The organism is Streptomyces sp. CNZ301 (assembly GCF_004217425.1).
On record NZ_SHLG01000001.1, the window covers coordinates 3,041,525 to 3,156,867 of the forward strand.

Below are 115,343 nucleotides of genomic sequence, written 5' to 3' on the forward strand. Positions count from 1 at the left end.
TGAAGGGCGCGTCGAACGACGGCATCATCACCAGCTCGGTGCTGCCCTCGTCGTCGTCCTCGATCAGCGCCTGGCCGCCGGAGACGACGAAGCACCGCGTCGTCGGGTGGCTCCAGGCGGCCGCCAGCCACGCCTCGTCGATGCGGTGGTGGGCGGCACGGTCGATGCCGCCGGTGGGGGTCAGGGTGATCGGGCGGTCCGTGGCGGTGTCCGTGTCCGTGTGCGTCCCCGAGGCGGTGCCGGCCGGGGCGGCGGTCGCGGTGGTGTCGCGGGTGCCGGCGCCGGAACCCGCGGTCGAGTCGGTTCCAGTGGTCACTTCAGCTTCCCTGCTCCTCTTCATGCTCCTGTGCCCGGCCTTACCGGTCGCCCCGGTCCTCCTGCGGGCGCGACCCGGAGGTGCGCTCCTCGGCGCTCCAGTGCTCGGCGAGATCGCCCCAGAGGTATGCGGCGCTCTCCACGCCCTTCATCAGCAGGTCGAGTTCGACCTTCTCGTCCGGGGAGTGCCAGCCGTCCGACGGCACGGAAATGCCCAGGAAGAGCACCGGAACCCGGAGCACGTCCTGCAGATCGGCCGCCGGCCCCGACCCGCCCACACGCGTGAGGCGGACCCGCTGCCCGAAGGCGCGCTCCATCGACCGTACGACCGACCGGAGTGCCGGGTGCCCCAGCGGCGTCAGGCAGGGGCGGGTCGCTCCCCAGAAGGTGATCTCGTGCCGGATGCCGTCCGGCAGGCTGCGGGCGACCCATTCCCGGACGGACTGCTGGACCTTCTCCGCGTCCTGCCCCTCGACGAGCCGGAAGGACAGCTTCAGCTGCGCCTCGGAGGGGATGACGGTCTTGCTGCCGGGCCCCTGGTACCCACCGGAGATGCCGTTCACCTCGGCCGTGGGACGGGCCCAGATCCGCTCCAGCGTCGAGTGGCCGGCCTCGCCGAGCGTCGCGTGCGAGTGGGCCGTGCGGAGCCAGGTGGCCTCGTCGAAGGGAAGCTCCGCGAACAACTCACGCTCGCGGGGCGTCAGTTCGACGACTCCGTCGTAGAAGCCGGAGAGCGTGACGCGCCGGTCCTCGTCGTGGAGCCCCGCCACCAGCCGCGCGGCCTCCGTGGCCGGGTTGGGGACGGCTCCGCCGAAGGAGCCGGAGTGGATGTCCTGGTCCGGTCCGTACAGGTCGATCTGGCAGTCGGTGAGGCCGCGCATGCCGGTGCACACGGTCGGGGTGTCCGGCGACCACATGCCGGTGTCGGAGACGATCACGGCATCGCATTTCAGCCGCTCGGCCTTCTCCTCCAGCAGCGCCGGGAAGTGCGGTGAGCCGGACTCCTCCTCCCCCTCGACCAGCAGCTTGAGGCTCACGGCCGGCGACGTGCGCCCCGTCGCGGTGAGGTGCGCCCGCACGCCGAGGGTGTGGAAGAAGACCTGGCCCTTGTCGTCGGCGGCGCCGCGCGCGTACAGACGCCCTTCGCGCTGCTCCGGAACGAACGGCTCCGAGTGCCATCCGTCGGAACGGGCCGCGGGCTGGACGTCGTGGTGCCCGTAGACGAGCACCGTCGGTGCGTCCGGATCGTCGGACGGCCACTCCGCGAAGACGGCAGGCGCGCCCGGGGTCTCCCAGACCTCGGCGACGGGAAAGCCCGTGGCGGCCAGCTTCCCGGCCAGCCATTCGGCGCTGCGCCGCACGTCACCGGCGTGCTGCGGGTCGGCGGAGACGGACGGGATGCGCAGCCACTCCACGAGGTCGTCGAGGAAGGCGGCACGCCTGTCTTCGATGCAGGCCCGGACCGCGTCGTCCGGAGCTGCAGGGATGGTGCTCATGCCGGGCAGCCTATCCGGCATCCGGGGGACGGCTCCCATCCGTACCGGCGCCGCGGCCGAGGAGCAGCTCCTCGAGGCCGGTTCGGCCGAGCAGGCCCTCGGGGCGGACGAGTTCGCCGCCCCGTACGTAGAGGAACGCCGCACCGACGGATTCGAGCGGCACGCGCTGCTTCTCGGCCCAGGCGAGACGGTAGACGGACAGCTGGAGGGGGTCGGCGTCGCGCGCGCGGCCCGTCTTCCAGTCGACGATGTCGTACGTCGCCGTGCCGTCGGGGGCGACGTCGCGGTACACGGCGTCGATGCGGCCGCGGACGATCCGGCCCGCCAGTTCGAGCTGGAAGGGCTCCTCGACGCGGTACGGCGTGCGCTGCGCGTACGGCGAGCGCCGGAAGGCCTCCTTCAGGGCTTCCAGGTCGCGCTCGTCGGCGATCCCGTCCGGTTCGTCGCGGCCTTCGCCGGCACCGGACGATCCGACGTCTCCGTCACCGGCGCCGGGAAGCTCGTCCGGACCGAGCATCGGAAGCGGCAATTCCTCGAACCGGGATTCCACCCATGCGTGGAAGCGCGTGCCTCGGCGGGCCGCATCCGGCTGCGGCGGGCGGGGCATCGGCCGGGCCAGTTCACGCGCGAAGCCGTCAGGGTCCGCGGCCATCCTCAGCAACTGCGACGCCGACAGCGAAGCCGGCAGCGGGACGTCCCGCACGGGCAGGCGGGAGCGGCGCAACTCGCCGGTGAGCGCGTCCAGATCACGGTCCCAGGACTCGACGAGCCGTGACTCCTCCGGGCTCAGGGGCGCCGCTGCCCGACCGGGCCCTGCGCCGGCGCCCTGCGGCCCGGCACCGTCGGCGGCGCCGGCCGCGCCGTCAGAGGCACCCGGATCGTCAGAGCCGGCCGTGCGGCCGAAGGCCTCCGAGTCGTCAGAGCCGCCCGCGCCGGCCGCCTCGTCCGCCGCCCGTACCGGCTCAGCCTCCGCGAGGCGTTCCAGCACGGCGTCCGCCGCGGTGCGCCGCCGGGCCAGCGCCGACTCGTCCAGCGGCAGCGGCCAGGCCCGAACCCGAGCGGCAGCGGCCGACAGGGCCGGGTTCTCCTCGCCGTCGGCGGGTGCTTCCGCCCAGTGCTCGACCTCGCCGTGCGCGGGGTCCTCCTCGCAGTGGGACCGCAGCGCTTCGAGGAACACCGAGGGCCCGCGGGGCCTCTTCTGGTGCGGACCCCACCAGTGCCCCGAGCCGAGCAGCAGCGACCGCGGACGGGTGAAAGTGACGTAGCCGAGGCGGAGTTCCTCCACGGCCTGGTGGTCCCGCATCGCGGTCTCGTAGTTCTTCACGCCCTTCGCCGTCCACTCCGCCACGTCGGGGAGCGTCGCGGCGTCGCCGCGCAGCGCGTGCGGCAGGACCTTGGGCCGGCTGAGCCACGACTCACGCGGCTGCTCGCCGGGGAACTGCTTCGACACCAGCCCGGGCACGGCCACGACGTCCCACTCCAGGCCCTTGGCCTTGTGCGCGGTGAGCACCTTCACCGCGTTCTCACCGCCGGGCAGCGAGCTGTCGAGCCCCTTCTCGTACTGCGCCGCCGTACGCAGAAAGCCGAGGAAGGCGAGCAGCGTGGCCTCGCCGTCGACGGCTGCGAACCCGGCGGCGACGTCGAGGAAGCTGCTCAGCGTCTCGCGGCGGCGCGCGGCGAGCGCGTGCGGAGAGGCGGACAGTTCGACTTCCAGGCCGCTCACCGCGAGCACCCTGTGCAGCACGTCCATCAGCGGGTCGGCCAGCGAGCGCCGCAGATCCCGTATCTCGGCGGCGAGCCTGGTGAATCGCACCCGCGCCTCCGCGGAGAACGGCAGCCCGTCCTCGTACGGCCCCCCGGCGTCGAGGAAGGTCTCCAGAGCATCGGCGAGGGAGACGACCTCGGCCGGGTCGACGCCCTCCACGGCCGCGGCCAGGCGCCGGTCCGGGTCGCCGCCGTCGTCCTCCCGGTGTTCGACGAGCAGCCGCGCCCGCCGGCCCAGCAGCGCCAGGTCGCGCGGGCCGATCCGCCAGCGCGGGCCCGTCAGCAGCCGTACGAGGGAGGCGTTCGCGGTCGGGTCGGAGAGGACCTCGCACATGGCGACGAGGTCGGCGATCTCCGGGAGGTGCAGCAGACCCGTCAGACCCACCACTTCGACCGGGAGTTCGCGGGCGACGAGGGCAGCCTGAATCTCAGCGAAGTCGCCCGCGCCGCGGCACAGTACGGCGATCTCGCGGGGGGGTGTGCCCGTACGCACGAGATGGGCGAGGGAGTCGGCGAGCCACTCCAGCTCCTCCTCGTGCGTGGGCAGCAGCGCGCACCGCACCAGGCCGTCGCGCTCCGCGCCGGGCGCCGGGCGCAGTGCCTCGACGCCCTCGTGGCGGCTGCGCAGCGGCGAGGCGAGGGAGTTGGCGAGGGAGAGCAGGCGGCCGCCGCTGCGGCGGTTCTCGCTGAGGGAGTGGCGACGGGCGGGGCTGCCGTCCGCATGGGGGAAGTGCCGCGGAAATTCGTCGAGGTTGGCCACGGAGGCACCGCGCCAGCCGTAGATGGCCTGGCACGGGTCGCCGACGGCGGTGACGGCGTGACCGGCCCCCTCTCCGGGCCGGCCGCCCTCCCCCTGGCCGTCCTGCCCGGGGCCGTCCTGCCCGGGGCCGCTCTGCCCTCCGCCGAACAGCCCTGCGAGCAGGATCCGTTGGGCCACGGAGGTGTCCTGGTACTCGTCGAGGAGGACGGCGGAGTACTGGGCGCGCAGCGCCCTGCCGACCTCCGGGACATCGCGCGCCAGGGTGGCGGCGAGGGCGATCTGGTCGCCGAAGTCCAGCAGGTCCCGCTCCCGCTTCCTCGCCCGGTACTTCTCCACCAGACCGAGGAGTTCGCCGCGGCCGAGAGCGGCCTGCGGCACCTTGCGCAGCGCGGCGTTCCCGAGGGGGACGCCGTCGAGGGCGGCGAGCAACTCCTCGTCGTACGCGCGGAGTCCGCCGGGCGGGACCAGATGTTCGCTGAGCTCGGCGTCGAGGGCCAGCAGATCCTCGACGAGCGCGGCGACCGACTTGGTCAGCGCCGCGAAGGGGCCCGGGTCCGCGCGCAGCACGCTCGCCGCGAGCTGGAAGCGCGTGGCGTCGGCGAGGAGCCGGGAGCCGGGCTCGATGCCGAGGCGCAGCCCGTGCTCGGTCAGCAGCCGCCCCGCGAACGCGTGGTAGGTGGAGATCTGCGGTTCGCCGCGGGCCTGTTCGGGATCGTCGGGGTCCGGGTCGGTGATCCCCGCCTGTACGAGCGCCTTGCGTACCCGCTCGGAGAGTTCACCCGCGGCCTTGTTGGTGAACGTGAGGCCGAGCACCTGCTCCGGCTGCACCTGTCCTGTGCCCACCAGCCACACCACGCGCGCGGCCATGACCGTCGTCTTGCCCGAACCCGCACCCGCGACGATGACTTGGGGAGCGGGCGGGGCGGTGATGCAGGCGAGCTGCTCCGGGGTGAACGGGATACCGAGAAGCTCTGCGAGCTGTGCGGTACTGGTGAGTCGGGCGGGCACGGGAGAGACGCTAACGGTTCCCACCGACAGCCGCCGTCGAGCGGGACCGGCGGGACGGCCGGGGCCCGTGGGCCGCTGCAAGCCCCGGCGCCGTCCCGTGACCCCGTCAACCCGCTCTGCCCGCAGGGCGGTTGGGTCATTCGATGATCTGGCGTCCCTCACTGCGGGCGGAGCAGACGGCGCGGAAGGAGCAGTGCGCGCACTGCGAACCGGGCGAAGGCGTGAAGCGCTCGTCGAGAACGCGCCCGGCCGCCGTCGCCAGCAACTCGCCGATCCACTCGCCCCCTTCGCTCTCGCCGCCGGCGGCGAGACCCTCGTCACCCGGCGGACGGCTCTCGCTCAGCGCCTCCTGACGCTGGACCACCGGCAGCCCGTCGCCGCCGTCCCGTTCGGACGCCCCCAACCGGAGGTGCACCAGCTCGGCGCCGCCGGGTTCCGGGCGCTCTCCCCCGAAGAGGTGGTCGGCCGCGCCCTCTCGGACCGCCAACTGGTAGACGGCGAGCTGCGGATGGCGCGCGACCTCCTTGCCGGTCGGCTTGGTGCGCCCGGTCTTGAAGTCGACCACGTAAGCGCGCCCCTGCCCGTCGCTCTCCACGCGGTCGACGCTGCCGCGGATGCGCACCGCGTACTCTCCCGCCTCCAGCGTGACGTCGAAGCCGAGTTCGCTGCCGGCGACCGCCGACTCCGCACCTGCCGCGTCCCCCTCCGCGCCTGACCGCATCACGTGCCAGCGCAGGAACCTCTCGAGCGCCGCCCGCGCGTTCTGCTTCTCCTGCCGGGACTTCCACGGCGCCTCGAACGCGAGCCCGTCCCACACCGTCTCCAGCCGTTCCATGAGGACGGCGAGGTCGGCGGGTGTCCCGCCGGAGGCGACCTCGTCGGCGAGGACGTGCAGCACGTTGCCGAAGCCCTGCGCGGCGGTGGCGGGGGCGTCCGCCTTCACCTCGCGGGCCAGGAACCACTGCAGCGCACAGGAGTTGGCCAGCTGGTCGAGCGCGCTGCCCGAGAGCGTGACGGGCTGGTTCCGGTCGCGCAGCGGCGTCTCGGAACGCGTCGGCTCGTGCAGCCCCCACCAGCGGTGGGGATGCGCCGCTGGTACGAGCGCGTGGCCCTCCTCGTCGCAGAGTCCGGCCAGCCGGGCGAGCCGTTCGGCGGCTGCCGCGCGCAGCGCGGGAGAGGCCTCCGGGTCGACTGTCGTGGCCCGCAGCTCCGCGACGAGCGCCGGAACCGAAAGGGGGCGCCGCGGACGGGAGTTGACGGCCTTCGGCTCGACGCCGAGTTCGCTCAGGAACCTCGACGGCTGGTCACCGTCGTCCGCCGGAGCACGTACGGCGGTCACGACCAGCCGCTCCTTCGCGCGCGTCGCCGCCACGTAGAACAGCCTGCGCTCCTCCGTCAGCAGCGCACCGGGGGACAGTGGCTCGGCCAGCCCGTCGCGGCCGATGCGGTCGGCCTCCAGCAGCGAACCGCGGCGCCGCAGGTCGGGCCAGAGGCCCTCCTGCACGCCCGCGACGACGACGAGACGCCACTCCAGGCCCTTGGAGCGGTGCGCCGTCATCAGCCGCACCGCATCGGGACGTACGCCCCGGCGGGTGCGCGTGTCGGCGACGATGTCCTGGGCGTCGATCTCCTCGAGAAAGTTCAACGCACCCCGCCCGCCGGTGCGTTCCTCAGCGCGGGACGCCGCGTCGAACAGCGCGCACACGGCATCCAGATCGCGGTCGGCATTGCGCCCGGCCGCTCCGCCGCGGAAGGCGGCACGCTCCAGCCGCTGCGGCCAGGGGGTGCCGTCCCACAGCTGCCACAGTGCCTCCTCCGCGGTGCCGCCGCCCGCCAGCAGCTCCCGCGCCTTGCGCAGCAGCAGACCGAGTCGCTGCGCTCCGCGCGCGTACGCCGGGTCGTGCGCCACCAGGCGCTCCGGCTCGGCGAGTGCTTCGGTGAGCAGCACGTCAGAGGGACGCGGCACGCTCTCGCCCGCCGCACGCTCCTCTTCACGCAGGGCACGGCCGAGCCTGCGCAGGTCGGCGGCGTCCATGCCGCCGAGCGGCGAGCCGAGCAGGGTGAGGGCGGTCGTGGTGTCGAGCCACCCGGCTGCCGGACCTCCGCCGCCACTGCCGCCATGGCTGCGGTCGCCGCGGTTGCCACTGCCGTCGTCGAGTGAGTCGCCACTGACGTCGTCGCCGGGGTCGTCGCTGCCGTCGTCCGGGGAGGCGCCGGCAGTGGCGCCGCCGCCCGGGGCAGGGTCCACGTGGGCGGCCGCATGCGCCACCGACCGCAACGCCGTCAACAGCGGTGCGACGGCGGGTTCATGACGCAGCGGGACGTCGGCCCCGTCCACGTCCAGCGGGACGCCCGCCGACGTCAGCGCACGCCGCGCCGCCGGGATCGTGCGGCCGCCCGCCCGGACCAGTACGGCCATCTCGCCCCAGGGGATGCCCTCTTCGAGGTGCGCACGGCGCAACAGGTCGGCGATGTTGTCGAGTTCGGCTCCGGCCGTCGGGCAGGTGAACGCCTCGACCCGCCCTCCCGGCCGCTGCGCCACGAGGCCGCGGTGCGCCCGTACGGCCTCGGCGGGCAGCCGCGTCAACGGGATGCGACGGGTGATCTCACGCGTGGCCTCCATCAGCCGGCCACCGCTGCGGCGCCCGGCGCGCAGCACGCTGACCGGGGCGGGGGCACCCGAGCGCCGGCGGAAGACCTCGGGGAAGTCGAGGATGCCGTTCACGTCGGCTCCGCGGAAGGTGTAGATCGACTGGTCGGGGTCACCGAAGACGACGAGGGTGCGGCCACCGCCTGCCAGTGCCCGCAGAAGCCTCACCTGGGAAGGGTCGGTGTCCTGGTACTCGTCGACGTAGACGGCGTCATAGCGGTCACGCAGCTCGTCCGCAACGCCGGGGCTCTCTGCCAGCAGCACGGCCCGATGCACCAGTTCCGCGTAGTCGAGCACGCCCTGCGCGTCGAGCACGTCGAGGTACTCGGCGAGGAAGCCCGCCGCCGCCGACCAGTCGGGCCGTCCGGTGCGCCGTGCGAAGTCGCCGAGTTCGCCGGGGCCCAGGCCGAGTTCCCGGCTGCGGGCGAGCACGGCCCGCACCTCGTCGGCGAAGCCGCGCGTCGTCAGGCACGCGCGCAGCTCGTCGGGCCAGGCGATGCGGGCGCGGCCGTCGGCCTCCAGGGCCGGCTGGCCCTCCAGCAGTTCGCGGATGTACAGGTCCTGTTCGGGGCCGGACAGCAGCCGCAGCGGCTCGGAGAAGAGTTCGGCGTCCTGGTGCGCGCGGACCAGCGCGTAGCAGTACGAGTGGAAGGTGGTCGCCTGCGGGGCGGACGTGTGTTCAGGGAGCCCCGTCAGGCGAGCGGCCATCCGGTCGCGCAGCTCCACGGCGGCCTTGCGGCTGAAGGTGAGGACGAGGATGCGGTCGGGATCGCCTCCCGCCCGTACCCTCTGCGCTACGGCTTCGGTGAGCGTGGTGGTCTTCCCCGTGCCGGGTCCCGCCAGCACGAGCAGCGGGCCGCCGGAATGGTCAACCACATCGCGTTGCTGTGCGTCCAAGGCAGGAGGGTCCTCGGGCTCCGGCCTCGTGCGCACCAGCCGGTACGTACCGGCGACCGGACCGTGGCCCGGGGCCGGGCCGTTTCCGGCGCCCGGCCGGTACGCATCGGACGGGATGGAGGAGCTCACGTGGATCGCCTCGGGGAGGGTCTGTGCTGACTGGTGCAGACGCTACGCCAGCGGGCACACGGGCCGCAGCGCGGTACTCGTGTACTCCGTACGGGTGGCCGGATAAGAGCTGGGAGCGAAGATGGCGGAAGGTGGTAGCCGTGAGCAGCCGCAGTATGTGGTCACGTCTCGCCGTTCCACCTTGCCCGCCGCATGTCGATCCGCGGAAGGTGTCCTTCCGCGGTACGGCCCGCCTCTCGCAGCGGCGTGCCCTCCGCCCTGTAGTGCTCCAGCGCACGCAGTTCGTTGCCGGGCAGCAGCGCGCCGTCGGCGCGGACCACGCGCCACCACGGCACGGCACCTCCGTAGAGCGCCATGACCCGGCCCACCTGACGGGGACCGCCCTCTTCGAGCCACTCGGCGATGTCGCCGTACGTCATGACGAGGCCGGACGGGATGTGTTCGGCGACGTCGAGAACCCGTTCCGCGTACTCGGGCAGTTCGGGCGGACCGGGTGGTCCCGGCGGCCCCGGTTCGCTCGCATGCATGCCGGCCATGGTGCCGTACACCACCGACAGCCGCCGCGCCGCGAGGCTCCCCGTGCCTGCCCGGCGACCCTGCCCGGCCGCCGCCCTTCCGGGCCGTGCCACGATCGTGCGGGGCGGTGACGAGTGATACGGGACCAGGACGGAGCGGCAGCCGGGCAGCGGCAAGGTGAGCGACTCGCCGGGGGTGCGGGCGCCACCTCCCCCGGTGCTGCCCACGGCCGGGCGGACGGGATCTCCGGAGGGGCGGGACGGCACGAACCGCACGGTGCCGGGCAGTGGCACGGCCCGAACGGGGCGGGCGAGCCCGAGGGCCGCCCCGGGGACTCGGGAACGCCCGCGGAACCCCGGCAGCCGGAGGAGCCGCCGCAGCCGGAGGAGCCCGGGCGCCCCGAAACCGGCCGTGAGCCCGGCGGGAGAGCGGCGGCGGACGGACAGGCCGACGCCGAGCCGGACTCCCGAGGGGCCGGGGACCACACCCCCGGCGAAGCCGACGCCGCCACCGCGGCCCGCGCCCCTAGTGACCGCGCCGCAGGCGAGGGCCGCACCGCAGCCGGGGACCGCGTGGAAGGCGACGGCGGGGCCGGTTCCGGGGCGTCCCGGCGCGGCGATTCCGGGACGCCCGAGCGGTCCGACGCCCTCGACACCGACGAACCTCTGCTCTCGGCCCGCGTGCACCGCCCCTCCGACCTGCTCCGCCTGGGGCTCGGCCTGCTGGGCATCACGATCGTCCTGATCATCGCCAACTTCGCGCACGGCACCACGGCCGGCCTCGAACAGGACATCGACAAGGGCACGCAGCAGGCACCGCCGCTGCTGATCAGCATCACCGGGCTCGCGTCCAGCATCGCGATCCTGCTCGTCCCCGTGGCGTTCGCCATCGAGCGGCTCATCAAGCGGGACGGGCTGCGCATCGCCGACGGAGTCCTGGCCGCCGTCCTGGCTCACGGCGCCTCGCTGGCCGTGGACCTGTGGGTGGCCCAGGCGGCGCCCGACTCCGTGCGCGACGCCCTCACCAAGCAGATCACCGACACCGATCTCACCACCCCCGTGCACAGCTATCTCGCGCCGGTCATCGCCTACATGACGGCCGTGGGCATGGCGCGCAGACCACGCTGGCGGGTGCTGCTGTGGGCGGTGCTGCTGCTCAACGCGTTCGCCATCCTCTTCCCCGGCTACTCGACGCTGTTCTCGATCCTCGTCACCGTCCTGATCGGCTGGACGGTCGCCTACGGCACCCTGTACGCCGTCGGCACCCCGAACGTGCGTCCGACCGGGCACACCCTGCTCGCCGGGCTGCGGCGCGTCGGCTTCACCCCGGTCAGCGCGAAGCGCGTCGCGGACAGGGAGGGGCTCGACGGCACCGAGCCGGGCGACCACGGCCGCCGGTACCTCGTCACGCTGGAGAACGACCCGCCGATCGACGTGACCGTCGTCGACCGCGAACAGCAGGCGCACGGCTTCTTCTACCGCGTGTGGCGGCGCCTGACGCTGCGGGCCATGATCCACAACCGCAGCCTCCAGTCCCTGCGGCAGGCCCTGGAGCAGGAGGCGCTGCTCGCGTACGCCGCCATCGCCGCCGGAGCCAACGCCCCGCGACTGATCGCCACTTCGGAGCTCGGCCCGGACGCGGTGATGCTCGTCTACGAGCACATCGAGGCCCGCACCCTCGACTCCCTCCAGGACGAGGAGATCACCGACGATTTGATGCGCGCGGCCTGGCGGCAGGTCGAGGCACTTCAGTCGCGGCGCATCACCCACCGGCGGCTTGTCGGCGACGCGCTGCTCGTTGACAGCTCCGGGACGGTCTATCTGACGGACATCCGGAGCGGGGAGATCGCGGCCGGCGACGTGGTGCTGCGCATGGACATCGCCCAGTTGATGACGACCTTCGGACTGCGTGTCGGAGCGGAGCGGGCGGTCGCCGCAGCGGTCGACGTCATGGGACCCGATTCGGTGGCCGACAGCCTGCCCATGCTCCAGCCCATCGCGCTCAGCCGCCGCACCCGCACCACGCTGCGCAGGCTCGCCAAGGAGCGTGCGCAGCGTGAACGCGACGCCGTCATCAATGCCTCACGCGGCGGCAAGGAGGCCAAGGGCCAGGCCGGGGAGAGCACATGGCAGGCCGCCGCACACAAGTCGGACCGCAAGTCGCTGCGCGCGGAGAAGAACGCGGAGAAGCGCGCCATCGACGACGCGCTGGAAGAGGCGCGCGAGGAGGACCTGCTGGCGCAGATCCGCAAGCAGGTGCTGCTCATCAGGCCGCAGGCGCCCATAGAGCCGGCTCGCCTGGAGAGGGTCCGGCCCCGCACCCTGGTCACCTTCATCGCGGGCGCGCTGGCCGCGTACTTCCTGCTCTCGCAGCTCACACAGGTGCAGTTCGGAGAGGTCGTCGGCGAGGCCAACTGGGCCTGGGTCGGCGGCGCCGCGCTCTTCTCCGCGTGCACCTACTTCGCGGCGGCCATGGCGCTGCTGGGCTTCGTGCCGGAGAAGGTGCCCTTCCTGCGTACCGTCGTCGCCCAGGTCGCGGGCTCCTTCGTGAAGCTGGTCGCGCCGGCGGCCGTCGGCGGCGTGGCGCTGAACGCACGCTTCCTGCAGCGGGCCGGGGTACGGCCGGGGCACGCGGTGGCGAGCGTCGGCGCCTCACAGCTCTTCGGACTCGGAAGCCACATCACGCTGCTGCTCTTCTTCGGCTACCTCACCGGCACCGAGCACACGCCGACGCTCTCGCCGTCGAGGACGGTCATCGCGGGACTGCTTGCCGCCGCCGTGCTGGTGCTGATCTTCACGGCGATCCCGGCGCTGCGCCGGTTCGTCTCCACACGGCTGCGTTCGCTCTTCGCGGGTGTCGTGCCGCGGATGCTGGACGTGGTGCAGCGGCCGCGGAAGCTCGTGACGGGCATCGGCGGGATGCTGCTGATGACGCTGCTGTTCGTGATGTGCCTGGACGCCTGCGTACGGGCCTTCGGCCACGACGCGAGCTACGCGAGCATCGCCGTCGTCTTCCTCGCGGGCAACGCGCTGGGCTCAGCAGCCCCGACGCCGGGCGGTCTCGGCGCAGTGGAGGCGGCGCTCATCGCCGGTCTGATCACATTCGGCGTGCCGAAGGAGATCGCGACGCCCGCGGTGCTGCTCTTCCGGCTGCTGACGCTGTGGCTGCCGGTGGGGCCGGGCTGGCTGTCGTTCTCCCACCTCACCCGGAAGGGTGCCATCTGAGCACCTGAACCCGGCCGCTCCGGGACGCGCGCACTGCCGGGGCCCGGACGCACACGCTGCGTCCGGGCCCCGGCAGTGGTTCCGCCGTACCGCGGCGGTGCGTGCGGCGCGACGGGTGCGGTCGGCGCGTCGGGCTCAGTACACCGGCTTGTCCGGCTCGATCTGGTTGACCCAGCCGATGACGCCGCCGCCGACGTGCACGGCGTCCGAGAAGCCGGCGTCCTTCAGTACGGCGAGGACTTCCGCGGACCGGACACCCGTCTTGCAGTGCAGGACGATCTTCTTGTCCTGCGGGAGGTCCTGGAGCGCGCTCCCCATCAGGAAGCCGTCCTTCGGGACGAGCCGCGCGCCGGGAATCGAGACGATCTCGTACTCGTTCGGCTCGCGCACGTCGATGACCTCGATGGACTCGCCGTCGTCCATCCACTCCTTGAGCTGCTTGGGCGTGATCGTCGACCCGGCGGCGGCCTCCTGGGCCTCGTCGGAGACGACGCCGCAGAAGGCCTCGTAGTCGATGAGCTCGGTGACGGTCGCGTTCTCACCGCACACGGCGCAGTCCGGGTCCTTGCGGACCTTGACCTGCCGGTAGCTCATCTCCAGGGCGTCGTAGATCATCAGGCGGCCGACCAGCGGCTCGCCGATGCCTGCGATCACCTTGATCGCCTCGTTCACCTGGATCGATCCGACCGAGGCGCACAGCACGCCCAGCACGCCGCCCTCGGCGCAGCTCGGCACCATGCCGGGCGGCGGGGGCTCCGGGTACAGGCAGCGGTAGCAGGGGCCGTGCTCGCTCCAGAAGACGGACGCCTGACCGTCGAACCGGTAGATGGAACCCCACACGTACGGCTTGCCGAGCAGCACACAGGCGTCGTTGACCAGGTAGCGGGTGGCGAAGTTGTCCGTCCCGTCGATGATCAGGTCGTACGGGGCGAAGATGTCCATCACGTTCGAGGAGTCGAGACGCTCCTGGTGGATCTGGACGGTGGTGTGCGGGTTGATGCCCAGCACCGTGTCCTTGGCGGACTCGGCCTTGGAACGCCCGATGTCCGACTGGCTGTGGATGATCTGGCGCTGCAGGTTCGATTCGTCGACCTCGTCGAACTCCACGATGCCCAGGGTGCCCACGCCCGCGGCGGCCAGGTACATCAGGGCGGGCGACCCGAGGCCGCCCGCACCGACGCAAAGCACCTTGGCGTTCTTCAGCCGCTTCTGCCCGTCCATCCCGACGTCGGGGATGATCAGGTGGCGCGAGTACCTGCGGACCTCGTCAACGGTGAGCTCGGCAGCCGGCTCGACCAGGGGTGGCAGCGACACGGGGACTCCGTTGGTCGGTGGAACGTACGGTTGTTCTCCCGTAACACTGCCACGCACGGTCTCATTCCGAGACACCCGGTCCGAGACGCGAGACGAGCTCGTCCCAGTAGCCGGGCAGGGCCTCCCAGGGGTTCTGGCCCCGCCTGTCCGTCCTGTCGGTGAACCAGACGGTGCCCGCGCCCTGCCAGCGCGCGATGCGCAGAGCCTCCTCGATGTGCATCTGCGGGACGCCGTGCACGAGATGGCAGAAGCGCTCCGGCGGATGGTCCGCCGTCCACTCCGGGGCCTGCGACCACCGGTAGTCGGTCCAGCAGCCCGAGAAGGTCACCAACTGGTCGGCCATGTCCGCGTATCCCGGATGCGGATGGGTGCCGTGCCCGAGGACCAGGGCGGCGCCGGCCCGGGCTTTCGGCGCCCGCACACGCTCGTGCCGGGCTCCCGGCGCCCGCACACGGCCGCTCCCGGCCGTCCCCGCCGCCGCGCGAGGGCCGGGAGCGGGCATGTGCCTGCGCTGGTAGCGGCGCTGCTGTGCGCACAGCGCTCGCAGCGTGGTCACCGTCCGCGCCGTCTCCGCCAGTTGGGCCCGCTCCGCGGGAGCGTCCGCGAGGTAGAAGCCGTCCACCCGGTACCAGTCGAGGAAGCGGTGTGCGTCGGCGACGAGTTCACCGAACGACCGTGTCCCGTCCCGCATGGCGAGATGGCCGAGTACGGTCACGCCGGACTCGCGCAGCCCGGCCGCCGCCGCCAGGCAGTACGGGTCGGGTCTCGCCCCGGGCCCGCCGGCCACGTCGAGCACCGCCCAGTGCAGCGGCAGCCCCGGCCGGGAGAGCGCCGCCCACTCGACGGGCGCGAGCATCGGGTGCGCCCAGCCCGGCACGCCGAAGCCGGTGCGGCCGGTCGGCCCGGCCGGCGCGCGCACGCCTCCGCCGGGAGCCATCAGATGCGGCATGCCGCCTCCATCCAGATGTCGGCCAGCGACTCCTCGAGTCCGATGCGCGGACGCCATCCCAGACGGTCCCGCGCCGTTCGCACATCCGCCTGCTGCCAGCTGCCGCAGCCGTCCGGATAGGGAGCGGCGGACGCCGGCTGCGCGCCCCCGACGGCGGGCTCCAGCTCGTGCAGCGAACCCCCGAAACCGGCCACCCGTGCGAGCAAGCCCGCCGCCTCGCGCAGCCGCACGGCCCTGCCCGTACCGATGTTGATGACGCCCTGCGCCGCCGAGAGCGACGCGGCGTGCACCGCTCGCGCGACGTCACGCACGTCGACGAAGTCCCGCTGCACGCTCAGCCCGCCGAGCTTCAGCTCGCTGTCGCCCTGCTGCATCGTCCGCCGCATGCCTTCCGCCAGCCGGCCCAGAGGGGAACCGGCCGGAGTGCTGGGCCCCGCGGGCGAGAAGACACGCAGCACCACGGCGTCCAGGCCGGATGCGAGCACGAGCTCCGTCGCCGCCAGCTTGCTCACCCCGTACGGTCCGCCGGGGCGCGGCACGGCCGACTCGCCGATGGACGAACCCGAGGTGGACGGCCCGTACTCGGCGGCGCAGCCGATGTGCACCAGGCGCGCGCTGCAACTGCTGCGCCGCAGCGACTCGCAGACGGTGGCGGTGGAGACGGTGTTGTGCCGGGTCAGCTCCCGCGCACCGCCGCGGGTCGCCCCCGCGCAGTTGATGACGACGCCCGGGTGCACCGCGTCCAGGAAGCGGGTCAGCGCGCCGGGGCTTCCCGTGGACAGGTCGAAGCGGACGTCCGCGTCGTCATTGCGTCCGAGGGCCGTCAGCTGTACGGCGGGGTCCGCCAGCAGCCGGTCGGCGACGAAGCGGCCGAGGTAGCCGCCGGCGCCCAGCAGCAGCACTCTCATCGCGTGTCCCCCTGTTCGGACATGCGGTACGGCGGCCGTGCAGTGTTCATCCGGTGTTGCTCCTTGTCGTTCTCCGGGTCGCGTACGGAACCCTCGGCGGGCGTCGTACGCAGGGGTGTGCGGGGACAGCGGCGGCGGTCAGATCTCCGCGCCGCCGGGGCTCTCGCAGTGGTCGCGTTCGCATTCGCAGCGCTCGCGGAGCCCTCGGGTTCCGGCCGCGCCGGGCGGCCCGGCCTTCGCGGGGACGTCCTGCGGACGGTGCGCGGAGGCCCGGCCGAGCAGGCGGTACGCGCAGGCCAGCAGGAACAGCGCGGCACATCCGCCGGCGACCGCGGCGGACGGACCGGTGCCGCCCGCCGGCGGCGGTGCGGCTGCCGCCACGGAGGCGGCGGCCGCCTGAAGCGCACAGGCGGCGACGAGCCCCGCGGCGGCGGTTCCGCGGAATCCGTGCACCGTGAGCAGCAGCGCCGCGAAGAGCAGGACTCCGAGCGCGGTGGCCACCGGAACCAGCTCGGCGGGCGGCGGGGCCGCGTTCCCACCGGGGCCGCCGAACCGTGCACCGGCGACCGCCACGATCTCGTGCGTGGCGAACTGAAGAACGGTCAGCGCGACTGCGAAGAGCGCCACGGCCCCCGTCAGCAGGGGCCGCACCCCGGCCGCGAACTCCTCCAGGCTGCGGCTGCGTTCGAGTCCGCGCCGCGCCCGCACGGCGAACCAGCGGGCGCACCAGGCGGCGGGCCCCAGTGCGCATGCGAGCCCGAGGGCGGCCACGAGACCGGCGCGGGCCACTCCGGGCCCCTCCCCCGATCCCGTACCCGCGGACGCCACGACGGCGACGGCCGCGGCGGCGAGCACGCCCGGAAGGACCACCAGCAGCGGAACCAGCACACGCGGCACGGCGGGCGCCGGCATGGCGGGCACCGGCACGCCGCCCCCGCCCGCTCCGCCCGCGGCGGCCGGGGCCGTCACCTCGCGGCGCCGGTCCTCGGCCCGTGGTACCCGTGCGAACAGTTCCTCGGCGAGGGAGAAGACATCCCGGTGCCGGAAGCGCGCGGCCACGCGGTCGGTGACGCCGTGCGCCTCCAGCACGGCGGCGATCTCAAGTGGGTCCACGGCCTGTTCGCACAGTGCCCGGTGCCGGTGCATCAACTCCCGTACCGGGTCGGCGGGACGGACGAGGGCCGGCACGCTCCTCTGCCCGGGAACCGCGGGGGCTGGCCCTGCACCGGCGCCCCCCTTCGCCTTCTGCACGCTCGCGTCGGCCAGGGCCGCCCTGGAGCGGGTGTCCCACGCGTCGGCGGCCTCCGGGGTGCGGGGCTCGTACGGGCGGTTGGCGGGGCCGGAAGGCGCAGCGGTACCGGCCCCCGCGTCGGCCGCCGTGCCGGACGCGTGTCCGTGGACGCTCATCCGCCCTCACCCTCCCCGCCGTCAGCTCCCGCATGTGCCACGGAGAGAAGCGCCGGCCGGCCCGATGCCGCGGAGAGCATGAGCGGTACGAAGGCTGCCCGTGCCCGCCCGCCCGGCAGGGCATGTCCCGTACTCCTGCCGCCGGCTCCGGCCGTACCCGCGGCCCAGCGGCCCGGCACGTGTGACTCGGGCGGCCGCGCGAAGGGCAGCGGCTCGTCGCAGTCGCCGCCGGAGGACACCCCAGCGGGACTCCCGCCGACGGGCCAACGGGACATCAGCTCCAGGTAGATGGCCCGGAACGCCGCGACGTTCTGCTCGACGGTGAAGAGTTCGAGCGCACGCGCACGCGCTGCGGCGCCCAGCCGCTCCCGGCGCTCCGGATCGCGCAGCAGCGCGACGCAACTGTCCGCCAGCGCACGCGGGTTGCGCGACGGTACGACGAGACCGGTGCCGCCGATCACCTCGCAGACCGCCCCCACGTCCGTCGAGACCGTGGCACGTCCGCTGAACATGGCCTCGACCAACGTGACGGGGAAGCCTTCGGCCGAGCTGGAGAGCACCACCACGCAGCCCGCGCCGTAGGCGTCGGCCGGGGCCGGCACGGCGGGAGAGCCCAACTCCTCGAAGGAGACGGGGTTTTGACCGACGGCCACGGAGTCGGGTGCCTCGTCCGGGAAGAGCTGCGCGGCCAGAGTCCGGCACCTCGACTCGTACTCGCGCGCCTCGGAGCCGCGCGCCGGCGCGGTGGTGACGATGCGAAGCCGTGCTCCGGGGACGGCCTGCCGTACCTCGTCGAACGCGTGGAGCAGGCCGATCAGGTCCTTGGAGGGCTCGATGCGACCGGCCCACACGAGCGTGGCGTCTTCCGCGGCCCGCCCGGCGGCTCCGGCTCCGGATCCGGCTCCGGCTCCGGATCCGGCTGCGGCTGCGGCTGCGGCTGCGGCTCCGGCTCCGGCTCCGGCTCCGGCTGCGGCTCCGGCTCCCGATACGGCCCGGGCGGCCCGGGCGTTTGCCCTCCGGAACGGGACCGGCCCGGTGCGCTGTCTGCCCGCCTCTTCGCCCAGCTCGGCGAAGGGCTCGGCATCCATGCCCGGGTAGACGGTGCGCAGCTTCCCGCGCGGCGCGCCGCAGCGCTCCTGCCAGCGGCGCGCATGGATGTTCCCCGGCGTGATCAGCTGGGCCTGCGTGTAGGCCTCGTGCGCCAACTGCCGCTGGAACGAGCCGAGAAGCGCCCGTACGGCCGCTCCGGCTGCGGCAGGGGAGACCGCATCGGCGGCGCTGGCGAGATAGTGCTCCCGAATCCGGACGCCGTACTCGGTGACCAGCAGAGGCGTGCCGAAGAATCGCTTCGCCACGAGGCCCGCGAGCGCCGCGGGACCGCCCCCGACCACGTGGCAGACGTCGGCGCCCGCCAGGCCTTCGGCGTCTTCGTCCGCCGGCCCTCCCTCTCCGTCTCCGTACCAGTCGAGGGAGAGCGGACGCAGCGCGCGCTCCAGCCTCTCCGAGACCGCCAGCAGGTCACCGACCCGCGCCGACTGCACGGCACGGAGCGTTCCCGGTGCGCGGCACGCGGACTGCAGGATGCGTACGGCCGGTTCGGAACGGAGCGCGGCGCGGAGACCGCCGCCGCACTCGCGGGCCAACTCGGCGAGGCCGTAGAGGCCGGCGGCGAAACGGTCCGCCGGGAGACCGTCCGCGGAGTCCTCGCCCGCGGGCGCGTCGGAGCCCGCTCCCCCGCCCCGGTGTCCGCCTCCGCACACGGCCGCGGCCAGGTCGCTGAAGCACTCCTCGAAGCGCCGCCTCTCCCTCCGCCCGTACGAGCCGGACGAGCCCGCCCGCGCCTCGGCGGACCCTCTGCCCGCGGCGGCCCCCCACAGCGCCGCCGTGTACAACCGGGTTACGTTGCCGGGCAGTTCGCACCGGCGCCCGTTCTCCTGCCGGGCGCTGCGGCTGAGCGCGTACACCTCGAACTCGTGCCCGCCGAGACCTCGCAGCAGCCGGTCGCACCAGACGACCGCCTCACCACGCGCGTAGGGATAACCACCCTCCGTAAGCAATGCGATGCGCATGGACGCACCACCCCCGACCGGTTCTCCGAGTGGACCACCGCCCTCTGTGGGCCGATGGCGTGACGCGGATGACGCTATGCGCGCCTATCGCACACGGTGGACGGTTGTCCGTCGCGCCACCAAAAGGGGTGAATGACGGTGACTTACCGTCCAGTCGGACGTTCCGGTGCGCTACGTGTCCAATGCGGACTCATGGCACGGCACACACTGCACGTCCCGTACCCGCACCCCGAAAGCAGGCAGGAATACGGCAGGACCTCACGTGCGCGGCACGGCACTGGTCGGCGCGGGAGAACACAAGAGAGCACGGGCCGTGGGCAGGAAGGCGGAATGACGAGAAGGCGCTATCCGCGCGGGTACGGCCAGGGGTTGGGGCGGCACTTCGCCCCGGCCGTGGCGAGCGACTTGGTCTGCTGCATCATGACCGGCGCGAGCGCGCCGTCCTTGGGACAGCCGACGTGGTCCCGGCCCAGACGGTGCCCGACCTCGTGGTTGATGAGCATCTGCCGGTAGGCGAGCATCCGGTCGTCCCCGAAGGTCTTCGAACCGCGCGCCCACCTGTAGGCGTTGATCATGACCCGGTCCGTGGAGGCCGAGTCGCAGGAGACCTTGTCCACGCTGGTGTCCAGTCCGGACTTCGCACACCACTCGTCCGTGGTCGGCGAACTCGCCAGCGTGATGACGAAGTCGGCGTCTCCCTTCGAGACCCGCTCGAAGCTGCGCTCCCCGCCGTGCGCCCAGCTGCGCTTGTCGTTGAGCGTCTTGTGCACGGCCTCCGCGAAGAGGCCGTCATCCAGCGGGAGGCCCTTCTCGACGTCAACGCGGTAACGCACCGCCTCGCCGCCGCCGACGCCCCCGGCCTTGCCCGGGACCGCGCCGAACTCGCCCTTGCCCTTGAACTCCGAGTCCAGGTCGAAGGTCTTGGCGAGTTTCTCCGTGTACGTCGGCGCCGCGCCCTGGGCGTCGTCCTGGGTGTCCCTGCCCTTGTCCGAGCGGGACGCCGGGCCGTCCGCCGACTGACCGCGTTCGGGACCGGCGCCGTTTTCCGCCACGTTGTCGGACGGACTGCTACCGGCGATCTGCCCCGCGACGGCGACCGCGAGCACACCCGCGACGGCGAGGGTGATCAGGCCTGTGAACACGCGGCCCGTCCTGCTGCCGCCCTTCCCCGTGCGCTCGGCCTGCACCGGCACGAAGGGGGCGGCCCGCGGAAGGCCGCCGGCGGGCGTCTCGTCCCGGTCGTGCTCCGGCTCCGCCCCGGGCCGTCCGCCCTGCGGGAAGACCGGCGGGCCCTCGTAGCCGTTCCACGGCCCCGGAGTTCCGGGCCTGCGGCCTCCGATGCTCCGCACCGGGCCCGTGGCGGGCCTGTCGCCGGGCCGCCGGTTGCCCGGACGGCGCGGCGCGGGAGTCCGTACCGTGCTCGCCGCACCGGTGGCGCCCCTGCCGAAGGCGTCGTCGTCGAAGGCGTCGACGTATTCCTGCCGGGGGCCGGACGGGCGTCCCAGGCCGGCCGACGAACCGGGCATGCCCTGGAGCACCCGGCCGACCGCGTCGCCCCCTTCCGAACCCCGGCCCGTGCCGTCGGCGCCCCAGCCGCCCCCTCGCTCGCGGTGCTGGGGATGACCGCCGCGCACGTCCCGCCCGGCCGAATCGTCCGAGGAACCGGCGCGCGGCTCGGGCGGCCCGCAGGAGGCCCGGAGGCCGGAGGCCCCGGCCGGTGACTCCGCGGTGCCGTACGCAGGCGGGGCTTCGCCGCGCGGCCCCGCCTGCTCGGATGGTGGACCGGCCTTTGCGCGCCCCTTGCGGCTATGGCGTCCCACTAGTCACCTTTCGGGGGTACGGGCCTCGGCGGCGAAGGGTCGCCCACCTCGGTACGAGCCGTCAACCGTGCTGTATCGACGAGCAGTTCACGAATGGCGCACGCGACGACCCCGGGGTACTCCATCATCGCCACGTGACCGGCGTCGGGCAGAGCCAGCATCCTGCTGTCGCGGAACGCCGCAGCGGCGCGTCGCGCCATCCGGAAGCTCACGAGCTGGTCCCGCCCGCCGTACACCAGCAGCGTCGGTGCGAGCACGCGCTCCACCTGCCGCCACAACGAATGCTGACCGCCCAGAGTGTAGGCGTCGACGAGCCCACGCGCGGAACGCGCGAGGGAATCCCAGAAGTACGGCAGGCGCAGCCTCCGTTCGAACTCGGCGACCGCCGCCCTGAATCCCACCGGCGAGACCCGCCCCGGGTCGCCGTAGCACAGCCCCAGCACTCCCCTGGTCCGCTGCTCCGCCGACCAGTCCTTCGTGAGCCTCGCGAACAGGCCGGCGACGCCCGGCACCGCCAGGAGGGCCGTGGGCAGAGCGGTCCGCTGGGGCGGCACCTCCGGCAGCGCCGGTGAGATCAGCGTCAGGGTGCGCACGAGGTCGGGGCGCAGCGCCGCCGCGCGCGTGGCGACAGCGCCGCCGAGCGAGTTCCCCACGAGATGTACGGGAGCGCGCCCGCACGCGTCGAGGTAGCGGATCAGCGCACGCGCGTGCGCGGAGAGCGAGTAGTTGCCGTCGTCGGGCGGAGGGGAGAGGCCGAAGCCCGGCAGGTCGACGGCCTCGCTGTCCAGATCGCCGGCGAGTTCCAGCATCAGCGCGGACCAGTTGAGCGAGGACCCGCCGAGCCCGTGCACGTACACGGCGGGCGGCAGACCCGCGCGCTCCGGGGGGCGCGAGCGGATGTTCAGAGTCAGGCCGGTGAGGGACACGGACCGTACGGCCTCACCGTCATGGACTGGTGGATCACCGGCCGGCGGCACCGTCTGCGCCGGCTCGGATGCTCCCCGAACACCGGGCTGCTCGGTCGATGACATGACGCAATATTACGAGACGATCACAGGGGTTCACCGGTGTTCGTCGTCACAGGAGCACCGCGGCCACGACGTAGCCTCGAATAAGAGGCGTCCTTCTGGAAAGGGGAGCGAGCATGTCTGTTGACCCGACCGACCCGGACAACTTCGAGGACACCTACGAGGAGGAACCGGATCTGGCAGCAACCGGTATCGAAGCTCCCCCGGAGGACGCCGCCGAACAGCACGCCGATCTGCTCCGTCAGCGGGACGAGCCCATCACCGGCCGCGAGGACATCGAGGTCGACCCCGCCGACGCCGCCGAGCAGGCCCGCGTGGTCGAACTGAACGAGGATGAATACCGATGACGCGCCCGCTGTCAGTGCCGGAATGAAATTTTCGGCCCGCGGCAGTCACAGTCCGGTTACCGAAAAGTACGATGGCAGGCGCAGCGCAAACCGCGCACAGAGATCGATCAGGGAGGCGGCGTGACAGCCATCGAGCAGACAGAGGCGCGCCCACGTGGCACGCGCCTGCCGCGCCGGGCCCGACGCAACCAACTCCTGGGAGCGGCGCAGGAAGTCTTCGTCGCGCAGGGTTACCACGCGGCGGCCATGGACGACATCGCCGACCGGGCGGGCGTCAGCAAGCCGGTGCTCTACCAGCACTTTCCGGGCAAACTCGACCTCTACCTTGCGCTGCTGGACCAGCACTGCGAGTCGCTTCTGGAGGCGGTACGGGCCGCCCTGGCCTCCACGACGGACAACAAGCAGCGCGTCGCGGCGACGATGGACGCCTACTTCGCGTACGTCGAGGACGAAGGGGGCGCGTTCCGGCTCGTCTTCGAGTCCGACCTCACCAACGAGCCCGCCGTTCGCGACCGCGTCGACAGGGTGAGCCTGGATTGCGCGGAAGCCGTCAGCGACGTCATCGCCGAGGACACCAAACTCTCGCGCGACCAGTCGATGCTGCTCGCCGTGGGGCTGTGCGGTATGGCGCAGATCACCGCTCGGTACTGGCTCGGCTCGGGACGTCCCATCCCCCGGGACGCCGCCGCGAAGCTGATCTCGTCCCTGTCGTGGAGGGGCATCGCCGGATTCCCCATGCAGTGAACCGTGGGTCCCGGCGGGACCTCACACGCGCGTGCAAAGGAGCCCCCGCGAAACCGGCGGGGGCTCCCGCTTGTTCGCTGCGGGCGTGCGGAGCCGGACCCCGGCACGGGCCGCCGTCGGGCTAATGTTGGCCCGTACAGCGCGGCTGACCGCGTATTCAACTGCCCGTTCGGAGGGACATAGCCGTGGAGGTCAAGATCGGCGTGCAGCACGCGCCCCGCGAGATCGTCTTCGAGAGCAAGCAGTCTCCCGAAGAAGTCGAGAGCGCGGTGTCGGCCGCACTGGCCGGCAGCGGCTCGAACATGCTCAACCTGGCGGACGAGCACGGTCGCAGGATCCTGGTTCCGGCGGACCGCGTCGCCTACGTCGAGATCGGCGAACACAGCGGCCGCAAGGTGGGGTTCGGCACGATCTGAGTGCCCGGGCACTCATTCGTCGGGCATGACGGCGGCTTCCCGAATCTTTCGGGGAGCCGCCGTTTCGCGTGCCCGCCACAAGGGGAGTACGGGAGCGACTCGCACTGCACGGCGGCCGGACCGGCCGCCGTCCACCCCGAGGAGGTCCCCATGATCTGGGAGGCACTCGGCGCCATGGCCGTGGGACTCGCCATCGCCTACGCCGCCACCCGGCAGCTGCCCGAGCGACTCCCCGACCGTTCACTCGTGCTCGCGACGGGCCCGGCGGCCGCGCTTCTCGGCGGGCTCATCTGTCACATCGTCCTCGGCGGCGGGCACCCGCTGGTGACGTTGACGGTCGCGGCGCTCGTGAGTGTGGCGATCCTCTCACTGCTTCTCGGCGAGAGCGCCCGCCCGGCACAGCGGCTGGGTCGCGAAGTCCCGAGCGCGCCGCACGTGTAGAAGCGCGGCGCGCGCAACCGGCCCGGGGGTTGCCCGGAGGCCGGCCGTGCCCGGTCAAGCGCCGCCCGCCCGTCCCCGTCGCTCGTTCGGGCGTCGGGAGCCGGTCACCGGATGCCGCTGTACCGGCGGCGGCCTCAACCGGCGGTTCCCGTACGGTCCTTGGTCAGGCCGCGAGCCCAAGTGCCGCCATGCGCTTCGTGTGCGCCTCGGTGATACGGGAGAACATCCGGCCTACCTCGGCCAGGTCGAACCCGTCCGCGAGGCCGCCCACCAGCATCGTCGAGAGCGCGTCGCGGTCGGCGACCACGCGCTGCGCCTGCGAGAGGGCCTCCCCCATCAGCCGCCGCGCCCACAGCGCCAGTCGTCCGCCGACCCGCGGATCCTCCTCGATGGCGCCGCGCACCTTCTCCACGGCGAAGCTCGAATGCCCGCTGTCGTCGAGGACGCCCAGCACCAGTGCACGGGTGTCGGAGTCCAGGCGCGTGGCGACCTCTCGGTAGAAGTCCGCGGCGATCGAGTCGCCGACGTACGCCTTGATCAGGCCCTCGAGCCAGTCGGAGGGGGCGGTCTGCCGGTGGAACTCGTCCAGCGCGGCGGCGAAGGGCTCCATGGCCTCGGTCGGCTCCGTGTCGATCACGGACAGCCGGTCGCGCAGCTGCACGAAGTGCTGGAACTCGGCGGCCGCCATGGACGCCAGCTGGGCCTTGTCGGCGAGAGTGGGCGCGAGCTTCGCGTCCTCCGCGAGCCGCTCGAAGGCGGAAAGCTCCCCGTAGGCGAGCGCGCCCAGCAGATCCACCACTGCCGCCCGGTACGTGGGATCGGCGGACGCCTCGGTCCAGTCCTGGGTGGCGATCCCTGTGTGCACCGGCTCGGGGCTCTTCCCATTGGTCTCCATGACGAGCACGATAGCCCGCGTCACCTGGCCTGGAAGCCCCTGGTTCCGGGCTCGGAGACCACAGTGGACTCGTACACAACAATCGCCCCGGTACACATGCGCGGATCCGGGGTACAGTGATATTGGATCCCGCCGGACGGCGGACTCCTGTACGCAAATGCGGATGCCCGGTCGGAGGCCCGATCGGCTCCGACCCCGACAGCCCTCCGCGTGGCGCGGTGATCCCCACCGTCCCGTGACCATGAGGGACCGCTCGCGTGAAGAGCGCTTGAGCGAGAGCCAGTGGTCCCGCACAGACCGGCGGGCCGGCAAGGCGCCGCCCCGGTTGATGCGGTACGACCCTCCTCGCCGCCTCCTCGCGCGTCACACAGAAGAGGCCAGCATCCTGTCCACCACGACTTTCCGCGAACTCGGAATCCTTTCCGAGACGGCCGAGGCCCTCGAAGCCGTCGGCATCAGCACTCCCTTCCCCATCCAGCAGATGACTCTCCCCGTCGCCCTCGCCGGCGGCGATGTGATCGGCCAGGCGAAGACCGGCACCGGCAAGACGCTGGGCTTCGGCCTTCCGCTGCTCGAAGCCGTCACCGTGCCCGCCGACGTCGAGGCGGGCCGGGCCGCACCGGAGCTGCTCACCGACTCTCCCCAGGCGCTCGTCGTCGTACCGACGCGTGAGCTGTGCCAGCAGGTCACGAACGACCTGCAGACCGCGGGCAAGGTCCGCAACGTCCGCGTGCTGTCGATCTACGGCGGTCGCGCGTACGAGCCGCAGGTCGAGGCCCTGAGGAAGGGCGTCGACGTCGTCGTCGGAACGCCCGGGCGGCTGCTCGACCTCGCCGGCCAGAAGAAGCTGCGGCTCTCCGACGTACGCACCCTCGTGCTCGACGAGGCCGACGAGATGCTCGACCTGGGATTCCTCCCGGACGTCGAGAAGATCATCCAGATGCTGCCGGCGAAGCGGCAGACCATGCTCTTCTCCGCGACGATGCCGGGGCAGGTCATCTCCCTGGCCCGCCGGTACATGAACCGCCCCACGCACATCCGTGCGTCCGAGCCGGACGACGTCGGCCAGACTGTGGCCAACACCACACAGCACGCCTTCCGCGCCCACTCCATGGACAAGCAGGAGATGGTGGCCCGCATCCTGCAGGCCGAGGGCTGCGAGCTCGCGATGATCTTCTGCCGTACGAAGCGGACGGCGGCCGACGTCGCCGACCAGCTCGCCCGGCGCGGCTTCGCCGCGGGCGCCGTCCACGGCGATCTGGGCCAGGGCGCTCGCGAGCAGGCGCTGCGCGCGTTCCGCAACGGCAAGGTCAACGTCCTGGTCTGCACGGACGTGGCGGCACGGGGCATCGACGTCGACAACGTGACGCACGTCATCAACTACCAGACTCCCGAGGACGAGAAGACGTATCTGCACCGGATCGGGCGCACCGGCCGGGCCGGCGCCTCCGGTACGGCCGTGACCCTCGTCGACTGGGACGACATCCCGCGCTGGCAGCTGATCAACAAGGCGCTGGAGCTCGGCCTGGCCGACCCGGAGGAGACCTACTCCACCTCCCCGCACCTCTACGGGGCACTCGGCATCCCCGAGGGCACCAAGGGTGTTCTGCCGCGCGGCGAGCGCACCCGCGCGGGCCTGTCGGCGGAGGAGGTCGAGGACCTGGGCGAGACGGGGCGCGGCCCGGCGCGCGGCCGTGGCGGCCGTGGCCAGAGCGCCGAGGCCGGCGAGGGTCCGAAGCACACACGCCCGCCGCGCCAGCGGCGCCGCACGCGCAACGGCAGGCCCGTCGGTGACGACGTCGCCGGGACGAAGGCCGGTGCGGCCGACGGCGCACCGCTCACGCCGGCGGGCGGACCGGACGAGGACGGCACGGCCGCACACAAGCCGCGCCGCAGGCGCCGCACCCGTGGCGGTGCCGCGAACGCAGCCGCCGGGGCCTCCGCCGCCGACGGGTCCACGGCTGCCACAGCGACCGCCACGGCGAGTCACCAGCAGGACGCCTCCCCCGAGGAGGGCGCCAAGCCGCGCCGCAGGCGCCGCACACGCGGTGGCGGCAACGGCGGCACCAAGGCGGCTCAGCAGGCGAATGGGGGCCCGGAGAGCTGATCCGCCGGCAACCACATCGCGCCGAGGCCCGGCAGCCCCGATGAGGGGCGCGCCGGGCCTCGGGTGTGCGGGGACACCCGCCCGCGCCGCCGGCCGGGGAGCGGTGCGCGGCGGTGACCCGCGGCGGCGGCAGCGGTAGCGTCGTCGCATGAGCAAGCCGCCGTCCCTCGGGCTGCCGCCCACGGTCCGCGCGTACCGACTGCCCACGGTGCGCGGCGAGTTCGCTGTACACGACGCGGGCGAGCCGCGTCTCGGTACGGCGTTGCTGATCCCTGGCTTCACCGGCAGCAAGGAGGACTTCCTCGCCCTGCTCGACCCGCTCGCCGGCATGGGCTACCGGGTCGTGGCGGTCGACGGGCGCGGCCAGTACGAGACGGGCGGCCCGCGCGAGGAGTCCGTGTATGCGCAACCGGAGCTCGCGCGGGACGTGCTCGCCCTGACCGCGGCGCTCCGTGAGGACGGCGCCTCCGGCATTCACCTGCTGGGGCACTCGCTGGGCGGTCTCGTCGCACGGGCCGCCGTGCTCCGGGACGACTCGCCCTTCACGTCCCTCACCCTCATGAGCAGCGGCCCCGCTGCCGTCTCCGCCTCCCAGCAGCACCGTCTGAAGATGCTGCTCGGAGCGCTCGGGGTGATGGAGATGGAGGAGATCTGGCTCGCGATGTCCGAGCTGGACCCCGTCGAGGCGGCCGACGAGGCGACGCCGCCCGAAGTGACCCGCTTCCTCCACCGCCGCTGGATGGCGAACGTGCCGGAACAACTCTCCGCCACAGCACAGCAGTTGCTCGACGAGCCGGACAGGACCGACGAACTCGCCGCGGCCCTCTCCCGCCGCGCGGAGCCCCTCCCCGTCCACGTGCTGTCCGGCTCGGAGGACTACGCCTGGCCGATTCCGCTGCTGGACGAGACCGCGAGACGGCTCGGTGCCGTCCGCACGGTCGTGGCGGGGGCGGGCCACTCACCGAACGCCGAGCGCCCGGCGGAGACGGCCCGCGCGCTCGCGTCGTTCTGGGACGACGGCGGCGTCAGCCGGTGACGGGCCCGGCCGTCCGGGCGGCGCCGGCGCCCTCACCGGGGCCCGTGACGGGCGAGGCGCCGGAGGCGCGGGAGACGATCGCTTCGTAGACCTCCGGGTCGGTGGTGTGTTCGCCCAGCAGGCAGCTCTTGCGGCTCCCGTGGTAGTCGCTGGAGCCGGTGGCGAGCAGCCCGAGGTCGCCGGCGAGAGCGTGCAGGCGGGCGCGGGTCGCCGGTTCGTGGTCCATGTGGTCGGCTTCGACACCGTCGAGGCCGGCGGCTGCCAGGTCCGCGACGGCGTGCTCCGGCACGCACTGGCCGCGCTTGGCGGCGAACGGGTGCGCGAGGACGGCGACGCCGCCCGCCCCCTTGATCAGGCGCAGCGCGTCGAACGGATCGAGCTCGTGCTTCTCGGCGTAGGCGCGGCCGTCGTTCGCGATCCACTCCTCGGTGAAGGCGTCCGAGACGCTCTCGACGACGCCGGCCTCGACCATGGCCGTGGCGATGTGCGGGCGTCCCACCGCGCCGTCGCCCGCGATCTCCTGCACCCGCTCCCATGTCACGTCGACGCCGAGCTCCCGCAGCTTGGCGACCATGCTGCGGGCACGCGGGACGCGGTCGTCGCGTACGAGTTCGCGCTCCCGGGCGAACTCCGGCTCGGCCGGATCGAAGAGGTACGCCAGCATGTGCAGGCTGACGCCGTCGAGGCGGCAGGAGAGCTCGGCGCCCGGAACCAGTGTGAGTCCGCTCGGCAGTGCACGCACAGCGGCATCGTGCCCGGAGACGGTGTCGTGGTCCGTCAGCGCGACGACGTCGAGTCCTGCGGCCGCCGCACCCCGGACCAGTTCCTCGGGGGTGTCCGTGCCGTCCGAGGCGGTGGAGTGGGTGTGCAGATCGATGCGCACGAGGCGGGCTCCAACTGCGGACGAGGCGTACGGCGGCGATGTCCAGGATAGCCACGCGCGACTGCCGCCACCCCGGGGCGGGGCCCGGGTCAGGAAGGACCGGCGGGGAGAGCACCGTCAGGAGAGGGCCGGGAACAGGCTCAGGAGATGAGGCGCGGCGAGAGCGTGCCGCACGGCAGCAGGTCGACCTCCGCACCGGCGTCGCGCAGGTCGGTGAGGACGAGTTCGTCGTACATCAGCAGCCCCGACTGCTCCGGCCACACGATCGCCCACAGCCACAGCCCGAGTGCCTCGCCGGCGAAGACGGCCCGGTCACTGGCCGAGCCCGTCACATGCCACAGCGGTGCGGGCCGTCCGGCGGCGAGCACCTTCACGGGCGGCGGCTGGTCGACGCACATGCCGGGGCCGGGGTCGGGACCGTCGACGCCGGCGTAGCGCGCACCGAGGCCGACGCCCAACTCCTCCGCCACCAGGATCAGTTCTCCCGGGCCGCCAAGCGGCCCCGGACCGGAACAGGCCACCGCAGTCGCGCGCCCGCCGCTGCGGTCGTCGCCCGCGCAGGCGACACCGGAGAAGAGCCAGCCCACGGGCAGCGGCCACGGCATCCAGACGGGCACCCTCGTACGGCCCACGGCCACGGCGAGAGCTTCGACGCTGGGGGGAACCACGGGCTGCAACGGATGCACCGTGCCGTGCAGATCGCACTGCCAGGTGTCGGCGAAGAGTCCGGGCGCCCGTACCCGGCCACCGCACTTCGGGCAACTGGGTTCGCCCCTCATGGTGAACAACGGTGCTCCCCGGTGGCCGCCGCGTCAAGGACGATCACCTCGCCGGGAGGACGGCGGGAGCGTGGACACCGGCCCGTACGCCCGGTTTCCGGGCACGGAGGACCGCAGGCCGGACGCTCAGCCCGCCAGCGGAACGGCTTCGCGCAGCGGATCACGCAGATCGGTGCCGTGCCGCAGCCAGCGCTCCTGAAGCGCCTCCGCTCCCCGCGCCCGCTTCCACGCCGCCTCGTTGGGCGTCATCGGCAGCAGCGGCAGGAAACGCACCGGCTCCAGAGGCGGCTCGAGCTCCAAGTCTTCGACGAGACCGCCCGGTTCGGCCACCAGGACGGAGGTGAACGAGGCCCCGGGCCACAGCGGTTCGCCGATGTCCAGTGAGGCGCCCGGCGCAACGACGACACCCTCGACCTGCGGTGAGGCCGCGAGTACGGCCAACGGCCGCAGCACCTTGTCGGTCTCCGCGACTCCGGCCCGTACGGACAGCAGGAGTTCGGCACGCGGGCCCCGGTCCGGGTCGGCGAGCGCCGCGGCGGGATCGGTCATCGGGGCGGCCGACATCCCGAGCGTGGCGTAGCGCACGACGCCGTCGTCCTGAAATCGCAGGACCTCGATGCGTTCGGTGCCGAGGAAAGTCACCGACGCCCGCGCGTCCGGCTCACCCAGCGCCGAACGCAGCCGTGCCTCCACCAGTTCCGCTACGACTGCCATGACGCGAGCATAATCGCGTAAGGACGAGGCAAAGAGATGCGCCCGGCGGCTCGGACGGACACGGCAGCGCCTGACCGGTGTTACCGTTGGCTGCTGGTCAGGCATGCGAATCGTCCCCCGACGGGGACCGGCCGGAGGAGGTGGGACTGACATGGATCCGAGTCGACCGTGCAGTACCAACTGCTCTTCCGTCGCGAACCCGCGCCCCCACTCCTGAGCGCCCTACTCCCCGGCCACTTCGGCGGTGAAACCTCACGGGGAAGCTTTTCTCCCGGGGCAGTTCTCCACGGGTTCCGCAAGATGCGCGGGACGGAAGAGCGCAGAGCTTCGCTCCACACCGTCCGACAGCGAACCACCGAACGCCGTCGCGACCGGCACCGAGCGGTACCCGCTTTGCAGACCTCCGGCCGTCGGCGAAACACCGTGACGAATCCGTAGGTCCACATTCCGGGCAGCGCTGGGCCGGGCCGCCGTACGGCACCGACAAGGAGCCCAGCATGTCGATGATCCGAGACCTGCGCGCCGCCGTCCGCCCGTCCCTGCGCAAGGGACCCCGCTCGGCCCACCCCTACGAGAACACCCGCACGGACGCCGCCGGCACGGCCGTCGTCGACTGCGCGGTCTACCGCGACGGAAGGCGCGTCGACGAGCGGCTGAGCCCCGACGAGGCGCTGCGCCGGGTGCGCGCCAGCGGGGGCCGCGAGTTCGTGTGGATCGGTCTGCACGAGCCGACGGAGCGGGAGTTCTCCGGCATCGCGACGGAGTACGGGCTGCACCCGCTGGCCGTCGAGGACGCGGTGCACGCACACCAGCGCCCGAAGCTGGAGCGCTACGACGACAGCGTGTTCACCGTATTCAAGACGATCCACTACGTGGAGCACGCCGAACTCACCTCCACCAGCGAGGTGGTGGAGACCGGCGAGGTGATGTGCTTCACCGGCGGGGACTACATCATCACGGTGCGCCATGGCGGTCAGGGCTCGCTGCGGGCGCTGCGGCACCGCATGGAGGACGACGCCGAACTCCTCGCCAAGGGCCCGTCGGTGGTGCTGCACGCCATCGCGGACCAGACGGTGGACGGATATCTCGCGGTGGCCGACGCGGTCCAGGACGACATCGACGAGGTGGAGATCGAGGTCTTCTCGAACACCACGGGCACCGGGCGGCGCGGCGGGGACGCCGGGCGGATCTACCAGCTCAAGCGCGAGGTCCTGGAGTTCAAGCGGGCCGTCTCCCCGCTGCTGCGGCCGATGCAGCAGGTGAGCGAGCGCCCGATGCACGTCATCGACCCGGAGATCCAGAAGTACTTCCGCGACGTGGCCGACCACCTGACGAGGGTCAACGAACAGGTGCTGGCCTTCGACGACCTCCTCAACTCGATCCTGCAGGCCAACCTCGCGCAGGCGACCGTCGCGCAGAACGAGGACATGCGCAAGATCACTTCATGGGCGGCGATCTTCGCTGTGCCGACCATGATCGCCGGAATCTACGGGATGAACTTCAAGTACATGCCTGAACTGGGCTGGAAATACGGCTATCCCACAGTGATGGCCGTCACGGTGACCATCTGCGTCGCCATCTACCGCGGCTTCAAGCGCAACGGGTGGCTCTGACGAGGGGCCTCGTCGCACGGAGTTGACGCCGCACGTTGACGGTCGGTGACGACAGGCGGCCACGCGGCCACCGGTCCCGCCGCCCCCGCCCGGTAGCCTGCGCACATGACGCTGCTCGATCAGGCCCTTATCGAGGAAGCCAGCAAGAAGTCCGGCCTCATCTGGGTGCGCGGCCCGGAGGGCCCTTCGCGCGCCCTGTGGCACGTGTGGCACGACGGTGCCGTCTGCATCGTCGGCGGCGGACCGCTCGAACAGCCCCTCGACGGCCTCGGGTTGAGTGACGGCGGCACGGCGACGGTCAGCGTGCGCAGCAAGGACAAGGGCGGCCGGCTGGTCGTCTGGCCCGCGCGCGTGGTCGAGTTGGCGCCCGGCGGCGAGCAGTGGGAGACGGTCGTCGGCGAGCTGAGGAGCAAGCGGCTCAACGCGCCGGACTTCGCCACCCTCGCCGAACGCTGGGCCCGTGAGTGCCGGGTGCTGAGGCTGGAGCCCGCGGGCGCCCCGGCGGAGAAGCCCGGCGCCATGCCGGACGGCTCACAGGCGGCGGTGCCCCTGCCGACGCGCGCGACGACCCGCCGCCGCATTCCCGTGGGCCTGCCCAGGCTGCTCTTCCGCAGGCGCCGTCAGCACGGCACGTGACGCGAGCGGGCGGCCGTGCCCGGGCGTCCGGGCACGCGGACTCGTCCCCCGACCGGGCTCAGCCCTTGTTCGCCACGATCTCCTTGCCGTAGTCCACGACTTGCTGCTTCGCGGGGGCCTCCAGCTCGAACTCCTTGTTCCAGTCGTCGAGTCGGAGCGTGCCGGCGCCGCCCGCGCGCTCGATGCGCAGCGGATACGGAGTTCCGGCCAGCGAGACGTCGACGATGCCGCCGCTTCCGCCGCCCCCCTGGACGCGGACGGTGCTGACGCCGCCCACCTCGCCGCGCTCGCCGCTCTCCCGCTTGCCGTTCATCACCAGCAGCCCGTCCAGCAGCACCTGCATGTCGGCGAAACCGCTGAGCTGCCTGTAGGCAGGATCGCCCGACGGCACCTTCACGTACTTGTCGTCGAGCTTGCTCGCAGCCTGCACATCGGACTTGGACGGCTGCTTGCCGCCCTTCTCCTGCCGCGCCCAGAACCGGGCGTCCGCCTTGAGGTACAGCTCCTTGCCGATTCGCAGCAGCCAGAAGGTGGAACCGCCGTTGACGGAGACCTTGCCCATGGCTCCGTCGCGCTTGAGCCGCACGTTCAGACGGTAGGTCTGGCCCTTGCTGACGACGTTCCCGGACAGCTTGACCGAGTTGGCCTTCTCGGCCGCTGCCCGTGCCTTCTTCTCGATCTTGGACGCGGAGAGCTTGCCGACCCCGTTGGTGCCGGCGTCGGGATCGCTGTTCCCGCACGCGGCCAGCACCACTGTGAGTGCCACGCAGACGGCGCCCCTGAGGATCATGCGTCCTCGTGCGTCCCCTGCCTTCGGCGGGGAGACCCCATGTGCCTTCGGCGGGGAGGCCGCCCCATATGCCTTCGGCGGGGAGGCCCCATAAGCGCTTCCAACCACGTCGGCAACCTCCTGGAGATCGAGCCGGGAGACGCACCTTACCGGTGCCCGCACCCGGGGGCGGACGGCAGCCGTCCGGACCATCGCGCAAGGTCCCGCAAGGCCGCGCCAGGCTAGGCTGAAGACGGCAAAGGGTGTGTATGCACCGGAGTGCGGACGGACGAGGAGGGCCCGACCGATGGCCGCAGGCGCCTCCCGGGTCTTCGTGTCGCACCTGTCCGGAGTCGCCGTCTTCGACCCCAACGGCGACCAGGTGGGACGGGTGCGCGACGTCGTCGTGATGCTGCGCGGCCAGCCCGCGGCCGACGCCGGCGGCCCGCAGCACGAACGGCCGCCGAGCGTCCTCGGGCTCGTGGTCGAAGTGGTCAGCAGGCGGCGGGTCTTCCTGCCGATGACGCGGGTCACCGGTGTGGAGTCCGGCCAGGTCATCACCACCGGGGTGGTGAACATGCGCCGCTTCGAACAGCGTCCCGCCGAGACGCTCATCCTGGGGGAGCTGCTGGACCGTCAGGTGACCATGGTGGAGACCGGCGAGCAGGTCACCGTCCTCGACGTCGGGCTCCAGCAGCTCCCGGCACGCCGCGACTGGCAGATCGACAAGGTGTTCGTGCGGCGCGGGCGTCGCGGCAAGGGCGGCGCACTGCGGCGGCGCGGCGAGACGCTGACCGTCGAGTGGTCGGCCGTCACCGGCTTCTCCCTCGACGAGCAGGAGCAGGGCGCCGCCACGCTGCTCGCCACCTTCGAAAGGATGCGGCCCGCGGACATCGCCAACACCGTCCACCACCTCTCGGCGAAGCGCCGGGTGGAGGTCGCGGCCGCCCTCGACGACGACCGGCTCGCCGACGTACTGGAGGAGCTGCCCACCGACGACCAGGTCGAACTCCTCGACGAGCTGCCCGACGAGCGGGCCGCGGACGTGCTGGAGGCCATGGACCCGGACGACGCCGCCGACCTGCTCTCCGAACTCGCCGAACAGGACAAGGAGCGGCTGCTCCAGCTGATGCGGCCTCAGGACGCGGCTCCCGTACGGCGGCTGCTGTCCTACGAGGAGGGCACCGCCGGCAACATGATGACGACGGAGCCCATCGTGCTCCAGCCCGACGACACCGTTGCGCTGGCCCTCGCGCGGGTGCGCAACGCCGACCTGTCGGCTCCGCTGGCCGCGCAGGTCTTCGTCTGCCGTCCGCCCGACGAGACCCCCACGGGGAAGTACCTGGGGCTCGTCCACTTCCAGCGGCTGCTGCGGGATCCGCCGTTCACCCTCGTCGGCTCGATCGTCGACACCGATCTGCGTCCGCTGCCGCCGGAGACCACGCTTCCGGCGGTGAGCAGCTACCTCGCGACGTACAACATCGTGGCGGCGCCGGTCGTCGACGAGGGCGGTCATCTCCTGGGCGCCGTCACGGTCGACGACGTCCTGGACCACCTCCTGCCCCCCGACTGGCGTGAGGAGGCCGCAGAGCGGCTACCCGACGCGGGTGGACCGCGAGCGGAGGGGATCGCACGGCATGGCGGCTGAACGGGACAGGGAACGGATCCGCGACCGCGAGAGGGGTCGCGTCCGCGACCGTGAGAGGAACCGGGGACGCGAAGGGGCCCGCGAGCGCGAGCGGGACCGGGAACGCGAAGAGGCACGCGAGCGCGAGAAGGACCGGGAGCGCAGCTCGCGCGGCCGCCTGGACGTGCCGCGGGCCCGGCGGCGCAGACTGCTGCCGGAGTACGACCCCGACGCCTTCGGACGCCTGTCGGAGGAGATCGCCCGCTTCCTGGGCACGGGCCGGTTCATCGTCTGGATGACGTTCGTCGTCACCCTGTGGATCGCGTGGAACGTGCTGCTGCCGGCGCCGCTGCGCTTCGACGAGTACCCGTTCATCTTTCTGACCCTCGCCCTGTCGCTTCAGGCGTCGTACGCGGCGCCGCTGATCCTGCTCGCGCAGAACCGGCAGGACGACCGGGACCGGGTCAATCTCGAGCAGGACCGTAAACAGAACGAGCGCAGCATCGCCGACACCGAGTTCCTCACCCGTGAGATCGCGTCGCTCCGCATGGGGCTCGGGGAGGTGGCCACCCGCGACTGGATCCGCTCCGAACTCCAGGAACTGGTCAGGGAGCTGGAACGGACGGGAAACCTGGAGCGCCCCGTCGAGACCGCCGGGGCCCGTGCCGGGGAGCCGCCGGACGGAGGGTGATCCGCATCACCGGCGCTCCGAGTCGCCGCGCGCACCCGCGGCTTCGGGTGCCACGCCGGGCGGCCGTACCATTTCCGCATGGCTACCGACACTCCCCCAGAGTCCGTGCGGGAGGGGGATCCCTCTGCGACCCCTCCCACCGAGGACGCAGTACGGGCCGCGCTCGCGACCGTCGACGACCCGGAGATCCACCGGCCGATCACCGACCTCGGCATGGTGAAGTCCATCGCCATCGGGCCCGACGGCGCCGTCGACGTCGGAATCTATCTGACGGTTTCCGGCTGCCCGCTGCGCGAGACGATCACCGCGAACGTGACCGAGGCGGTCCAGGGTGTGGAGGGGGTCACACGTGTCTCCGTCGAACTCGACGTGATGAGCGACGAGCAGCGGCGGGAGCTCGCCTCGTCCCTGCGGGGCGGCAAGGCCGAGCGGGAAGTCCCCTTCGCCCAGCCCGGTTCGCTGACCCGCGTCTACTGCGTGGCCTCCGGCAAGGGCGGAGTCGGCAAGTCCTCGGTGACCGTCAACCTGGCCGCGGCGCTCGCTGCCGAGGGCCAGAAGGTGGGCGTGGTCGACGCCGACATCTACGGCCACTCCGTGCCGCGGATGCTCGGCACCGACGACCGGCCGACGCAGGTCGAGGACATGATCATGCCGCCGTCCGCACACGGCGTGAAGGTCATCTCGATCGGCATGTTCACGCCCGGCAACGCACCCGTGGTGTGGCGCGGCCCGATGCTCCACCGTGCGCTCCAGCAGTTCCTCGCCGACGTCTACTGGGGCGACCTCGACGTGCTGCTGCTCGACCTGCCGCCCGGCACCGGCGACATCGCGATCTCGGTCGCCCAGCTCGTGCCGAACGCCGAGATCCTGGTCGTGACCACTCCGCAGCAGGCCGCCGCGGAGGTCGCGGAGCGCGCCGGTTCCATCGCGGTGCAGACACACCAGAAGATCGTCGGCGTCATCGAGAACATGTCGGGCATGCCCTGCCCGCACTGCGACGAGATGGTCGACGTCTTCGGCACGGGCGGCGGGCAGCGCGTCGCCGAGGGGCTCACCAAGACCACCGGCACCGAAGTGCCGGTTCTGGGCGCCGTTCCCATCGACCTGAGGCTGCGTGAGGGTGGCGACGAGGGCAAGCCGGTCGTGCTCAGCGACCCCGACTCGCCCGCCGGTTCCGCACTGCGGGGCGTGGCCTCGAAGATCGGTGCACGTCAGCGCGGGCTCTCAGGCATGTCGCTGGGTCTGACGCCGAGCAACAAGTTCTGACGAAGCGGGGCGGATGCGGCCACGCACGGCCCCGCCCGATCCCGCGGCACACAGACGCGTGAGGGGCGCCCCGGCCTGGGGCGCCCCTCACGCGTCGTCCGTGCCGCGTACCGCGGTCACTGCTGATAGCTGGTGATGTCCTTCACGACGGCGAAGCCCAGCCCGTACGCGCTCATTCCCCGCCCGTACGCGCCGATGTGCACACCTTCCTGAGCCGCACCGGCGAGCACCCAGCCGTACTCCGACTCGCGGTAGTGGAAGTCCGTCGGGACGCCGTCCACCGGCAGTGTCAGCGTGGACCATCCCGCACCGCCGAGATCGTCGGCCAGCTCCCACGCCACCACCGTCTGCTGGTCGAGCCAGTCCTGACGCAGGCCGCGCTCCATCTCCTGCGGCCACGTGCACGACAACAGCCCCGAGCCCGCGAGCCAGGCGGCCGTGGACACGGATGTCGCTTCGAGCACCCCGGTGCCGTCGGCGCTGCGCCGCACAGGGCGGCTCGCGACGGTGACCGTGACCGCGAAGCGCTGATTGTCAGGATTCGCCTCGACCTTGAGTGAGGGCACCTCCCCGTGCCCCGTCGAACCGTGCTCGACGGTGCCGTCCGCCGTCGTGCCGACCTGCATCAGCCAGCGGGGCCCGGTGAACGCCTCGTCGAGGCCGTACCACGGGAAGGAAGCCGTCAGAAACCCGTCGACAGCCCGCTCGGCACCGGTCTCGTCCGGTGCGGCGGGCCCGGGTTCACCGGCCACCGTACTCGTCGTCTCCATCTTCGCGACGCCTCCTCAATGCCCTGTGCCACGGGCAGCCTGCCCCCCTCGGACGGCGAACCCCGGACACAGGGAGGATAGCCACCCGGGTCCGCCGTTTCGGGCATGACCAATCATCGGCCCTTCATCAGGGACGTGAGATGCGCCTCTCAGGTGACCCGCGTGAGGCAGATGATGCGGACGATGCGCGAACTGCCCCGGTATGTGACCCGAAAGATTCAGGTCGCGTCGGCGTCGAACGGCGGCGGCTCGTCCTTCGGGCGCTCGCGCCGGCTCTCCTTGCTGAGCGGATCGGAGGCGTCCAGATCCGTGGCCGTACCGCCCTTGCTCAGACTCGTACGGCCTCCGCCGGAGCCGCTCTTGCCGCGCGCACCGACGCTCTCGGTGCCGTTCACCGCGTCGGTGACGTCCGCCATGTCGTCGCGGAAGTCGAAACTGCTGCGGATCTCCTTGAGGCCCAGGTCGTCACCGTCGAGCAGGTGCTTGCGGGCGAAGGTCTTCGGATTCAGGTCCTCGAAGTCGAAGTCCTTGAACTCGGGGCCCAGCTCGGAGCGGATGTCCTCCCTGGCGTTGTCGGAGAACTGGCGCACCTTCCGGATGAAAGCGGACACGTCCTGGATCACCTTGGGCAGTTTCTCCGGCCCGAAGACGAGGATCGCGAGGACGACGAGCGCGACCAGCTCTAGGGGTCCTATGTCGAAGAACACCTTGCAGCTCCCTCATCCTCATGCGTTCGCGGGCGGTGGTGCGGCCCGGTCTCACGGTACCCGCAGTGCGGTCCACGGTGGGAGCCCGCCTCGGCATCCGCACGAACGGAGCCGATGGTGCGGCCGGCCCCCGGCGGCCGCAATTCGCCCTTGCACGGCGGGACTTCGGCCACCGCGGCCGCTTCGACCGGACGCGGTGGGACCCGTACAGGGGCCGTACGCTCAGCGCTGCGGGGCCGCCGTGGTGACCGGCGGGGCGCCGCCCTCACGGCCCTTGCGGATCGCGCCGCCCGGGAAGGTGTCCGCGGGAAGCCCGGCATACGCCTCGGCGCCGTACTCGTACGAGCCCAGGGCCGCCGAGGCCCGAGCGGGCCACATCGTCCCTGCGGAGAAGAAAGCCTCCCGCAGCAACGGAACGGGAGCGGCTTCGACGCGCTCACCCTCCGCCGGCGGTGCCGTCGGCGCCGCCCAGGGAGCACCACGCTGGAAACCGGTGCCGCGGCCCGCCTTCAGAGCGGCACCACTGCTGTCACCGGACGTCGCGGTCGCGCTCAGCACCGTGCCGCTCACAGCGCTGTGCGCCGCGCCCGCGTCCCGGCGACGGCGATCGCTGCTGCCGCTGGAGGAGGTCGTACGGACGGAGCTGGCGGCAGTGGTGCCGCTGTCGCCCTTGGCGACGGAGGGACCGCCGCCGGTGCTGCCGCCACCCACGCCGCCCGCCAGGGCGAGCGCCGCCAGCGAGACCGCTCCGGCTGCCGCGAAGGCGAAGCGGCGGCCTCGTGCGGAGAGCCGCTCCAGCTCGTGTATCCGGAAGCCGCGGCTCGGCGAGAGTGCGCTGCCGCCGCGCCCGCCGCGAAGCTGCTCGAAGGCCCAGACGGAGCCGCCGGACTCGGCGCGCACCGTCTGCGCCGCCGTACCGGAGATGCCCCCGAGGGGTTTGCCGCCGCCGAGGGTCTTGCCGCCGCCGAGGCCGCCGGAGCCCGACGGCATTCCGTCGTACGGGCCGTCGCCGGGACCGCAGGCGGGGAGGCCCTGGAGGCGCGCCAGCAGACCGTCCGAAGGAGGCGGGGGCGCGGTGTCCGCGAAGACGTTCTTCACCCGGCGCTGCGCGTCGGCCTCCGCCTTGCAGCCACCGCAGGTCGCCAGGTGCGCCAGCACGCGTTCACGCGCGTCATGTCCCAGCTCGCCGTCGATCAACGCCGCGAGGCGGTCACCGAGATGCTGTTCGGCCGGAGTGAGCTCTCTCTCCGGCTGCGGGGCTCTGCCGCCCAGACCTGTGCCACTCACGCGGCACCTACCTCCCCACTCCCTACGGCGGGAGCGGCCGCACTCAGGGAACGCTGCTGCTCCGCGCGTGCCTCGGGCGAACGGTGCTGCAGAGCCTTGCGCAGCTGCGAGCGCCCACGGTGGATGCGGCTGCGCACGGTGCCCAGCTTCACGCCGAGCGTGGCAGCGATCTCCTCGTACGAAAGTCCCTCGATGTCGCAGAGCACCACGGCGGCACGGAACTCCGGCGCGAGGGTGTCCAGAGCCTGCTGGACGTCCGCGTCGAAGTGGGTGTCGTTGAAGTGCTGCTGCGGCGTGGGCTCACGGCTGGGTAGGCGCTCGGCGGCGTCGTCGGCGAGCGCGTCGAAGCGGATGCGCTGCTTGCGGCGCACCGTGTCGAGAAAGAGGTTCGTGGTGATGCGGTGCAGCCAGCCCTCGAACGTGCCGGGCGTGTACGTCGACAGGGAGCGGAAGACGCGGACGAAGACCTCCTGCGTGAGATCTTCGGCGTCGTGCTGGTTGCCGGTGAGGCGGTAGGCCAGGCGGTAGACCCGCGCGCCGTGCGTGCTGACGATCTCCTCCCAGGAAGGAGGGGTCCACGCCTGGCTCTCCGCATCGGTGTCGAACGTCGCCGTCGTCGCGGATTCGGCGGGGCGGACCTGGTCAGCGGTGTCTGTCACGGATTTCGGCTCGTCCGCCGACCTGCGAAAACGCCGGAGCATTCCACGGTCCCGGACAGCAGCCGCACCTCCCCTGTCGGCTCTGGTGGTGTCCAGTGGAACACCAACCATAACGACCTCGCCCGTTAGCTCCGGATAAGCACTTTTGACCGGCTCACCGTTCCGCCGCTGCTTCTGCTTCAAAGCCGTCGACCGCAATTCCACAGCACCCCCTGCACCTTCCACCTCATTTCAACGCTCGGTCCCATCCGCGGGTTCCCGGGGCAACGGATACAGTCACCGTTGCGTGGAGGACGGGGACAGGAGAGGGCCATTACCGGCAACCGGCAGTCGAGCTGGGCGTTCGCCGATGCCTACGGCGCCGAGCTCGTCGACGACGCCGAGAACGCGGCGCTGCGCTGGGCCCGTGAGCGGGCTCAGCAGGCAGGCGTGCGCGCGGTGTCCCCCGCCACCGGTGCCACGCTGCGACTGCTGGCTGCGACGGCCGGTGCCAAGGCCGTCGCCGAGATCGGCACCGGCACCGGCGTCTCCGGCATCCACCTCATGGCCGGGATGCGTTCCGACGGCGTCCTGACGACGGTGGACACCGACCCGGAACAGCAACAGTTCGCGCGGCAGGCCTTCCGGGCCGCCGGGTTCGCGGGGAACCGCGCGCGGTTCATCCCGGGTTCGGCGCTCGACGTGCTGCCGCGCCTGGCCGACCGCGGCTACGACCTGGTCTTCTGCGACGGGGACCGGTCCGAGTGCCTGGAGTACTTCGCCGAGGCACTGCGTCTGCTGCGGCCCGGCGGCCTCGTCTGCTTCGAGGGCGTCTTCGCCAACGGCCGCACGGTCGACTCCAGCGCGCAGCCCGCCGAAGTGCGCAAGCTGCGCGAACTGCTGGGCGCCGTACGGGAGAGCGACGAGCTCGTGCCGTCGTTGCTGCCGGTGGGCGACGGACTGCTCTGCGCGGTCAAGCGCGAGAGGTGACCGGAGCGCGAGGTGACCGGAACGCGAGAGGTCGAGCGCAGGCGCGCCCTGCACGGCCGGGCGACCCGGTGCGGCTCCCGCGCACGTCCCCGTGCCGCCCGGCCGTCGAACCGGTGCACCGCGGATGAACACATCTGCCCCGGAGCACGATGCGTGCTCCGGGGCAGTGGAAACCCACTGATGGCTTGCTCGGTCCGCACGTGCGGCCCCCGAGGCCGGGCGTCAGCCGCAGACTTTCTTGAGCTCCTCACCGAGCGCAGTCGCCTCGTCCGGGGTCAGCTCGACGACGAGTCGCCCACCGCCTTCGAGCGGAACGCGCATGACGATGCCCCGCCCCTCCTTGGTCACCTCGAGCGGGCCGTCACCCGTCCGCGGCTTCATGGCCGCCATGCTCGTTCCCCTTCCTGAAACCAGCTGATGCAGCCGACAACGCGCGTGTCACCGGCATCGAACACATTGCTTCGAAACCATTATCCCGCATGGCAGGACCCGATGACCAACAAGAGGTCGCACTACTTGTGACTCGCTCTCACCCAAAACCACTCATTCCGTCGACGAACCTGCGATACTGACCCGCTTCACTGCGCCGGAGCCCCGTCGAGGGGCGGCCCGGCGCCCGTGCGGGAACACCGGGGACGCCCTGTCGGCGCCCGATGATCTGAGCCATGCTTGCCCTCATGTCGGACACCGTGCTCTATGACGTGACCGAGGGTCTCGCGACGGTCACCCTCAACCGCCCTGATGCGATGAACGCGCTCAACAACGAGCTCAAGTCGGCGCTGCGCGACACCCTCCGCGAGGCAGCCGAGGACGAGGCCGTGAGGGCGGTGCTGCTGACCGGCAACGGACGCGCCTTCTGCGTGGGACAGGATCTGAAGGAACACATCGGCGCCCTGCAGGACGGCGGGGGCAACGCCCTCAGCACGGTCGAGGATCACTACAACCCCATCACCCTGGCCCTCGCGGGCATGCCGAAGCCGGTCGTGGCCGCGGTCAACGGCGTCGCCGCCGGTGCGGGCGCCGGGTTCGCCTTCGCCGCCGACTACCGTGTGCTCGCCGAGTCCGCCGCCTTCAACACCTCCTTCGCGGGGATCGCCCTGACCGCGGACTCGGGGATCTCCTGGACGCTGCCCCGCCTCGTCGGCCCCGGCCGGGCCGCCGACCTGCTGCTCTTCCCGCGGAGCGTGCGCTCCGGCGAGGCGCTCGAAATGGGGCTGGCCCACCGGGTCGTCCCGGACGGCGAACTCGCGGATCAGGCCGGGACGGTTGCACGTGAGCTGGCGCAGGGGCCGACCCGCGCGTACGCGGCGATCAAGGAATCGCTCGCGTACGGCTCCGGGCACTCGCTGGCCGAGACGCTGGAGAAGGAGGCCGAACTGCAGGTGCGCGCCGGGGCCACGAAGGACCACCAGGCAGCGGTCGAGGCGTTCGTCAAGAAGGAGAAGCCGCGCTTCACGGGACAGTGAGGCGCCGGAACGGGCGGCTGCCGGTCAGCCGCCGCCGGCGTCCATCTCGTCCCGCGCCCAGCAGTCGGCCAGGTGATCGTTGACCAGGCCGCACGCCTGCATCAGCGCGTACGCCGTCGTGGGGCCGACGAAGCGGAAGCCGCGCTTCTTCAGGTCCTTCGCGAGTGCCGTCGACTCGGCCGTGACGGCGGGAATCCCGGCGTGCGTACGGGGCGCGGGGCGCCCCTCCCGGTCGGGGGCGAACGACCAGATCAGCGAGTCCAGTTCGCCCTCGCCGAGGGAGACCGCCACCTGCGCGTTGGCGACGGCCGCCCGGATCTTCGCGCGGTTTCGGATGATGCCGGGATCGCCGAGCAGCCGCTCCTCGTCCTCCGGCGTGAAGGCCGCCACCTTCTCGATGCGGAAGCCCGCGAAGGCGGCGCGGAATCCCTCGCGGCGGCGGAGGATCGTCAGCCAGGACAGGCCGGACTGGAACGCCTCGAGACACAGCCGTTCGAAGAGGGCGTCGTCACCGTGGACGGGGCGGCCCCACTCGGTGTCGTGGTACGCGACGTAGTCGTCGGCGGACAGGCCCCACGGACAGCGCAGCAGCCCGTCGGGGCCCGGCTGCGCACCTCCCTCAGCGGCCATCGGGCCACTCCTGCGCACCCTGCCTGAGCGCCCCCGCACCATAGGCGCCGAACCCGCCGCCGGGACCGCCGCCCATGGCGTCCGGCCCGGGGCCTCCGCCCGGGTCGCCGCGCCCCATGGCCGCCGCCTGGGCGCCCGCCAGCGCCGACTCGAGCTCCGCGATGCGGGCGTCGCGCTCGGCGAGCTCGGCGCCGAGCCTGTCCAGCACGTCGTCGACCTGCTGCATCCGGTATCCCCTGGCCGTGACCGGGAGCCGCAGCCCGTCCACGTCGACCCGGGTGACGGGACGGCCCTCCGGCAGCGGCTCGTCGAGCTGGTCGGGCGGGGCGTCCCTCAGGCCGCCGAGGGCGACGTCGCCCCGCTCGTCCGCGGAGCTGCCCACCACGGCGAGCGTGACCGCGGCGACGACCACGGCCAGCGAGATCAGCAGAAACCAGAACACGGCCAACTCCCCGAGGAATTCTCGCGAGAGGGCCCTCTCGCGAACGTCCGGATGACTACGGCTTCCTATGCTCCCCGATCGTGCCACGCCCCACTGACACAACCGACAGGTCCGGAAGCGGAGCGCCCACCACCGCCCGTTAAGGTCGCCTCCGGGGGGAAAGGGCACATGCCTCCCCTCAGCGCTGAGCGAGAGGACGGCGATGCTGCGCCTGGGGACACGTGAGTTCGGTCCGCACGAGATGGTGGTCATGGCCATCGTGAACCGGACACCGGACTCCTTCTACGACCGTGGCGCCACCTTCCGCGACGAGCCCGCCCTGGAGCGGGTCGACCGCGCGGTGGCCGAGGGCGCGGCCGTCATCGACATCGGCGGTGTCAAGGCCGGGCCCGGCGAGGAGGTGACGGCCGAGGAGGAGGTGCGGCGCACGGCGGGCTTCGTCGCAGAGGTCCGCCGCCGCCATCCCGGCATCGTCATCAGCGTCGACACTTGGCGCCACGAGGTCGGCGAGGCCGTGTGCGAAGCCGGTGCGGATCTGCTCAACGACGCGTGGGGCGGCGTCGATCCGGCTCTGGCCGAGGTCGCTGCCCGGCACGGCGCCGGGCTGGTGTGCACGCACGCGGGAGGCGCCGAGCCGCGCACGCGGCCGCACCGGGTCAGCTACGACGGGGAGGGCGGTGTGATGGCGGACATCCTGCGCGTGACGCTGGGCCTGGCAGAGCGCGCCGTCGCTCTGGGGGTGCCCCGGGACTCCGTCCTCATCGACCCGGGGCACGACTTCGGCAAGTCAACGCGGCATTCGCTCGAAGCCACCCGCGAGCTGAAGGAGATGACGCGCAGCGGCTGGCCGGTGCTGGTGTCGCTGTCCAACAAGGACTTCGTCGGGGAGACGCTGGACGTGCCGCTTCAGGAACGGCTGACCGGGACGCTCGCCACCACCGCGGTCTCGGCATGGCTGGGCGCGCGCGTCTTCCGCGTCCACGAAGTCGCGGAGACGAGGCAGGTGCTGGAGATGGTCGCGTCGATCGCGGGGCACCGGCCGCCCGCCGTGGCGCGGCGGGGGCTCGCCTGAGCGGAGCCGGCGCCTCGGGCCCGCGGGGGTCCGCGTGCCTGCCGCCACCCTCAGCCGGCCTCCTTCGTGACGACCGCGACCGCCTCGTCGATGTCGTCCGTGACGTGGAAGAGCTCGACGTCGCGCGCGGACGCCTTGCCCTCCGCGACGACCGACCCGTGCAGCCAGTCCACGAGGCCCTGCCAGTACCCGCTGCCGAAGAGGACGATGGGGAAGCGTGTGACCTTCCTGGTCTGTACGAGGGTCATCGCCTCGAACAGCTCGTCCATCGTTCCGAGTCCGCCGGGCAGCACGACGAAGCCCTGCGCGTACTTCACGAACATCGTCTTGCGCACGAAGAAGTAGCGGAAGTTCACACCGATGTCGACGTAGGGGTTGAGGCCCTGCTCGAAAGGCAGCTCGATGCCGAGCCCGACCGAGGTCCCGCCCGCCTCCAGCGCTCCCTTGTTGGCCGCCTCCATCGCCCCCGGGCCGCCTCCGGTGATCACTCCGAAGCCGGCCTCGGTCAGCGCGGCCCCGATCCGCACGGCCGCCTCGTACTCCGGCGAGTCGACCGGCGTACGGGCGGAGCCGAAGACGCTGATGGCGGGCCCGAGTTCCGCGAGGGCACCGAAGCCCTCCACGAACTCCGACTGGATGCGCATGACCCGCCATGGGTCCTGGTGCACCCAGTCGGAAGGTCCGGTGGTGTCCAGCAGCCGCTGGTCCGTCGTCTCCGCCTGCATCTGCTTGCGGCGGCGCACCACCGGACCGAGACGCTGCTCGCGCGGCTTCCGTGCTCGGTCCCGCTCCGTGCTGGCCATCCCGGCGCTCCCTCCGACTGCGATCGTTCTGGTTCAGCGTACGCACGGGGAGCCCCTGCCGGTGTGACGGACAGCGGCACTCCGCCGGGCGGCGACCCGGCGGGAAGGTGTACGCCGGGTTCAGGCCGTCAGCCAGGTACGGAGGCGTTCCTCGCAGTGGAGGATCTTCGACGTCTCCACCCGCTCGTCGCGCTTGTGCGCCAGGTTCGGGTCGCCGGGTCCGTAGTTCACGGCCGGGACGCCGAGCGCGCTGAAGCGGGAGACGTCCGTCCATCCGTACTTGGGCTGCGGCTCTCCTCCGACGGCGTCCGTGAACGCCTTCGCCGCGGGATGGGAGAGGCCGGGCAGGGCGCCGCCCGAGCTGTCGTCCACGGTCAGCTCCCACTCGCCGCACCCGGAGAACACCTCGCGCACGTGGGCGAGGGCCTGCTCCTCGTCGATGTCGGGGGCGTAGCGGTAGTTGACGGTGACGGTGCAGGCGTCGGGGATGACGTTCCCCGCCACGCCCCCCTCGACCCGCACGGCGTTGAGCCCCTCCCGGTACTCCAGACCGTCGATCACCTTCCGGCGCGGCTCGTACGAGGCGAGCCGGGACAGGATGGGAGCCGCGGCATGGATGGCGTTCTCGCCCATCCAGCCGCGTGCGGAATGGGCACGCACTCCGCTGGTGCGCAGCAGGACGCGCAGCGTTCCCTGGCAGCCTCCCTCGACCTGGCCGCTGGAGGGCTCCAGCAGTACGGCGAAGTCACCGGCCAGCCAGTCGGGACGGGCTTCGGCGACGTGACCGAGACCGTTGAGGTGGGCGGCGACCTCCTCGTTGTCGTAGAAGACGAAGGTGAGGTCGCGGTTGGGCTCCGGGACGGTCGCGGCGATGCGCAGCTGCACGGCCACGCCGGCCTTCATGTCGCTCGTCCCGCAGCCCCACAGCACGCCCGAGTCGTCGAGGCGGGACGGCACGTTGCCGGCGATGGGCACCGTGTCGATGTGCCCGGCGAGGATGACGCGTTCGTCGCGTCCGAGCCGGGTGCGGGCGAGCACGTTGTTGCCGTACCGGTCGACGGTCAGATGGGGCAAGGCCCGCAGGGCGGTCTCGACGGCGTCGGCGAGCGCCCGTTCTTCTCCGCTCTCCGAGGGGAAGTCCACCAGCTGAGCGGTCAGCCGGGCGGCGTCCTGGTTCAGGTCGAGTCCGTTGTGCGGCATGAAAACAGCCTACGGGCGGCGGGACTTGGCAGAGCGGCTACCTTAATGCCCGTGTCCCCCTCGGAATCCTCACCTCACAAGTCCCGCGCCAGGGGCCTTCGTACAGCGGCGGCATCCATGGTTCTGCTGGTCATCGCCGGTTACGTGGCGACGCAGTACGTCACCAGCAGCACGGGGCCGGCGCGGTGCCTCGTCAGAACAGCCGGCGAGAAGCCGGAGGACTACGAGATCAAACCCGAGCAGGCCGCCAACGCGGCGACGATCACAGCGGTGGCCTCTCAGCGCGGTCTTCCGGAGCGTGCCGTCACGATAGCCCTGGCCACGGCCATGCAGGAGTCCTCGCTGCGCAACATCGAGCACGGTGACCGTGATTCGCTGGGCCTGTTCCAGCAGCGTCCGTCGCAAGGGTGGGGCACCGAGCGGCAGATCCAGGACCCTGTGTACGCCTCGGGGAAGTTCTACGACCACCTTGTGGAGATTCCCGGCTACTCGCGGCTGCCGCTGACCGTGGCAGCGCAGCGGGTGCAGCGCAGCGGCTACCCGCAGGCATACGCGAAGCACGAGACGCACGCGTCGCTGCTGACCGCCGCGCTGACGGGCCGCCGCGCCGCCGCGTTCAACTGCACCACCGGGCCGGCCGGCGGCGACGGCAAGGCCGGCAGCGCGACCCGGCTACGGGCACGCCTCGTGCGGGAGTTCGGCACGGGAGTGCTGCCCGGGCAGAAGCCGGACGCACCGGCACCGCCCACCGGGAACGCGGCCGTGGGCGAGGAGCCCCGTTCGGGCGCGGACCGGCGGGAGACGCACGAGGACGTCCTCGCGGCGGGTGGCGGGCCCCTCGGGCACCGGGCGGCGGACGAGGACCCGTCGAAGGTGAACATTCCTGTCCGTCCCGGCCGGCGCGGTTGGGAGCTGGCGCACTGGGCCGTGGCGAACGCCTCGGATCTGCGCATCGAGGAGATCACCTACCGCAACCGCGTCTGGAGCGCCTCCAGTTCGGAGGAGGGCTGGCGCCCGCGGGAGGACCCGGGCAGCGGGACGAGCGGTGCACGCACCGTCAGCGTGCGGCTCGCGACGGGCAACTAGCGCCGTCGGCAGGCTGTTTGTCCGCACTCGGAACGGCAGCCGCCGGCCCCGTTCGCCTTCGGTTCTCCGGTCGACGCGACACGCGTTCCGGCAAACGCGGCGCGCTCATCACCTTCGGGGGATTTCCGTACTGCGAAGTGGACGCCGCGCGTTCGGGGACGCCCATGACTCATTGCCGCAACACCCGTGCCACAGACGGGGTTTGGTGGTCCCGCAGCCGAGGTGACCAGGCGCGGAAGGCCTGTTCGGCACAGCCGATCATGTGACGCATTGCCAATCCTTTACCCCGGCGGCCCGCAACTTTCCGGCTCCTCGAGGCGATAGGCACAGCGCCCGACCCGGCGATTGCCCGGCCGGGTTGCATCACGTTTTCCGTAGCAGTAGATCTCTCCGTCAAAGGAGCAACATGTCCCTCCCTCTCACGCGCCGGATCGCCAAGACCGTGCTGCTGACGGCCGCGGGCGCCGCCTCTGTCGTTGGCACGGCCGGTGCTGCGAGTGCCGTTGAACTGCCGACGACGACCGATGTGGGCGGGCTGAGCCACCCGGACAACGCCATCGGCAGCGCCGCGCAGGGCGCCAAGACGCTCAACCCCATGAGCCACCGCCCGGTCGACGCCGCCTCCGGCGCCGCCGCCTCCGGCGTCAAGGCCGCCAGCAGCGACGCCGACCAGGTCGCGCCGAAGACCAGGAAGTTCGCCGGCAACACCGCCGACGGTGCCACCGATGGTGCCGCCGAAGGTCTGCAGCAGCAGGCTCCGAAGACCCAGCAGCTGCCGGCCAAGCCCGCGCAGGGGCAGCCCGCCGCCCAGCGGCCGGCCGCGAACGCGGCTCAGCCTCAGAGCACCCTCGACCGGGCTGTTCCAGCCAAGGGCCTGCTGGGGAGCCAGAAGGTGCTGCCGAACGGTCTGGGAACCGCCTCGATCGCCGGCCTCTGACACCGGCGCGCAGGCGCACACACGTGGGGAAGGGCCGCGGAGAATTCTCTCCGCGGCCCTTCCCCACGTCGTTCGGAACGGAGCGGTTGCCGGCGTTGAGCGGAAGGTCCCGCGTCGGCGGAACGGCCCGGCCCGCTCTGCTCCCACCGGCCGCAGTCCCCCGGAGCCCTGGGGCCCATGCGGCTCTCCAGCCGCGGGATCGCGCGGCCCTCCGGTCAGCTCTCCAGCCGTCGCACCGCAGCCGAGACACGCTCGTCCGTCGCCGTGAGGGCGACACGCACGAACCGGTCGCCCGCGGTGCCGTAGAAGTCCCCCGGGGCGACGAGCACTCCGAGCTTGGACAGGTCGCCGACGGTGTCCCAGCACGGCTCGTCCCGCGTCGCCCAGAGGTAGAGGGACGCCTCGCTGTGCTCGATGCGGAAGCCGCGCCCCTCGAGCGCCGTGCGCAGGGCCGCCCGGCGGGCCGCGTAACGCTCCCGCTGAAGCGCCACATGCGCGTCGTCGCCGAGGGCGGCGACCGTCGCGGCCTGCACGGGAGCGGGCACCATCATCCCGCCGTGCTTGCGGATGTGCAGCAACTCCCTCAGCACCGCAGGGTCACCGGCCACGAAGGCAGCGCGGTAGCCGGCGAGGTTGGAGCGCTTGGAGAGCGAATGGACGGCGACGACGCCCTCGTACGAGTCGCCGCAGACCTCCGGGTGCAGCACCGAGACCGGATCGGTCTCCCAGCCGAGTTCCAGATAGCACTCGTCGCTGACGAGCAGCACACCGTGCTCACGTGCCCACGCGACGGTGCGCGTCAGCTGATGCGCGTCCAGAACCCGGCCCGTCGGGTTGGAGGGCGAGTTCAGCCACAGCAGGCGCAGACCGTCCGGGTCCAGATCCGTCGGGTCGTCGTAGACGACGGGTTCGGCGCGGGCCAGGCGCGCCCCCACCTCGTATGTCGGGTAGGCGAGCCGCGGGTACGCCACACGGTCGCCGGCACCGAGACCGAGCTGGGTGGGCAGCCACGCGACGAGCTCCTTGGAGCCGACGACCGGCAGCACGTTCCGGTGCGTCAACCCCGAAGCTCCCAGGCGGCGTTCGCACCAGCCCGTGATGGCGTCCCGCAGTGCGGCGGTGCCCCACACGGTGGGGTAGCCGGGGCTGTCGGCGGCGTCGGTCAGTGCCCGCCGGACCACCTCGGGGACGGGGTCCACGGGAGTGCCCACGGACAGGTCGACGATGCCGCCGTCATGCGCCGCCGCGGCGGCCTTGTAGGGCTCCAGCTTGTCCCAGGGGAATTCGGGGAGCCGTGCGGAGACGGAGGCAGCGGAGGGACCGGCGGAACCCGTCGGGCCTGTGGAACCTGCGGGACCTGTGGATGAGGCCACGGGGATGACTCGCTTTCTGCTGTGAAACACGTGGTCCCGCACGCCCGCCGGAGGGACCGGCGCGCTGTGCGGGACCACGGACCGCGGAAGGGGGACGGCCCGGACCGCGGTGTCACTCGTCGTGGCTCTGCGGGGGCAGCGCGGCGATGACGGGGTGGTCCCGCTCGATCAGACCGAGCTTGCTCGCTCCGCCGGGCGAGCCGAGTTCGTCGAAGAACTCCACGTTCGCCTTGTAGTAGTCCTTCCACTCCTCGGGAGTGTCGTCCTCGTAGAAGATCGCCTCGACCGGGCAGACCGGTTCGCAGGCACCGCAGTCGACGCATTCGTCCGGGTGGATGTACAAGGACCGCTGGCCCTCGTAGATGCAGTCGACGGGGCACTCCTCGATGCAGGCCTTGTCCTTAAGGTCGACACAAGGCTCCGCGATGACGTAGGTCACGCTGTCGTTCCTCCTCAATAGGGCCGGCGGACCGGTGTCGGTGTCCGCCGCTGGGCGCGCGGGAGCGCGGCGTCGTCGATGCCCGTCCTAGTATCTCCGTTCCCGGTACCGAGACGAACAGGAGGGGCGGGTAGAGAAGTGGAATTCACCACGGGCGGACGACTCGAGGTCCGAATCACCATGTCTGACGTGGGGAAACGCGTATCCGTCCGGTCCTTGACCGGTTCTGGAGGACGGCACGCCACCTTCACCGACACGGTCGGCGTTCTCACATCCTGGAACGACGGTGTGCTCCACATCACCCGCCGCGGCGGACAGAGCGTGCCCATCGACGAATCGGCGCTGGTCGCCGGGAAGGTCGTCCCCGGCGCCCCGGCCCGGCGGCGCGGCATCCCCGCCGCGGGCGTACGTGAACTCGTCGAGGTGGCGGCGCGGGGATGGCCCGCCGTCGAGACCGAGCAGCTGGGCCACTGGACCCTCAGGGCGAGCGCGGAGGAGGCGCCGCCCGCCGGAGGTGCGCGCGGCCTCCGCCGCGAGGGCTTCACCGCGCGGGCCAACTCCGTACTGCCGCTGGGTGATCCCGGCATGCCTCTCGCCGGAGCGCTGACCCATGCGCGCCGCTGGTACGAGGAGCGCGGGCTGGTGCCCCGCGTGCAGGTCACGACGGGCGGCGAGCGCACGGACGAACTGCTCGCCGCGGAACTGGAGGAGCGCGGCTGGACGGGAGAGCGGCACGCGCTGCTCAGGGTGGCCGCGCTGGCGCCGCTTGCCGACCGCGAGCCGGACGTCCGCGTGCGGCTCACCCGCGCTCCCGGGGCGCACTGGTTCTCGCTCTACCGCCGGGCCGGCGAAATGCCGCGCGCCGCAACGAAAGTGCTGACGGGCGGCCCGTCCGTCTGGTTCGCGACGGTGCACGGCGACGCCGGCGCCCCGGGCACGGGAGGGGACGCTGACGGGGGTACGGCCGGGGACGCGGCAGCGATCGGGCGGTGCGTCGTCGACGGACGGTGGGCGGGCTTCGCCGGAATAGAGGTGGCTCCGGAACGCCGCCGGGAGGGGCTGGCCACCGCGGTGATGGCCGAGTTGGCGCGGGCTGCCCTCGCCGAGGGTGCCTCCGCCGCGTACCTCCAGGTGGAACGCGACAACGAGGCGGCGCGGGCGCTGTACGACGGAATGGGCTTCGCCGACCACCACGCATACCACTACCGCCGCGCTCCGGAGGACTGATCCGCGTTGACCGGCGAGGAGACAGGTGAAGACCGCGGTCCGGGCCCTGAAGGGGGCGACGGCGGCGGTGCGGGCGACGACGGCGGCAACCGCGACAGGTTCGCCGAGGCGGCACGCGACGAGCGCCCCGATCTGGCGCTGATGTGCCTGCTGCTCGGCGTCGAGGCCGCCAGGGCGAAGACCGTGACGCACCGGGCGAAGGACGAGCGCGCTCGGCGGCGCCGGGACGAACGCGACGAGCACGGAACCGGCCACCGGGACTACCACAAGGGCCCGGAGAAGGACCAGGCCAAGGACGGGGACGGGAACGAGGGCAAGGCCCAGGAGGACAAGGACCGAGGCGCGGGCGCAGCACCGCACAGCCACGGGCACGGGCACGGGCACGGGGACGAGCGGTCGCTCCTCGAAGCGGAGATCGAACTCGACCGCCTCGCCGGGCTGTTGCCGTACTCTCCCTCGCGCACACCCGAGGAGTGGGCGCGCGCGCTCGGCCGGCTGCTGGGGTCGGAGCACGGATTCCACGGCACCCCGCAGGACTACCGGCGGCTGGAGTCGTCCCTGCTCCAGTCCGTGCTGCGGCGGCGCCGGGGGCTCCCGATCCTGCTGTCGGTCGTCTGGATCGAGGTGGCGCGGCGGGCCGGCGCTCCGGTGTACGGGGTGGGCCTGCCGGGCCACTTCGTGATCGGTTTCGGTGATCCGGCCGGGGAGCACGTCCTCGCCGACCCCTACAACGGCGGCCGTCTGCTCTCGTCCGGCGATCTGGAGCTGCTGGCGGCGGGTGCGACGGGTGTGCGCAGACCGCTCTCAGCGTCCTCGCTCCACCCGGCGGGGCCGGTGGAGATCGTGCTGCGCATCCTGAACAACATCCGAGCCTGGGCCGCCACACGTCCCGAACAGTCGGGCGTGCAGCTGCTGGCGCTCGACCTGTCCCTGCTCCTGCCCCACCGTCCGGCGCGACTGCGGTACGAGAGGGCACGGCTGCTCGTGGAGCGCGGCGAATTCCTCGACGGTGCGGCGGCGCTGGAGGAGTACGCGTCAACCATCGAGGCGATGGAGCCGTCCGAGGCGGAGTCGGTGCGCAGCGCGGCCCGGGTCGCCAGGGCGCGGCTCAACTGAGGGGCCGAGCGGACGAGTTGTGTCCGGGGGCGGCCGCTCCTGGGGTGAGGCACCGCATGCCTCCGGGCGGTCACGGGCGGCCCTTGCCGCGGAGGCCCTTGCCGCGGGCGGGGCGCCGGTTTCGCGGCACGACACCCCCGTCCTCTCACTGCGGGTTCAGCGGGATCTCCCGTACGCGCTTGGCGGGGCTGGTCTCCTTGAGCGCGAGACGCAGGGCACCGGCGACGTCCTGCGGCGTGACCGGCGTCTTGCTGCCGTCGCCACGGGTGATCTCCACACCGGCGAATGTCGTGCCGTACAGCTCCTTGAGGACGGGCAGGTCGTAGGTGTCCACCAGGGTGCCGTTGACCGGCTTCATGGACAGGAACTTCGGCAGCGACTTCTCCGGGCTGAACTGGATCGACGCATTGCCCGCCTTGATCGTCACAAGTCCGGACATCGCAGGTTTGCCGAACTCCCTGATCGCCCTGGCGATTTCCTTCTTGCCGACCTGCGGCTGCTGCCGCGACACGGGCAGCTGGACCGGTCCGTTGTTCCCGGTGGCGGCGCGCGTGCGGTACGCCTCCTCCAGCTTCTTGCCGGCCTCCCCGGCGTCGATTCCCTTGTGCGGCTTGCCCGGTACGGCGACGGCCTTGCCCTTGATGAACTTGACCATCCCGTCCTTGGGAGCGCCGCCGACGCCGGTCTGCTTGGAGATCTGCGAGATGGCCGACGCCATCTTCTCCTGGTCGATCTTCAGCGCGGGCTCCGCGTTCCGCTCGACGCCGAAGAGCGAGCCGATGACGGAGACCGGGTTGTAGTCCCGTCCGGCGGCACTGCGCACCGTCGCCTCGGTGTCCAGCGTCATGCCCGCGACGCTCGGCTTGAGCTTGGCCTTCTGGCCCTCGGCGACGACGGTGAACGCCTGGGTCGTGCGGTCGCCGAAGGCGGCGTCCAGCTTGTTCACGGCTTCGTGCCTGCTCATGCCGCCGATCTCGACGCCGAGCACCGTGGTGCCGTTGGGCACGTCCGCGTGGTCGAAGAGCAGGCCGGCTCCGTAAGCGACGCCGACGACCCCGAGGAGACCCGCCCCGGCGAGCATCAGCTTCGAACGGCCGCCGGAGGAGACGTCGTCGCCGCCGTCCCTGGAACCGGCACGCTGGAACGGGGACCCGGAGGTGCCGCCGCCGTCCTCGTCGGCCAGGCGCGGAGCCCGGCTCATCAGGGTTTCGCCGACGATGCGGTCCTTGCCGGACTCCGCCTCCGCGACGGCGCCGTCACGGGCGCCGCGCGCCCCGTAGGCGGGCAGGCCGTCGCTGCCTCCCGGTTCGCGCGAGAGCATCTCCTCGCCGATACCACCGGGGGCGAACGGCGCGCGGCCGGTGCCCAGTCCGAGGGTCGAACTCGCGGGGGACTCGGGCGGCTCGTCGCCCGGGCCGGGCCGCGGCGGCAGCAGCATGTCGCCGCTGACGGGGCCGGTCGTCGGCCCGTCCTGGCCGGCTCCGGGATCGTCCGCGGCGGGAGTGCCCGCGGGCGGGGTGTCCGTGCGGGGCGCGGAGTAGGAGCCGGTCTCGTACGGGTCGGTCGACCGGTACAACTCCCCCACGCCGTACGGATTCTTGACGCCGTACGGGTCCTGGCTGCCGTAAGGGGACTCCCCTGCGCCCGGTGTCGTCCCGGGACTCGCGGGACCGGCCGGCCCGGCGGCCGCGCCGGGAACGGCGGAACCGGTTCCGGAGCCCGAACCCCCGGACGGGGGCTTGGTCTTGCGCGGCGCGAACCAGTCGCTGGTCTCCGGCTTGGCACCGCCCGAGGCGTCCTCCGGCGGCCGTGAAGGGCCGGGCGACGCGAGGCCCGGAGCAGCGCCGGGCACCGCTCCCGGGACGCCGTCGCCGGGAGCCCGCAGGGGGTGCGCACCGTCGGCGGGTGAGGGGCCGTTCCGTTCGGCGCCGCTCGCCGTACCGTCCGCGCCGGCGTTGCCGCCGGACTCGCCCTCGTTGACCGGCTTCCGCATCACGACGGGCGGAATCGGCCGCGAGCCGGGGATGTTGATCCGGATGCGGGTCGTCAGCGTCGTCTCGGTCTTGCGGTCTTCGGGCTTCCGCTGCGCGTCCGAGGCCGACGACTCCTCCGAGCCGGCGGACTCCCCGGCGGCGCCAGGGCCGTACGGCTCGGTGCCTGGCGGGTACGACGCTCCGCCGCGGCCCTGCGGCCCGGAGGACGAACGGTCAGTTTCACGACTCAAGGCAGGTACTCCCGGTTGGGTTCACCGCCCATCATGCTTGTCCCAGGACGGTTCGCCGGCGCGCACCAGCTTACTTGGGGACGCCGCCGCGGGACCCTCGCCCTCACAATCCCCTGGACAGCGGCCCCATCAGCGGTACTTGCCCCCTGGCACTGGCGGTGCCGGCAGCGCGATGGTGGCACACATCACAGCGGCGAGCACCCCGCCCAGTAGAAAGACATATGAACCAATGCCCGCCCCGAAAGCGAAGTCGCCCTCCGGCCGCGGTGCGGTCAGCAGGAAGACGGTGACCACCCAGCCCGCCCCGGGCGCAGCGGCCCCCACCCGGGTACGGCACAACTTGGCGCCGCCCCAGAAGAGTCCGACGGCGCCGGCCAGGGCGAGGACCAGACCGGCCGGGAACCAGGCACTCTGCACCAGGGCGCCGGCGGCGGCCGTGAGCACTCCGAGCGCGAGCAGCACCAGGTAGACGCCCATGCGTGCCGTACGGGAGGCGGGAACCGGTTCGGGCCACGGGAGTTGCGCCCGACCGGCGCCGGTGCCTGGGCCAGTGCTTGAGCCGGTGCCTGGGCCGGACGGCTGCCGCCCCTGCCCGTGTTCTTCCTCGCCACGCTCGCCGCTCATGCGCCCGCTCCCGCGAACAAGTCCTGTGTGATACCGCCGGAACGCTCTCCCGACGCGTGGGCCAGACGGTAGTACTCGGTGCTCAGCAACGGCTGGCCCAGGCCGTTGCTGAGCGCGAAGGTGTCGCCGGCCACCGTGATCTGGGTCGCGTGCGCACGCATGGCTGCCGCCTTCGCCTCGGCGTGGGCCCGTCCGTCCACCACCGCGTCGACGGACTTCTCGTCCTCCACGATCCCCGGCACGTCCTCCGGTTCCGCCACCGCGGAGTACGGGAGCGGCGAAGCCGCCCTCAGCCGTGCGAAGCCCTCCTCGACGACCCCGCGGGGCACGCAGTTCCAGTAGACACGCCCCACTCGGTGGGGCTCGCCGGCACCGGGCGCGAAGTCCCGGTCCGGGGCCAGTTCGGCGGCGCGCATCGCGACGCGGTGCGCCTGGATGTGGTCGGGGTGGCCGTAGCCGCCGTCCGGGTCGTACGTGACCATCACCTGCGGACGCACCTCGCGGATGACGCGCACCAGATGGAGCGCCGCCTCGTCGAGGGGGGCCTGCCAGAAGCAGTCCGGGCGCAGGTTCGTGGCGAGGCCCATCATGCCGGAGTCGCGGTAGCGGCCCGGACCGCCCAGGAAGCGGTGGTCGGTGACGCCCAATTCCCTCATGGCCCGGGCGAGTTCGTGCATGCGGTGGCGCCCCAGCGGGGTGATCTCCCCCGCTGGCGCCGCGGGCTCGGGCGCGGGCTCACCCGGCTTCGGCTGCTGCGGAGCGAGGTGCGCCAGCTCGGCAGGGATGACTTCGCCCTCCTCGCCCAGGGTGCAGGTCACCAGCGTGACGTGGACGCCCTCGGCGGCGTACTTGGCCATGCTGGCGCCGTTGTTGATCGACTCGTCGTCCGGGTGCGCGTGCACCAGCAGCAGACGCCGGTCAGGGGCTGCGCTCATGCCCCTGACCCTACGGCTCCCCTCGGGCGGCTCAGAACTTGATGTCCCCGAGCATGCCCGCCACGTTCGTCGTCAGCTCGTTGATCGTCGGAGCGATCGACGAGCCGGCCAGGTAGAAGCCCAACAGCACGCAGACGACGGCGTGCCCGGCTTTCAGGCCGGCCTTCTTGACGAGCAGAAGGACGATGATCAAGAGCAGCACGACCGCCGAAATCGAGAGTGCCACGGCGGTTCACCTCCAAGTACGCGCGGTCGGGCGACGGATCCGGACAGCATGAGCCCATGACACGGGCGGGACACCGGCGTCATACCCGGCTCCCGTCTCGCGCAATGGATCATAACTATCCGTCAGATGGCACGGGCCGGGTGCACAGGTGCAGACGAGGGGCGCATATTCGATTCCGGCCACCGTGGCCCGCGCCCGCCAGGCTCTACGCTCTGCCGCATGGCCACTACTTTCCCCCGTCAGTACGCACGCACCCAGCGCTTCACCCTGGGCGCCCCGCGCGCTTTCACCGTCGCACCCGATGGCTCGCGCGTCGTCTTCCTCCGCTCCCGGGAGGGAACTGACCGGGCCAATCTCCTATGGGTGCGCGAGCAGCCCGGCCCACGGGAGTACGTCGCCGCCGACCCGGCGAGCCTGCTCGGGGGCGCGGCCGAGGAGCTCTCCGCGGAGGAGCGGGCCCGCCGGGAACGCAGCCGCGAGGGTTCTGCCGGAATCGTCGGATATGCCACTGACATGGCAGTCGAATGCGCCTCTTTCGCGCTCTCGGGGCACCTGTTCGTGGCAGATCTCCGGGCGGGAGAGTGCCGGCAGCTGGACACACCTGAGCCCGTCGTCGACCCGCGCCCCTCCCCCGACGGCACCCGCGTCGCCTACGTATCCGGCGGTGCCCTGCGCATCGTCCGCACCGACGGCACCGGCGACACCGTGCTGGCCGCCCCGGAGAACGACCGGATCACCTACGGTCTGGCCGAATTCGTCGCAGCCGAGGAGATGGACCGCAGCCGGGGCTTCTGGTGGTCTCCGGACGGAACCCACCTGCTCGTCGCGCGCGCCGACGACTCCCCCGTGCAGCGGTGGTGGATCGCCGACCCGGCGCACCCGGAACGGAGGCCGTCCGAGGTGCCCTATCCGGCCGCGGGCACGGCGAACGCAGACGTCACGCTGCACCTGGTGAGCGCGGATGGCGCCGAGGTCCGTGACGTCGAGTGGGACCGCGCGCGCTTCCCGTACCTCGCCCGCGTCCACTGGTCGCCGGGAGGGCCGCCGCTGCTGCTCGTCCAGTCCCGCGACCAGTGCACTCAGCTGTACCTCGGCGTCGACACCGCGACCGGTGCCACCCGCACGCTGCACTCGGAGCAGGACCCGGACTGGCTGGAGCTGTTCCCGGGCGTGCCCGCCTGGACACCGGACGGACGGCTCGTGCGCATCGACGACGAGTCGGGGGCACGTGTGCTGACGGTGGGCGAAAGCGCCTTCACCGACGCCTCGTTGCACGTCCGGGCGGTGCTCGACGTGGGCGCGGACGGGGTGCTCTTCTCCGCCTCGGCGGGCGGCGCGGCCACCGGGGACGCGGCCGAAGCGGTCGGCGACATCGGTGTCCACTTCGCACGGTTCGCCGACGACGGCTCGTGCGGCGGCATCGCGCGCCTGACGGACCCCGGCGACGGCGCCACAGCCGACGGCCCCGGCGGCGGAGCGGGCAGCGGCTCCGGCGGCCGGCCGCCCCACGTGGCCTCCGCCGTGCGGGGCGGGGACACCGTCGTCCTCTCCACCGCCTCGCTCTCGCGCCCAGGTTCGCGGGTCGCCGTCCTGCGCATGGACGGCAACGCCGGCATGGGCGCCGGTGACGGCGGAGACGCCGGTGAGACAGGTGAGGCCGGGGCCTTCACGCTCACGCCCGTGGACGTCGTTCCGTCACAGGCTCAACAGCCCCTGCTCACCGCGGCGCCGCGGCTGCTGCGCGCCGGCCAGCGGCGGATCCCCGCGGGGCTCGTCCTGCCGACGGGACACCGGGACGGCGACGGCCCGCTGCCCGTCCTCATGGACCCCTACGGCGGGCCGCACGGCCAGCGCGTGGTCGCGGCCCACAACGCGTGGCTCACCTCGCAGTGGTTCGCCGACCAGGGCTTCGCGGTGGTCGTGGCCGACGGCAGGGGCACGCCGGGGCAGTCGCCGGCGTGGGAGAAGGCCGTCTCGCGGGACATCGCCGACGTCACGCTCGACGACCAGATCGAGGCGCTGCGGTCGCTCGCGGCGGACCATCCGCTGGACCTGACGCGCGTCGGCATCCGCGGCTGGTCGTACGGGGGTTACCTGGCCGCGCTCGCCGTGCTGCGCCGTCCCGACGTCTTCCACGCGGCGGTCGCGGGCGCCCCCGTCACCGACTGGCGGCTGTACGACACGCACTACACCGAGCGCTACTGCGGCATGCCGGACGAGGACGCGGAGGTGTACGCGCGTACCTCCGTGATCACCGACGAGGGCCTCTCCGGCGCTGCCGAGCAGCACCGTCCTCTCATGCTGATCCACGGCCTGGCGGACGACAACGTGGCCGCCGCGCACACGCTGCGGCTCTCCTCTGCGCTCCTGGCCGAGGGCCGCCCGCACGAGATGCTGCCGCTGTCGGGCGTCACGCACATGACGCCGCAGGAACAGATCGCGGAGAACCTGCTGCTGCTCCAAGTGGCCTTCCTCAAGCGCACGCTGGGCATGGAGTAGCGGTACGGACACGGGAACGGGCACCGGCGCAAGCAACGGGGCGCCGCCGCGGACTGGCCGCGGCGGCGCCCCGTGAGGCTGGGACGAGCGGCCGGTGAGGGCGACGAGAATCGTCCCCGGCCGGTTTCCCGTGTGCGTGCGTCAGGACTCCGTGGCAGGACTCGGCGGCAGGACTCCTTCGCAGGGCCCCGTGGCAGGGCCCCGTGGCAGGGCCCCGTGGCAGGACTCCGCTCAGGACTCCATCGCCTTGAGGGCCGCGTCCAGGACGACGTCCTCCTCGCGACCCGTCGTGGAGCCCTCCTCCGGGAAGTGGCACGCCGTCAGGTGTCCCGCGGTGTTGCCGGTGATCTGGACGAGCGGCGGCTCCTCCGTGGCGCACTTGTCCTGCGCCTTCCAGCAGCGCGTGCGGAAGCGGCAGCCCGAGGGCGGATTGATGGGAGAGGGCACGTCTCCCGCGAGACGGATGCGCTCGCGCTGCTCCTCCTCGCTGTCCTCCAGCTTCGCCTCCGGCACGGCCGAGAGCAGGGCGTGCGTGTACGGGTGGCGCGGGCGCGTGTAGATGGACTCGCGGTCGCCGACCTCGACGATCTTCCCCAGGTACATCACCGCGAGACGCTGCGAGAAGTGCCGCACGATCGCCAGGTCGTGAGCGATGAAGACGAAGGCGATGCCCATGTCGCGCTGCACCTGCTGAAGCAGGTTCACGACCTGTGCCTGGATGGACACATCCAGAGCGGAGACCGGCTCGTCCGCCACGATCAGCTTCGGCTCCAGGGCGAGCGCGCGTGCGACGCCGATGCGCTGGCGCTGTCCGCCGGAGAACTCGTGGGGGAAGCGGTTGTAGTGCTCCGGGTTGAGACCGACGGTCTCCAGCATCTCCCGGATGCGCTTCTCGCGGCCGCCGGGCGGGTTGATCCCGTTGACCTCCATCGGGTTGCCGATGATGGAACCGACCGTCTGCCGCGGGTTCAGCGACGAATACGGGTCCTGGAAGATCATCTGGATCTCGGAGCGCACGGGCGCGAGTTCCCTGCGGCCGGCGTGCGAGATGTCCTGGCCGCGGTAGCTGATCTTGCCGCGCGTGGGCTCCAGCAGCCGCGTGAGCAGCCGTCCGGTGGTGGACTTGCCGCAGCCGGACTCGCCGACGAGGCCGAAGCTCTCGCCGGGCATCACGCTCAGGTCGACGCCGTCGACGGCCTGGACCGCGCCCACCTGCCGCTTGAAGGGGAAGCCGCCCATGATGGGGAAGTGCTTGGTCAGGCCCTCGACCTTCATCAGGGGCTCGCCCGAAGGCGGGTTGTCGTCCTGCGGCTTGGTCAGGGTGAGTTCTTCGCTCATTGCTGTGATTCTCCCTAGCCCAGCCGGGGTTTGATCTGCTCGATGAAGAAGGTCTTCTTCTGCTCGGCCGTCAGATGGCAGGCGGCGCCGCGTCCTTCCGGCAGCACGGGCCTGTCGGCGGAGCAGGACTTGCCGCCGGCCACCTCGTCCACGTAGTTGCACCGCGGGTGGAACGGGCAGCCCGGCGGCGGCGCGAGCAGGCTGGGCGGTGTGCCCTTGATCGGGACGAGTTCTTCGTTGACGTCGCCGGAGAGGCGCGGCATGGAGCTCAACAGGCCCCAGGTGTAGGGGTGCCGGGGCGAGCGCAGCACTTCCTCGACGCTTCCGCGTTCCACCGCACGCCCGCCGTACATCACGAGGATGTCGTCGGCGACGTTGGCGATCACACCCAGGTCGTGGGTGATGAAGATGATCGCCGAGCCGAACTCCTGCTGGAGGTCCTTGAGGAGGTCCAGGATCTGCGCCTGCACGGTCACGTCGAGGGCCGTCGTCGGCTCGTCGGCGATGAGCAGGTCCGGGTTGCACACGAGAGCCATGGCGATCATCGCGCGCTGCCGCATGCCGCCGCTGAACTGGTGCGGGTAGTCGTTGACGCGCAGCTTCGCGTTGGGGATGCCGACCTTGTCCAGCATCTCGACGGCACGCAGGTGCGCCTCACGCTTGGAGACGCCCATGTGCTTGCGGTAGGGCTCGGCGATCTGACGGCCCACCGTGTAGTACGGCGAGAGCGCCGTCAGCGGGTCCTGGAAGATCATCGCCATCTTGTTGCCGCGCAGCGACTCCAGCGTCTTCTCCCGCGCGCTGGTCAACTCCTGGCCGTCCAGCACGATTTCGCCGGAGACGTCGGTCTTCTTCGGGTTGTGCAGCCCGAGGATGGACAGGTTCGTCACGGACTTGCCGGAGCCGGACTCGCCGACGATGCCGAGCGTGCGGCCGCGCTCCAGGTCGAATGAGAGACCGTCGACGGCCTTGACGGTGCCGCCTTCGGTGTCGAAGTGCACATACAGGTCACGTACGGAGAGGAAGGCGCCGGACGCTCCCGCATCGCGCGGGGCCGGGACGTCCGCTTCCTTGGTCAGGGTGCTCACAGCGGTACTCCTAGGCCAGCCGCACGCGCGGGTCGATGAATGCGTATGCGGCGTCCACGATGACGTTGAAGAGGATGATGAACGTCGCCGAGAAGAGCATGACGCCCATCACCATGGGCAGGTCGGTCTTCTCGACGGATTCCACGGCCAGCTTCCCGAGGCCGGGGAGCGAGAACGTCCACTCCGTGATCATCGCGCCGCCGAGCAGCGAACCGAGGTCCACGCCGAAGATCGTCACGATCGGGATGAGCGAGCCCCGCCAGGCGTAGCGGAAGAAGACGAACTTCCCCGACATGCCCTTGGCCCTCGCCGTTCGGACGTGGTCCTCCCCGAGCTGCTCGATCATCGAGGAGCGCGACAGACGTGTGTAGTTCGCCGTGAAGATGATCTGGATCACCATCCACGGGATGAGCAGCCCCATGAACCAGCCCGCGGGGTCCTCCGTCAGCGGCACGTACGAAGGCTGGTCCAGCAGCCCCAGGTTGAAGACCAGGAGCGCCATCACGAGCGGGCCGACGAAGTAGATCTGCAGGGAGCTGAGCACGAGAGAGCCGGTGCTGAAGACCTTGTCCGCAAGGGTTCCGCGCTTCCAGGCGGCGATCATGCCGGCACCGAGGCCGATGGTCAGGAAGACGACCGCACCTCCGACCGTCAGCGAGACGGTGGTCGGGAAGCGGTCGAGGATGGTGTTCCAGACCGGCTCCGAGTCGGCGAACGAGTAGCCGAAGCACGGTGCGGGGCACGCGCCTTGGGCGAACGTGCGGCCCGCGAAGATACCGACCATGAAGTGCCAGTACTGCATCGGGATGGGCTCGTCGATGCCCATTTGCTTGCGGATGATTTCCAGCGCGTCCGGCGTGCAGTTCTTGCCGCAGGCCAGCATCGCCGGATCTCGCGGTACGGCGTAGAAGAGGAAGAAGGTGACCGCGCTGATGATCAGCAGGATCACCATCGCGCCGAGGAACCGGCGGACGAGGAAACGAAGCATGACGGAACGCAGCTCTCGTGGGCAGCGGATTCAGTGGTGGGGGAACGGCCCGCGGCACCCGCCCCCTCCTGAGGGGGGACCCCCTGAGGGGTCCCCCCTCGCTGCTCCTCCCGGCGAAGCCAGGAGGAGCAGCGAGGGGGGGCGCCACGGCCGGCGCGAGCAACCGCGCCGTGTGCGCTGTTACTTCTTGATGTACAGCTGAGTCGGGTCGATGCCGCTGATGACGTCGTTGATCACGGCGCCGCCGACCTTGGATCCGTACAGCTGGATCTGCTTGTAGTACATCAGCGGGACGTCGGGCAGGTCCTCCTTGAGGATCTTGTCCGCGAGCTTGCCCCACTCCTCGGCCGCCTTGTCGGCGTCCTTGATCTTGGAGATGCGGTCCATCTCCTTGTTCATCTCAGGGTTGTCGTAGTGCGAGTAGTTCGCGGCACCGTCCTGCACCTGCCGGCCGTCCAGCGTCGGCGGAATCACGGTGGAAGCACTCGGCCAGTCCGCACCCCAGGAGGAGTGGTACATGTCGTACTTGTTCTTGATCTTGCCGATCTGGTCGTAGTACGTGTCCGTGACGATGTCCTTGAGCTGGACGTCGAACCCGGCCTTCGTCAGGTTGTCCTTGGCCGCGATCGAGAAGTCGGACCATTCGGGCGAGTTCTGGTAGGCGAAGGTGAGCTTCATGCCGGTCTTGCCGGACTCCTTGAGAAGCGCCTTGGCCTTCTTCACATCACCCTGCGGGTTCTTGACCTTGCCGTACGGGTCGGACTCGGTGTGACCCGCGACCGTCGGGCTCAGGTAGTTGCCCGCCAGCTCACCGCCGCCGGAACCACCGAAGGCCTGCATCAGCGACTGCGCCGGCAGCGCGTGGGCGATCGCCTCGCGGACCTTCTTGTCCTTCAGCCGGTCCATGTTGAGGGAGATCTTGCCGACGTAGGGCTGGTAACCCGCCAGGGAGCGCTTCTTGACCTTCGTGTCGGAGCGCACCGACTGCATGCTGGAGGCGTCGACCTGGTTGGAGTAGCTGACCGCGGTCTTGTTCTCCGCGCTGTCGGAGATCAGACGCTTGGTCGATGCCTCGTAGGAGACGCCGAACTGGATGTTGTGCGAGTCCGGGTAGGCGTGACGCACGGAGTCGGTCGCCGGGTCCCACTCGTCGTTGCGCACGAGCTTCATGCTCTTGCCCGACTTGAAGGACTCGATCTTGTACGGACCCGAAGCCACCGGCTTCTTGTCGTACTTCTCCTTCGTGTCGCCCTTCTTCTGGACCGCCGCGTATCCGGCCATGCCCAGCGCGTAGGGCAGGTCGGGCTGCGGGTCCTTGAAGTGGAAGACGATGGTCTTCTTGTCCGGCGTCTCAAGGGTCTTGTCCGGCAGGTGGTCGCCCTTGTACGGACCGTCGGGCAGCAGCTTGCGGTAGTCGGTGCCGCTCTTTCCGGCCAGCCACTGCTGGATGAAGACCGGACCCTCGGAGATGAACGGCGCGAACTGCCGCTCGAAGGTGTGGCGGATGTCGTCCGACGTGATCGGGGAGCCGTCCTCCCACTTCACGCCGTCCTTGAGCGTGTACTTCCAGGTCCTCTGGTCCTTCGAGGGCTGGCCGCTGTCCGTCGCGAGGTCGCCGACGACCGTGTACTTGCCGGCGTTGTCGCGCTTGTAGGTCGTCAGCCGCCGGTGGATGAGGGTGGACATGGCACCCTCGTCGCTCACGTACATCTGAGCGGGGTCCAGGTGGGCGAAGCTGTCGCGCTGGTAGACCTTCAGGACGCCACCCTTCTCGGCGCCCTTGATCGGCTCGGCGGGGCCCTTGGAGGCCGCGGCGTCACCGAATTCGTATTTGACCTGCTGCTTGGCGGCGTCGTCCTTGCTCACGCCGTCGCCGGCATCGCCGCCGCCGCCGCTGCTGCATCCGGTGAGGATGAGAGCGCCCGCTGCGAGCCCCACGACGGAGACGCGCGCCGTACGCATCCTGAATCTGCTCATGGTGGTGGTAGCACCTGCCTGTCGGTTGTTAGTTGCTGCCTGACTTATACGGTGCTGGGGTGGCAGCGCCCCCCCGATGCTCGGTCTTCAACGTCCCGATTTCGGGTCGAAGGCGTCCCTGACCGAGTCCCCGAGCAGGTTGAACGCAACGATGAAGATCACCATCGCGACGCCGGGGAAGATCATGTAGGTGATGTCGCTCTGGTAGACCTCGGCTCCGGTGGCGAACATCCGGCCCCAGTCGGGTGTGGAGGCGGGCATTCCCACGCCGAGGAAGGAGAGCCCCGCGACAGCGGTCACGAAGTTGGGAAGCATGTAGGTCGACTGCACCAGGATGGGCGTGACCACGTTCGGGAGCAGCTCCTTGCGGATGATCCGCCAGGGCGGCGTACCGGCGACCTTGGCGGCCTCGACGAACTCCCGCTCGCGCAGAGTCAGCACCTGACCGCGCAGGAGCCGCGCCAGCGTCATCCAGCCGAGCAGCCACATCACGAAGATCAGCACGCTGGCGCGGAGCCACGTGGGCATCTCGTCCTGGGGGTCGACCATCAGGGCCCCGACCACGGGGACGAAGGCCACGAAGAAGAGCTGGTTCGGGAAGGACATCATCAGGTCGGTGAGGCGGCCGAGGAAGTAGTCCGTCTTGCCGCCCAGGTAACCGCCCGCGACGCCGATCACGATCGCGAGCCCCACCGAGAGGAGCGTGATGACGACGGCCAGCGAGAGGGAGGTGCGCATCCCGTACACGAGCTGAGTGAGGACGTCGCGGCCGAGTCCCGGTTCGAGACCGAACCAGAACTCGCTGTCGATCCCGCCGTTGGGCTTGATCGGGTAGGCGTTGTCGTTCAGCAGGTCCTGGCGGATCTGGCCGTAGCGGGTCCAGGGGTCCTTGCCGTACAGCCAGGAGATCACGGGCGCCAGCGCCGCGATCGAGAACATGGTGAGTACCACGAAGGCCGATATGACGCCCGTACGGTCGCGCTTGAAGCGCATCCACATGAGCTGACCTGGAGAGCGGCCCACGAGCTGGTCTTTCGCGGCCTGTTGGCCGCCGGCCGGCTCGAGGGTCAGGCCGATGCCGTCGGGGTCTGGGGTATCTGCCCCGGCGATCGCGGCCTGGGATGGACTTGTCATCGTGTCTGCGCCCCCGCGCTCGTCAATCTATGCGGATAGATCCATGCGTTGGCACAGCGGCTGTCCGTGCCATGGGTTGAGGGAACTTTGCAAGTCAATAACTGCCCAGTCAAGGGGTACCGGCTCCAGCATGTGGACCCTCGGCGCATCTTGAGCGAAGGTTTTGCAGATTGAGGTCAGAGCGTGCTTGACGCGGTTCGAAGCTAATAGACATATAGGGATATTGGGTCCTGAAACGCGTTAACGCGTCCGCAACTCAGTCGACGCGGTTCCGATATACGAACCCGCAACCCTGAACTTCGTACGGCCTGTGCGGGTGCCGTAACGCCGGGCCGGGGCGGGGCCATGTCGCCCCGGCCCGGCCGCCGTCAGCCGTCCCGGGGCGCCGCAGTAGGCTTGCCCGACGCCCTGACGCCGAACGGACCGAACCGCGCGGCACTCGGGCAGCCGCACCGCGGGGGGCCGTACATGAGCCAGGACAGGACATTGATACCCGGCGCACGCCGGGCCGGCGTCGCCCTGCTGGCCGCGCTGGCGGCACTCGATCTCGCCTGGATCGTGCGCGACTTCGGACAGGCGGCCGACGTCACCGACGCATGGTGGATGTGGTCCGGCCTGATCTTCCGCGCGCAGGACGGGATATGGGCGACCTCGTTCGTGGAGCCGACGCTGCTCGTCCTCTGCACGGTCTGCGCCGTGACCGCCGCCGTCTCCTCGGCCGCCTCCGGCATCCTCGCCTCGGCCGGGGCGGTGACGATCCTGCTGCGCGTCCCCACCCTGTGGAATCTGAACGCCAGTTGGGTGCAGGGCGGAGTCTCCGACGGGCTGCGCATCAAGGTCCTCGTCAGCGTGATCACGATGCTCGTGGCCGGCGCCGCGCTGATCGTCCTCGCGGTCGCGGGCCGCCGCCCCGTGCGGACCGGCTCCGGCGGCACCCGCAGCGCGCGCGACGAACCCCCCGCACGCCCCACGCCCGCCGGAGGCGTGGCCGCGGGCCTGCTGCTGGCCGCGGTGGCAGCCGTGCTGGTGTCCTGGGAGATCCACGCGGCCGGCGAGCAGGGCTGGGAGCTGTACTCCCGCCACTTCACCGGCGACAGATCGCTGGCCACCCTCCTCGCCGTACCGGAGAGCTGGTACGGCTGCACCCTCGCGCTGGTCACCCTGTGCGGCTCGTTCGCGGCGCTCGCCCGCTCCCCGTACTCGCGGCCCCTGGGGATGACGATGAGCGGACCGCTGCTGGGGCTCGCCCTCTTCCGCCTCTCCTTCGCGGCCAAGGCAGGGCTCCTGACCGGCTTCGGCGAGCTCACCACACGCGACCAACTGTGGCTCGCCACGGCCGTGTTCGAGATCCTCGCCGCCCTCGGGACACTGCTGGCCCTCGCCGCCCGCGACGGGGCCTCCGACGGCCCCGCAGCTCAGTCGGGCACGACCCGGGCCTTCTCCTCCGCGTAGTGGCACGCCGAGGGGTGGAGCGCGAGCCCCTCCAGCGGGCGCCCGGGCCCCTCGGGGACGCTCAGCGGCGGCTCCTGCCGTGCGCACCTCTCGTCCGCCTTCCGGCAACGCGTCCGGAAGCGGCAGCCGGACGGCGGGTCCGCGGGCGAGGGCACGTCCCCGTCCAGCACGATGCGCGCCCGCCTCTCCTCCGCGTCCGGGTCCGGTACGGGAACGGCCGACAGCAGCGCCTGCGTGTACGGGTGGGTGGGGTGCTCGTAGATCTCGCTCTCGGTACCGGTCTCGACGAGCTTGCCCAGGTACATCACGCCGACGCGGTCGGAGATGTGCCGTACGACGGACAGGTCGTGGGCGATGAAGATGTAGGAGAGGTCGAACTCGTCCTGCAGCCGCTCCATCAGATTGATCACCTGTGCCTGCACGGAGACGTCGAGCGCTGAGACCGGCTCGTCCGCGACGATGATCTCCGGCCGCAGGGCGAGGCCCCGCGCGATGCCGATGCGCTGCCGCTGGCCCCCGCTGAACTGGTGCGGGTAGCGGTTGACGTACTCGGGGTTGAGCCCGACGACGTCGAGCAGCTCCCGCACCCTGCGCCACCGGTCGCCCCTGGGCGCCACCTCGGGGTGGATGTCGAAGGGCTCGCCCACGATGTCCCCGACGGTCATGCGGGGGTTCAGCGACGTGTAGGGGTCCTGGAAGACCATCTGGATGTTGCGGCGCAGCGCCTTCAGCGCCCTGCCGCTCAGCCGGGTCACGTCCTCGCCCTTGAAGCGGACGCTTCCCGAGGTGGGCGCCTCCAGGTTCGTCACGAGCTTCGCCAGCGTCGACTTACCGCAGCCGGACTCCCCGACGATGCCCAGGGTCTCGCCGCGCCTGAGCTCGAAGGAGACACCGTCGACCGCCTTGACCGCACCCACCTGACGCTTGATCACGATGCCCTGTGTGAGCGGGTAGTGCTTGACCAGGTCCCGTACCTCCAGGATCGCCTCACGGGGCCCCCGCTCCTCCCGCGGAGCGAGAGCCGAGGGCGCGGTCCCGGCCGCCGGCCCCACCGCGGGCCCCGCCGCACCGTCACTCGGCGCACTCGTCATCGAGCAGCTCCTTCCAGAAGTGGCAGGCGCTGGCCCTGCCCGGCCCGGCGTCGCAGAGCGGGGGCTCGTCGGCGTGGCAGACGGGTCGCGCCACGGGACAGCGCGGGTGGAAGCTGCACCCCTGCGGCACGGCCATCAGGCTCGGGGGCAGCCCCTTGACGGCGTCGAGCTGCTGCCCCTTCTGGTCCAGCCGCGGAATGGAGTCGAGCAGGCCCCTGGTGTACGGGTGTGCGGGTGCCCGGTACAACTCGCGTACGGGAGCGGTCTCGACGATCCGGCCCGCGTACATGACGGCGATCCTGTCGGCGGCGTCCGCAACCACTCCCAGGTCGTGGGTGATCAGGATCAGGCCCATCCGGAACTCGCGCTGCAGGTCCGCGAGCAGATCCATCACCTGGGCCTGGACGGTGACGTCGAGGGCCGTGGTCGGCTCGTCCGCGATGATCAGCTCCGGTTCCAGGGCCAGCGCCATGGCGATCATGATGCGCTGGCGCATGCCACCGCTGAACTGGTGCGGGTAGTCACCGGCGCGCGCCCGCGCGGCGGGAATCCGTACGCGCTCCATGAGCTCCACCGCCCGCTCCCGCGCCTCCTTGCGGGAAGCGCCGCGGTGGACCTGGAACATCTCGCCGAGCTGATGCCCGACGCTGAGCACGGGGTTCAGCGCCGACAGCGCGTCCTGGAAGATCATCGCCATGCGCGCTCCGCGTACCCCGCGCCGCTCCTCCGCCGACATCTTCAGCAGGTCACGGCCGCCGAAGAGGATCTCGCCGCGAGTGACTCGTCCCGGCGGGCTGTCGAGGATGCCCATCACGGCCTGAGCGGTCACGGACTTGCCCGAACCGGACTCCCCCAGCACCGCCAGCGTCTCCCCGGCGTCCACGCCGAAGCTGACGCCGTCGACGGCGTTGGCGACGCCCTCGCGCGTGCGGAACTCCACGTGCAGATCGCGTACTTGGAGCAGCTGCGCGGGGCCGGAGGCTGAGGGGGTGCCGGGCCCCGGCTGTGTCTGTGTCACGTACGCCTCCCTCAGCGCAGCTTGGGATCGAGGGCGTCGCGAACCGCGTCGCCGAGCATGATGAACGCCAGTACGGTCAGGCTCAGCGCGGCCGCGGGGTAGAGCAGGATGTGCGGCGCGTTGCGGAACTGCATCCCCTGCGAGGCGTCGGAGATGTCGGCCCCCCAGGAGACCGTGGGCGGCTGGAGCCCGACGCCGAGATAGCTGAGGGTCGCCTCCAGCGCGATGTACGTGCCGAGTGCGATGGTCGCCGTCACGATGACCGGTGCGACCGCGTTCGGGAGGATGTGCCGGCACAGCATCCTGGCGTTGCCGGCTCCCAGGGCCCGCGCCGCCAGCACGTAGTCGTTCTGCTTGGCCGAGATGACGGACCCGCGGGCGATACGGGCGATCTGCGGCCAGCCCAGCAGCACGATGAAGGCGACCACCGTCCACACGGAGCGGCTGCCCGTCATCGAGAGGAAGACCAGGCCCCCGAGCATGATCGGGATGCCGAAGAAGACGTCGGTGAGCCGGGAGATCAGGGCGTCCCACCAGCCGCCGAAGAATCCCGCGAGCCCCCCGAGGACGCTGCCGACGGCGGCGACGCCAAGGGTGGCGCAGACGCCGACGGTCACCGACGTACGGGCCCCGTGGACGACCCGCGTGTAGACGTCGCACCCCTGGGTGTCGAAGCCGAACCAGTGGCCCGGCGATGCGGGGTCGAGGGACCTGTCCAGGCGGCAGGAGAGGGGGTTTCGGGTGGCGATGAGGCCGGGCCACACCGAGATCACGACCAGGAAGAGGATCAGCAGCGCCGACACCACGAAGACGGGGTTGCGCCGCAGGTCGTGCCACGCGTCCGACCAGAGGCTGCGGGCCCGCCCCCCGGGCCCCGGCTCCTGCGGGGCGGACGGCGGTGCGCCGGGGTCGGCGCCGGGACCGGGTGCGACGCCGGGCGCGGCTCCCGCCGTCCCGGCGGCAGCTCCGGCCGCCGTCCCCGGGGCGGCTCCCGCGGCAGCTCCGGCCGCGGCGGAGGGCTCGTCGGAGGCCCACGGGCTCTCAGGTGCACGCTCAACCATGCGCCACCTCCCGCCCGTCGGCCGTTCCGGCTGCGGTGCCGTCGATTTCACGCATAGCGGATCCTCGGGTCGAGCACGGCGTAGAGGAGGTCGACGATCAGGTTCGCGAGCAGGAACACGATCACGAGGACCGTCACGAAGCCGACGACTGTCGGCGAGTTCTGCCGGACGATGCCCTGCCAGAGCTGGAAGCCGACTCCCTGGATGTTGAAGATCCGCTCGGTGACGAGGGCGCCCGCCATGAGGTTCCCGACGTCCGTGCCGAGGAAGGTCACGACGGGGATCAGAGAGTTGCGCAGCAGGTGACGCACGTTCACGCGGGCCCGCGGCAGGCCCTTGGCGAGGGCGGTGCGTACGTAGTCGGCCCGGGCGTTATCGCTGATGGAGGCGCGGGTGAGCCGGGTGACATACGCGAGCGACAGCAGCGCCAGCACGACTCCCGGCAGCAGGAGCTGCCCGAGCGGCGCCTCGGGCGAGACCGCCGGGGCGATCCACCCCCACTTCACGCCCAGCACGTACTGCGCGAGCGTGCCGGTGACGAACGTCGGAACCGAGATCACGACCAGCGTGAGCATCAGTACCGAACTGTCGAGGGGCCGGCCGCGCCGCAGGCCGGTGATCACGCCGAGGGCGATCCCGATGATGATCTCGATGACGACCGCGATCAGCGCGAGCCGGAGAGTCACGGGAAAGGCCCTGCCCATCAGCTCGGTGACGGGCTGTCCGTTGAAGGCGTTGCCGAACTCACCGGTGAAGATGTCGCCCATGTAGAGCAGGTACTGGAGCCACAGCGGCTTGTCGAGATGGAACTGGGCGCGCAGCTGCGCGGCCGTGGCGGGGTCGGGGGCCCGGTCCCCGAACATCGCGTTGACCGGGTCGCCGACCGCGTACACCATCACGAAGATGAGGAAAGTCGTCCCGATGAACACCGGGACCATCTGGAGCAGTCGTCTGATGACGTAGCGCCCCACGGTATTTCACTCTCTCACTTGACTCTGATGTCGGTGAAGACCGGAACGGAGAAGGGGTTGAGGCGCACGTCGCTCACCCTGTCCGAATATCCCGCGTTGCCGTCCTGGTACCAGAGAGGAATCGCGGGCAGGTCCTTCAGGACAAGCTCCTCGGCCTTCTGGAACTTGCTCACGGCCGCCTCCTCACCGGCGGCGTTCGCCTCGTCGATGAGTTTGTCGACGCGCTTGTCGGAGTATCCGGCGTCGTTCGACGAGGCGCCGGTGTAGTACAGCGGCTGAATGAAGTTCTGGATCAGCGGATAGTCCATCTGCCAGCCGGTGCGGAACATGCTCTTCAGCTTCTTTCCGGCGATGTCCTTGCGGAATTCGCTGAAGGTCGGGACGGGGTTGACGCTGCACGCGCCGTTCTTGTCGAGGGCGTTGTTGATGCTGTTGCACACGGCGTCCATCCACTGCCGGTGCGAGCCCGTGTCGACGTTCGAGGTGAGCGTGACCTTGCCGCCCGGCAGTCCGCCCGCGTCCTCGATCAGCTTCTTCGCCTCTTTCGGGTCGTACTTGCAGACCTCTCCGCACATCCCGGGCTCGAATCCGCCCGGCTTCGTCAGCACCGGGGAGGTCAGGTCGCCGGCCGGCCTTCGAGTGCCGTGGTAGATCTTCTGCGTCACTTCCTCGCGGTTGATCGCCATCGACAGCCCGACGCGGATCTGCTTGGCCTTCTCCGTCTGCCATTCCTTCCGGTAGAGAGGGAAGGAGAGCGTCTGGAGAATTCCCGCGGGCTGGTTGATGTAGCGGCCGTCGAGGTCCCGCTTGGCGTTCTTGAGCTGCCCCGCGGGCAACTCGTCGAATACGTCGAGGTTCCCGGCCTGAAGGTCGGTGTAGCCGGTGTTCTGGTCCGTGTAGACCTTCAGCTCGACGCCCTTATTCTTCGGCTTGTCCGGTCCCGCGTACTCCTTGTTGACCGACAGCCTCATGGACTGGCCCTTGGTGTAGGAGTCGATCTGGTACGGGCCGTTCCCGATCGGCTTCTTCAGCCAGGCGGCGCGGTCCTTGAAGAACTTCTCCGGGAGCGGCGAGAAGGCCGCGTAACCGAGGGTGTCGGGCCACTGGGAGAACTTCTGGTTGAGCTTCACCGTGAAGCTGTCCTTGCCGGTCACCTTCAGCCCGGACATCTTCTTCGCCTTGGGCTTGGCGCTCTCGTTCTCCGGGTGCACGTCGTCGTAGCCGTCGATGTACTCGAAGAAGTAGGAGCTGACCTGCTTGTTGGTGACGAGCGCGCCGTAATTCCACGCGTCGACGAAGGACTTCGCGGTGACGGGAGTGCCGTCGGAGAACTTCCAGCCCTTCTTCAGGGTGATGTCGAAGTTCTGCTGGTCGTCGGTCCTGATGGATTTCGCGACGGCGTTCTCCGCCTTGCCGGTGCGCGCGTTGTAGCGCTTGAGCCCCCGGAACGTCATCTCCAGGACCTTGCCGCCCTGCACCTCGTTGGTGTTGGCGGGTTCGAGCGGATTCTGGGGGTCGGTCCAGAAGGCGCGTACGATGCCGGCGTCCGAGCCGGCCGCGGCGCTGCCGCCGGCTCCCCCGCCGCACCCCGCAGCCGCCAGGGTGACGACCGTCGCACAGCCGAATGCCCACGTGACACGCGTGGCTCCACGCATGGGGTGCCTCCTCGGTACCGCCGACGTCATGCCTTGCGGACCAGATAACACCCTTCACGCATCTTCATCTCGCTGCCCCGGCGGCGCCGGGTCCCCCTGCGCGCACAAACCCCCCGGCTGCCGCAGCCCTTCCCCGGGCTCCGCAAGGGAATTGAGCCGAGAGAAATCGGCGGCCCCTCGCGCGTCCGGCCGGGTGACCGGATTCCGAGGGACCGCCCTTCAGCAATTCCGGACGGGCGGGGCGGCCCGCCCGTCCGTCGCGCCGCTGCCGGTACGCGGCGTCGGCGCTCAGCGCTTGGCTCGGGCCGCCGCCCGGCCGCGAGCCTTCTGGTCGAGCTCCACCTTGCGGATGCGAACCGTTTCCGGGGTGACCTCGATGCACTCGTCCTCGCGGCAGAACTCCAGCGCCTGCTCCAGGGAGAGCTTCCTCGGCGGCACCAGGTTCTCCGTGGTGTCGGCGGACGCCGCTCGCATGTTTGTGAGCTTCTTCTCCTTGGTGATGTTCACGTCCATGTCGTCGGCACGGGAGTTCTCGCCGACGATCATGCCCTCGTACACCTCGGTACCGGGCTCGATGAAGATCGTCCCGCGCTCCTGGAGATTCATCATCGCAAACGGCGTCGCCGACCCGGCCCTGTCCGCGACGAGGGAACCGCTGCGCCTCGTGCGCAGGTCTCCGAACCACTGCTCGTGCCCCTCGAAGAGGCTGTGCGCGATGCCCGTGCCCCTGGTCTCGGTCAGGAACTCCGTGCGGAACCCGATAAGGCCGCGCGCCGGGACGATCCACTCCATGCGGACCCAGCCGGACCCGTGGTTGGTCATCGTCTCCATGCGCCCCTTGCGCGACGCCATCAGCTGCGTGATGGCGCCCATGAACTCCTCGGGTGCGTCGATCGTCATGCGCTCCACGGGCTCGTACAGCTTGCCGTCGATCTGCCGGGTGACGACCTCGGGCTTGCCGACCGTCAGCTCGAAGCCCTCGCGACGCATGGTCTCGACGAGGATGGCCAGGGCGAGTTCACCGCGGCCCTGCACCTCCCAGGCGTCCGGCCGCTCCGTGGGCAGGACGCGCAGCGAGACGTTGCCGACGAGTTCGCGGTCGAGCCGGTCCTTCACCAGCCGCGCCGTCACCTTGTGCTTCTTGCCGCCCTTGCCGACCAGCGGGGACGTGTTCGTGCCGATGGTCATCGAGATCGCCGGCTCGTCGACGGTGATGAGCGGCAGGGCGACCGGGTTCTCCGGGTCGGCGAGCGTCTCGCCGATCATGATGTCGGGGATACCGGCGACAGCGCAGATGTCACCGGGCCCGGCGGCCTCCGCGGGCTTGCGGGTCAGCGCGTCCGTCATCAGCAGCTCGGTGATGCGTACGCTCTGCTCCGAGCCGTCGCGCTTGAGCCAGGCGACCGTCTGACCCTTCTTCAGGGTGCCGTTCTTCACGCGCAGCAGCGCGATACGGCCGAGGAAGTTGTCCGCGTCGAGGTTGGTGACGTGGGCCTGGAGGGGCGCGTCGTCCTCGTACGTCGGCGCGGGGACCGTCTCCAGCAGGGTGGTGAAGAACGGTTCGAGGCTGTCGCTGTCCGCGGGGACGGTGCCGTCCTCGGGCTGCGTCAGGGAGGCGACACCGTCACGCGCGCACGCGTAGACGATGGGGAACTCGATCTGCTCCTCGTCGGCGTCCAGGTCGAGGAAGAGGTCGTAGGTGTCGTCGACGACGGCGGAGATGCGGGCGTCGGACCTGTCGGTCTTGTTGATGCACAGGATGACCGGGAGACGCGCTTCCAGCGCCTTGCGCAGCACGAAGCGGGTCTGCGGCAGCGGCCCCTCGGAGGCGTCCACGAGCAGCACCACGGCGTCCACCATGGACAGGCCGCGCTCGACCTCACCGCCGAAGTCGGCGTGCCCCGGGGTGTCGATGATGTTGATGACGACGGAGTCGCCGCCCTTGGGGTGGTACTTCACTGCGGTGTTCTTCGCGAGAATGGTGATGCCCTTCTCGCGCTCCAGGTCGCTGGAGTCCATCACACGGTCGTCGACCGACTCCAGCTGGTGCGCTGCGAACGCCCCTGCCTGCTTGAGCATGGCGTCGACGAGGGTGGTCTTCCCGTGGTCGACGTGGGCGACGATGGCGACGTTGCGGATGTCGTGACGCGTGGGCATGGCTGACTGACGCTTCTCCCGGATCGTGGGTGGGGCGCGGTGCGTAGCTGCTCCTCACGCGCGCTGCCGGGCTGGGTCTCGCCGCGGCTCCGCCAACCATGGTAAGGCCCGGCCACCCGGCGGACGCCTTCCGCCCTGTGAGGGGCCGGGCCCGGAGCGGGTGGCCGGGATACGCGAGCCGCTTGTTACCGCTCGAAGCCGATGTCCTGGTAGCGCGGCGTCTGGAAGCCGAAGGCACCGGCGTTTGCGACCTTGTCACCCGCGGCCACGAGCTGCGGCCGCTGGTAGAGCGGCACCGAGGCCGCCGCCGCCCAGATCCGGGCGTCGGCCCGTTTGATGAGGTCGTTGCGGGCGCCGTCGTCGAGCTCTCTCGACGCCTGCTCGAAGAGCTGGTCGATCTGGTTGGTGCCGACTCGGGTGTAGTTCTGCTCGACGAGCAGCGAACCGTCCGCGGCGGCGGCCGGTTTGGCGAAGATCGGACGGGCGTCCGTCGCCGGGTAGGCGGTGCCGGGCCAGGAGTAGATGGCCAGGTCGTAGTCGCCCGACGCGATGTGCTTCGCGAAGTAGTCCTCGGCGGGGACGTGCTTCATCTGCGTACGGACACCGATCCGGGTCAGCTCCCTGGCGATCCGGGCCCCGGTGTCCCTGATCGACTCCGAGCCCGGCCCCGAGGGGAGCACGAAGCGCAGCGTCAACGGCTTGCCCGACTTCATCCGCTGCACCTTCGCTCCGCCGTCGGAGAGCAGCCGCAGTTCGTCCGCGTGGGCGCGTGCGCGGGCGGCCTCCTTCTCGGCGGCGCGGGCCTGGCGGACCTTGCTCTCGGAGCCGCTCTCCTCCGCCGTGCCGAGGCGTGCGTGGGCCGCCTGCATCATGAGCGAGGCGCGCTGTCCGGTGGTGGCGGGAGAGAGCACGAGCGGCTGCCCCGCCAGGCGGGCGGCCTCCTGTGCGCTCACCGGGGCCACCGCGGGGGCCGCGGCCGGTGCTGCGGCCCCGGCACGCTCGTGGGCGCTGCTCTGCTGGGCGTTCTTGCCGCTGTCGTTCCCGTCGTCCTCGCCGTCCTTGTCCTGCTTGCCGTCCTGCTTGCGGTCCTGCTTGCGGTCCTCGTTCCCGCCCTTGTCCTGCTTGCCGTCCTGCTCGCCGTCCTTCTTTCCGTGCTCGCCCTTCTTCGCGTCCGCGTCGGGAGTGGACGCCGAGCCCGCGCCCCCGTCCTTCCAGCCGGCCTCGGCCAGCAGGGACTGCGCCGCCTCCACGTCCTGCTTCCCGAGAGCGTCGCTGTTGTCCGCGTATCCGTCCTGGTCGATCATCCGCAGGTGGCTGCCGAGCGCCTTGACGGGCAGTCCCGTGCCGCGCAGGGCGTGCTTGGCGATCCTCTCGCGGTCGATGGCGCGCGCGACGGCCCTCCGTACTCGCTCGTCCGCGAGCGGGCCCGAGGCGCCGTTGAGCGCGAGCTGGGTGTACGCGGGTTCGAAGGCGTGGCGCAGAGCGACATGGCGCAGGTTCCCGTCCCGCTCGGCCTGCTTGCGCAGCTCCTCCGTGGACTTGCGCGAGTGCTCCTCGCGCTTCCTGCTCTTGGCGTCCTCCTCCCCTCCCTTGTGCGCGCGGATGATGCTGCGCATGGTCGCCACGTCCACCTCGGCGAGGTCGAGCTGTCCTCGCCGCAGTGCCTCCTTGCGCTCCTTGCGGGGGACGACCCTCAGCGTGATGCGCTTGAGCTTCGCCTCGTCGCCCCACCACTTCCCGTTCCGCACGAGCGTGATCGAGGTGTCGCCCCGGTGGAACTTCTCGACGCGGAAGGGGCCCGCGGAGACGGGGAGCGAGGCGCGCGCGGCGTGGTTGAAGTCCTCGGCGCGGCCCATCACGGTCTTCGGGTAGAGGGGGGCGAACAGCGACTTCCAGTCGGCGTACGGCTTGCGGAAGACGACCTTCACCTCGTGTGCGTTCTTGCCCCTGGTCACCTTGGCGATCCGGTCGTAGCCGGCGTTCCGGGCGGCGCGGAACGATCCGTTCTTGCCGCTGAGCGCCTTCCACTGGGCCTTGAAGTCGGCCGCGCCGAGCGCACGCCCGCTGCTCCAGCGCGCCTTCGGGTTGAGCTTGTAGACGACCGTCTGACGCGGCTCGCTTTCGGTGATGTCGGCGGACTCGAGGTAGTCCTGGTTGAGCTGCGGCCGGGCCGCGGAGTCGAGCGTGAAGAGGGAGGGCAGCGTGGCGCCGGTGATGCGCTCGGTCGTCGCGTCCGCCGTGGGCTGGAAGGCGTTGAGCGTGCGCGGCAGCGAATCGATGGCCCAGCGCAGCGAGCCGCCCGATGCGATCTGTTCACGGTCGAGGTGCGGAACGTCTCGTGCGGCGCCGCTGCCGCCTCCTGCGGAGCTGGGACCACCGTCACCGGAGGTGCATCCGGCGAGAGGGATCAGCGCGCCGGCCAGGAGGAGTGCGAGTGAACGCCGGGTGGCTGCGTCGAGAGCTTGCGCGGCTGGCATGTCTGAACCTCCGGGGCTCGGGGTCCTGCGGGGCGTACACGCGGCTCGGTGCCTGCGTGGACCACGTTCGGCGGCATAGGCGTTTCATCACATCTATCGCCCACTGAAGGGGAGGCCGTGTGGCGTGGCCCGGAGGCTCGGCCGCGTCGCACGGCACGCCACCCGTGCGGAGCACAGGCCTTCCTACGCCCCGGGAACGCCCGGGAGTTGATCCCGAACCGGGAGCCCGGGAGCGAGCAGCCCACAAGGGAGAGACAGGTGACCCGCGGAGGTATATCTTTGACTCAGTCAAAGATATGAGGTGAGCGATGGCCACCGGCACCGCGCAGGAGATGCGTGCGTTCAACCGCTTCTACACGAACCTCATCGGCGCCCTCGACTACAGCCGCCACCTGCACACCCCGTACACGCTCACCGAGGCCCGCGTGCTCTACGAGCTGGTCAACGCACCGCGCACGGACGCCGCAGACCTGCGGTCCGCGATCTCCGTGGACGCCGGCCAGCTGAGCCGCATGCTCGCGCGGTTCGAGGAGCGGGGCCTGGTCAGCCGCGGGCCCTCGGAGCGGGACGCCCGGCGGGTGAACGTCGTGCTGACCGACGAGGGAAGGGAGGCGGCACGGCAGCTGGAGGAGCGTTCACAGACCGCTGTCGAGTCGCTGCTGGACGGGATGACGGAAGCGGAGCGGGAGCTGCTGGCCCAGAGCCTGCGCACGGCCCGCGGAATCCTGGAGCGCGGCACCGCACGGAGCGGTGCCGCGGCCCGGATACGGCTGCGCGCTCCCCGCCCGGGAGACATGGGCTGGATCATCGAACGCAACGCGTCCGTCTACGCCGCGGAGTTCGGCTGGGACGGGACGTACGAGGCTCTCGTCGCGCGCATCGTCGCGGAGTTCGCCGCGGGGCACGACACCGGGCGCGAGGCGGCTTGGATCGCCGAGCTCGACGGACGGCGGGCGGGCTGCGTGATGTGCGTGTCGGACAGCTCCGAGGACACGGCCCGGCTGCGACTGCTGCTCGTGGACCCGGCGGCGCGGGGCCACGGGCTCGGGGACCGGCTCGTCGGCGAGTGTGTCGGCTTCGCGCGCGCCGCCGGATACCGGGAGGTCGTGCTGTGGACCAACGACGTGCTGGCGGCGGCTCGGCGCATCTATGAGCGTGCCGGTTTCGAGCTGGTCGCCGAGTCGCGGCACCACAGCTTCGGCCACGACCTAAACGGCCAGGACTGGCGCCTTCGCCTGTGACGCCGAGCGGCGCCGAGCGGCGCGACGGCAGCGCCGCACGGCGGTCCGTGCTCCGCCGAAAATTCGTCGACACGGCCGGGAGGCTTCGTCAGGCTCCTGTCATGACACCCGAGTGCTGGCCCGTTTACGGGCTGAGGATCACCACCCCCCGGCTGGAACTGTGCCTCCCGGATCTCGGCGTCCTGGAGAAGCTGGCGGCCGTGGCAGCGGCGGGTGTGCACGGGCCGGACGAGATGCCCTTCAGCTTCCCCTGGACCGACGGCACCCCGGAACGGCGGGCCCGCACCACCTTCCAGCACGTTCTGGGCACCGTCGCCGAATGGCAGCCGGAGAAGTGGACGCTGAGCCTCGCCGTGCTGCACGAGGGCGAGGTGGTGGGCCGCCAGGACATCACCGCCCGCGACTTCGCCGTCACGAAGGAGGCCCAGACCGGCTCCTGGCTGGGCCTCGCCCACCAGAACAAGGGGTTCGGCACGGAGATGCGGGCGGCCGTCACGCACCTGGCCTTCGAAGGGCTCCGGGCCCGCACCCTCACGTCTGGCGCCATGACGGACAACCCGCGCTCCCTTGCCGTCTCACGGAAGCTCGGTTACGAGGCGGACGGCGTCGAGGTGGTCTCCGTGCGGGGAGAGTCGCGGACGGTCCGGCGGCTGCGGCTGGACCGGGCGTCGTGGGAACGGCACCGCTCGCTCCCCGTCGGTCTGCACGGCCTGGAACCCTGTCTGGAGCTCTTCGGCGCCGAGCGCGGCTGATCAAGGTGACGGTCCGGCCGGACGGACTTTTTGTGCACCGGCCGGAACCGCTGTTACCCGTCCGGGTCAAGAGACTTGGCGATCATGCCCCGCACGGGGTAAACCCGTGCAGCGCCCTTCACAAGGGGGAGTGTGAGGAGCGACACTCGCCATCTCACCTGGCACGCAAGCTGCTCACGCATGCAAGCCAGCCGCCACGACCAGCGGAGGTAGGCACGTCATGTCTCCTCACACGTCACTGCACGACGACCTGACGGCGGCCCAGCGCTGCCTCGAGGAACTCACACGGACCGTCGACCGACTGGAAAGCACCCTCGGCAGCGGCCTGGAAGTCAGGCGCGTACGCAGCGACACAGCGCACCTTCGGGAGTCCCTGGCACTGCTGCGTGCCGCTTCACCGGCCGCGGGGGCACCCGGCGCGGCGCACCCGGAGATGGTCACGATCCCCGACAAGCCCTACGACCACGTCCTGTGGTCGGACGTCGACGACGAGGGGGTGGGCGCCAAGGACCGGCACGCGCCGTGAGCGCCGCCCCGGGCTGAGTCGAGCCGGCGGCCGCGGCAGCGGCCGGCAGTCGGCGGCAGCTCACGAGGCACCCCAACTGACAAGTCGCCCCTACCGGAGAAACCGTTGGCCACTGGCACCCGACCCCAACCGAACACGAGCAGCACGGGAAACAAGATTCCTCCGTCGGCCACCGGCGGCGTGCGTACTGGTACGCGCGCCGCCATTCCAGAGAGGCATCTGCGCACCGACCGCTGGTGGCTCGCGCCGGCGTCGACGGCGTTCGGCCTGTTCGTGTTCGTCGTCTACTCGACGTGGCGGGCCTTCGCGGACGCCGACTACTACCACGCGCCGTACGTCTCGCCCTTCTACTCCCCGTGTCTCGCCGAGAGCTGCGAGAAGATGCAGGGCGGCCCCAACTGGGCGCTGTTCGGGGACTGGTGGCCGCTCTCACCCGCGCTGATCATCCTGATCTTCCCGCTGGGCTTCCGCCTCACCTGCTACTACTACCGCAAGGCCTACTACCGGGGCTTCTGGGCCTCTCCCCCGGCCTGCGCAGTCGCCGAGCCGCACAAGCGCTACACCGGCGAGACCCGCTTCCCCCTCATCCTGCAGAACCTGCACAGGTACTTCTTCTACGCGGCGGTCGGCGTCGCCGTCATCCTCACCTGGGACACGCTCCTCGGCTTCCGCAACGCCGACTACGAGTGGGGCCACATGGGCCTGGGCACCGTGGTCTTCCTCATCAACATCGTGCTGATCTGGGCGTACACCATCTCGTGCCACTCCTGCCGGCACATCGTCGGCGGGCGGCTCAAGCACTTCTCGAAGCATCCGGTGCGGTACCGCATGTGGGGCCTGGTCGGAAAGCTCAACAGCCGTCACATGGAGTTGGCCTGGGCTTCGCTGCTCAGCGTTGGCCTGGCCGATCTCTACGTGTACCTGCTGGCGACCGGTGCGTTCACCGATCCGCAGTTCTTCTGATTCACGCTTCTTCGAGAGGGATGCACGACAAATGACGCAAGTCGAACGCCAGCAGTGGGATGTCGTCATCGTGGGCGCGGGCGGTGCGGGTCTGCGGGCAGCGATCGAGGCACGCGAACAGGGACTGCGCACGGCGGTGATCTGCAAGTCCCTGTTCGGCAAGGCGCACACGGTGATGGCAGAGGGCGGCATCGCCGCCAGCATGGGCAACGCCAACCCCGGCGACAACTGGGAGGTGCACTTCCGCGACACGATGCGCGGAGGCAAGTTCCTCAACAACTGGCGGATGGCCGAGCTGCACGCGAAGGAAGCCCCCGACAGGGTCTGGGAGCTGGAGACGTGGGGGGCGCTCTTCGACCGCACGGCCGACGGCCGCATCTCCCAGCGCAACTTCGGCGGCCACGAGTATCCGCGCCTCGCGCACGTCGGCGACCGTACGGGCCTGGAGCTGATCCGCACGCTGCAGCAGAAGACCGTCGCGCTGCAGCAGGAGGACTTCAAGGAGAGCGGTGACTACGAGTCCCGGCTGAAGGTCTTCCAGGAGTGCACCGTCACCCGGATCCTCAAGTCCCCGGCCGCGGACGGCTCGGGGGAGAAGGTTTCCGGCGTCTTCTGCTACGAGCGGGAGTCGGGCCGCTTCTTCGTCATCGAGGCTCCTGCCGTGGTCCTGGCCACCGGCGGCATCGGCAAGTCCTTCAAAGTGACGTCGAACTCGTGGGAGTACACGGGCGACGGGCACGCGCTGGCGCTGCTGGCGGGCGCCTCACTGATCAACATGGAGTTCGTCCAGTTCCACCCGACAGGGATGGTCTGGCCGCCGTCGGTGAAGGGCATCCTCGTCACCGAATCGGTGCGCGGTGACGGCGGCGTCCTGCGCAACTCCGAGGGCAGACGGTTCATGTTCGACTACGTGCCCGACGTCTTCAAGGAGAAGTACGCCGAGTCCGAGCAAGAGGCCGACGGCTGGTACGACGACCCGGAGAAGCACCGGCGGCCGCCGGAGCTGCTTCCGCGCGACGAGGTCGCCCGCGCGATCAACTCCGAGGTCAAGGCGGGCCGCGGCTCACCGCACGGCGGCGTCTTCCTCGACGTCTCGACCCGCATGCCCGCCGACGTGATCCGCCGCAGGCTGCCGTCCATGCACCACCAGTTCAAGGAGCTGGCGGACGTGGACATCACCGCCGAACCCATGGAGGTCGGCCCGACCTGCCACTACGTGATGGGCGGCGTCGACGTCGACCCGGACACGGCCGCAGCCGTCGGCGTCACGGGCCTGTACGCGGCGGGCGAGGTCGCCGGAGGGATGCACGGCTCGAACCGGCTCGGCGGCAACTCCCTCTCCGACCTGCTCGTCTTCGGCCGCCGTGCCGGTCTGCACGCCGCGCAGTACGCGGCGTCGCTCAAGGACGACGGACGTCCCGACGTCAGCGACGAGCAGATCGAACACGCCTCCGCCGAGGCACTGCGCCCCTTCAGCGCGGCCGAGGTTCCGGAGGGTGAGCCCGCCGAGAACCCGTACACGCTGCACCAGCACCTCCAGCAGTCCATGAACGACCTCGTCGGCATCATCCGCCGCGACGAGGAGATGACGCAGGCACTGGAGCGGCTGGCGGAGCTGCGGGTGCGGGCGACGTACGCGGGTGTCGAGGGCCACAGGCAGTTCAACCCGGGCTGGCACCTGGCCATCGACCTGCGCAACATGCTGCTGGTCAGCGAGTGCGTGGCGCGGGCCGCGCTGACCCGCACCGAGTCGCGTGGCGGCCACACCCGCGACGACTTTCCGGAGATGGACCGCCAGTGGCGGCGTTCGAACCTCGTCTGCACTCTCGCCGACGAGCCGGTCTCGGTCGACGCCTCGACCCAGCCGGGCGAGGCCGCCGAGCGCGCCGAGAGCGGCCGCATCGATCTGCGCCGCCGCGACATGCCGGCGATCCGCCCGGATCTGCTGGGGCTCTTCGAGAAGGAGGAGCTGGTCAAGTACCTGACGGACGAGGAGCTGACAGCCGAATGAGCGCCGAGACGCACGCGGGCGAGGGCGCGGGTACACACACCCGTCCCCGCGCGCACGACGCAGAGGGCACCGCGGAGGGCACCGGTACGCCCGGGGCCGTCAGCGGCGGCGCCCCGGACGCGACCGGGACGAGCTACATCGCGAACTTCCGGGTCTGGCGCGGCGACATCGAGGGCGGCGGCCTGGAGGACTTCAAGGTCGAGGTCTTCGAGGGCGAGGTGGTCCTCGACATCGTCCACAGGCTCCAGGCCACGCAGGCTCCGGATCTGGCGGTCCGCTGGAACTGCAAGGCGGGCAAGTGCGGCTCGTGCAGCGCCGAGATCAACGGTCGGCCGCGGCTGCTGTGCATGACGCGGATGTCCGTCTTCGAGCGGTCGGAGACCATCACGATCACGCCGCTGCGGGCCTTCCCCGTCGTACGGGATCTGGTCACGGACGTGTCGTTCAACTACACCAAGGCACGCGAGATCCCCTCGTTCGTGCCGCCTGCCGGTCTGGGCCCGGGCGAGTACCGGATGCAGCAGGAGGATGTGGGCCGCTCGCAGGAGTTCCGCAAGTGCATCGAGTGCTTCCTGTGCCAGGACGTGTGCCATGTGGTGCGCGACCACGAGGAGAACAAGGAGGCCTTCGCCGGCCCCCGCTTCCTGATGCGGATGGCGGAGCTGGACATGCATCCGCTGGACGCTGCCGAGGAGTCCGGGCTGGACCGCAAGTCCACCGCCCAGGAGGACCACGGGCTGGGCTACTGCAACATCACCAAGTGCTGCACGGACGTCTGCCCCGAGGGCATCAAGATCACCGACAATGCGCTGATCCCGCTCAAGGAGCGTGCCGCCGACCGCAAGTACGACCCGATCGTCTGGCTCGGCAACAAGATCCGCCGCCGGAACGGGGCCTGAACCGGCCGGAGCGGCGTCACGGCAGGTGAGGTGTGTCACGGGGGCGTGCTACCGCGCGCCCCCGTTGCGCCCCCTGCCTCCGTCCCGCCGTTTCCCGGCTCTCCGGGGCTCCCGCGGGCTCCGCGGGCCGCGCCGTGCGCCTGGCGGCCGCCAGTGGTCGCACCAACGGCATACGCGTACGAGCGCGCCCGGAAGCCGCGAGCTGGATACGCTTCTGGGATACGGGCGAACGTACCGTGACCACCCTCGCCGGTGGCAGGCCCGGACATGCCAGCTCCCACCACGTCCGCACCAGCGCAGAGGATTCACGATGAGACGCCGGCAGTTCCTCGGCACCGTTGGCGGTGCCGCGCTCGCGACCGGAGTGGGCCCGGGCTCCGTCCCCGCCTTCGCCTCGGCGCCGAACGGTTCGGACGTCGGCGGACCACCCACGGTGACGCCGGACGATCTTCGCTTCCGCCCGCGCATGCTGCGCCGCGGCAGCCCGCATCGCGCGGGCCTGCTGCGCGCCGAGGTCGAGCGGCTCGTGCCCACGGCCGAGGAGTACATGCGCCCCGGGCCGGGCCGCCCTCATCCCTCGCATCCCGGCTTCGTCCTGCTGGCCGCCAGGAACGGTGTGGTGGTCGAGCACGCGGCGCGCGGCCACGCACTGCGCTACGCGGCGTGGGACGCGGCTGCCGGGAAGGCCGTGGAGCTGCCGCGTGACCAGTGGGTCGACATGCGGACGGACACGATCTTCGACATGGCGTCGGTCTCGAAGCTGTTCACGTCGGTCGTGCTGGTCGCCCAGGCCGAGCGGGGCAAGCTCGGCCTCGACGACCGCGTCGCGCGCCATCTGCCGGACTTCGACAAGGCCGATCCCGCCAAGTCCCCCATTGTCGTACGGCAGCTGGTGAACCACACCTCGGGCATGAAGGCCGACATGGACCTGAAGCCCTACCCGGACAACGAGGCCCGCATCGCCGCCGTCTACGCGGAGCCGCTCAAGAGCCCGCCGGGCGAGCAGTACACCTACTCGGACCTCAACCTCATCACCGCGGGACGCCTCCTGGAGGAGGTCACCGGCAAGGGGCTCGACGAACTCGTCGCCGAGTTGATCACCGAGCCGCTCGGCATGCGGGACACGGGCTACAACCCCCCGGAGTCGAAGCTGGAGAGGGTCGCCGCCACCGAGTACATGCCGTGGACGGGCCGCGGCATCGTGCGTGGCTCGGTGCACGACGAGAAGGCGTACTACCTGGGCGGCGTCGCGGGTCACGCGGGCGTCTTCTCGACGGCCGCCGACATGGCCGTCTTCGGGCAGATGGTGCTGAACGGCGGCACCTACGGCGGGCACCGCGTGCTCGGCGAGGACTGGGTCCGCTCCATGATCACCAACGAGAACCCGGACATGGGGCCCGAGGCGGCACGCGGTCTGGGCTGGCAGCTCGACCAGCGCTTCTACATGGACGCCCTCACCTCGCCCGTGACGACGGGCCACACCGGTTACACCGGGCCCTGCCTGGTGGCCGACCCGATCGACGGCACGCTCTTCGTCCTGATGGCCAACCGCGTGCACCCCACCCGCGACTGGGGCACGGTCAGCGACTACCGCCGCGCCCCCGCACGGCACTTGGCGCGCGCTGTGCCGGTGCGTCCCGCCGTCGCGTCCGCCGCCTGGTACTCGGGGCAGCGCGACGCCGACACCGCGACTCTGCGCGTTCCGCTGAAGAAGGCCGTGAACGACAAGGCCTCGCTGCGCTTCCGGCTCTGGTACGACACCCAGTCCACCGACGTCTGCACGGTGGAGGCCACCACGGCGAAGCCTGGCGAGGACGCCTCCTGGCAGCCCGTCCCCCTGAAGCTGCGTGCGGGGCGCCGGAGTTGGGAGAGCAAGGGCGACTTCTCCGGCTTCTCCGCGCGCCGCTGGCTGCACGCCGCGGGTGAACTGCCCGACGGGGTGACCGCGGTGCGCTGGCGCTACGTCACGGACGAGGAACAGCAGGGCAGGGGCGTCTACTTGGACGACATCCGGGTGCTCGGCGGTGCGCGGCCCGTCTTCATGAGCGTGCGTCCGCGCGACAACGCACGTGTACAGGCGGACGGTTGGGAGCTCTCCGGCAACTGAAGGAACGCGGGCGCGAGTCCGGGCTGCGCCGGCCAGAGGCCCCGGCGCTCCGGGGCCGGGGCGGCCGTTGTTCCGGGAGCGGGACGCCCCGCGTCAGAAGAGGCTGAGCAGCGCTTCCGTCGGGTCGGCGGGCTTGGAGTCCTCGCCGGGGCGTGCCAGCTCGAACCAGACGGTCTTGCCGCGGTGCGTACGCCTGCTGCCCCACCCGGTGCTGAGCAGGCCGACCAGTTGAAGGCCCCTACCGCCCTCGTCCGTCACATGGGCGCGGCGCCGGCGGGGCTGCACCAGGCCCGAGTCCCACACTTCGCACACGAGGGTGCGGTCCAGCAGCAGCCGCAGGCGTATCTCGCCCTCGCCGTGCCGCAGCGCGTTCGTCACCAGCTCGCTCACCAGCAGTTCGGCGGTGTCCGCGAGCCCGCCCAGCTCCCATTCGGACAGCTGCTCGCGCGTCAGCTCGCGGGCACGGGCGACGGAACGCGGCTCGGCGGAGAGCGTCCAGTCGCCGACGGCGCCCGCGGGAAGGCCCTGGAACCGTGCGACGAGGAGCGCGATGTCGTCCTCGCCGTGGTGCACGTTGAGGGTCGTCAGCACCTGGTCGGCGACGTTCTCGAGGGAGGCGGTGGCGTCCGTGAGAGCGGCACGCAGCGCGCCCAGGCCCTCGTCGATGGGGTGCTCGCGCGACTCGACGAGGCCGTCGGTGTAGAGCGCGATCATGGCACCGTCGGGCAGCGCCATCTCGATCTCTTCGAACGGCTCCCCGCCCACGCCCAGCGGTACCCCCTTGGGGACCTCCAGCATGAGGGCCGGTTCGTCCGGTTCGACCAGGACGGGCGGCAGATGGCCGGCGTTGGCGATGGTGCAGCGGCGGGAGACGGGGTCGTAGACGGCGAAGATGCAGGTGGCGAGGTAGACCTCCGCCAGGTCACCGCTGCCGTTGCGCTGCGAGCCCGGGGTGTCGCCGAGCCCGCGGGCGATCTCGTCCAGCGCGCCCAGCACCTCGGCGGGCTCCATGTCCGTGGTGAGCGCCAACGTCCGTACGGCGGTGCGCAGTTCGCCCATGGCTACGGCGGCGCGGAGGCCCCGGCCCATCACGTCGCCGACGACGACGGCGGTGCGGTGCCCGGGCAGTTCGATGACGTCGAACCAGTCGCCGCCGACCTCGGTCGCCGGGTTGCCGGGCAGATAGCGGCAGGCGATGTCGAGGCCGGCGGCTTCGGGGTCACCGGGCGGCAGCAGGCTGCGCTGGAGTATCAGCGCCCGCTCGTGCTCCCTGCGGTACAGGCGCGCGTTGTCTATGCACACGGCGGCGCGGGAGGCCAGCTCGGCGGCGAGCGCCGCGTCCCGCTCCCCGAACGGCTCGCTGCCCTTGACGCGGGAGAACTGCACCAGGCCCAGCACCCTGTCGCGGGCGACCATGGGCACTGCGAGCGTCGACTGCACGACGGCGCCGAACTGGACCGGCACGGTGCCGTCCTGCCCCGGGATGTGCTGCACGCGTCCGCTGCGAAGTGCCTGCGCGCAGGGGGTGTTGAAGGGGTAGCAGTGCGTCGCCCCGACGGTCACCGGGCTCGCACCGGTCGTTCCCACCTGGCCTTCGCGGGTGAGCGACGGCGGCGCCTCCGAGACGGAACTCGCGAACCCGACGCGGCGCAGCTCCCCGCTGCCGTCGCCGGGGCCGACGGGGCGCGGCTCGTCGCCGGCGAGAACATCCATGTACAGGTCGACGGAGGCGAGATCGCAGAACTGCGGGACACCGACGTCCAGCAGCTCGCGGGCTGTCGTCTCCAGGTCGAGCGAGTTGCCGATACGGGCGCCCGCCGCGTTGAGAAGAGCGAGAGCGCGGCGGACGTCGTCCGGCTTGCCTGCCGCCTCCACAGGGATATCGCTCAACGCCGCCCCTTCCCGTGACCAGTGTGGCACCGGCTCCGAGCAGTGTGGCAGGCGCAAGGCACCCGGAACACGCTCTTCCCGATCGCCGCACGAAATTCGTAATTCCCGTCCCTGTTCACAACTGACGTGCGGCCTCACACCTCCGTGCGCTCCCCTGACCTCCTCCGGCAGGGACAACTGTCTCCTAACCAGGCTGCGCCGGTTCGAACCATCTTCAACGAGGGCGCATCGCGGGTGCAGGGGTGCGGGCGGTTCCGCTCGGTTTGCCGAGGTGGGCGGCGCACCCGCCGCGGGGTCCGTAAACCTGCCTCACCAGAGGGGGAGTTCGAACCAGACGGTCTTGCCCATCGGCCCGTGCCGCGTGCCCCAACGGCGCGCCTCCCTGGCCACGAGACGGATGCCGCGCCCGCCTTCGTCGTCGGGCAGGGCGCTGCGTTCGCGGGGCGGGTCCGGCAGCGGGTCGCGCACCTCGACCAGCAGCGAGCTGCCGCGCACCATGCGGACGCCGATGGGCCCGTGCGCGTATCGCAGGGAGTTGGTGACCAGCTCGCTCACCAGCAGCACGGTGGTGTCCTCCAGGGCGTCGAGCCCCCACTCGTGGAGGGTCCTCCGCACCACGTCACGTGCCCTGCGCACCGCGTAGCTCTCGGCGGGAAAGGTCCACGACGCGGCGCTGCCCTGCGGGAGCCCGCCGAACTTCGCCATCAGCAGGGCGACGTCGTCGGAGGGCTGTGACGCCGTTCTGCTGTCCAGGTCCTCGATGACGCTGTCGCAGGCCTCCTCGATGGTGGCGGGTGTGCCCGGGTCCCGGTGGACGGGGCCGCCGGAGAGCATCTCGCAGAGCCGCCCGATGCCCTGGGTGATGTCCTCGCCACGCGATTCGATGAGGCCGTCGGTGTAGAGGATCAGCACGGAGCCCTCGGCGATCTCCAGCTCCAAGGACTCGAAGGCCACGCCGCCGACGCCCAGCGGGGCGCCCGGGGGCAGTTCGACAGGCCGGGCCTCCCAGCTGCCGTCGGGAGTCTCGGTGAGCAGCAGCGGCGGCGGGTGGCCGGCCTTCGCGACGGTGCACCGGCGCGTGGACGGGTCGTAGACGGCGTAGACACAAGTGGCGATGAGGGGATCGTCCGAACTCTGGACGAAGTCGTCCGCCAAATCGTTGACGCGCCGGAGCAGTTCGTCGGGTGACAGGTCGAGCCCGGCGAGTGTGCGCACGGCCGTGCGCAACCGTCCCATCGTCACGGCCGCGTGCAGTCCGTGACCCGTCACGTCGCCCACGACGAACGCGACCCGGCCGCCTGCGAGCGGGATCACGTCGAACCAGTCGCCGCCGACCTCCGTTCCGCTGCTGCCGGGCACATAGCGGTAGGCCACCCTCACCCCGGGCGGCTCCGGGACCTTCTGGGGCAGCAGGCTCCGCTGGAGCATCAGCGCACCGGCACGTTCACGTGCGTACAGGCGGGCGTTGTCCAGTGAGACTCCGGCGCGGTCGGCCAGTTCCATCGCCAGCGCCATGTCGTCCCTGCCGAACGGTTCGCGGCCGCCCGCGCGGCTGACGACGAGCAGGCCGAGCACCACGCCTCGCGCGCGAAGAGGCACGGCCATCAGCGAATGGACGTCCAGGTCGAGCGCGGCCTGCAACTTCGGGTCACCGGGATAGGTGGCGGCGAGCAGTTCGCCCGGTGAGGACGCGACGTGGGGCACGCCGCTGGCGAGCGTCCGGCCGAAGAGGGAGTCGGCGAGGAAGGGGACGTCCTGGCCGACGCGGAGCATCCGGTGCACCGTCGGCCCCTCGTCGCGTGCCGCGACGCCGAGCTGGAACAGCGGCTTCCCGGTGAGCAGTTCGATGCGGGGAAGGTCGCCGCTGTGCGCCGCCGCGCTGGTGAGCATCACGCCGGCGTAGTCGGCCAGGCGCGGTACGAGGCTGGAGGCGAGGGCCTGGGAGATGGCGGCCACGTCGAACCGGTCGACGAGTCCCACGCCGACGTCGTCGAGCAGCGACAGCCGCTCACGCGCCGCCTCGATCTTCTCCAGCGCCTCGTGCCTCTCGGCGACGTCCATGAACACGCCGCTCACGCCGAGTACTTCGCCCTTGCCGGTGGTGAGCCTGCTGGACGAGACGGACAGAGCGCCGGGGCCCTCCGGGTCCCGCAGCACGAAGTCGACGACGGGCTCCCCCGTCTCCAGCACGCTCGACTGCACGGCGGCGACCTCGGCGGCCATCCAGGACGGAAGGATCTCGTGGACGGTCCTTCCGATGTGCTCCTCGGCGCTGACCTGATTGAGCCTGGCGAGCGCCTCGTTGACCCGCACGTACCGCCTGTCGGTGTCGAACAGGGCGATGCCGAGCGGTGAGGAGGCGAAGAGCGCGTCCAGTGCGGCCAGGTCGTGCTCGACGGCGCGGATTCTGCTGGTCTCCACGATGTTGGCGAGGACGACCGGACGGTTCTGCCTGTCCTGGAGGAGTGTGACGCGGCCCTCGACCGTGACGCGGTGGCCGGCGCTGTGCAGGACACGCAGGATGCCGCGCCAGCGGCCCACGTCCCGCAGGGCCTGGTCGCGCCGGCGCTCGCCCTCGTCGTACCCGTCCTCGAGGAAGTCCTGGATGCGTCTGCCCACGACCTGCTCGGCCCGCCAGCCGAGGATCTCCTCGGTGATCGGGTTCCAGAGGAGGATCTTTCCGTTCGCGTCGAGCACGACGATTCCGACCCGGAGGGTGTCGAGGATCGAGGCAGCTCCCTCGGAGGGTCCTGTGCTCACACCGCCCACGTCCCTGATCCGGTAGCAGCCGGCCCGGCCCGTCCGGGCAGGCGGGAACGAGGTGTCCCTGCTTCCGATTCTGGGACGAGTCAGGCGTACTCGCCGCTCGCGCACTCCACAGGCTCGACCAGATAGCTGGCGTCTCCCCCGCAGCCGCCCTTTGCGCGGCCCCCGCTCCGGTCGAGCCGGTCGGCCACCTGCTGTGCTTCCGTACGGGTGGCGTAGCTGCCCACGCGATAGCGGTTGCCGTGGCCGTCCTCCCTTATGACGTGCCAGGGCAGCACAGTTTCACCGTCACCGCTTACGCTTCGCATATGCCGGAGCCTACGCCCGGCCTTCACTCAGCGCATTCGAGTTGGCACAACGAGGAATCGATTTCGGCCACACGTTCGCACACGAGGCCGCAGGTCACCTGACGGGCATGTGGTACGAGACGCGGAAACGATCGGCCGGGACGACCACGTCCGCTGTCTCCACGGGGCGCCCGCCGGCGAAGAACGTACGCGTCACGACCAGCACCGAATGCCCCGGAACGCCTCCCAGTTCGAGCATCTCCTCGGCCAGGCCCGGCCGGGCGCCGACCTCCTCCGCGACGTTGTCCACCACGACGTCGATGGCGGCCATCCGCTCCACGACGCCCTTGCCGCCCAGCGGCCCGTCCTCGGGCAGCACCACGGGCGTGCGGCCCGTCAGGGACAGGGGCTCCCACGAAGTGGAGAGCATCACGGTCTCGCCGTCCACACGGAAGAGGTACGTGGTCCGCATCACGCGCTCGCCGGGCTCGATGCGCAGGCGCTCGGCCGTGAGCGGGCTCGCGTCCTCCTGCTCGCTGCGCGACTCCCAGGTGCCCTTCACGTCCTCGTCCGCCTGCTCCTGCCGGAACGGCGAGGATTCCCCGAGGGCGCGGAAGCCGCTGCGGGCGAGGCGGCGCGGCACGGGGTGTTCCCGGACGTACGTGCCCGAGCCGGAACGGCCCTCGACCAGACCCTCGGCCATCAGCACCTTGCGGGCCTCCAGGGCGACGGTGTCCGAGACGCCGTACTCCGCGCGGATACGCGCCTGCGAGGGCAGCCGGGTGTGCGGAGGAAGATCACCGCCGACGATCTTCTGCCGGAGATCACCGGCGACGCGGAGGTAGGCGGGCTGTTCACCGAATGGCACGAGTGCCCTCCCCGTTCTCGAAGGCCAGGCCTGCGAAGGTCGCGACAGATGGTTAAGTTGACAATGGGCAACAGCTTGGCAACTCGCCGTCGCGGCTCGCAACCGACGACCAAGGTTTCACCCGATGTGATGAGCAGCTGCTCAGAGCCTCCACACGCGGGCTGAATCGTTCACATTCCGGGACCCCGCGGCGCCGCCGGACCCCGGCCGAGTACGCGCCGCGAACGGCCGGCCCCCGAGAGCGCCGAGCGGGGTGGGGCTGTGCGACCGCCGTGTGCGGCGAATCGGGCATGGGGATAGCCGGGATCCCGTACTACTGGTGCGTCGAAGACGAGGACGGCGCTCCTGTCAGGCACGTCCGGCCGCTCAGCTCGCCGGTCCGTCCGCCCTGGGGCGCCAGGGGGCGTGACCCAACACGGATCACTCCAGGACTGCGAGGTGGTCGGCGGCGCCGCCTCGCCACTCCACCAGCAACAGAGTCGCGTCGTCGCTGGTCCGCCAGCCCCGCTTCTCCCTCAGCATGTGAGAAAGCGTGCGCACGGCTTCTCGCACGCCTTCCTCCGCTTGCTCGATGCGGTTGATCGCGCGGATGAGCGCCCGCTCACCGAACTGCTCCTCGCCGGCTTCGTGTTCCTCGATCAGGCCGTCGGTGAAGCACAGAACCCTGTCGCCTTGCTGGAGTGAGTGCTCGCTGATCTGGGGATCTTGACCCCCGAGACCAACCGGCAGCGTAGTGGGGGACTCCAGTCGCCCCACGACCTCACGATTGCGAATCAACAGCGGCGCGGGATGGCCTGCGTTCACCCACGCCAGCTTTCCGGTTGAGATGTTCAGACGCATCATCTGCGCCGTGACGAAGCCCTCGGGCCCGAATTGGTCGGCGATCGCATCGTCCATGCACGAGTAGACGGAGGACAGGTCGACGTAGGCACGTCTGGCGTACCGGTACGCACCGACGGCGATGGACGCCATATTGGCGGCGTCCAGTCCGTGTCCCATCGCATCGACGAGGCCCACGTGCAGGATGTCGTCGTTGAGGGCGTAGTCGAAGCTGTCGCCGGCGACGTGATAGGTGGGCTCCAGGATTCCCGCCAGCTCGGCCTGCGGGACGGACATCGCCAGCGGCGGCAGCAGCGACCATTGAATCTCCGCCGCCAAGGTCATCGGTTGACGGCGCCGGGCCTGAAAGAACTGGTCGGTGTACTCACTCTTGATGACCAGTAGGTGGGCCACCAGGCCGGCGAGCCTGTGCAGCAGCCGCCGGTCGTGGTCATCGACGGTGTCCAAGGTGACGATCATGACCCCGATCTGCCCGCCGCCGTCCAGCAGCGGCAGGTACATCCGTACTCCGTCCGTCTGCGGTACTTCTACAGCGGTCGCGCGCAGGAAAGCGGCCCCTGCAGGCGAGTGCGAGATCGGCTCGGGCTCACCGTCGGCCAGCCCTCGACCGGGCAGCGGCACGAGCATGAACTGTGCATAGTCCTGGAGGAGGACCGAGACATCGCGGCCGCCGACTCTGGCCATCTCTTCAGCGATCAATGGAGCGATCAGCTGCGGCGGCATCTCGTGCGCCCGGTCCAGCAGCAAACCCAGCAGCCGCTCACCGAACCCTTCCGACCGATCCACCGTGCCCCGTTCGGGAGGTGAATCCCCTTGAGCCATAGCCGCGCCCTTTCACTCCATACCTCCAAGCTTGCATCGGTTGGCAGCGGAATGCTGGCCGGCGGGTTGCCCGACTACGACGCCACAGGCTCACCGACCGGGTCGGACGCCACCGGCGGAACGGTACGCACAACTTCGATGCAACTCGCAACGATCTGCGCACGCCAGAGAGGCATCCGATGCGCCCGGACAGGCCCTGGGCCGAACGGGTGCCGGTTCCTGCCTGTCCTGGGGGCGAGTGGCCGGTGTCGATCCGGTCCTCGGAGTCGGGGATGGTGCTGACGATGCCGCGTCGGTGCAGGTGGCTGCCGGTGGCGTGGGAGCCGGCCCTGTCGGCGCGTACGCGCCGCCGGGCGGGTGCGGGAAAGGTCACCGCCGGGCCGGCCGATGCGGGGACCGGCCGTCACCGCCTCGAACGTGGAGCATCGTCAAGGCGGCCAGGAGGTGTGCCCGGGTCCCGTTGCGTTGCCGCGGCGGTAACAGGACATAGGCCGCCTGCCAGGATCTGCAGCACGCGAGGACGTCCCGTAAGGGTGCCCCGACCCGCACCCCCACCGGATACCGTCGATGAGCCGCCGCTTGGCCCATAGCAGGGTCGGCCCGGTTGCCTGGGAGCGTCCGGCACCGCTCAGAGCGAGCGAGCTGGCTCCCGCTGATCACGGCCGACAGGCGAGAGAGCCTTGCGGAACCTACGTGGACCGCTGAGCCGCCCTCCGTGCCGTCGCAGGTCGGGCGGCAGTTCCGGAGACCGTCTAGATGTATTGACCTGATGCGTTGTTCACACGGCTGATCGGTGGCTTGCCTTCGAGTGCGGTGTGGCAGCGATGGTGGTTGTAGCTGTGGAGGAAGTCTGTCAGCGCTGTGGCGCGTTGGTCGTTGGTGGCGTAGGGCCGCAGGTAGGCCCATTCATCGAGCAAGGTGCGGTTGAAGCGCTCCACTTTCCCGTTGGTCTGCGGCCGGTAGATGCGGGTGCGCTTGCCGACCGCGCCGAGATCGGTCAGGGCTTGCTTCCACAGGTCGCTCTTGCGGTAGGACCAGGCGTTGTCGGTCAGCACCCGTTCGATGCGGTCGATGCCCAGCGTGGCGAAGTGGGCTGCCGCCCTGCGCAGGAAGGCAGCGCACGTGGTGGCCTTCTCATCGGGATGGATCTCGCTGTAGGCGAGGCGGGTGTGGTCATCGACGGCGGAGTGAATGTAGTCGTAGCCGGTGCGGCGACGGCTTTGCGGCCGGGCCGCCCGGGCCGCCTCCCGGCCGTGGATGCGCCAGCCACCGCCGTCGGGGATGCGCCCGAGCTTCTTCACATCGACGTGGACAAGTTCGCCGGGCCGGCTGCGTTCGTAGCGGCGGATGAGCCGGCCGGTGGGCCGGTCCAGCCAGGACAGACGGTGCAGGCCATGGCGGGTCAGGACCCGGTGGACGGTGGAGGGCGGCATACCCAGGATCGGGCCGATGCGAGCAGGCCCGAGTTTGCGCTCGGCCCGCAAGGCGCAGATGCGGGCCTCAACGCCCGGCGGTGTGCGGTTCGGCAGGTGGTGCGGGCGGCTGGAGCGGTCGGCCAGGCCGGTATCGCCCTCTGCAGCGAACCGGCGTATCCACTTGTGCGCGGTGGTGCGCGAGACGCCCATCTGGGCAGCCACATGCGCTACCGGAAACCCCGAGCGGACACGTTCGACCAGCAACCGCCTGCCGTGCACGGTCAGCCGGGCATTACGGTGGGACACGAAGACCTCCGTTGTGCGGTGAAGCCTAGACACCTCCACCACACCGGAGGTCTTCGCCATGATCAAGACCTGCGGGCGTCAACAACGCTCATGATCAATACATCTAGACGTTGAAGCGGAACTCCACCACGTCTCCGTCGCGCATCACGTAGTCCTTGCCCTCCATGCGGGCCTTGCCCTTCGAGCGGGCCTCGGCGACGGAGCCCGCCGCGACCAGCTCGTCGAAGGAGATGACCTCCGCCTTGATGAAGCCGCGCTGGAAGTCCGTGTGGATGACGCCGGCGGCTTCGGGAGCCGTGGCCCCCTTCTTGATCGTCCAGGCGCGGGACTCCTTCGGGCCCGCCGTGAGATAGGTCTGCAGGCCGAGCGTGCGGAATCCGACGTGGGCGAGCGTCGCCAGGCCGGGCTCCTCCTGCCCGACCGTCTGGAGAAGCTCGAGGGCCTCGTCCTCGTCGAGCTCCGCCAGGTCCGCCTCCAGCTTGGCGTTGAGGAAGACCGCCTCGGCGGGCGCGACGAGCGCGCGCTGGCTCTCCTTGAACTCCTCGTCGGTGAGCTCGTCCTCGTCGACGTTGAAGACGTAGATGAAGGGCTTCGTCGTCAGCAGGTGCAGGTCGTGCAGCGGTGCCGCCGCCTCACTGCCCTGCGCGAGGCCGGCGGAGAACAGAGTCCGGCCCTGTTCGAGGATGTCCTTGGCCTCCTGCACGGCCTTGACCTCGGCCTGCTTGTCCTTCTTGACCCGGGCTTCCTTCTCCAGCCTCGGCAGCACCTTCTCGATGGTCTGCAGGTCGGCGAGGATCAGCTCGGTGTTGATCGTCTCGATGTCGTCCTTCGGCGAGATCTTGCCGTCGACGTGGACGACGTTCTCGTCGTGGAAGGCGCGGATGACCTGGCAGATGGCGTCGGACTCACGGATGTTGGCCAGGAACTTGTTGCCCAGGCCCTCGCCCTCGCTCGCCCCTCGCACGATGCCCGCGATGTCGACGAAGTCCACCGTGGCGGGCAGGACCTTCTCCGACGAGAACAGCTCGGCCAGAGTGCCCAGCCGCGGATCCGGCACGCCGACCACGCCGACGTTCGGCTCGATCGTGGCGAACGGGTAGTTGGCCGCCAGCACCTCGTTCTTGGTCAGGGCGTTGAACAAGGTCGACTTGCCGACGTTGGGCAGGCCGACGATTCCGATCGTGAGCGACACGTGGCGACTTCCCGTAGCGAGATCTGAGGTGTGCAGAGGACGTGGGACGCGCGGAGCGAGTCCGGCCGGTCAACCAGTCTACGGGCTCGAACTGACGGCCAACGCGTGTCCGTCCCCGGTGAACAGCGGTGACGCGGCCTACGTTGGTGCAGTGGAACAGCAGCACAGCGCTCACACGGGTGGGAAAGACCCCGGTCAGGGGCAGGCGCAGGGGCAGGAACGGGAGCAGCCGGAGATCCGGGGAAACAGGCAGCGCCGCCCACGCAGCGGGAAACCGAGAGCCGCCGCGGCGGCCGCGGCACAGGCGGCCGGGTCCGCGGAGCCGCCCGCCGCCGGCGCGCGCACACCGGGAGCGGTCCCGGACCCCGCCTCCGGGGCGCCGCGACGGCGGACCGGTCCGGGCGCCGTACGTGAGGAGGCCGCGGCGCTCTACCAGGCACAGCTGCGCTTCCCGCTCATCCCCGCACCGCTGACCGACGCGCTCTCCTGGCTGCCGCGCGCCCGTCTCACCGCGCTCGGGGACGGTCTCCTCGCCGTGCTGCTGATGCTGCTGACCGGAGCCGCCGACAGGTGGCTGCTGGGCAGCTCGCCCGCCGTGTACGGGGGTGCGTTCCTCGTCGTCTGCGTCGTCTGCGCGGCATGGGTGCGTCCCACGGACCTCGTCACCGCCCCCGTCGCCGTGCCGCTCGCCTTCACCGCCGGCCTCTTCTTCATCAGCGGCGGAACGGGAAGCCAGTCCCTGACGGAGCGTCTGACGAACCTCTTCCCGGTACTGGCCGTCAACGCCCTCTGGCTCTACTCCGGCACGCTGCTCGCGGTGCTCGTCGTCACGGTGCGGAAGATCGCGCTCATGATCCAGCAGTCGCGCGTGCGTGCGCTGAGGGAGGCCGAGGACGCCGAGGACGAGGCAGCGGCGGAGGCCGGCGGCTACTGACGCCGTCCGGCCCGGTCGCCGCCGGGCGGGCTTTCCTTCCGGCGCCGCCCGGCGCGCGCTCGCGGACTCCGGTTGGGTCAGCCGGTCTTGCGGGCCGCTTCGGCACGCAAGTCGCGCCGCAGCTCCTTCGGCAGGGAGAACTGCATGCGCTCCTCGACGGGCTGGACGATCTCCACGTCCTCCCAGCCCCTCTCCGCGAGCCACTCCAGCACGCCTTCGACCAGCACGTCCGGCACGGAGGCACCCGAGGAGAGGCCGATGGTCGTCACGCCCTCCAGCCATGCCTCGTCGATCTCCTCCGCGCCGTCGACGAGGCGGCCGTCGCGGGCGCCGTGCGCGACGGCGGTCTCCACCAGGCGCACGGAGTTGGAGGAGTTCTTCGAGCCGACGACGAGGACGAGGTCGGAGTCCTTGGCGACCTGCTTGATGGCGGTCTGACGGTTCTGCGTCGCGTAGCAGATGTCGTCGCTGGGCGGGGAGAGCAGGTTCGGGTAGCGGCCCTTCAGGGCGTCGACCGTCTCCATCGTCTCGTCGACGGAGAGGGTGGTCTGCGAGAGCCACACGACCTTCTCCGGGTCGCGCACCTCGACGTTCTCCACGTCCTCCGGGCCGTCGACCAGCGTCACGTGGTCGGGTGCCTCGCCGCTGGTGCCGATGACCTCCTCGTGGCCCTCGTGCCCGATGAGGAGGATGTCGTAGTCCTCCTTGGCGTAGCGCACGGCCTCCTTGTGCACCTTCGTCACGAGCGGGCAGGTGGCGTCGATCGTCGCCAGCTTGCCGCGCTCCGCCTCCTCGTGGACCACGGGGGCCACGCCGTGCGCGGAGAAGATGACGATCTCGCCCTCGGGCACCTCGGAGGTCTCCTCGACGAAGATCGCGCCCTTCTTCTCCAGCGTTTTCACCACGTACTTGTTGTGCACGATCTCGTGGCGTACGTAGACGGGGGCGCCGTACTGCTCCAGAGCCTGCTCGACCGCGATCACCGCGCGGTCCACGCCGGCGCAGTAGCCGCGGGGGGCGGCGAGCAGCACGCGGCGGCGGCCGCCGGGGCCGGCGTCGGAGGTCTGGGGGGCGTCGGCGGCGGACCTTGGGGTCTCCCCAGGGCGGAGCCCGAGGGGACGGGAGGGCGTTGCAGACATGCGTCCATCGTAAGGGCGTTGCGGGCGGGCGCCGAGTGAAGGGCATGTCCGCACCGGGCGGCGGTGTCGGTGGCGGCCGTTAGGGTCCTCCCATGGCTCTCATCACCTCCCCCGAGGCTCCGGTGCCGGTCGGTGAGATCTCCCGGCTGATCGGCGGCTGGATCGACCGCCTCGGCGCGGTGTGGGTCGAGGGGCAGATCATCCAGCTCTCGCCGAGGCCGGGGGCCGGGGTGGCCTTCCTCACCCTGCGGGACCCTTCGCGCGACGTGTCCATCAGCGTCACCTGTTTCCGCGACGTCTTCGACCGGGTGAAGGATGTCGTCTCCGAGGGCGCGCGGGTCGTCGTGCACGCCAAGCCGGTCTGGTACGGGCGGGCGGGCACGCTGTCGCTGAGAGCGTCCGAGATCCGCCCGGTGGGGATCGGGGAGCTGCTGGCTCGCCTGGAGCAGCTCAAGAAGTCCCTTGCCGCGGAAGGGCTGTTCGCGGCCGAGCGCAAGAAGCCGCTCCCGTTCCTGCCGCGGCGGGTGGGCCTCGTCACCGGCCGCGCCTCGGACGCCGAACGGGACGTGCTGCACACGGCGCGGGAGCGGTGGCCGGCCGTCCGGTTCGAGGTGCGGCACACCGCGGTCCAGGGGGTGAGGGCCGTTCCGCAGCTGATCGAGGCCGTGCGGGAGCTCGACGCGCTCCCCGGCGTCGACGTGATCATCGTGACGCGCGGCGGCGGCAGCATGGAGGACCTGCTGCCCTTCTCCGACGAGCAGCTCGTGCGCACGGTCGCCGGCTGCGGCACGCCCGTGGTCTCGGCCATCGGGCACGAGGCGGATGCCCCGCTGCTCGACCTCGTGGCCGATCTGCGCTCCCGCACGCCGACGCATGCGGCGAAGGACGTCGTCCCCGACGTGGGCGAGGAGCACGAGCGCGTACGGGAGTTGAGGGCGCGTGCCTACCGGGTGATCAACGCCTTTCTGGACCGGGAGGGCAGGGGGCTCTCCGACGTCATGAGCCGCCCCGCGATGGCGGACCCGTACTCGATGGTCGAGGAGCGCGCCGAGGAGGTCGGCTTCCTGCTGGCCCGCGCCCGGCGCACGCTGGGGCACCGCCTGGAGCGGGCGGAGGACGAGCTCGCGCACACGCGCGCCCGTGTCGTCGCGCTCTCGCCGGCGGCGACGCTGCAGCGGGGGTACGCGGTGCTTCAGCGCGAGGACGGCAGCGTGGTCAGGAGCCCCGAGCAGACCTCGGAAGGGGAGAAGCTGCGCGCCCGGGTCGCGGAAGGGGAGTTCGGCGTCACTGTCGGACCGGACGCTTAGGGTTGCCGTATGACCTCGGACACTGGGACGGAATCGGGCGTGGAGACGGACAGGGAGCAGGTGCGTTCCGCGCTCAGCTATGAGCAGGCCCGGGGCGAACTGGTGCGTGTCGTCCAGCAGTTGGAGGCCGGCGGCGCGACGCTCGAGGAGTCGCTGGCGCTGTGGGAGCGCGGCGAGGAACTGGCCCGCGTCTGCCGCGAATGGCTGGAGGGTGCCCGGGCCCGGCTGGACGAGGTGCTCGAGGCGGAAGCCGAAGCGGGCGAGGACGCGGATCCGGATGCCGCGGCGGACGCGGAGTCCGGCCCGCTCGGCGCGGACGGGGCCGAGGGAGCGGACGGGGCCGAAGACGGCCGCTGAGCAGGGCGGGGAATCCGGGGCGACGAAGCGGAAGATTGCGTGCCGCCAGGTTGTTCGGTGAGGGAAGCGAGAGGTCCGCCCACGGCGGGCCCTTCGTCCTGAGTCCCCTTGTTCCGATTCCTTCGAGTCCCCTCTCGAACAACAGCAAGCAAAGGCAAGGCATCCCCACATGACTCTCGCCCTCGACCAGAACGCCCAGGATCTGCTCTTCCGCGACGCTCACACCGCGCACACCTTCTCCGACGAGCCGGTCAGCGAGGAGCAGATCAAAGCGGTGTACGAGCTGGTGAAGTACGCGCCCACGGCGTTCAACCAGTGCCCGCTGAGGATCACCCTGGTCCGCTCCCCCGAAGCCCGCAGCCGCCTGGTGAAGCACATGGCGGAGGGAAACCGGCCCAAGACGTCCACGGCTCCGCTCACCGCCGTGCTCTCCGTCGACCTCGAGTTCCATGAGCGGCTGCCCGAACTCCTCCCGCACGCCCCGACGTTGAAGGACACCTTCTTCGCCGAGGCCGAGAAGCGCGAGGCCGCGGGCACCTTCAACGCCACGCTCCAGGCCGGCTACTTCATCCTCGGAGTGCGTGCCGCGGGGTTGGCCGCGGGCCCGATGAGCGGCTTCGACCGGCACGGGGTCGACAAGGAGTTCTTCGGCGACGGCAAGCAGAAGTCGCTGCTCGTGATCAACATCGGCAGGCCAGGCCAGGACGCGTACAAGCCGCGCCTGCCGCGTCTCGCCTACGACGACGCGGTGACGACGGTCTGAGGGACCTGGCTCCGGGGGAAGGCACTGTTCCGCCGGGGCGGCCCGCCGGGCGGCGCGGCGTTTGGCTCGGCGGTCGGCGCGGCGGGGGCCGTCAGCCCTCGCCCGCGCCGCCGCCAGGGCTGAGCGCCGCAGCCATCTTCTGGAGCTGCGCGAAGGAGGCGGTTCCGGTGACGACGGTGGTGTACGGGCGGTCCTTGCCCTTGTCCTGGGTTTTCTCCTGGCCCTCGCCCCGGCCCTTGCCCTCGCCCGCCGTGGCGTCGCCGGCGGAGGGGCCGGAGCCGCCCGGGGAGACCCGCACGAGCGCGTCGTACTTCTCGCCCTCGTACCGCGTCCACTCCTCGCCCCGCACACGCACCGTCTTCGCCGTCTTCCGTGCGCCGTGCGTGACGTCCTCGATGTACTTCACGGGACGCTTCTCGTCGCTCTGCTCGACAGCCGCGTACTGGGTGTCGGGCGTGATGAAGCCCAGATGCCAGGCCCGGCCGTCGGGGCTGTCCGCCTCGTACCGCACCGAGGTGGCACGCCATTTCTCCGGGAGCCCCTCGGGCGCCAGCACGGGGTAGGGCGCGGCCCGGCGGGCGGAATCCAGTTCGACCTTGTAGTCGACGGGCTTGACCGGGTCCTGGCTCTCGTCGTGCGGGACGAAGAGGTAGATGAAGAACGCGGCGAGCAGGACCACGGCCAGCGAGGGCACCATGCCCCGCACCGTCCGGCTGCCCTGCCTGCGCTCCGCCTGCTCTGCTTGTGCTGCCACGCCCCCATCGTCGCCCATGCCGGAAACCGCCCGGCCCGCGGGTCCCGGCCCGGGCCCGGTGCCCGGCGGCCCCCGGCCCCGCCTGCTCATCCGTGGGGCCCCCTGCTCACTCTGGCGGTTGCTGGGTACCCTCGAAGGACCCTCAGCAGCCCGGCCGAGTCGTCACAGCCGTGCAGAAAGGTGTGCCCCGATGACCGATCATCAGCACCTCCCCGCCCCGCTCGACGTCAGCCCCGAGGCTCCGGACCGCAACCTGGCGCTCGAACTCGTACGGGTCACCGAGGCCGGTGCCATGGCCAGCGGACGCTGGGTGGGCCGCGGCGACAAGAACGGCGCGGACGGCGCGGCCGTGAAGGCGATGCGGCACCTCGTCTCGACGGTCTCGATGAACGGGGTCGTCGTCATCGGCGAGGGCGAGAAGGACGAGGCGCCGATGCTCTACAACGGGGAGCGGGTCGGTGACGGCACGGGCCCGGAGTGCGACGTCGCCGTGGACCCGGTCGACGGCACCACCCTCACCGCCAAGGGCATGTCCAATGCGGTGTCCGTACTGGCGGTGGCGGAACGCGGCTCGATGTTCGACCCGAGCGCCGTCTTCTACATGGACAAGCTGGTGACCGGCCCGGAAGCTGCGGAGTTCGTCGACATCACGGCCCCGCCCGCGGTCAACGTCCGCCGCATCGCCAAGGCCAAGGGCTGCACTCCGGACGACGTGACGGTCGTCGTCCTCGACCGCCCCCGGCACGACGGCCTGGTCAAGGAGCTGCGGGAGGCCGGCGCCCGCATCAGGTTCATCTCGGACGGCGACGTCGCCGGCGCGATCATGGCCGTGCGGGAGGGCACGGGCGTCGACCTGCTGCTGGGCGTCGGCGGCACACCGGAGGGCATCATCGCGGCCTGCGCGATCAAGTGCCTGGGCGGCACGATCCAGGGCATGCTGTGGCCCAAGGACGAGGAGGAGAAGCAGCGGGCGCTCGACGCGGGACACGACCTCGACCGCGTGCTGCACACCGAGGACCTCGTCAGCGGGGAGAACGTCTTCTTCGTCGCCACCGGCATCACCGACGGCGAACTGCTGCGCGGCGTGCACTACCGGGGCGAGCGGGCCTTCACCGAGTCGCTGGTGATGCGCTCGAAGTCCGGCACGATCCGGATGATCGACTCGACGCACAAGCTCTCCAAGCTGCGGGCGTACAGCGCCGTCGACTTCGACCGCGCACGCTAGGCCCGTCCGGCCTGTCCGGGGCAGGCCGGGGCAGGGAAGGCTGACCGGTTCGCGGCGGGGGCCGTCACAGCTTCCGTTCGAAGCAGCGGGACGCCTCGACCCCGGCGTAAGCGCCGAAGTTGGGGATCCGCACATAGCCGGCGCGCATGTAGAAGCGCACGGCTTCCGGCTGGCGGTCCCCGGTCTCCAGCCGGAGGCTCCGCCAGCCTCGGGCACGCGCCCGGTCCTCCAGCGCGCGCAGGATCCGTGCCGCGAACCCGGACCCGCGCCAGGGCGGGGTCACATACATCCGCTTGATCTCGCCGGTGCCGTCTTCGAGGTCCCGGAGCCCGCCGCAGCCCACCGCGGTGCCCCCGTGCTCGTACGCCACGACGAACACCACGACGTCCGCTTCCGAGGGAGGCACACCGGGCTCGCTGTCCGGGGTGCCGTATCTCTCGGCGATCTCGACCCGCTGCCTGGCCCGCAGGGCCACGGCGTCCGCGTCCGTCCACGCGACCTGCTCGATCCTCATGCGCGCGATTGTGGCGAGACACTGTTCCGGCCGCGTAAAGCCCGGCGTCCCCCGCCGCGCGCCCGGGCTCGCGCCGGGGACGCCGGGCTTTACGCGGGACAGGGCACGCTCCCTGCCCCGCGGCCGGTCGCGGCCACGGGGCGCTGCGGAATCCCGGGTTCGACACGGGCCGGCACGGGCCGGCACGGACGGCAAGGCCGGACGCGGATCGGCGCGGCAGTGCACGGCACGGCGCGCCGTGCGCCCGGTGCACCGGCTCGTGCGGCGCGAAGCGGCCCGGTCAGGCGATGCGGGAGACCTGCCCCGCTTCGGCGGCGGCAGCGGCCTCACGCCTGCGGCGCCTGGCCAGAACAACCCTTCGCTCGGCGGCGGTCAGTCCGCCCCACACGCCGTACGGCTCGGGCAGCACCAGCGCGTGCTCACGGCATTCGATCAGCACGGGACAGCGGGCGCAGACCCGCTTCGCGGCCTGCTCGCGCGAGAGCCTCGCCGCTGTGGGCTCCTTCGAGGGAGCAAAGAAGAGTCCCGCCTCGTCCCGGCGGCAGACCGCCTCCGAGTGCCAGGGGCCCTCCTCGTCCTCGCGCGCGGACGGTCGCTGCGCGGGAACCGAGGCGGCTGCCTGAAGGGACTGATGCGGCGGTTGCAGCACGGTGAACTCCTGAAGGGGACGACGGGGGGCACCTTCACCCGACTTGCTGCGCACGGCAGTTCGCGCTGCCGCCGTACGTGAAACGATGCCGGAGCTCTACCCGCTGTGTGCACCGGTATGCATACCGTAGGAATGCGGCGCATTCTCTGTGCCCGATCTCCACCCCGTCTCCCACCGAGGCGCTTTCCACGCCTCGGCTCCAGCGCGCGCCCGGGTGCTCAGAGCTCCTTGCGCATCCGGTCACGCAGATCCCGGATCCGCTTGCCCCGCTTCGGTTTCGCCTCGACGCCGCCGAAGACCGCGGCCCCTTCGACCAGCACGACGGGGGCGTCCGGATCGCCGGACTCCGCTGTGTGGATGTCGAAGCCACCGAAGATCCCGGCGCCCTTCTGCCGGAGCGTGACGTTCTCGGGGACGCGGATGTCGATACCGCCGAAGATCGCCGTCGCGTTGATCTGGAGATGCTGCTGCTCGAAGACCGCCTCGCTCAGGTCGATGTCGATACCGCCGAAGCAGGCGAACGCGTTGATCTTCGCGGGGACCCGGAAGCGGCCCTTCCTCGTGGCCCCGCTGAAGATGGCGACCAAGTTGTCCTTGGTACCGGTTCCGTGCGCGGGCGCCTGCGTCCGGTACTCCGCGGACGCGGGGGCGGGCGCCTCGTGAGTGCCGCCGGCGGGCAGATCCCGTACGAGGGGCTCGAGTTCGCCGAGCGTCTTGGCCTTGTAGACGGCGTCGACGCGTTCCGAGTGCTCCTCCGCGTCGAGCCTGCCCTCCGCCATCGCCTCGCGGAGGATGTCGGCGACGCGGTCGCGGTCGGCGTCCGAGGCGCGCACGGAACCACCGCCGGCCTCGGCCTCCTTGACCGCTGGCCTGGTCTCCGGGTGCTTCTTTTCAAGCGGCGAATCAGTCACATGAGCAGCCTACCCAAACGCGATAGATCGCGACTAGGGTCTGTCGTTCGGATCTGCGTGGATCAGCCCGCGGCCTCAGATGCGGTACATCGCAAGGCGGAGGGCCATCCTCGTACTGGGCGTACTTGGATGACTCCGACAACGCAGCGAGGCGCCACAGCTGTCGTCGCGGGCCCGCGGAGACCCGAACGACAGACCCTTGGGTCCGTGGCCGCATCGAAGCACTCCGCCCACCGCCGGGGAGCGGTGAAGCCGACCTCCCCCACACGGCCGCGGCCCGGCGCTCTACGCTGATGGACGCGCTCTCCTCCTGGTTCCTCCCCCGGCTCCCGTCCGGAACGGCAAGGACAGCAAGGAGGGTGGCCCAGCCGAGAGCCGTACGCGCCGTACGAGAGGAAGACCCCACGATGGCCGCCAGCCCGTCCCGACCGGACTTCACGTACACCGATCTGCTCCCGCTGGGCGAGGACACGACTCCCTACCGCCTGGTGACCGCGGAGGGAGTGCGGACCTTCGAAGCCGACGGGCGCACCTTCCTCCAGGTCGAACCCGAGGCGCTCGGCAAGCTGGCCGCCGAGGCCATGCACGACATCTCGCACTACCTGCGGCCCGGGCACCTGGCGCAGCTGCGCCGGATCCTCGACGACCCGGAGGCGAGCGCCAACGACCGCTTCGTCGCACTCGATCTGCTGAAGAACGCGAACATCGCCGCCGCGGGCGTGCTGCCCATGTGCCAGGACACCGGCACCGCCATCGTGATGGGCAAGCGCGGCCAGCAGGTCCTCACCGGCGGCGGCGACGAGGAGGCCCTCTCGCGCGGCATCTACGACGCGTACACGAAGCTCAATCTGCGCTATTCGCAGATGGCGCCGCTGAACATGTGGGACGAGAAGAACACCGGCACGAACCTGCCCGCGCAGATCGAGCTGTACGCGACGGACGGCGACGCCTACAAGTTCCTCTTCATGGCGAAGGGCGGCGGCAGCGCCAACAAGTCCTTCCTCTTCCAGGAGACGAAGGCCGTCCTCAACGAGGCGAGCATGATGAAGTTCCTGGAGGAGAAGATCCGTTCGCTGGGAACGGCCGCCTGTCCGCCGTACCACCTGGCGATCGTGGTGGGCGGCACGAGCGCCGAGTACGCGCTGAAGACCGCCAAGTACGCCTCCGCGCACTACCTCGACGAGCTGCCCGCCGAGGGCTCCCCCGCGGGGCACGGATTCCGCGACAAGGAACTGGAGCAGCAGGTCTTCGAACTGACGCAGAAGATCGGCATCGGCGCGCAGTTCGGCGGCAAGTACTTCTGCCACGACGTGCGCGTGGTGCGGCTGCCCCGGCACGGGGCGTCCTGCCCCGTCGCCATCGCCGTCTCGTGCTCCGCGGACCGGCAGGCCAAGGCGAAGATCACCGCCGAGGGCGTGTTCCTGGAGCAGCTGGAGACCGACCCGGCGCGCTTCCTGCCGGAGACGACGGACGAACAGCTGACCGAGGGCGCCGGCGCGGACAACGACGACGCCGTCCACATCGACCTGGGCCGTCCCATGCCCGAGATCCTCGCCGAGCTCTCCAGGCACCCCGTCAAGACGCGGCTGTCCCTGACCGGCACGCTCGTCGTCGCCCGCGACATCGCGCACGCGAAGATCAAGGAACGGCTCGACGCGGGCGAGGAGATGCCGCAGTACCTCAAGGACCACCCCGTCTACTACGCGGGCCCCGCCAAGACCCCCGAGGGCTACGCCTCCGGGTCCTTCGGGCCGACGACAGCCGGCCGCATGGACGCCTACGTCGCGCAGTTCCAGGCTGCCGGCGGCTCGATGGTCATGCTCGCCAAGGGCAACCGCAGCCCGCAGGTCACCGAGGCGTGCGCCACGCACGGCGGCTTCTACCTGGGTTCCATCGGCGGTCCGGCGGCACGGCTCGCACAGGACTGCATCAAGAAGGTCGAGGTCCTGGAGTACGAGGAGCTGGGCATGGAGGCGGTCTGGCGGATCGAGGTGGAGAATTTCCCGGCGTTCATCGTGGTGGATGACAAGGGGAACGACTTCTTCACCGACCCGGGCCCCTCGCAGCCGTTCGTGACCTCGATCCCGGTCCGCGCCGGCTCGTAACGGCGGCGGCACGCGTAACTGCGCACCGCGTCGCGGGGTACCCGGAGCGGCCGGGAATGTCCTTGCGCGGCGGGGACGCTGTGCCGTACGGAGGTGCACACGAATGAGCGACAGGCAGGGGTACCGGACCGAGCGCGACTCGATGGGCGAGGTCCGGGTGCCCGCGGACGCCAAGTGGCGGGCGCAGACGCAGCGTGCGGTGTGGAACTTCCCCATCAGCGGACAGCGTCTGGAGCGCGCCCACATCGAGGCCCTCGCACGCATCAAGGCGGCCGCCGCCCGGGTCAACGGCGAACTCGGCGTGCTGGAGCCCGAGTTGGCCGAGGCGGTACGCGCGGCGGCGGAGGAGGTCGTCGAGGGCCGCTGGAACGACGAGTTCCCCGTCGACGTCTTCCAGACGGGTTCCGGCACCTCGTCCAACATGAACATGAACGAGGTCGTCGCCACGCTCGCCTCGGAACGGCTCGGAGCGCCCGTACACCCCAACGACCACGTCAATGCGAGCCAGTCCTCGAACGACGTCTTCCCGTCCTCCATCCACATCGCCGCCACCGCCGCGGTCCTCCGCGATCTGATCCCGGCGCTGGAGACACTGGAGGCCTCGCTGACGCGCAAGGCCGAGGAGTTCGCAGCCGTCGTCAAGTCCGGCCGCACCCATTTGATGGACGCCACTCCCGTCACGCTGGGGCAGGAGTTCGCCGGCTACGCGGCCCAGATCCGCCACGGCGTCGAACGGCTGCGGGCGTCGCTGCCGCGGCTCGCCGAGCTTCCCCTGGGCGGAACGGCGGTGGGCACCGGCATCAACACCCCGCCCGGTTTCGCCGCGGCCGTCGTCGAACGCATCGCCGCGGACGGCGGGCTTCCGGTGACCGAGGCCCGCGATCACTTCGAGGCGCAGGGTGCCCGGGACGCCCTGGTGGAGACGTCGGGGCAGCTCCGCACGATCGGCGTGAGCCTCACCAAGATCTGCAACGATCTGCGCTGGATGGCCTCCGGCCCCCGCACGGGCCTCGCCGAGATCGCGCTTCCGGACCTCCAGCCCGGTTCATCGATCATGCCGGGCAAGGTGAACCCCGTGATTCCCGAGGCCGTGCTCATGGTCGCGGCGCAGGTCACGGGCAACGACGCGACCATCGCGGCGGCCGGAGCGTCCGGGAATTTCGAGCTGAACGTCATGCTGCCGGTGATGGGCAAGAACCTGCTGGAGTCGGTGCGGCTGCTCTCCAACGTCTCCCGCCTCCTCGCGGAACGCACCGTGGACGGCATCACGGCGGACGAGGAACGGGCACGGGAGTACGCGGAGTCCTCGCCGTCCGTCGTCACACCGCTCAACAAGCACATCGGGTACGAGAACGCCGCGGCGGTGGCCAAGAAGGCGCTCGCCGAGCGCAAGACGATCCGGCAGGCGGTGCTGGAGGCGGGACACGTCGAGCGGGGCGATCTGACCCTCGAAGAGCTGGACGAAGCGCTCGACGTCCTCCGCATGACCCGTCCCTGAGGGGGCCACAGGGTTTGCCGGGGTCGGGCGGCGGGGGCCGTGGCTCATTCGGGCCTCGGCTCACGGCGGCTGATGCCCCGTCAACCTAGGATCTGCGCATGACAGCGGAAACGGCGGGAGCATCCGGAACGGCAGGGGCGGCAGGAACGGCCGGCGCACGGGCCGCGCACGAGGCGGTCGACGCCGGCGCCGGCCGTGCCGGCCGGGAGACGCAGAGCGGCGGGTACTGGGCGCCCGGCACACGCATCCTTTGGCGCTACCGTGCCAACGGCACGGGGCACCCGCACATCTGCCGTCCCGTCACCGTCGTCCGCGACACCCCCGAGCTGCTCGCCGCATGGGTCGCGCCGGGCACCGTCTGCGTCAAACCGGAGATCGCCGACGGCACCCCCGTGCACCACGAGCCGCTGGCCACCCGCTACACCAAGCCGCGCAGGACCGTGCTCTCGCGCTGGTTCGGCACGGGCGTGCTGAAGCTGGCACGTCCGGACGAGCCATGGTCGGTGTGGCTGTTCTGGGAGCGGGACTGGCAGTTCAAGAACTGGTACGTGAACCTCGAGGAGCCGCATCGCCGCTGGGCGGGCGGAATCGACTCCGAGGACCACTTCCTGGACATCGCCGTCTATCCCGACCGCAGCTGGGAGTGGCGGGACGAGGACGAGTTCGCGGCGGCACGGCGCGCGGGCCTCGTCGACGACGGCCTCGCCGCGCGGGTGCGTGGCGCGGGGAACGCGGTGGTCGAGCAGATCGGCGCGTGGGCGGCGCCCTTCCGGGACGGCTGGGAGAACTGGCGCCCCGACCCGCAGTGGCCGGTACCGCTGCTCCCGCGGGACTGGGACGGACGGCCGCCGCCGGGAGGGCCAGGACCCGTCGGCCCGGGGTCGAACGGGACGGCGGCAGGGGCGAAAGCAGCAAAAACGAATGGGCCAGGAACGAACGGAGCACGACCGAACCACACCGGAGGGAACGGCACCGGAGGGAACGGCACCGGCTCCCTCGGAACCGGGGCGGACACACCCGCGCCGGAGCGGCGAAACGGGCGCCGGCACCCGTGAACGGGCGCCACCCCCGCCTCTGTGGCGTCCGGAATCCGGTGCACACACGGCGTCTTGGTCCCGGCAGCCGGACTCCCGGCCTCACGTGGACGGCGATCCGGCCCCCGGAACCCGGCGTCGGGCACTGCGGAGGACGTGTTGTTCCGTACTTGCACGGATGTGCCGGATCTGTCGGACGACACGCGCCCGCTTCGACCTCCCTTTCCCCCTTGCTGCGCCCCCATACTGCAAACGTAGGATCAACCTCCGTAGGCGCACTGCTGCAACAACTCCCCTCCCCCCTCGGGGATTTGGCGCGTCGCCAGAGAGGAGATCGAGCGTGAGCAGCACCGACGACGACTACGGGGACCTCCCCGGGCCGGAGACCGAGGGGGAACGACCCCCGAAGTCGGAGGCGCGTGCCTACAAGGACTTCGACTGGAACACGATGGACCGGCTGGGGCAGGCCGCCGCGTTCGACTCGATCGGTGACCGCTACGACGAAGCCTTCCCGCACAAGGAGGGCCAGATCGCCGCCGGAGCGTGGCTCGCCGAGCAACTGCCCGCCGGCTCCCACGTGCTGGATCTGGGCTGCGGCACGGGGCTTCCGACCGCGCGCCAGCTCGTTGAGGCAGGCCACCGGGTCACGGGCATCGATCTCTCCCAGGGCATGGTGACACTCGCTCAGAGGAACGTGCCCGACGGTGATTTCCGCCGTATGGACATCTACGAGGTCGAGAGGTACGACCTCGGGCCCTTCGACGGCGTCGCCGCTTTCTTCTCCCTCCTGATGCTGCCTCGGGCCGAAATTCCCTTCGCGCTGCGCATGCTGCACCAGCAGCTGCGGGAAGGCGCACCGATGGCCATGTCGATGGTGGAAGCGGATGTCGATGACTTCTCATTGCCGTTCCTGGGCAACACGATCCGGGTATCCGGCTATCTGCGGGACGAATTGCGCGAGGTCGTGCGCGATGCGGGTTTCGAGATCGCCGGGGAGGACGCCTATGCCTACGCTCCGGCCAGCACGGATGTGCCGCCCGAGCTCCAGATCTTCCTGCAGTGCCGACGGCGGCCGTAGGGGGCGGAGGCAGTGATCGCTGTGCGCGTGAGACGCGCGGCCCCGAATGGATGGAAACCGAACGCGTGACGGAGCACCAAGAGCCTGCGACCGGTACAGCAGTGCCGCCGCTCCCGCCCGTGGACACCCCCACGGCGGGAGGGCCCCCGCCTGCGCCCCTCACGTCCCGTCCCGGGGGGAGCCCCGGCGCCGGTGTGCCGTCCGGGACGTCCGCCCGCGCCGTTGGCGCGGGCACTGCGACGAGCCAGGCGCCCGCGATGCGGCCCGGTTCACATGACCCGCAGGAGGACTCCGCGGGCCTCGCGGGCACGGCGCGTCCGGCGGGCGCGTCCCGCCGCTCCCGCGGCGCAGCGCCCCCCGGGGCTGCATGCTCCGGGGGTGAGGAAGTGGAACAGGCGCGCCCCGGTTCGCGTCCGAGGCCCGGTTCGGGGCACACGTCACAGCAGGAAACCGCCGAAGCCTCACGGGGCTCCGGCGGGAGGGGCGGCGCAGGCCGAGCCGTCCCAGAACCGTCCCACGGCGGCCCGGGATCCGCTTCCAAGCGGTCCTCCCGGGGCCCGTCCCAATCCCCTACCGCGGAGAGCGGTGCCGTGTCTCATCCGACCACCGGCGACATGACCGCCGCCGACGTACCACCCGCCGCCCCGCAGGTCGCGGCCTCCGACACCACCGCACGTGACGTGACGGCCGGGAACGGCGACGCCGCCGAGCGGGAGCGGCGGGGAGGCGACCGGCTGCGCTTCGTCGGCGCCGCGACCCGCCGCATCGCACGCGGCATGGACCTCGACGAAACCGTGCTCGGACTGTGCCGTGCGAGCGTGCCCGCGTATTCCGACGCGATCCTCGTCTATCTGCGGGACCCGCTGCCCGTCGGCGACGAACGACCCACGGGCCCGGTGGTGTTGCGGCTGCGGCGCAGCGACCGCATCCCCGACGACCCGCACGCGATGGTGGCCGCCGTGTCGGCGGCCGACGGCAGGGCCCGGGCCGACGGCGAAGGCCCCACCGCCCCCGTCAGCACCGCGGGCCCCTCCCGCTCCGCCGTCACCGACGGGACGGCCGGCGCGGCCGAGTACGCCGAGGTGGTCTCCGGCGGTCCGCTGGCGGAGGTGCTGCGGGGCGTGCGTCCCGTCTTCGCCGACGCGCCCGCCGCCCGCGACGCGCTTCCCGAACTGCTCGGCTCCGGGCCCGATGTGCCCTCTGGGCAGCGCGCCATCCTCGCTCCGCTGCGTGGACGGCGAAGAGTCATCGGCGCCGCCGTCTTCCTGCGGGGCCCGGAGCGCGCCCCTTTCGAGCCGGACGATCTGCTGATCGCGGCGCAGCTCGCCACGCACACGGCGCTCGGTGTGGACAAGGCCGTGCTCTACGGGCGCGAGGCGTACATCGCCGACGAGCTCCAGCGCACCATGCTTCCCGACGAGCTGCCGCAGCCGACGGGCTGTCACCTGGCGAGCCGGTATCTGCCGGCGGCCGAGACGGCCCGGGTCGGCGGCGACTGGTACGACGCGATCCCGCTGCCCGGCAGCAGGGTCGCCCTCGTCGTGGGCGACGTGATGGGCCACTCCATGACGTCCGCGGCGATCATGGGTCAGCTCCGCACCACGGCTCAGACGCTCGCCGGGCTCGACCTTCCGCCGCAGGAGGTTCTGCACCACCTCGACGAGCAGGCGCAGCGCCTCGGCAGCGACCGCATGGCGACCTGCCTGTACGCGGTCTACGACCCGGTCGCGCACCGAATCATCATCGCCAACGCCGGGCATCCGCCGCCCGTACTGCTGCACCGGGACGGCCGCGCGGAGGTGCTGCGCATACCGGCGGGCGCCCCGATCGGCGTCGGCGGTGTCGACTTCGAAGCGGTGGAGCTGGACGCCCCGGCGGGCGCCACGCTGCTGCTCTACACCGACGGGCTGGTCGAGTCGCGCCAGCGAGACGTGTGGACGGGCATCGAGCACCTGCGCGAGAAGCTGACGGCCACGGCCAGGCTGACGCGTCCGGAGGCATCGGCCCCGCTGGAGCCGCTGTGCGACGAGGTGCTGGACATCCTCGGCCCGGGCGACCGCGACGACGACATCGCCCTGCTCGCCGCCCGGTTCGACGGGATCGCGCCGAGCGACGTCGCGTACTGGTTCCTCGACCCGCGTGCGCAGACGGCGGGGCAGGCGCGCAGGCTGGCGCGGCGAGCGCTGGCCCGGTGGGGCCTGGAGGACCTGTCCGACGCGGTCGAGCTGCTGGTCAGCGAGGTCGTCACCAATGCCGTGCGGTACGCCGAACGCCCCATCACGCTGCGGCTGCTGCGCACGGACACGCTCCGCTGCGAGGTCGGCGACGACGTACCGCAGCTGCCGCGGCTGAGGCAGGCACGGGCGACGGACGAGGGCGGCCGGGGGCTGTATCTCGTGAACCGCCTCGCGCGGCGGTGGGGCGCGACCCGGCTGTCGACGGGCAAGGTGGTCTGGTTCGAACTGCCGGTCTCCTGACCGCGGTTCGGCCCGGCCGGCCGGTGACCTGCTGCGGTCCGCCGCGGCTCCGCCGGGGCGGACCGCGGCGCCGGTTCCGCCCCGAGCGGCCGTCCCGTCCGGGGCGTCAGGCGTCGTGGGACCGGATCTGCGCCTCGGCCTCCAGCGTGGTGCCGACGGCCTGGACGACGGCCGCGACCCTGAATACCTCCTGGACCGTCTCGCGGTCCATGCCCGCCTTGCGCAGCGCCTGTTCGTGGGAGTCGAGGCACTGCCCGCACGCGTTCAGGGCGGAGACCGCCAGCGACCACAGCTCGAAGTCCGCCTTCTCCACTCCCGGGTTGCCCAGCACGTTCATCCGCAGTCCGGCTCGCAGCGTGGTGTACTCCGGGTCGGAGAGCAGATGCCGGGTGCGGTGGAAGACGTTGCTCATCACCATGGAAGCGGCGGCCGACTTGGCCGCCTCGTACGCCTCGGGACTCAGCTTCTCCCTGGCCTCCGGCTCCAGCGCCCGGAGCACGATTCCGGAGCGGGAAGCGAACGCGCAGGCCAGCAGGGTGCCCCAGAGCTGCTGCCGGTTCAGCCGCGAACTGCCCGTAACGGAGCCGAGGTTGGCCCCGAGATCGTTGGCGTATCCGGGGAGCGCCGACTTCAGGTCGTCGAGAGCCATGGCGCCGCTCACTCCCCTGCCGGCAGCTTGCCGGCGTCGCCGGGTGACTCCTGGGAGCGCGTCCCGCCGCAGGAGCACGCCGGACCGGGCTCGGGGAACCTGTCACCTGCGGTGAGCAAAGTGCACTCCTTGGGCAATAGGGAACGGGAAATGGCGGATTCGCCCGCTGTTTGCGGGCGTTGATCACCACTCAGCGTGCCACAGGGTCCAGCGATCGCGACGCTCGCGGACCGGAAGCTCGGACTGCGGGGCCGGCCCGGGCCCGCCCGCCGATCACGCAGCCGTCGACGACGCCGGGACGACACGGTGAAGGGCGATGAGGCGGGGCGTCGAGGTGAGGGGCCCGAGGTGAGTTGCGCCGAGCCGGACGGCCGCCGGACGAAGCAGTGGTGGACGAACTCCGACAAAGACCCGTAACCCAGTCCACCCATGAGTGGGATGGCGGCCCCGAAGTCAAGTCGGCGAGCCTCAGGGTGGCCATGGAGGCACACTCTGTGATTGTCTTCACGGCATCGGGTGCGCATTCCGGCCACCCGGTTCTCCTGTGCACAGAGTGGGGCAACTGTGGACTGTGCAGAACATGTTGGGGACGACATCGACCGAATGAGCCATGACATGGCCTGCCGAGAAGTGATCTGCCGAGCTCAGGGCGTCTTGATGGCGGCACACAACTGCAGGGCACAGGTGGCCGCGGGCATCCTGAGCGGGGTCGCCAGAAGCTCCGGCACCGAACTGCATACAGTGGCCG

At 71.2% G+C, this 115,343-nt stretch carries 95 protein-coding genes and 1 pseudogene (2 of these 96 running past the window's edge); 39 read left to right on the plus strand and 57 right to left on the minus strand.

All coding sequences use genetic code 11. The annotated features are described in order from the left end of the window. The 5 genes from nudC to EV375_RS13015 all read right to left on the minus strand — a co-directional run. Nucleotides 1-316: the start of an NAD(+) diphosphatase gene (gene nudC, locus EV375_RS12995; protein ID WP_486588453.1), read on the minus strand. 716 nt of this gene lie to the left of the window's left edge; 316 of the gene's 1,032 nt are visible here — the first part of the coding sequence; it begins with the start codon at nucleotides 314-316; its stop codon lies beyond the left edge, outside the window. A gap of 40 nt (nucleotides 317-356) precedes the next feature. Then, nucleotides 357-1,811 (minus strand): dipeptidase, encoded by a 1,455-nt coding sequence (locus tag EV375_RS13000; protein WP_130299581.1) that lies wholly within the window; start codon nucleotides 1,809-1,811, stop codon nucleotides 357-359. A gap of 10 nt (nucleotides 1,812-1,821) precedes the next feature. Further along, on the minus strand, nucleotides 1,822-5,343 hold the full coding sequence (locus tag EV375_RS13005) for an ATP-dependent DNA helicase (protein WP_130299582.1): 3,522 nt from the start codon (nucleotides 5,341-5,343) through the stop codon (nucleotides 1,822-1,824). A gap of 136 nt (nucleotides 5,344-5,479) precedes the next feature. Further along, nucleotides 5,480-8,890, minus strand: a complete 3,411-nt coding sequence (locus tag EV375_RS13010) for an ATP-dependent helicase (protein WP_486588454.1) — start codon at nucleotides 8,888-8,890, stop codon at nucleotides 5,480-5,482. Between the two features lie 290 nt (nucleotides 8,891-9,180). Beyond that, the gene (locus tag EV375_RS13015; RefSeq protein WP_130299583.1) at nucleotides 9,181-9,546 is read right to left on the minus strand and encodes an MGMT family protein; all 366 of its coding nucleotides are present in this window, start codon (nucleotides 9,544-9,546) and stop codon (nucleotides 9,181-9,183) included. Between the two features lie 123 nt (nucleotides 9,547-9,669). Here EV375_RS13015 and EV375_RS13020 point away from each other — a divergent pair, with 123 nt between their 5' ends. Beyond that, entirely contained in the window at nucleotides 9,670-12,759 is a 3,090-nt protein-coding gene (locus tag EV375_RS13020; RefSeq protein ID WP_486588455.1) for a lysylphosphatidylglycerol synthase transmembrane domain-containing protein, read from the plus strand. A gap of 135 nt (nucleotides 12,760-12,894) precedes the next feature. On the opposite strand, the gene moeZ is transcribed toward EV375_RS13020, so the two are convergent. The 7 genes from moeZ to EV375_RS13055 all read right to left on the minus strand — a co-directional run bounded on the left by moeZ (nucleotide 12,895) and on the right by EV375_RS13055 (nucleotide 22,257). After that, nucleotides 12,895-14,073, minus strand: a complete 1,179-nt coding sequence (gene moeZ, locus EV375_RS13025; protein ID WP_055486145.1) for an adenylyltransferase/sulfurtransferase MoeZ — start codon at nucleotides 14,071-14,073, stop codon at nucleotides 12,895-12,897. Nucleotides 14,074-14,134: 61 nt separating this feature from the next. Next, nucleotides 14,135-15,022 carry a spherulation-specific family 4 protein gene (locus EV375_RS13030; protein ID WP_207228096.1) on the minus strand — a complete coding sequence of 296 codons (888 nt, stop codon included), beginning with the start codon at nucleotides 15,020-15,022 and terminating at the stop codon, nucleotides 14,135-14,137. Next, nucleotides 15,010-15,930 carry an NAD-dependent epimerase/dehydratase family protein gene (locus EV375_RS13035; RefSeq protein ID WP_130299584.1) on the minus strand — a complete coding sequence of 307 codons (921 nt, stop codon included), beginning with the start codon at nucleotides 15,928-15,930 and terminating at the stop codon, nucleotides 15,010-15,012. The genes EV375_RS13030 and EV375_RS13035 overlap by 13 nt, the downstream gene beginning before the upstream one ends. 138 nt (nucleotides 15,931-16,068) lie before the next feature. Next, the gene (locus EV375_RS13040; RefSeq protein ID WP_130299585.1) at nucleotides 16,069-17,337 is read right to left on the minus strand and encodes a hypothetical protein; all 1,269 of its coding nucleotides are present in this window, start codon (nucleotides 17,335-17,337) and stop codon (nucleotides 16,069-16,071) included. Next, entirely contained in the window at nucleotides 17,334-19,406 is a 2,073-nt protein-coding gene (locus EV375_RS13045) for a DUF3492 domain-containing protein (RefSeq protein ID WP_130299586.1), read from the minus strand. The genes EV375_RS13040 and EV375_RS13045 overlap by 4 nt, the downstream gene beginning before the upstream one ends. Before the next feature lie 344 nt (nucleotides 19,407-19,750). Continuing rightward, complete coding sequence (locus EV375_RS13050; protein WP_130299587.1) at nucleotides 19,751-21,226, minus strand: DUF3152 domain-containing protein; 1,476 nt, start codon at nucleotides 21,224-21,226, stop codon at nucleotides 19,751-19,753. Next, nucleotides 21,226-22,257 carry an alpha/beta fold hydrolase gene (locus EV375_RS13055; protein ID WP_130299588.1) on the minus strand — a complete coding sequence of 344 codons (1,032 nt, stop codon included), beginning with the start codon at nucleotides 22,255-22,257 and terminating at the stop codon, nucleotides 21,226-21,228. The genes EV375_RS13050 and EV375_RS13055 overlap by 1 nt, the downstream gene beginning before the upstream one ends. Before the next feature lie 113 nt (nucleotides 22,258-22,370). On the opposite strand from EV375_RS13055, the gene EV375_RS13060 reads away from it, so the two are divergent. From EV375_RS13060 to EV375_RS13075, 4 genes are all read left to right on the plus strand, one after another. Continuing rightward, the gene (locus EV375_RS13060; RefSeq protein ID WP_055486150.1) at nucleotides 22,371-22,601 is read left to right on the plus strand and encodes a hypothetical protein; all 231 of its coding nucleotides are present in this window, start codon (nucleotides 22,371-22,373) and stop codon (nucleotides 22,599-22,601) included. 120 nt (nucleotides 22,602-22,721) lie between these two features. Beyond that, nucleotides 22,722-23,345, plus strand: coding sequence for a TetR/AcrR family transcriptional regulator (locus EV375_RS13065; protein WP_130299589.1), 624 nt, complete (start codon nucleotides 22,722-22,724; stop codon nucleotides 23,343-23,345). A 185-nt stretch (nucleotides 23,346-23,530) separates the two neighbouring features. Next, nucleotides 23,531-23,761 (plus strand): DUF3107 domain-containing protein, encoded by a 231-nt coding sequence (locus EV375_RS13070; protein WP_055486152.1) that lies wholly within the window; start codon nucleotides 23,531-23,533, stop codon nucleotides 23,759-23,761. Nucleotides 23,762-23,911: 150 nt separating this feature from the next. Further along, on the plus strand, nucleotides 23,912-24,202 hold the full coding sequence (locus tag EV375_RS13075; protein ID WP_130299590.1) for a hypothetical protein: 291 nt from the start codon (nucleotides 23,912-23,914) through the stop codon (nucleotides 24,200-24,202). A 163-nt stretch (nucleotides 24,203-24,365) separates the two neighbouring features. Here the strand turns inward: EV375_RS13075 and EV375_RS13080 are convergent, their stop codons facing one another. After that, the gene (locus tag EV375_RS13080) at nucleotides 24,366-25,097 is read right to left on the minus strand and encodes a ferritin-like fold-containing protein (RefSeq protein ID WP_130299591.1); all 732 of its coding nucleotides are present in this window, start codon (nucleotides 25,095-25,097) and stop codon (nucleotides 24,366-24,368) included. 328 nt (nucleotides 25,098-25,425) lie between these two features. Here EV375_RS13080 and EV375_RS13085 point away from each other — a divergent pair, with 328 nt between their 5' ends. After that, nucleotides 25,426-27,204 carry a DEAD/DEAH box helicase gene (locus tag EV375_RS13085; protein WP_130301816.1) on the plus strand — a complete coding sequence of 593 codons (1,779 nt, stop codon included), beginning with the start codon at nucleotides 25,426-25,428 and terminating at the stop codon, nucleotides 27,202-27,204. Between the two features lie 148 nt (nucleotides 27,205-27,352). After that, a complete protein-coding gene (locus EV375_RS13090) occupies nucleotides 27,353-28,240 on the plus strand; it encodes an alpha/beta fold hydrolase (protein ID WP_130299592.1) in 888 nt (295 codons plus the stop codon). Here the strand turns inward: EV375_RS13090 and EV375_RS13095 are convergent. The 3 genes from EV375_RS13095 to EV375_RS13105 form a co-directional block, all read right to left on the minus strand. Further along, complete coding sequence (locus EV375_RS13095; protein WP_130299593.1) at nucleotides 28,230-29,123, minus strand: PHP domain-containing protein; 894 nt, start codon at nucleotides 29,121-29,123, stop codon at nucleotides 28,230-28,232. The two genes, EV375_RS13090 and EV375_RS13095, sit on opposite strands and share 11 nt — an antisense overlap. 140 nt (nucleotides 29,124-29,263) lie before the next feature. Beyond that, nucleotides 29,264-29,902, minus strand: a complete 639-nt coding sequence (locus tag EV375_RS13100) for a DUF6758 family protein (RefSeq protein ID WP_130299594.1) — start codon at nucleotides 29,900-29,902, stop codon at nucleotides 29,264-29,266. 126 nt (nucleotides 29,903-30,028) lie between these two features. Then, the gene (locus tag EV375_RS13105; RefSeq protein WP_130299595.1) at nucleotides 30,029-30,616 is read right to left on the minus strand and encodes a suppressor of fused domain protein; all 588 of its coding nucleotides are present in this window, start codon (nucleotides 30,614-30,616) and stop codon (nucleotides 30,029-30,031) included. 497 nt (nucleotides 30,617-31,113) lie between these two features. Here EV375_RS13105 and EV375_RS13110 point away from each other — a divergent pair, with 497 nt between their 5' ends. Both EV375_RS13110 and EV375_RS13115 read left to right on the plus strand, forming a co-directional pair. Continuing rightward, nucleotides 31,114-32,229 (plus strand): magnesium and cobalt transport protein CorA, encoded by a 1,116-nt coding sequence (locus tag EV375_RS13110; protein WP_130299596.1) that lies wholly within the window; start codon nucleotides 31,114-31,116, stop codon nucleotides 32,227-32,229. A 105-nt stretch (nucleotides 32,230-32,334) separates the two neighbouring features. Further along, nucleotides 32,335-32,865 (plus strand): hypothetical protein, encoded by a 531-nt coding sequence (locus EV375_RS13115; protein ID WP_130299597.1) that lies wholly within the window; start codon nucleotides 32,335-32,337, stop codon nucleotides 32,863-32,865. A gap of 58 nt (nucleotides 32,866-32,923) precedes the next feature. Here the strand turns inward: EV375_RS13115 and EV375_RS13120 are convergent, their stop codons facing one another. Continuing rightward, nucleotides 32,924-33,655, minus strand: a complete 732-nt coding sequence (locus EV375_RS13120; RefSeq protein WP_165434727.1) for a hypothetical protein — start codon at nucleotides 33,653-33,655, stop codon at nucleotides 32,924-32,926. Nucleotides 33,656-33,941: 286 nt separating this feature from the next. Here EV375_RS13120 and EV375_RS13125 point away from each other — a divergent pair, with 286 nt between their 5' ends. From EV375_RS13125 to EV375_RS13135, 3 genes are all read left to right on the plus strand, one after another. Then, on the plus strand, nucleotides 33,942-35,282 hold the full coding sequence (locus EV375_RS13125; RefSeq protein WP_130299598.1) for a magnesium transporter MgtE N-terminal domain-containing protein: 1,341 nt from the start codon (nucleotides 33,942-33,944) through the stop codon (nucleotides 35,280-35,282). Beyond that, a complete protein-coding gene (locus EV375_RS13130; RefSeq protein WP_130299599.1) occupies nucleotides 35,272-35,952 on the plus strand; it encodes a DUF1003 domain-containing protein in 681 nt (226 codons plus the stop codon). Before EV375_RS13125 ends, EV375_RS13130 begins: the two co-directional genes overlap by 11 nt. A 78-nt stretch (nucleotides 35,953-36,030) precedes the next feature. Beyond that, nucleotides 36,031-37,218, plus strand: coding sequence for an Mrp/NBP35 family ATP-binding protein (locus EV375_RS13135; protein ID WP_130299600.1), 1,188 nt, complete (start codon nucleotides 36,031-36,033; stop codon nucleotides 37,216-37,218). 116 nt (nucleotides 37,219-37,334) lie between these two features. Here the strand turns inward: EV375_RS13135 and EV375_RS13140 are convergent, their stop codons facing one another. The 4 genes from EV375_RS13140 to sigE form a co-directional block, all read right to left on the minus strand. Continuing rightward, complete coding sequence (locus EV375_RS13140; protein WP_130299601.1) at nucleotides 37,335-37,988, minus strand: hypothetical protein; 654 nt, start codon at nucleotides 37,986-37,988, stop codon at nucleotides 37,335-37,337. Between the two features lie 218 nt (nucleotides 37,989-38,206). Beyond that, complete coding sequence (locus EV375_RS13145; RefSeq protein WP_130299602.1) at nucleotides 38,207-38,695, minus strand: sec-independent translocase; 489 nt, start codon at nucleotides 38,693-38,695, stop codon at nucleotides 38,207-38,209. Between the two features lie 222 nt (nucleotides 38,696-38,917). Further along, complete coding sequence (locus EV375_RS13150; protein WP_486588456.1) at nucleotides 38,918-39,982, minus strand: zf-HC2 domain-containing protein; 1,065 nt, start codon at nucleotides 39,980-39,982, stop codon at nucleotides 38,918-38,920. Continuing rightward, the gene (gene sigE, locus EV375_RS13155) at nucleotides 39,979-40,752 is read right to left on the minus strand and encodes an RNA polymerase sigma factor SigE (protein ID WP_207228098.1); all 774 of its coding nucleotides are present in this window, start codon (nucleotides 40,750-40,752) and stop codon (nucleotides 39,979-39,981) included. Before sigE ends, EV375_RS13150 begins: the two co-directional genes overlap by 4 nt. Before the next feature lie 171 nt (nucleotides 40,753-40,923). Between sigE and EV375_RS13160 the strand changes: the two genes are divergently transcribed. Beyond that, nucleotides 40,924-41,610, plus strand: coding sequence for an O-methyltransferase (locus EV375_RS13160; protein ID WP_130299604.1), 687 nt, complete (start codon nucleotides 40,924-40,926; stop codon nucleotides 41,608-41,610). Nucleotides 41,611-41,832: 222 nt separating this feature from the next. On the opposite strand, the gene EV375_RS13165 is transcribed toward EV375_RS13160, so the two are convergent. Beyond that, nucleotides 41,833-42,000 carry a DUF3117 domain-containing protein gene (locus EV375_RS13165; RefSeq protein ID WP_016469583.1) on the minus strand — a complete coding sequence of 56 codons (168 nt, stop codon included), beginning with the start codon at nucleotides 41,998-42,000 and terminating at the stop codon, nucleotides 41,833-41,835. Between the two features lie 287 nt (nucleotides 42,001-42,287). Here EV375_RS13165 and EV375_RS13170 point away from each other — a divergent pair, with 287 nt between their 5' ends. Beyond that, nucleotides 42,288-43,076 (plus strand): enoyl-CoA hydratase-related protein, encoded by a 789-nt coding sequence (locus EV375_RS13170; protein ID WP_130299605.1) that lies wholly within the window; start codon nucleotides 42,288-42,290, stop codon nucleotides 43,074-43,076. Nucleotides 43,077-43,100: 24 nt separating this feature from the next. Here the strand turns inward: EV375_RS13170 and EV375_RS13175 are convergent, their stop codons facing one another. Both EV375_RS13175 and EV375_RS13180 read right to left on the minus strand, forming a co-directional pair. Then, complete coding sequence (locus EV375_RS13175; protein WP_130299606.1) at nucleotides 43,101-43,706, minus strand: DNA-3-methyladenine glycosylase I; 606 nt, start codon at nucleotides 43,704-43,706, stop codon at nucleotides 43,101-43,103. Beyond that, nucleotides 43,696-44,148, minus strand: a complete 453-nt coding sequence (locus EV375_RS13180) for a DivIVA domain-containing protein (RefSeq protein WP_130299607.1) — start codon at nucleotides 44,146-44,148, stop codon at nucleotides 43,696-43,698. Before EV375_RS13180 ends, EV375_RS13175 begins: the two co-directional genes overlap by 11 nt. A gap of 202 nt (nucleotides 44,149-44,350) precedes the next feature. On the opposite strand from EV375_RS13180, the gene folP reads away from it, so the two are divergent. Then, nucleotides 44,351-45,220 (plus strand): dihydropteroate synthase, encoded by an 870-nt coding sequence (gene folP, locus EV375_RS13185; protein ID WP_130299608.1) that lies wholly within the window; start codon nucleotides 44,351-44,353, stop codon nucleotides 45,218-45,220. A 50-nt stretch (nucleotides 45,221-45,270) separates the two neighbouring features. Here folP and EV375_RS13190 read toward each other — a convergent pair whose 3' ends face one another. Further along, on the minus strand, nucleotides 45,271-46,023 hold the full coding sequence (locus tag EV375_RS13190) for an LOG family protein (RefSeq protein WP_130299609.1): 753 nt from the start codon (nucleotides 46,021-46,023) through the stop codon (nucleotides 45,271-45,273). 120 nt (nucleotides 46,024-46,143) lie between these two features. Continuing rightward, nucleotides 46,144-47,223 carry a succinyl-diaminopimelate desuccinylase gene (gene dapE / locus EV375_RS13195; protein WP_130299610.1) on the minus strand — a complete coding sequence of 360 codons (1,080 nt, stop codon included), beginning with the start codon at nucleotides 47,221-47,223 and terminating at the stop codon, nucleotides 46,144-46,146. A 45-nt stretch (nucleotides 47,224-47,268) separates the two neighbouring features. On the opposite strand from dapE, the gene EV375_RS13200 reads away from it, so the two are divergent. Continuing rightward, entirely contained in the window at nucleotides 47,269-48,309 is a 1,041-nt protein-coding gene (locus EV375_RS13200; protein WP_130299611.1) for a VldE C-terminal domain-containing protein, read from the plus strand. Nucleotides 48,310-48,715: 406 nt separating this feature from the next. Further along, nucleotides 48,716-49,246, plus strand: coding sequence for an ATP-binding protein (locus EV375_RS29695; RefSeq protein WP_486588457.1), 531 nt, complete (start codon nucleotides 48,716-48,718; stop codon nucleotides 49,244-49,246). A 215-nt stretch (nucleotides 49,247-49,461) separates the two neighbouring features. Here EV375_RS29695 and dapC read toward each other — a convergent pair whose 3' ends face one another. Further along, nucleotides 49,462-50,619 carry a succinyldiaminopimelate transaminase gene (gene dapC, locus EV375_RS13210; RefSeq protein WP_130299612.1) on the minus strand — a complete coding sequence of 386 codons (1,158 nt, stop codon included), beginning with the start codon at nucleotides 50,617-50,619 and terminating at the stop codon, nucleotides 49,462-49,464. 112 nt (nucleotides 50,620-50,731) lie between these two features. After that, a complete protein-coding gene (gene fdxA / locus EV375_RS13215; protein ID WP_027764481.1) occupies nucleotides 50,732-51,058 on the minus strand; it encodes a ferredoxin in 327 nt (108 codons plus the stop codon). Between the two features lie 138 nt (nucleotides 51,059-51,196). Between fdxA and EV375_RS13220 the strand changes: the two genes are divergently transcribed. Both EV375_RS13220 and EV375_RS13225 read left to right on the plus strand, forming a co-directional pair. Next, nucleotides 51,197-52,285, plus strand: coding sequence for a GNAT family N-acetyltransferase (locus EV375_RS13220; protein WP_130299613.1), 1,089 nt, complete (start codon nucleotides 51,197-51,199; stop codon nucleotides 52,283-52,285). Between the two features lie 6 nt (nucleotides 52,286-52,291). After that, complete coding sequence (locus tag EV375_RS13225; RefSeq protein WP_486588458.1) at nucleotides 52,292-53,401, plus strand: transglutaminase-like domain-containing protein; 1,110 nt, start codon at nucleotides 52,292-52,294, stop codon at nucleotides 53,399-53,401. A gap of 145 nt (nucleotides 53,402-53,546) precedes the next feature. Here the strand turns inward: EV375_RS13225 and EV375_RS13230 are convergent, their stop codons facing one another. The 4 genes from EV375_RS13230 to EV375_RS13245 all read right to left on the minus strand — a co-directional run bounded on the left by EV375_RS13230 (nucleotide 53,547) and on the right by EV375_RS13245 (nucleotide 57,410). Continuing rightward, complete coding sequence (locus EV375_RS13230; protein ID WP_130299614.1) at nucleotides 53,547-55,625, minus strand: hypothetical protein; 2,079 nt, start codon at nucleotides 55,623-55,625, stop codon at nucleotides 53,547-53,549. A 129-nt stretch (nucleotides 55,626-55,754) separates the two neighbouring features. Then, nucleotides 55,755-56,249 carry a DUF6113 family protein gene (locus tag EV375_RS13235; RefSeq protein ID WP_130299615.1) on the minus strand — a complete coding sequence of 165 codons (495 nt, stop codon included), beginning with the start codon at nucleotides 56,247-56,249 and terminating at the stop codon, nucleotides 55,755-55,757. Beyond that, nucleotides 56,246-57,184, minus strand: a complete 939-nt coding sequence (gene mshB / locus EV375_RS13240) for an N-acetyl-1-D-myo-inositol-2-amino-2-deoxy-alpha-D-glucopyranoside deacetylase (protein WP_130299616.1) — start codon at nucleotides 57,182-57,184, stop codon at nucleotides 56,246-56,248. Before mshB ends, EV375_RS13235 begins: the two co-directional genes overlap by 4 nt. A 31-nt stretch (nucleotides 57,185-57,215) precedes the next feature. After that, nucleotides 57,216-57,410, minus strand: a complete 195-nt coding sequence (locus EV375_RS13245; protein ID WP_028434116.1) for a hypothetical protein — start codon at nucleotides 57,408-57,410, stop codon at nucleotides 57,216-57,218. Between the two features lie 219 nt (nucleotides 57,411-57,629). On the opposite strand from EV375_RS13245, the gene EV375_RS13250 reads away from it, so the two are divergent. Then, nucleotides 57,630-59,909 (plus strand): prolyl oligopeptidase family serine peptidase, encoded by a 2,280-nt coding sequence (locus EV375_RS13250; protein ID WP_130299617.1) that lies wholly within the window; start codon nucleotides 57,630-57,632, stop codon nucleotides 59,907-59,909. 231 nt (nucleotides 59,910-60,140) lie between these two features. On the opposite strand, the gene EV375_RS13255 is transcribed toward EV375_RS13250, so the two are convergent. The 5 genes from EV375_RS13255 to EV375_RS13275 form a co-directional block, all read right to left on the minus strand. Further along, complete coding sequence (locus EV375_RS13255; protein ID WP_130299618.1) at nucleotides 60,141-61,247, minus strand: dipeptide ABC transporter ATP-binding protein; 1,107 nt, start codon at nucleotides 61,245-61,247, stop codon at nucleotides 60,141-60,143. 14 nt (nucleotides 61,248-61,261) lie between these two features. Then, nucleotides 61,262-62,335, minus strand: coding sequence for an ABC transporter ATP-binding protein (locus EV375_RS13260; protein ID WP_130299619.1), 1,074 nt, complete (start codon nucleotides 62,333-62,335; stop codon nucleotides 61,262-61,264). Nucleotides 62,336-62,345: 10 nt separating this feature from the next. Further along, nucleotides 62,346-63,323, minus strand: a complete 978-nt coding sequence (locus tag EV375_RS13265) for an ABC transporter permease (RefSeq protein ID WP_130299620.1) — start codon at nucleotides 63,321-63,323, stop codon at nucleotides 62,346-62,348. A gap of 180 nt (nucleotides 63,324-63,503) precedes the next feature. Further along, nucleotides 63,504-65,300, minus strand: coding sequence for an ABC transporter substrate-binding protein (locus tag EV375_RS13270; RefSeq protein ID WP_130299621.1), 1,797 nt, complete (start codon nucleotides 65,298-65,300; stop codon nucleotides 63,504-63,506). Between the two features lie 87 nt (nucleotides 65,301-65,387). Continuing rightward, nucleotides 65,388-66,434 carry an ABC transporter permease gene (locus EV375_RS13275; RefSeq protein WP_130299622.1) on the minus strand — a complete coding sequence of 349 codons (1,047 nt, stop codon included), beginning with the start codon at nucleotides 66,432-66,434 and terminating at the stop codon, nucleotides 65,388-65,390. Nucleotides 66,435-66,902: 468 nt separating this feature from the next. On the opposite strand from EV375_RS13275, the gene EV375_RS13280 reads away from it, so the two are divergent. Next, nucleotides 66,903-67,886 carry a hypothetical protein gene (locus EV375_RS13280; protein WP_130299623.1) on the plus strand — a complete coding sequence of 328 codons (984 nt, stop codon included), beginning with the start codon at nucleotides 66,903-66,905 and terminating at the stop codon, nucleotides 67,884-67,886. Here the strand turns inward: EV375_RS13280 and EV375_RS13285 are convergent. From EV375_RS13285 to EV375_RS13315, 7 genes are all read right to left on the minus strand, one after another. Continuing rightward, nucleotides 67,850-68,977, minus strand: coding sequence for a dipeptide ABC transporter ATP-binding protein (locus EV375_RS13285; RefSeq protein ID WP_130299624.1), 1,128 nt, complete (start codon nucleotides 68,975-68,977; stop codon nucleotides 67,850-67,852). The two genes, EV375_RS13280 and EV375_RS13285, sit on opposite strands and share 37 nt — an antisense overlap. Continuing rightward, a complete protein-coding gene (locus tag EV375_RS13290; RefSeq protein WP_207228100.1) occupies nucleotides 68,958-69,995 on the minus strand; it encodes an ABC transporter ATP-binding protein in 1,038 nt (345 codons plus the stop codon). Before EV375_RS13290 ends, EV375_RS13285 begins: the two co-directional genes overlap by 20 nt. An 11-nt stretch (nucleotides 69,996-70,006) precedes the next feature. Then, nucleotides 70,007-71,056, minus strand: a complete 1,050-nt coding sequence (locus tag EV375_RS13295) for an ABC transporter permease (protein ID WP_130299625.1) — start codon at nucleotides 71,054-71,056, stop codon at nucleotides 70,007-70,009. A 47-nt stretch (nucleotides 71,057-71,103) separates the two neighbouring features. After that, nucleotides 71,104-72,027: an ABC transporter permease gene (locus EV375_RS13300; RefSeq protein ID WP_130299626.1), complete on the minus strand. Its 924-nt coding sequence runs from the start codon at nucleotides 72,025-72,027 to the stop codon at nucleotides 71,104-71,106. A gap of 14 nt (nucleotides 72,028-72,041) precedes the next feature. Next, nucleotides 72,042-73,682: an ABC transporter substrate-binding protein gene (locus EV375_RS13305; RefSeq protein ID WP_130299627.1), complete on the minus strand. Its 1,641-nt coding sequence runs from the start codon at nucleotides 73,680-73,682 to the stop codon at nucleotides 72,042-72,044. A gap of 288 nt (nucleotides 73,683-73,970) precedes the next feature. Then, nucleotides 73,971-75,839, minus strand: a complete 1,869-nt coding sequence (typA, locus tag EV375_RS13310) for a translational GTPase TypA (RefSeq protein WP_130299628.1) — start codon at nucleotides 75,837-75,839, stop codon at nucleotides 73,971-73,973. 185 nt (nucleotides 75,840-76,024) lie between these two features. Beyond that, the gene (locus EV375_RS13315) at nucleotides 76,025-78,316 is read right to left on the minus strand and encodes an ABC transporter family substrate-binding protein (RefSeq protein WP_130299629.1); all 2,292 of its coding nucleotides are present in this window, start codon (nucleotides 78,314-78,316) and stop codon (nucleotides 76,025-76,027) included. A gap of 308 nt (nucleotides 78,317-78,624) precedes the next feature. Here EV375_RS13315 and EV375_RS13320 point away from each other — a divergent pair, with 308 nt between their 5' ends. The 7 genes from EV375_RS13320 to EV375_RS13350 all read left to right on the plus strand — a co-directional run bounded on the left by EV375_RS13320 (nucleotide 78,625) and on the right by EV375_RS13350 (nucleotide 86,815). Further along, nucleotides 78,625-79,557 carry a bifunctional helix-turn-helix transcriptional regulator/GNAT family N-acetyltransferase gene (locus EV375_RS13320; protein ID WP_130299630.1) on the plus strand — a complete coding sequence of 311 codons (933 nt, stop codon included), beginning with the start codon at nucleotides 78,625-78,627 and terminating at the stop codon, nucleotides 79,555-79,557. Between the two features lie 101 nt (nucleotides 79,558-79,658). After that, nucleotides 79,659-80,309, plus strand: a complete 651-nt coding sequence (locus EV375_RS13325) for a GNAT family N-acetyltransferase (RefSeq protein WP_130299631.1) — start codon at nucleotides 79,659-79,661, stop codon at nucleotides 80,307-80,309. 220 nt (nucleotides 80,310-80,529) lie between these two features. Further along, nucleotides 80,530-80,835 (plus strand): hypothetical protein, encoded by a 306-nt coding sequence (locus EV375_RS13330; RefSeq protein WP_130299632.1) that lies wholly within the window; start codon nucleotides 80,530-80,532, stop codon nucleotides 80,833-80,835. A 105-nt stretch (nucleotides 80,836-80,940) separates the two neighbouring features. Then, nucleotides 80,941-81,798 (plus strand): hypothetical protein, encoded by an 858-nt coding sequence (locus EV375_RS13335; RefSeq protein WP_486588459.1) that lies wholly within the window; start codon nucleotides 80,941-80,943, stop codon nucleotides 81,796-81,798. Nucleotides 81,799-81,829: 31 nt separating this feature from the next. Continuing rightward, a complete protein-coding gene (locus EV375_RS13340; RefSeq protein ID WP_130299633.1) occupies nucleotides 81,830-83,809 on the plus strand; it encodes a fumarate reductase/succinate dehydrogenase flavoprotein subunit in 1,980 nt (659 codons plus the stop codon). Beyond that, nucleotides 83,806-84,708 carry a succinate dehydrogenase/fumarate reductase iron-sulfur subunit gene (locus EV375_RS13345; RefSeq protein WP_130299634.1) on the plus strand — a complete coding sequence of 301 codons (903 nt, stop codon included), beginning with the start codon at nucleotides 83,806-83,808 and terminating at the stop codon, nucleotides 84,706-84,708. The genes EV375_RS13340 and EV375_RS13345 overlap by 4 nt, the downstream gene beginning before the upstream one ends. Before the next feature lie 310 nt (nucleotides 84,709-85,018). Then, nucleotides 85,019-86,815: a serine hydrolase gene (locus tag EV375_RS13350; RefSeq protein ID WP_130299635.1), complete on the plus strand. Its 1,797-nt coding sequence runs from the start codon at nucleotides 85,019-85,021 to the stop codon at nucleotides 86,813-86,815. A 93-nt stretch (nucleotides 86,816-86,908) separates the two neighbouring features. Here EV375_RS13350 and EV375_RS13355 read toward each other — a convergent pair whose 3' ends face one another. The 7 genes from EV375_RS13355 to ychF all read right to left on the minus strand — a co-directional run bounded on the left by EV375_RS13355 (nucleotide 86,909) and on the right by ychF (nucleotide 97,201). Continuing rightward, a complete protein-coding gene (locus EV375_RS13355) occupies nucleotides 86,909-88,705 on the minus strand; it encodes a SpoIIE family protein phosphatase (protein ID WP_130299636.1) in 1,797 nt (598 codons plus the stop codon). Between the two features lie 309 nt (nucleotides 88,706-89,014). Continuing rightward, nucleotides 89,015-91,465 carry a SpoIIE family protein phosphatase gene (locus tag EV375_RS13360; protein WP_486588460.1) on the minus strand — a complete coding sequence of 817 codons (2,451 nt, stop codon included), beginning with the start codon at nucleotides 91,463-91,465 and terminating at the stop codon, nucleotides 89,015-89,017. Nucleotides 91,466-91,554: 89 nt separating this feature from the next. Continuing rightward, nucleotides 91,555-91,779, minus strand: a complete 225-nt coding sequence (locus EV375_RS13365) for an SPOR domain-containing protein (RefSeq protein ID WP_130299638.1) — start codon at nucleotides 91,777-91,779, stop codon at nucleotides 91,555-91,557. Nucleotides 91,780-91,873: 94 nt separating this feature from the next. Next, nucleotides 91,874-92,626 (minus strand): GntR family transcriptional regulator, encoded by a 753-nt coding sequence (locus tag EV375_RS13370; protein WP_130299639.1) that lies wholly within the window; start codon nucleotides 92,624-92,626, stop codon nucleotides 91,874-91,876. A 420-nt stretch (nucleotides 92,627-93,046) separates the two neighbouring features. Further along, nucleotides 93,047-94,288 (minus strand): PP2C family protein-serine/threonine phosphatase, encoded by a 1,242-nt coding sequence (locus tag EV375_RS13375; RefSeq protein ID WP_130299640.1) that lies wholly within the window; start codon nucleotides 94,286-94,288, stop codon nucleotides 93,047-93,049. A gap of 752 nt (nucleotides 94,289-95,040) precedes the next feature. After that, entirely contained in the window at nucleotides 95,041-96,009 is a 969-nt protein-coding gene (locus EV375_RS13385) for an IS481 family transposase (RefSeq protein ID WP_130298818.1), read from the minus strand. Between the two features lie 103 nt (nucleotides 96,010-96,112). Continuing rightward, entirely contained in the window at nucleotides 96,113-97,201 is a 1,089-nt protein-coding gene (gene ychF / locus EV375_RS13395) for a redox-regulated ATPase YchF (protein WP_130299641.1), read from the minus strand. A gap of 151 nt (nucleotides 97,202-97,352) precedes the next feature. Here ychF and EV375_RS29100 point away from each other — a divergent pair, with 151 nt between their 5' ends. Then, nucleotides 97,353-98,135 (plus strand): DUF6542 domain-containing protein, encoded by a 783-nt coding sequence (locus EV375_RS29100; protein ID WP_165434728.1) that lies wholly within the window; start codon nucleotides 97,353-97,355, stop codon nucleotides 98,133-98,135. 77 nt (nucleotides 98,136-98,212) lie between these two features. On the opposite strand, the gene EV375_RS13410 is transcribed toward EV375_RS29100, so the two are convergent. After that, on the minus strand, nucleotides 98,213-99,274 hold the full coding sequence (locus EV375_RS13410; protein ID WP_207228103.1) for a 4-hydroxy-3-methylbut-2-enyl diphosphate reductase: 1,062 nt from the start codon (nucleotides 99,272-99,274) through the stop codon (nucleotides 98,213-98,215). Nucleotides 99,275-99,366: 92 nt separating this feature from the next. Here EV375_RS13410 and xseA point away from each other — a divergent pair, with 92 nt between their 5' ends. The 3 genes from xseA (at nucleotide 99,367) to EV375_RS13425 (ending at nucleotide 101,701) form a co-directional block, all read left to right on the plus strand. Further along, complete coding sequence (gene xseA, locus EV375_RS13415; protein ID WP_130299644.1) at nucleotides 99,367-100,581, plus strand: exodeoxyribonuclease VII large subunit; 1,215 nt, start codon at nucleotides 99,367-99,369, stop codon at nucleotides 100,579-100,581. Nucleotides 100,582-100,590: 9 nt separating this feature from the next. Continuing rightward, nucleotides 100,591-100,938 carry an exodeoxyribonuclease VII small subunit gene (locus EV375_RS13420; RefSeq protein ID WP_130299645.1) on the plus strand — a complete coding sequence of 116 codons (348 nt, stop codon included), beginning with the start codon at nucleotides 100,591-100,593 and terminating at the stop codon, nucleotides 100,936-100,938. Between the two features lie 169 nt (nucleotides 100,939-101,107). Then, nucleotides 101,108-101,701: a malonic semialdehyde reductase gene (locus tag EV375_RS13425; RefSeq protein WP_130299646.1), complete on the plus strand. Its 594-nt coding sequence runs from the start codon at nucleotides 101,108-101,110 to the stop codon at nucleotides 101,699-101,701. Nucleotides 101,702-101,792: 91 nt separating this feature from the next. Here EV375_RS13425 and EV375_RS13430 read toward each other — a convergent pair whose 3' ends face one another. Then, complete coding sequence (locus tag EV375_RS13430) at nucleotides 101,793-102,473, minus strand: DUF4245 domain-containing protein (RefSeq protein ID WP_130299647.1); 681 nt, start codon at nucleotides 102,471-102,473, stop codon at nucleotides 101,793-101,795. A 172-nt stretch (nucleotides 102,474-102,645) separates the two neighbouring features. Between EV375_RS13430 and glpX the strand changes: the two genes are divergently transcribed. After that, a complete protein-coding gene (gene glpX / locus EV375_RS13435) occupies nucleotides 102,646-103,680 on the plus strand; it encodes a class II fructose-bisphosphatase (RefSeq protein ID WP_130299648.1) in 1,035 nt (344 codons plus the stop codon). A gap of 64 nt (nucleotides 103,681-103,744) precedes the next feature. Here glpX and EV375_RS13440 read toward each other — a convergent pair whose 3' ends face one another. From EV375_RS13440 to EV375_RS13450, 3 genes are all read right to left on the minus strand, one after another. Beyond that, on the minus strand, nucleotides 103,745-104,194 hold the full coding sequence (locus tag EV375_RS13440; protein ID WP_130299649.1) for a GNAT family N-acetyltransferase: 450 nt from the start codon (nucleotides 104,192-104,194) through the stop codon (nucleotides 103,745-103,747). 280 nt (nucleotides 104,195-104,474) lie between these two features. Beyond that, nucleotides 104,475-104,843: a WhiB family transcriptional regulator gene (locus EV375_RS13445; RefSeq protein ID WP_130299650.1), complete on the minus strand. Its 369-nt coding sequence runs from the start codon at nucleotides 104,841-104,843 to the stop codon at nucleotides 104,475-104,477. A 218-nt stretch (nucleotides 104,844-105,061) separates the two neighbouring features. Next, nucleotides 105,062-105,754, minus strand: a complete 693-nt coding sequence (locus EV375_RS13450; RefSeq protein WP_130299651.1) for a DUF1707 and DUF2154 domain-containing protein — start codon at nucleotides 105,752-105,754, stop codon at nucleotides 105,062-105,064. A 407-nt stretch (nucleotides 105,755-106,161) separates the two neighbouring features. On the opposite strand from EV375_RS13450, the gene EV375_RS13455 reads away from it, so the two are divergent. The 5 genes and pseudogenes from EV375_RS13455 (at nucleotide 106,162) to EV375_RS13475 (ending at nucleotide 113,946) form a co-directional block, all read left to right on the plus strand. Continuing rightward, a complete protein-coding gene (locus EV375_RS13455; RefSeq protein WP_130301823.1) occupies nucleotides 106,162-107,859 on the plus strand; it encodes a fumarate hydratase in 1,698 nt (565 codons plus the stop codon). Nucleotides 107,860-107,962: 103 nt separating this feature from the next. Beyond that, the gene (locus EV375_RS13460; RefSeq protein ID WP_130299652.1) at nucleotides 107,963-109,357 is read left to right on the plus strand and encodes a class II fumarate hydratase; all 1,395 of its coding nucleotides are present in this window, start codon (nucleotides 107,963-107,965) and stop codon (nucleotides 109,355-109,357) included. Between the two features lie 98 nt (nucleotides 109,358-109,455). Further along, nucleotides 109,456-110,211: pseudogene (fomD, locus tag EV375_RS13465) on the plus strand (cytidylyl-2-hydroxypropylphosphonate hydrolase); the annotation flags it as partial. A 628-nt stretch (nucleotides 110,212-110,839) separates the two neighbouring features. After that, on the plus strand, nucleotides 110,840-111,469 hold the full coding sequence (locus tag EV375_RS13470; RefSeq protein ID WP_130301824.1) for a class I SAM-dependent methyltransferase: 630 nt from the start codon (nucleotides 110,840-110,842) through the stop codon (nucleotides 111,467-111,469). Nucleotides 111,470-111,726: 257 nt separating this feature from the next. Further along, nucleotides 111,727-113,946 (plus strand): SpoIIE family protein phosphatase, encoded by a 2,220-nt coding sequence (locus EV375_RS13475; protein WP_486588461.1) that lies wholly within the window; start codon nucleotides 111,727-111,729, stop codon nucleotides 113,944-113,946. A gap of 106 nt (nucleotides 113,947-114,052) precedes the next feature. On the opposite strand, the gene ahpD is transcribed toward EV375_RS13475, so the two are convergent. Beyond that, nucleotides 114,053-114,595, minus strand: coding sequence for an alkylhydroperoxidase, AhpD family (ahpD, locus tag EV375_RS13480; RefSeq protein WP_130299655.1), 543 nt, complete (start codon nucleotides 114,593-114,595; stop codon nucleotides 114,053-114,055). Between the two features lie 615 nt (nucleotides 114,596-115,210). Here ahpD and EV375_RS13485 point away from each other — a divergent pair. Next, a protein-coding gene (locus EV375_RS13485) for an ANTAR domain-containing protein (protein ID WP_165434729.1) crosses the window boundary here: on the plus strand, nucleotides 115,211-115,343 show its 5' portion. The gene runs 95 nt beyond the window's last position; the window shows 133 of its 228 coding nt (coding positions 1-133); its start codon is at nucleotides 115,211-115,213; its stop codon lies off the right edge, out of view.

Coding starts and splice junctions, on each gene's coding strand:
- EV375_RS13000 (WP_130299581.1), bottom strand. CDS start 1,811: ATGAGCACCATCCCTGCAGCTCCGGACGACGCGGTCCGGGCCTGCATC.
- EV375_RS13015 (WP_130299583.1), bottom strand. CDS start 9,546: ATGCATGCGAGCGAACCGGGGCCGCCGGGACCACCCGGTCCGCCCGAA.
- EV375_RS13030 (WP_207228096.1), bottom strand. CDS start 15,022: ATGCCGCATCTGATGGCTCCCGGCGGAGGCGTGCGCGCGCCGGCCGGG.
- EV375_RS13035 (WP_130299584.1), bottom strand. CDS start 15,930: ATGAGAGTGCTGCTGCTGGGCGCCGGCGGCTACCTCGGCCGCTTCGTC.
- EV375_RS13040 (WP_130299585.1), bottom strand. CDS start 17,337: ATGAGCGTCCACGGACACGCGTCCGGCACGGCGGCCGACGCGGGGGCC.
- EV375_RS13045 (WP_130299586.1), bottom strand. CDS start 19,406: ATGCGCATCGCATTGCTTACGGAGGGTGGTTATCCCTACGCGCGTGGT.
- EV375_RS13055 (WP_130299588.1), bottom strand. CDS start 22,257: ATGTCATCGACCGAGCAGCCCGGTGTTCGGGGAGCATCCGAGCCGGCG.
- EV375_RS13060 (WP_055486150.1), top strand. CDS start 22,371: ATGTCTGTTGACCCGACCGACCCGGACAACTTCGAGGACACCTACGAG.
- EV375_RS13075 (WP_130299590.1), top strand. CDS start 23,912: ATGATCTGGGAGGCACTCGGCGCCATGGCCGTGGGACTCGCCATCGCC.
- EV375_RS13080 (WP_130299591.1), bottom strand. CDS start 25,097: ATGGAGACCAATGGGAAGAGCCCCGAGCCGGTGCACACAGGGATCGCC.
- EV375_RS13085 (WP_130301816.1), top strand. CDS start 25,426: ATGCGGTACGACCCTCCTCGCCGCCTCCTCGCGCGTCACACAGAAGAG.
- EV375_RS13090 (WP_130299592.1), top strand. CDS start 27,353: ATGAGCAAGCCGCCGTCCCTCGGGCTGCCGCCCACGGTCCGCGCGTAC.
- EV375_RS13100 (WP_130299594.1), bottom strand. CDS start 29,902: ATGAGGGGCGAACCCAGTTGCCCGAAGTGCGGTGGCCGGGTACGGGCG.
- EV375_RS13105 (WP_130299595.1), bottom strand. CDS start 30,616: ATGGCAGTCGTAGCGGAACTGGTGGAGGCACGGCTGCGTTCGGCGCTG.
- EV375_RS13110 (WP_130299596.1), top strand. CDS start 31,114: ATGTCGATGATCCGAGACCTGCGCGCCGCCGTCCGCCCGTCCCTGCGC.
- EV375_RS13115 (WP_130299597.1), top strand. CDS start 32,335: ATGACGCTGCTCGATCAGGCCCTTATCGAGGAAGCCAGCAAGAAGTCC.
- EV375_RS13120 (WP_165434727.1), bottom strand. CDS start 33,655: ATGATCCTCAGGGGCGCCGTCTGCGTGGCACTCACAGTGGTGCTGGCC.
- EV375_RS13125 (WP_130299598.1), top strand. CDS start 33,942: ATGGCCGCAGGCGCCTCCCGGGTCTTCGTGTCGCACCTGTCCGGAGTC.
- EV375_RS13130 (WP_130299599.1), top strand. CDS start 35,272: ATGGCGGCTGAACGGGACAGGGAACGGATCCGCGACCGCGAGAGGGGT.
- EV375_RS13135 (WP_130299600.1), top strand. CDS start 36,031: ATGGCTACCGACACTCCCCCAGAGTCCGTGCGGGAGGGGGATCCCTCT.
- EV375_RS13140 (WP_130299601.1), bottom strand. CDS start 37,988: ATGGAGACGACGAGTACGGTGGCCGGTGAACCCGGGCCCGCCGCACCG.
- sigE (WP_207228098.1), bottom strand. CDS start 40,752: ATGGTTGGTGTTCCACTGGACACCACCAGAGCCGACAGGGGAGGTGCG.
- EV375_RS13165 (WP_016469583.1), bottom strand. CDS start 42,000: ATGGCGGCCATGAAGCCGCGGACGGGTGACGGCCCGCTCGAGGTGACC.
- EV375_RS13170 (WP_130299605.1), top strand. CDS start 42,288: ATGTCGGACACCGTGCTCTATGACGTGACCGAGGGTCTCGCGACGGTC.
- EV375_RS13175 (WP_130299606.1), bottom strand. CDS start 43,706: ATGGCCGCTGAGGGAGGTGCGCAGCCGGGCCCCGACGGGCTGCTGCGC.
- folP (WP_130299608.1), top strand. CDS start 44,351: ATGCTGCGCCTGGGGACACGTGAGTTCGGTCCGCACGAGATGGTGGTC.
- EV375_RS13190 (WP_130299609.1), bottom strand. CDS start 46,023: ATGGCCAGCACGGAGCGGGACCGAGCACGGAAGCCGCGCGAGCAGCGT.
- dapE (WP_130299610.1), bottom strand. CDS start 47,223: ATGCCGCACAACGGACTCGACCTGAACCAGGACGCCGCCCGGCTGACC.
- EV375_RS13200 (WP_130299611.1), top strand. CDS start 47,269: ATGCCCGTGTCCCCCTCGGAATCCTCACCTCACAAGTCCCGCGCCAGG.
- EV375_RS29695 (WP_486588457.1), top strand. CDS start 48,716: ATGTCCCTCCCTCTCACGCGCCGGATCGCCAAGACCGTGCTGCTGACG.
- EV375_RS13235 (WP_130299615.1), bottom strand. CDS start 56,249: ATGAGCGGCGAGCGTGGCGAGGAAGAACACGGGCAGGGGCGGCAGCCG.
- mshB (WP_130299616.1), bottom strand. CDS start 57,184: ATGAGCGCAGCCCCTGACCGGCGTCTGCTGCTGGTGCACGCGCACCCG.
- EV375_RS13250 (WP_130299617.1), top strand. CDS start 57,630: ATGGCCACTACTTTCCCCCGTCAGTACGCACGCACCCAGCGCTTCACC.
- EV375_RS13255 (WP_130299618.1), bottom strand. CDS start 61,247: ATGAGCGAAGAACTCACCCTGACCAAGCCGCAGGACGACAACCCGCCT.
- EV375_RS13265 (WP_130299620.1), bottom strand. CDS start 63,323: ATGCTTCGTTTCCTCGTCCGCCGGTTCCTCGGCGCGATGGTGATCCTG.
- EV375_RS13270 (WP_130299621.1), bottom strand. CDS start 65,300: ATGAGCAGATTCAGGATGCGTACGGCGCGCGTCTCCGTCGTGGGGCTC.
- EV375_RS13275 (WP_130299622.1), bottom strand. CDS start 66,434: ATGACAAGTCCATCCCAGGCCGCGATCGCCGGGGCAGATACCCCAGAC.
- EV375_RS13280 (WP_130299623.1), top strand. CDS start 66,903: ATGAGCCAGGACAGGACATTGATACCCGGCGCACGCCGGGCCGGCGTC.
- EV375_RS13285 (WP_130299624.1), bottom strand. CDS start 68,977: ATGACGAGTGCGCCGAGTGACGGTGCGGCGGGGCCCGCGGTGGGGCCG.
- EV375_RS13295 (WP_130299625.1), bottom strand. CDS start 71,056: ATGGTTGAGCGTGCACCTGAGAGCCCGTGGGCCTCCGACGAGCCCTCC.
- EV375_RS13305 (WP_130299627.1), bottom strand. CDS start 73,682: ATGCGTGGAGCCACGCGTGTCACGTGGGCATTCGGCTGTGCGACGGTC.
- typA (WP_130299628.1), bottom strand. CDS start 75,839: ATGCCCACGCGTCACGACATCCGCAACGTCGCCATCGTCGCCCACGTC.
- EV375_RS13315 (WP_130299629.1), bottom strand. CDS start 78,316: ATGCCAGCCGCGCAAGCTCTCGACGCAGCCACCCGGCGTTCACTCGCA.
- EV375_RS13320 (WP_130299630.1), top strand. CDS start 78,625: ATGGCCACCGGCACCGCGCAGGAGATGCGTGCGTTCAACCGCTTCTAC.
- EV375_RS13325 (WP_130299631.1), top strand. CDS start 79,659: ATGACACCCGAGTGCTGGCCCGTTTACGGGCTGAGGATCACCACCCCC.
- EV375_RS13330 (WP_130299632.1), top strand. CDS start 80,530: ATGTCTCCTCACACGTCACTGCACGACGACCTGACGGCGGCCCAGCGC.
- EV375_RS13340 (WP_130299633.1), top strand. CDS start 81,830: ATGACGCAAGTCGAACGCCAGCAGTGGGATGTCGTCATCGTGGGCGCG.
- EV375_RS13345 (WP_130299634.1), top strand. CDS start 83,806: ATGAGCGCCGAGACGCACGCGGGCGAGGGCGCGGGTACACACACCCGT.
- EV375_RS13350 (WP_130299635.1), top strand. CDS start 85,019: ATGAGACGCCGGCAGTTCCTCGGCACCGTTGGCGGTGCCGCGCTCGCG.
- EV375_RS13365 (WP_130299638.1), bottom strand. CDS start 91,779: ATGCGAAGCGTAAGCGGTGACGGTGAAACTGTGCTGCCCTGGCACGTC.
- EV375_RS13375 (WP_130299640.1), bottom strand. CDS start 94,288: ATGGCTCAAGGGGATTCACCTCCCGAACGGGGCACGGTGGATCGGTCG.
- EV375_RS13410 (WP_207228103.1), bottom strand. CDS start 99,274: ATGTCTGCAACGCCCTCCCGTCCCCTCGGGCTCCGCCCTGGGGAGACC.
- xseA (WP_130299644.1), top strand. CDS start 99,367: ATGGCTCTCATCACCTCCCCCGAGGCTCCGGTGCCGGTCGGTGAGATC.
- EV375_RS13420 (WP_130299645.1), top strand. CDS start 100,591: ATGACCTCGGACACTGGGACGGAATCGGGCGTGGAGACGGACAGGGAG.
- EV375_RS13425 (WP_130299646.1), top strand. CDS start 101,108: ATGACTCTCGCCCTCGACCAGAACGCCCAGGATCTGCTCTTCCGCGAC.
- EV375_RS13430 (WP_130299647.1), bottom strand. CDS start 102,473: ATGGGCGACGATGGGGGCGTGGCAGCACAAGCAGAGCAGGCGGAGCGC.
- glpX (WP_130299648.1), top strand. CDS start 102,646: ATGACCGATCATCAGCACCTCCCCGCCCCGCTCGACGTCAGCCCCGAG.
- EV375_RS13440 (WP_130299649.1), bottom strand. CDS start 104,194: ATGAGGATCGAGCAGGTCGCGTGGACGGACGCGGACGCCGTGGCCCTG.
- EV375_RS13455 (WP_130301823.1), top strand. CDS start 106,162: ATGGCCGCCAGCCCGTCCCGACCGGACTTCACGTACACCGATCTGCTC.
- EV375_RS13460 (WP_130299652.1), top strand. CDS start 107,963: ATGAGCGACAGGCAGGGGTACCGGACCGAGCGCGACTCGATGGGCGAG.
- EV375_RS13470 (WP_130301824.1), top strand. CDS start 110,840: ATGGACCGGCTGGGGCAGGCCGCCGCGTTCGACTCGATCGGTGACCGC.
- EV375_RS13475 (WP_486588461.1), top strand. CDS start 111,727: ATGCGGCCCGGTTCACATGACCCGCAGGAGGACTCCGCGGGCCTCGCG.
- ahpD (WP_130299655.1), bottom strand. CDS start 114,595: ATGGCTCTCGACGACCTGAAGTCGGCGCTCCCCGGATACGCCAACGAT.